The 115343-nt window shown below is 54.4% G+C and carries 90 protein-coding genes (2 of these 90 cut by a window edge); 39 read left to right on the forward strand and 51 right to left on the reverse strand.

The annotated features are described in order from the left end of the window. The 3 genes from K6123_RS12150 to K6123_RS12160 form a co-directional block, all read left to right on the forward strand. Window positions 1-627: the 3' end of a leucyl aminopeptidase gene (locus K6123_RS12150; protein ID WP_221798073.1), read on the forward strand. The gene continues 834 nt to the left of window position 1, outside the view; 627 of the gene's 1461 nt are visible here — the last part of the coding sequence; its start codon lies off the left edge, out of view; its stop codon occupies window positions 625-627. 163 nt (window positions 628-790) lie between these two features. Further along, window positions 791-2632, forward strand: a complete 1842-nt coding sequence (locus K6123_RS12155) for a sensor histidine kinase (RefSeq protein WP_221798075.1) — start codon at window positions 791-793, stop codon at window positions 2630-2632. Further along, window positions 2629-2997, forward strand: a complete 369-nt coding sequence (locus tag K6123_RS12160) for a response regulator (protein WP_221798077.1) — start codon at window positions 2629-2631, stop codon at window positions 2995-2997. Before K6123_RS12155 ends, K6123_RS12160 begins: the two co-directional genes overlap by 4 nt. Before the next feature lie 6 nt (window positions 2998-3003). On the opposite strand, the gene K6123_RS12165 is transcribed toward K6123_RS12160, so the two are convergent. Then, window positions 3004-3879, reverse strand: a complete 876-nt coding sequence (locus tag K6123_RS12165) for a LysR family transcriptional regulator (protein ID WP_221798079.1) — start codon at window positions 3877-3879, stop codon at window positions 3004-3006. A 162-nt stretch (window positions 3880-4041) separates the two neighbouring features. On the opposite strand from K6123_RS12165, the gene K6123_RS12170 reads away from it, so the two are divergent. Further along, window positions 4042-5256: an MFS transporter gene (locus tag K6123_RS12170; RefSeq protein ID WP_221798081.1), complete on the forward strand. Its 1215-nt coding sequence runs from the start codon at window positions 4042-4044 to the stop codon at window positions 5254-5256. Between the two features lie 55 nt (window positions 5257-5311). Then, the gene (locus K6123_RS12175; protein WP_246624765.1) at window positions 5312-7678 is read left to right on the forward strand and encodes a fatty acid cis/trans isomerase; all 2367 of its coding nucleotides are present in this window, start codon (window positions 5312-5314) and stop codon (window positions 7676-7678) included. 93 nt (window positions 7679-7771) lie between these two features. On the opposite strand, the gene K6123_RS12180 is transcribed toward K6123_RS12175, so the two are convergent. The 6 genes from K6123_RS12180 to sbcD form a co-directional block, all read right to left on the reverse strand. Further along, on the reverse strand, window positions 7772-9868 hold the full coding sequence (locus K6123_RS12180) for a capsular polysaccharide biosynthesis protein (protein WP_221798083.1): 2097 nt from the start codon (window positions 9866-9868) through the stop codon (window positions 7772-7774). A 212-nt stretch (window positions 9869-10080) separates the two neighbouring features. Then, entirely contained in the window at window positions 10081-10629 is a 549-nt protein-coding gene (locus tag K6123_RS12185; protein WP_221798085.1) for a hypothetical protein, read from the reverse strand. A 199-nt stretch (window positions 10630-10828) separates the two neighbouring features. Continuing rightward, the gene (locus K6123_RS12190; protein WP_221798087.1) at window positions 10829-11680 is read right to left on the reverse strand and encodes a putative nucleotide-diphospho-sugar transferase; all 852 of its coding nucleotides are present in this window, start codon (window positions 11678-11680) and stop codon (window positions 10829-10831) included. A gap of 169 nt (window positions 11681-11849) precedes the next feature. Then, complete coding sequence (locus tag K6123_RS12195; protein WP_221798089.1) at window positions 11850-13787, reverse strand: acyltransferase family protein; 1938 nt, start codon at window positions 13785-13787, stop codon at window positions 11850-11852. 123 nt (window positions 13788-13910) lie between these two features. Continuing rightward, window positions 13911-17699 carry an AAA family ATPase gene (locus K6123_RS12200; protein WP_221798091.1) on the reverse strand — a complete coding sequence of 1263 codons (3789 nt, stop codon included), beginning with the start codon at window positions 17697-17699 and terminating at the stop codon, window positions 13911-13913. Beyond that, window positions 17696-19000, reverse strand: coding sequence for an exonuclease subunit SbcD (gene sbcD / locus K6123_RS12205; protein WP_221798093.1), 1305 nt, complete (start codon window positions 18998-19000; stop codon window positions 17696-17698). The genes K6123_RS12200 and sbcD overlap by 4 nt, the downstream gene beginning before the upstream one ends. Window positions 19001-19339: 339 nt before the next feature. Between sbcD and K6123_RS12210 the strand changes: the two genes are divergently transcribed. The 3 genes from K6123_RS12210 (at window position 19340) to K6123_RS12220 (ending at window position 21281) form a co-directional block, all read left to right on the forward strand. Further along, window positions 19340-19852: a DUF6795 domain-containing protein gene (locus tag K6123_RS12210; RefSeq protein WP_221798095.1), complete on the forward strand. Its 513-nt coding sequence runs from the start codon at window positions 19340-19342 to the stop codon at window positions 19850-19852. 335 nt (window positions 19853-20187) lie between these two features. Next, window positions 20188-20586 carry a DUF6795 domain-containing protein gene (locus K6123_RS12215; RefSeq protein WP_221798097.1) on the forward strand — a complete coding sequence of 133 codons (399 nt, stop codon included), beginning with the start codon at window positions 20188-20190 and terminating at the stop codon, window positions 20584-20586. Window positions 20587-20597: 11 nt separating this feature from the next. Beyond that, the gene (locus tag K6123_RS12220) at window positions 20598-21281 is read left to right on the forward strand and encodes a DUF6795 domain-containing protein (protein WP_221798099.1); all 684 of its coding nucleotides are present in this window, start codon (window positions 20598-20600) and stop codon (window positions 21279-21281) included. A gap of 203 nt (window positions 21282-21484) precedes the next feature. Here the strand turns inward: K6123_RS12220 and K6123_RS12225 are convergent, their stop codons facing one another. From K6123_RS12225 to K6123_RS12265, 9 genes are all read right to left on the reverse strand, one after another. Then, on the reverse strand, window positions 21485-21871 hold the full coding sequence (locus K6123_RS12225) for a hypothetical protein (protein WP_221798102.1): 387 nt from the start codon (window positions 21869-21871) through the stop codon (window positions 21485-21487). Between the two features lie 246 nt (window positions 21872-22117). Further along, on the reverse strand, window positions 22118-24082 hold the full coding sequence (locus tag K6123_RS12230; protein ID WP_221798103.1) for a transglycosylase SLT domain-containing protein: 1965 nt from the start codon (window positions 24080-24082) through the stop codon (window positions 22118-22120). A gap of 266 nt (window positions 24083-24348) precedes the next feature. Beyond that, entirely contained in the window at window positions 24349-24759 is a 411-nt protein-coding gene (locus K6123_RS12235; RefSeq protein WP_221798105.1) for a bacteriohemerythrin, read from the reverse strand. Between the two features lie 158 nt (window positions 24760-24917). Next, on the reverse strand, window positions 24918-25136 hold the full coding sequence (locus K6123_RS12240; protein ID WP_221798107.1) for a VF530 family protein: 219 nt from the start codon (window positions 25134-25136) through the stop codon (window positions 24918-24920). Window positions 25137-25569: 433 nt separating this feature from the next. Beyond that, window positions 25570-27147, reverse strand: coding sequence for a glutamine-hydrolyzing GMP synthase (gene guaA, locus K6123_RS12245; protein ID WP_221798109.1), 1578 nt, complete (start codon window positions 27145-27147; stop codon window positions 25570-25572). A 95-nt stretch (window positions 27148-27242) separates the two neighbouring features. Further along, on the reverse strand, window positions 27243-28730 hold the full coding sequence (gene guaB, locus K6123_RS12250) for an IMP dehydrogenase (RefSeq protein ID WP_221798111.1): 1488 nt from the start codon (window positions 28728-28730) through the stop codon (window positions 27243-27245). A 166-nt stretch (window positions 28731-28896) separates the two neighbouring features. After that, a complete protein-coding gene (locus tag K6123_RS12255; protein ID WP_221798113.1) occupies window positions 28897-29583 on the reverse strand; it encodes an alpha/beta hydrolase in 687 nt (228 codons plus the stop codon). Window positions 29584-29804: 221 nt separating this feature from the next. After that, window positions 29805-31820 (reverse strand): Lnb N-terminal periplasmic domain-containing protein, encoded by a 2016-nt coding sequence (locus tag K6123_RS12260; protein WP_221798114.1) that lies wholly within the window; start codon window positions 31818-31820, stop codon window positions 29805-29807. 154 nt (window positions 31821-31974) lie between these two features. After that, window positions 31975-32451: a DUF3015 family protein gene (locus tag K6123_RS12265; RefSeq protein WP_221798116.1), complete on the reverse strand. Its 477-nt coding sequence runs from the start codon at window positions 32449-32451 to the stop codon at window positions 31975-31977. A 170-nt stretch (window positions 32452-32621) separates the two neighbouring features. On the opposite strand from K6123_RS12265, the gene xseA reads away from it, so the two are divergent. Together xseA and K6123_RS12275 are read left to right on the forward strand one after the other, a co-directional pair. Then, window positions 32622-33980, forward strand: a complete 1359-nt coding sequence (gene xseA / locus K6123_RS12270) for an exodeoxyribonuclease VII large subunit (RefSeq protein ID WP_221798119.1) — start codon at window positions 32622-32624, stop codon at window positions 33978-33980. Then, window positions 33980-34846, forward strand: a complete 867-nt coding sequence (locus K6123_RS12275) for a M23 family metallopeptidase (protein ID WP_221798121.1) — start codon at window positions 33980-33982, stop codon at window positions 34844-34846. The genes xseA and K6123_RS12275 overlap by 1 nt, the downstream gene beginning before the upstream one ends. 229 nt (window positions 34847-35075) lie before the next feature. On the opposite strand, the gene K6123_RS12280 is transcribed toward K6123_RS12275, so the two are convergent. Beyond that, complete coding sequence (locus K6123_RS12280; RefSeq protein WP_221798123.1) at window positions 35076-35951, reverse strand: acyl-CoA thioesterase; 876 nt, start codon at window positions 35949-35951, stop codon at window positions 35076-35078. A 251-nt stretch (window positions 35952-36202) separates the two neighbouring features. On the opposite strand from K6123_RS12280, the gene trmA reads away from it, so the two are divergent. After that, window positions 36203-37303 (forward strand): tRNA (uridine(54)-C5)-methyltransferase TrmA, encoded by a 1101-nt coding sequence (gene trmA / locus K6123_RS12285; RefSeq protein WP_221798125.1) that lies wholly within the window; start codon window positions 36203-36205, stop codon window positions 37301-37303. A gap of 11 nt (window positions 37304-37314) precedes the next feature. After that, window positions 37315-38964 carry an ATP-dependent RNA helicase DbpA gene (gene dbpA, locus K6123_RS12290; protein WP_221798127.1) on the forward strand — a complete coding sequence of 550 codons (1650 nt, stop codon included), beginning with the start codon at window positions 37315-37317 and terminating at the stop codon, window positions 38962-38964. Between the two features lie 49 nt (window positions 38965-39013). Here dbpA and K6123_RS12295 read toward each other — a convergent pair whose 3' ends face one another. The 4 genes from K6123_RS12295 to K6123_RS12310 all read right to left on the reverse strand — a co-directional run bounded on the left by K6123_RS12295 (window position 39014) and on the right by K6123_RS12310 (window position 43039). Beyond that, a complete protein-coding gene (locus tag K6123_RS12295; protein ID WP_221798129.1) occupies window positions 39014-39586 on the reverse strand; it encodes a tetratricopeptide repeat protein in 573 nt (190 codons plus the stop codon). Window positions 39587-39698: 112 nt separating this feature from the next. Next, window positions 39699-40421 (reverse strand): response regulator transcription factor, encoded by a 723-nt coding sequence (locus tag K6123_RS12300; protein ID WP_221798131.1) that lies wholly within the window; start codon window positions 40419-40421, stop codon window positions 39699-39701. Further along, window positions 40414-41916 (reverse strand): histidine kinase, encoded by a 1503-nt coding sequence (locus K6123_RS12305; RefSeq protein ID WP_221798133.1) that lies wholly within the window; start codon window positions 41914-41916, stop codon window positions 40414-40416. Before K6123_RS12305 ends, K6123_RS12300 begins: the two co-directional genes overlap by 8 nt. Before the next feature lie 187 nt (window positions 41917-42103). Continuing rightward, the gene (locus K6123_RS12310; RefSeq protein WP_221798135.1) at window positions 42104-43039 is read right to left on the reverse strand and encodes a LysR family transcriptional regulator; all 936 of its coding nucleotides are present in this window, start codon (window positions 43037-43039) and stop codon (window positions 42104-42106) included. 127 nt (window positions 43040-43166) lie between these two features. On the opposite strand from K6123_RS12310, the gene K6123_RS12315 reads away from it, so the two are divergent. The 3 genes from K6123_RS12315 (at window position 43167) to K6123_RS12325 (ending at window position 46288) form a co-directional block, all read left to right on the forward strand. Next, complete coding sequence (locus tag K6123_RS12315) at window positions 43167-43931, forward strand: glucose 1-dehydrogenase (protein ID WP_221798138.1); 765 nt, start codon at window positions 43167-43169, stop codon at window positions 43929-43931. 197 nt (window positions 43932-44128) lie between these two features. Next, window positions 44129-45253 (forward strand): MBL fold metallo-hydrolase, encoded by a 1125-nt coding sequence (locus tag K6123_RS12320; RefSeq protein WP_221798140.1) that lies wholly within the window; start codon window positions 44129-44131, stop codon window positions 45251-45253. Window positions 45254-45340: 87 nt separating this feature from the next. Then, a complete protein-coding gene (locus tag K6123_RS12325; protein ID WP_221798141.1) occupies window positions 45341-46288 on the forward strand; it encodes a quinone oxidoreductase family protein in 948 nt (315 codons plus the stop codon). A 77-nt stretch (window positions 46289-46365) separates the two neighbouring features. On the opposite strand, the gene K6123_RS12330 is transcribed toward K6123_RS12325, so the two are convergent. After that, on the reverse strand, window positions 46366-46890 hold the full coding sequence (locus K6123_RS12330) for a DUF2867 domain-containing protein (RefSeq protein WP_221798143.1): 525 nt from the start codon (window positions 46888-46890) through the stop codon (window positions 46366-46368). A gap of 259 nt (window positions 46891-47149) precedes the next feature. On the opposite strand from K6123_RS12330, the gene K6123_RS12335 reads away from it, so the two are divergent. After that, window positions 47150-48781 carry an ABC-F family ATP-binding cassette domain-containing protein gene (locus K6123_RS12335; RefSeq protein WP_221798145.1) on the forward strand — a complete coding sequence of 544 codons (1632 nt, stop codon included), beginning with the start codon at window positions 47150-47152 and terminating at the stop codon, window positions 48779-48781. A 78-nt stretch (window positions 48782-48859) separates the two neighbouring features. Here the strand turns inward: K6123_RS12335 and K6123_RS12340 are convergent, their stop codons facing one another. Continuing rightward, window positions 48860-50158, reverse strand: coding sequence for an amidase (locus K6123_RS12340; RefSeq protein ID WP_221798147.1), 1299 nt, complete (start codon window positions 50156-50158; stop codon window positions 48860-48862). 452 nt (window positions 50159-50610) lie between these two features. Here K6123_RS12340 and K6123_RS12345 point away from each other — a divergent pair, with 452 nt between their 5' ends. The 3 genes from K6123_RS12345 to feaR all read left to right on the forward strand — a co-directional run bounded on the left by K6123_RS12345 (window position 50611) and on the right by feaR (window position 54975). Continuing rightward, complete coding sequence (locus K6123_RS12345; RefSeq protein ID WP_221798149.1) at window positions 50611-52293, forward strand: GMC family oxidoreductase; 1683 nt, start codon at window positions 50611-50613, stop codon at window positions 52291-52293. Then, complete coding sequence (locus tag K6123_RS12350) at window positions 52286-53785, forward strand: aldehyde dehydrogenase family protein (protein ID WP_221798151.1); 1500 nt, start codon at window positions 52286-52288, stop codon at window positions 53783-53785. Before K6123_RS12345 ends, K6123_RS12350 begins: the two co-directional genes overlap by 8 nt. A 275-nt stretch (window positions 53786-54060) precedes the next feature. Continuing rightward, window positions 54061-54975, forward strand: a complete 915-nt coding sequence (feaR, locus tag K6123_RS12355; protein WP_221798153.1) for a transcriptional regulator FeaR — start codon at window positions 54061-54063, stop codon at window positions 54973-54975. Between the two features lie 401 nt (window positions 54976-55376). Here the strand turns inward: feaR and K6123_RS12360 are convergent, their stop codons facing one another. The 11 genes from K6123_RS12360 to K6123_RS12410 all read right to left on the reverse strand — a co-directional run bounded on the left by K6123_RS12360 (window position 55377) and on the right by K6123_RS12410 (window position 65761). Further along, the gene (locus tag K6123_RS12360) at window positions 55377-56516 is read right to left on the reverse strand and encodes an alpha-hydroxy acid oxidase (RefSeq protein WP_246624766.1); all 1140 of its coding nucleotides are present in this window, start codon (window positions 56514-56516) and stop codon (window positions 55377-55379) included. 83 nt (window positions 56517-56599) lie between these two features. Then, complete coding sequence (locus tag K6123_RS12365) at window positions 56600-57544, reverse strand: dienelactone hydrolase family protein (RefSeq protein WP_221798157.1); 945 nt, start codon at window positions 57542-57544, stop codon at window positions 56600-56602. Between the two features lie 229 nt (window positions 57545-57773). Further along, on the reverse strand, window positions 57774-59003 hold the full coding sequence (locus K6123_RS12370; RefSeq protein WP_221798158.1) for an OprD family outer membrane porin: 1230 nt from the start codon (window positions 59001-59003) through the stop codon (window positions 57774-57776). A 254-nt stretch (window positions 59004-59257) separates the two neighbouring features. Then, a complete protein-coding gene (locus K6123_RS12375) occupies window positions 59258-59752 on the reverse strand; it encodes a flavin reductase (protein ID WP_221798160.1) in 495 nt (164 codons plus the stop codon). Between the two features lie 34 nt (window positions 59753-59786). Next, on the reverse strand, window positions 59787-60746 hold the full coding sequence (locus K6123_RS12380) for a PDR/VanB family oxidoreductase (protein WP_221798162.1): 960 nt from the start codon (window positions 60744-60746) through the stop codon (window positions 59787-59789). Between the two features lie 230 nt (window positions 60747-60976). Further along, a complete protein-coding gene (locus K6123_RS12385; RefSeq protein WP_221798164.1) occupies window positions 60977-61732 on the reverse strand; it encodes an SDR family NAD(P)-dependent oxidoreductase in 756 nt (251 codons plus the stop codon). A gap of 48 nt (window positions 61733-61780) precedes the next feature. Further along, the gene (locus K6123_RS12390; RefSeq protein WP_221798166.1) at window positions 61781-62263 is read right to left on the reverse strand and encodes an aromatic-ring-hydroxylating dioxygenase subunit beta; all 483 of its coding nucleotides are present in this window, start codon (window positions 62261-62263) and stop codon (window positions 61781-61783) included. Window positions 62264-62265: 2 nt separating this feature from the next. Continuing rightward, complete coding sequence (locus K6123_RS12395; protein ID WP_221798168.1) at window positions 62266-63561, reverse strand: aromatic ring-hydroxylating oxygenase subunit alpha; 1296 nt, start codon at window positions 63559-63561, stop codon at window positions 62266-62268. A gap of 47 nt (window positions 63562-63608) precedes the next feature. After that, on the reverse strand, window positions 63609-64148 hold the full coding sequence (locus K6123_RS12400) for a nuclear transport factor 2 family protein (RefSeq protein WP_221798170.1): 540 nt from the start codon (window positions 64146-64148) through the stop codon (window positions 63609-63611). Between the two features lie 10 nt (window positions 64149-64158). Beyond that, window positions 64159-64521 carry an IacB protein gene (locus tag K6123_RS12405; protein ID WP_221798171.1) on the reverse strand — a complete coding sequence of 121 codons (363 nt, stop codon included), beginning with the start codon at window positions 64519-64521 and terminating at the stop codon, window positions 64159-64161. A gap of 94 nt (window positions 64522-64615) precedes the next feature. Then, the gene (locus tag K6123_RS12410; protein WP_221798173.1) at window positions 64616-65761 is read right to left on the reverse strand and encodes an acyl-CoA dehydrogenase family protein; all 1146 of its coding nucleotides are present in this window, start codon (window positions 65759-65761) and stop codon (window positions 64616-64618) included. 760 nt (window positions 65762-66521) lie between these two features. On the opposite strand from K6123_RS12410, the gene K6123_RS12415 reads away from it, so the two are divergent. The 7 genes from K6123_RS12415 to K6123_RS12445 all read left to right on the forward strand — a co-directional run bounded on the left by K6123_RS12415 (window position 66522) and on the right by K6123_RS12445 (window position 74224). Then, the gene (locus K6123_RS12415; RefSeq protein WP_221798175.1) at window positions 66522-67667 is read left to right on the forward strand and encodes an ABC transporter substrate-binding protein; all 1146 of its coding nucleotides are present in this window, start codon (window positions 66522-66524) and stop codon (window positions 67665-67667) included. A 149-nt stretch (window positions 67668-67816) separates the two neighbouring features. Then, entirely contained in the window at window positions 67817-68851 is a 1035-nt protein-coding gene (locus K6123_RS12420) for a branched-chain amino acid ABC transporter permease (RefSeq protein WP_221798178.1), read from the forward strand. After that, window positions 68848-70662: a branched-chain amino acid ABC transporter ATP-binding protein/permease gene (locus K6123_RS12425; RefSeq protein WP_246624767.1), complete on the forward strand. Its 1815-nt coding sequence runs from the start codon at window positions 68848-68850 to the stop codon at window positions 70660-70662. The genes K6123_RS12420 and K6123_RS12425 overlap by 4 nt, the downstream gene beginning before the upstream one ends. Beyond that, complete coding sequence (locus K6123_RS12430; RefSeq protein ID WP_221798180.1) at window positions 70659-71447, forward strand: ABC transporter ATP-binding protein; 789 nt, start codon at window positions 70659-70661, stop codon at window positions 71445-71447. The genes K6123_RS12425 and K6123_RS12430 overlap by 4 nt, the downstream gene beginning before the upstream one ends. A gap of 72 nt (window positions 71448-71519) precedes the next feature. Continuing rightward, window positions 71520-72521, forward strand: a complete 1002-nt coding sequence (locus tag K6123_RS12435; RefSeq protein ID WP_221798182.1) for a ketopantoate reductase family protein — start codon at window positions 71520-71522, stop codon at window positions 72519-72521. A 143-nt stretch (window positions 72522-72664) separates the two neighbouring features. Beyond that, window positions 72665-73426, forward strand: coding sequence for a class II aldolase/adducin family protein (locus tag K6123_RS12440; protein ID WP_221798184.1), 762 nt, complete (start codon window positions 72665-72667; stop codon window positions 73424-73426). Window positions 73427-73744: 318 nt separating this feature from the next. After that, complete coding sequence (locus K6123_RS12445; protein ID WP_221798186.1) at window positions 73745-74224, forward strand: MarR family winged helix-turn-helix transcriptional regulator; 480 nt, start codon at window positions 73745-73747, stop codon at window positions 74222-74224. A gap of 46 nt (window positions 74225-74270) precedes the next feature. Here the strand turns inward: K6123_RS12445 and K6123_RS12450 are convergent, their stop codons facing one another. Together K6123_RS12450 and sbcB are read right to left on the reverse strand one after the other, a co-directional pair. After that, window positions 74271-74573, reverse strand: a complete 303-nt coding sequence (locus K6123_RS12450; protein ID WP_221798187.1) for a hypothetical protein — start codon at window positions 74571-74573, stop codon at window positions 74271-74273. 43 nt (window positions 74574-74616) lie between these two features. Further along, a complete protein-coding gene (gene sbcB / locus K6123_RS12455) occupies window positions 74617-76098 on the reverse strand; it encodes an exodeoxyribonuclease I (protein WP_221798189.1) in 1482 nt (493 codons plus the stop codon). Window positions 76099-76277: 179 nt separating this feature from the next. Here sbcB and K6123_RS12460 point away from each other — a divergent pair, with 179 nt between their 5' ends. After that, on the forward strand, window positions 76278-78983 hold the full coding sequence (locus K6123_RS12460) for a DUF349 domain-containing protein (RefSeq protein ID WP_221798191.1): 2706 nt from the start codon (window positions 76278-76280) through the stop codon (window positions 78981-78983). A gap of 185 nt (window positions 78984-79168) precedes the next feature. Next, window positions 79169-80383: a PQQ-dependent sugar dehydrogenase gene (locus K6123_RS12465; protein WP_221798193.1), complete on the forward strand. Its 1215-nt coding sequence runs from the start codon at window positions 79169-79171 to the stop codon at window positions 80381-80383. On the opposite strand, the gene tusA is transcribed toward K6123_RS12465, so the two are convergent. After that, window positions 80384-80641 carry a sulfurtransferase TusA gene (gene tusA, locus K6123_RS12470; protein ID WP_343223990.1) on the reverse strand — a complete coding sequence of 86 codons (258 nt, stop codon included), beginning with the start codon at window positions 80639-80641 and terminating at the stop codon, window positions 80384-80386. Window positions 80642-80798: 157 nt separating this feature from the next. After that, entirely contained in the window at window positions 80799-80981 is a 183-nt protein-coding gene (locus tag K6123_RS12475; RefSeq protein WP_221798197.1) for a tRNA (uracil-5-)-methyltransferase, read from the reverse strand. A gap of 126 nt (window positions 80982-81107) precedes the next feature. Here K6123_RS12475 and hrpB point away from each other — a divergent pair, with 126 nt between their 5' ends. Continuing rightward, window positions 81108-83645: an ATP-dependent helicase HrpB gene (gene hrpB, locus K6123_RS12480; RefSeq protein ID WP_221798199.1), complete on the forward strand. Its 2538-nt coding sequence runs from the start codon at window positions 81108-81110 to the stop codon at window positions 83643-83645. A gap of 9 nt (window positions 83646-83654) precedes the next feature. On the opposite strand, the gene K6123_RS12485 is transcribed toward hrpB, so the two are convergent. From K6123_RS12485 to K6123_RS12515, 7 genes are all read right to left on the reverse strand, one after another. Beyond that, window positions 83655-85244, reverse strand: coding sequence for a tetratricopeptide repeat protein (locus K6123_RS12485; protein ID WP_221798201.1), 1590 nt, complete (start codon window positions 85242-85244; stop codon window positions 83655-83657). A 263-nt stretch (window positions 85245-85507) separates the two neighbouring features. Beyond that, complete coding sequence (locus K6123_RS12490; RefSeq protein WP_221798203.1) at window positions 85508-87898, reverse strand: two-component system response regulator; 2391 nt, start codon at window positions 87896-87898, stop codon at window positions 85508-85510. Further along, a complete protein-coding gene (locus K6123_RS12495; RefSeq protein ID WP_221798205.1) occupies window positions 87898-89730 on the reverse strand; it encodes a sensor histidine kinase in 1833 nt (610 codons plus the stop codon). Before K6123_RS12495 ends, K6123_RS12490 begins: the two co-directional genes overlap by 1 nt. A 484-nt stretch (window positions 89731-90214) precedes the next feature. Further along, the gene (locus tag K6123_RS12500; protein WP_221798207.1) at window positions 90215-93040 is read right to left on the reverse strand and encodes an FAD-binding and (Fe-S)-binding domain-containing protein; all 2826 of its coding nucleotides are present in this window, start codon (window positions 93038-93040) and stop codon (window positions 90215-90217) included. A 10-nt stretch (window positions 93041-93050) separates the two neighbouring features. Continuing rightward, window positions 93051-93755, reverse strand: a complete 705-nt coding sequence (locus tag K6123_RS12505; protein ID WP_221798208.1) for a LutC/YkgG family protein — start codon at window positions 93753-93755, stop codon at window positions 93051-93053. After that, a complete protein-coding gene (locus tag K6123_RS12510) occupies window positions 93752-95344 on the reverse strand; it encodes a LutB/LldF family L-lactate oxidation iron-sulfur protein (protein WP_246624768.1) in 1593 nt (530 codons plus the stop codon). The genes K6123_RS12505 and K6123_RS12510 overlap by 4 nt, the downstream gene beginning before the upstream one ends. After that, a complete protein-coding gene (locus K6123_RS12515; RefSeq protein ID WP_221798210.1) occupies window positions 95341-96186 on the reverse strand; it encodes a (Fe-S)-binding protein in 846 nt (281 codons plus the stop codon). Before K6123_RS12515 ends, K6123_RS12510 begins: the two co-directional genes overlap by 4 nt. A gap of 289 nt (window positions 96187-96475) precedes the next feature. On the opposite strand from K6123_RS12515, the gene K6123_RS12520 reads away from it, so the two are divergent. Further along, window positions 96476-97240, forward strand: coding sequence for a GntR family transcriptional regulator (locus K6123_RS12520; RefSeq protein ID WP_221798213.1), 765 nt, complete (start codon window positions 96476-96478; stop codon window positions 97238-97240). A 9-nt stretch (window positions 97241-97249) separates the two neighbouring features. Here K6123_RS12520 and K6123_RS12525 read toward each other — a convergent pair whose 3' ends face one another. The 5 genes from K6123_RS12525 to K6123_RS12545 all read right to left on the reverse strand — a co-directional run bounded on the left by K6123_RS12525 (window position 97250) and on the right by K6123_RS12545 (window position 106224). Next, complete coding sequence (locus K6123_RS12525) at window positions 97250-99349, reverse strand: response regulator (RefSeq protein WP_221798215.1); 2100 nt, start codon at window positions 99347-99349, stop codon at window positions 97250-97252. A 190-nt stretch (window positions 99350-99539) separates the two neighbouring features. Then, the gene (locus tag K6123_RS12530; protein ID WP_221798217.1) at window positions 99540-99836 is read right to left on the reverse strand and encodes an EF-hand domain-containing protein; all 297 of its coding nucleotides are present in this window, start codon (window positions 99834-99836) and stop codon (window positions 99540-99542) included. 302 nt (window positions 99837-100138) lie between these two features. Beyond that, window positions 100139-102130 carry a pyruvate dehydrogenase complex dihydrolipoyllysine-residue acetyltransferase gene (gene aceF / locus K6123_RS12535; RefSeq protein ID WP_221798219.1) on the reverse strand — a complete coding sequence of 664 codons (1992 nt, stop codon included), beginning with the start codon at window positions 102128-102130 and terminating at the stop codon, window positions 100139-100141. A gap of 14 nt (window positions 102131-102144) precedes the next feature. Continuing rightward, complete coding sequence (aceE, locus tag K6123_RS12540; protein ID WP_221798221.1) at window positions 102145-104796, reverse strand: pyruvate dehydrogenase (acetyl-transferring), homodimeric type; 2652 nt, start codon at window positions 104794-104796, stop codon at window positions 102145-102147. A 432-nt stretch (window positions 104797-105228) separates the two neighbouring features. Next, entirely contained in the window at window positions 105229-106224 is a 996-nt protein-coding gene (locus K6123_RS12545) for a GlxA family transcriptional regulator (RefSeq protein WP_221798222.1), read from the reverse strand. Window positions 106225-106341: 117 nt separating this feature from the next. Between K6123_RS12545 and K6123_RS12550 the strand changes: the two genes are divergently transcribed. Then, entirely contained in the window at window positions 106342-108036 is a 1695-nt protein-coding gene (locus K6123_RS12550) for a beta-ketoacyl synthase (RefSeq protein ID WP_221798224.1), read from the forward strand. A 205-nt stretch (window positions 108037-108241) separates the two neighbouring features. Beyond that, on the forward strand, window positions 108242-108523 hold the full coding sequence (locus tag K6123_RS12555) for an antibiotic biosynthesis monooxygenase family protein (protein WP_221798227.1): 282 nt from the start codon (window positions 108242-108244) through the stop codon (window positions 108521-108523). A gap of 33 nt (window positions 108524-108556) precedes the next feature. Here the strand turns inward: K6123_RS12555 and K6123_RS12560 are convergent, their stop codons facing one another. Next, complete coding sequence (locus K6123_RS12560) at window positions 108557-109183, reverse strand: alpha/beta family hydrolase (protein ID WP_221798228.1); 627 nt, start codon at window positions 109181-109183, stop codon at window positions 108557-108559. Window positions 109184-109543: 360 nt separating this feature from the next. Here K6123_RS12560 and ccoN point away from each other — a divergent pair, with 360 nt between their 5' ends. The 7 genes from ccoN to K6123_RS12595 form a co-directional block, all read left to right on the forward strand. Next, window positions 109544-110977, forward strand: coding sequence for a cytochrome-c oxidase, cbb3-type subunit I (gene ccoN / locus K6123_RS12565; protein WP_221798230.1), 1434 nt, complete (start codon window positions 109544-109546; stop codon window positions 110975-110977). Window positions 110978-110990: 13 nt separating this feature from the next. Next, the gene (gene ccoO / locus K6123_RS12570; protein ID WP_221798232.1) at window positions 110991-111596 is read left to right on the forward strand and encodes a cytochrome-c oxidase, cbb3-type subunit II; all 606 of its coding nucleotides are present in this window, start codon (window positions 110991-110993) and stop codon (window positions 111594-111596) included. Between the two features lie 4 nt (window positions 111597-111600). Further along, window positions 111601-111774, forward strand: a complete 174-nt coding sequence (locus K6123_RS12575) for a cbb3-type cytochrome oxidase subunit 3 (protein ID WP_221798234.1) — start codon at window positions 111601-111603, stop codon at window positions 111772-111774. Between the two features lie 2 nt (window positions 111775-111776). After that, complete coding sequence (gene ccoP, locus K6123_RS12580) at window positions 111777-112697, forward strand: cytochrome-c oxidase, cbb3-type subunit III (RefSeq protein WP_221798236.1); 921 nt, start codon at window positions 111777-111779, stop codon at window positions 112695-112697. 214 nt (window positions 112698-112911) lie between these two features. After that, entirely contained in the window at window positions 112912-114318 is a 1407-nt protein-coding gene (ccoG, locus tag K6123_RS12585; protein WP_221798238.1) for a cytochrome c oxidase accessory protein CcoG, read from the forward strand. Window positions 114319-114517: 199 nt separating this feature from the next. Further along, window positions 114518-115018, forward strand: a complete 501-nt coding sequence (locus K6123_RS12590) for a FixH family protein (RefSeq protein ID WP_221798240.1) — start codon at window positions 114518-114520, stop codon at window positions 115016-115018. Continuing rightward, window positions 115015-115343, forward strand: partial view of a heavy metal translocating P-type ATPase gene (locus tag K6123_RS12595; RefSeq protein ID WP_221798242.1) — the 5' portion only. 2110 nt of this gene lie beyond the right edge of the window; the window shows 329 of its 2439 coding nt (coding positions 1-329); the start codon lies at window positions 115015-115017; the stop codon falls past the right edge of the window. The genes K6123_RS12590 and K6123_RS12595 overlap by 4 nt, the downstream gene beginning before the upstream one ends.

A 115343-nucleotide genomic window follows, 5' to 3' on the forward strand; every position in this document is an offset into this window, starting at 1 on the left:
ATGAAGTACGACATGTGCGGCGCTGCCTCCGTGTTTGGTACCGTCAAGGCGCTGCTGGCGCTGAAACCCAAAATCAACGTGCTGGCGATGGTGACCAGCGCTGAAAACATGCCAGCCGGTCATGCTTCCAAGCCAGGTGACGTGGTCACCAGCCTGTCTGGCAAAACCATCGAAATCCTTAACACCGACGCCGAAGGCCGCCTGGTACTGTGCGATGCCCTGACCTATGGCATCGACAACTACAAGCCAGCCTCCATCGTCGACATCGCCACCCTGACCGGCGCCTGCATGGCCGCTCTGGGCGAAGTCAACTCAGGCCTGTTCACCCAGGACGAAGACATGGCTGAGCAGCTGCAAACGGCCGCCAAATACAGCAACGACAAGGTATGGCGCCTGCCTTTGGAAGACGACTATCAGGAACTGCTGGATTCCAACTTTGCCGACATGGCCAACATTGGTGGCCCACTGGCTGGTGCAACCACTGCAGCCTGTTTCCTGTCCCGCTTTACCGAAGGTACTCCCTGGGCACACCTCGACATCGCCGGTACCGCCTGGAAAGGTGGCGCGGCCAAAGGTGCAACCGGCCGTCCGGTATCGCTGTTGGTGAACTACCTGCTGAACAAATAAGTCCGGCACTTCACTCCGCCAACCCATGCCAGCAGGCATGGGTTGGTTTGACCACTCCCTTTCCCATCCATGCCTCCAAACCGCCAAAAACTGGCAAAAATCTGCGACTGTGCTTGCATTAAGGGAACGTGCCTTTCCATGCTGCAGGAGCCGAAGAGCCACAATGGCATTGTTCCAGAGGGATTTTCATCACAGCATCGGCTTCAAACTGACTGCTGGCTTCGTGCTGGTAGCGCTCCTTTCTGCCGCAGGTTTTCACCTCGTTTCCGACGCTGTTCACGACGACGGCCACAAATTGCTCCTTACCATCATGCTTGGCGTGGGCTCCAACCTGGTGATTGTTGCGGTCGTCATGTACCTGTTTATCTACCCGCAAATAATTCGCCGGCTGAACTCCCTCAACAAATCGATCCGCGCGATTACCGGTGGTAACCTGCGCCGCAGCATCAACGCCCACGGCGATGATGAAATCACCGCCTTTGAGAGGACCCTTGAACTGTTCCGGCAGGAGCTGATCAGTCGCGAGAAAATACGCAAAGACGCACTATTGGGTCAGCAAAAGCTGCAGGTCATTCTGGACGGCGCGGTTGATGGCATTGTCCTGATCGACGAGCGCGGCACCATCAACAGCTTCAACCGCACCTGTGAGCGTCTGTTCCAGTACAGCGCCGAAGAGATGATTGGCAAGAACGTATCAGTGCTGATGCCCAGACACACTGCCAAAGAGCATGACGGTTATCTCAGCAATTACCTGCAAACCGGCCACAAACGCATGATAGGGACCGCTCGGGAAGTCGTTGCCATCCGCAAGGATGGCAAAACCCTGCCAGTACGGCTTTCAGTACGTGAAATTATCATCGACGACAAACGGCTTTACTGCGGCGTTCTGGAGGACATGGAGGAGCGTAACGAGGCCGAGAAGCGATACGCCTATATTCAGAAATTCCAGCAGCTGATCATGTCGAATATTCCGGATCTGTTGTTCGTAAAAGACAGCGAATTCCGCATCGTCAACGCCAACCCGGCGTTTCTGGCCGTTTACCCGGAGTCCATCCGACACACAGTCATTGGCAGCACCACGCTGGAAAGCTATCAGCCGGAAGAACGCGAGGCCTTTCTGGTATTCGATCGCAAGGCGCTGGCAGAAGGCTATTCCGAGAACGAGGAAGTCATCCAGTTTCCAGACGGCAAATCACGCGCCCTGCAAACCAAAAAGGTTCGCTTCTACAACAGCCAGGGAGAAGCCTTTATTCTTGGCTTGTCGCGCGATATTACCGCCATCAAGGAAGCGGAAGACTCTCTGCGCAAGGCCAACAGCGAGCTGGAAGAATTTGCCTACCGCACCTCTCATGACCTGCGCTCGCCACTGGTGTCAGCAATCAGCTTGCTTGGCATGGCTCGAGAATCTATCGAGGATGGCGATACTGAAATCGCTGTGGAAAGTATCAAACATGCCGAAGCATCATTGGGCAACCTTGAGCATCTGGTGAAAAGCATTCTTTCACTCACCGAAACCAAACACGTCAGCGAGGACGCAACAGACATTGACCTTGATCGACTGCTGGGCTCAGCTATCAAGCACCTGAACCATATGGAAGGCTTCCAACGTATCGATATCCGCATCCACAACAACGCCACACACGTGGTGAAAACGCTACGCGGCCGCTTGCTGCTGATTATCGAAAACCTGCTGTCAAACGCCATCAAATATCAGGATCCGCAAGAGTCCAACCCAAGTATTACCATTCAAATCACAACTCCCGGCGACCGTTTGATTATCAGTATTGAAGACAACGGCCTTGGCATTCCAGAGTCACAGCGCAGCCATCTGTTCCAGATGTTCAAACGTTTCCACCGGCGGGTTTCCTTTGGCTCCGGTTTGGGGCTTTATATGGTCAGGAAAAGCGCCGAAATTCTGGGTGGTGAGCTGTCCTTCGAAGCCCCTGAGAAAGGTGCTCGCTTTGTTCTGAACATCCCGTTGAAACCGGAGGAACGTCTGCCATGAGCAGGATTCTGATCATTGATGACGATGATGGCACCCGCTTCTACCTGTCTGTGTTACTGAAAAAAATCGATCCGACCTTGGAGGTGTTGCAAGCCCACGACGGCGAAGAAGCCTGCGAGATTCTCGATACCTCAGAAGAAGCACCGACCCTGATCATCCTCGACATCAACATGCCCATCATGGATGGTTTTGAATTTCTGAAGCGCAATAGCGCCAGAATTGATCTTGATAAAACCCGTATTGTGATTCAAAGCTCATCGGAAGAGCCCGCAGACCGGGATGCCATCAATGCCATCGGACTGGTACATGACTATTGCCTGAAGCCGATCCGCAAAGACGTCATGATCCGTTACCTCAACCGCTAAACCCCCTCACAAACGCACGTTCTCCAGCATAAAGTCGACAAACGCCCGGTTGGCCTTCGACAAGTAGCCGTCCTTGCGCCATGCCAGACACAGGTCGAGAATAATTGGTGGATCAAACGAAATCGTCACCAGCTCAGGATCATCCTCCACCGCCATATTCAGCAGTGTTGAAATCCCGTAGCCATGTTTAACGATCGACCGAATCAGCGGCAGCAGGTTGGTTTCGAAGCTGATTTCCGGCTGAATTCCCGCCTCCTCTGCCATTTGATCCAGCACTCGCCGGTGAAAATAGCCGGGCCGGAAGATCACCAGCTCCTGCTGTAAAAATTCTTCCGGCGACACCGACGTCCGGCTGGCAAATGGATGGTCAACTGGTACCACTACCCGCATTTCTTCGCGCAGAATCGGTCTGGATTCGATGTCTTCGGAAATTTCACCAGATTCAATCACCGCCAGATCCAGCTCGCCGCGCTCCAGCATTTGCTGCAACTGCCAGGCACCACCTTCATAGACTGACAGACTGAGGTTCGGGTACTTGTGTTTGAAGGCCATGATCAGCGGCGGGAAATAATAGGAACCCAGCATACTCGGCGTACCCAGCTGCACCACACCACGCTGCAGACCACGCAACTCTTCCATTTCCAGTTCAGCGTCTGCCATCGCCTGAATGATTTTTTCCGCCTGGGCGAACAGCTTCTGTCCCTCGGTCGTCAGCGCTATCTGGCGATCCCGACGGTGAAACAGCGTCAGCTGTAACTGCTGTTCCAGTCGTTTGATGGCCATGCTCACGGCAGGCTGGGCGACGTCCAGCACTTCTGCCGCTTTGGTGAAACTGTTCTGGCGTGCGACTTCGTAAAAATAACTTAGTGCCTTGTAATCCATGAATGCCCTGCTGGTTTATCAGTCTGCGACGCCAGCCAATATATCAATATTTGTTATCCAATCTATATCAAACATATATTTTAATGATGAAAAAGAAAGGCCTATAGTCGCAGCCATCAGTGCACTGGCACTATTTCAACACGATCACAGCGGTTCTGCGGAATGATTAAAACTGGCTCCCAAGCCTGGTGGCGCATCACCATCGCCCTTTGCCTTGGCTCCTTTATGGTGTTTACCAACCTTTATGTAACCCAGCCTCTGCTGCCAATGCTGGCGCGGGAGTTTGGTGTTTCTCCACTGCAAGCCAGTTATTCATTGACGATTTCAACACTGACGCTGGGAGCCGCGCTGATTTTCTACGGTGCCGCCAGTGATGCCATAGGCCGCCGCTGGCTGATGCTGGGCAGCATGGGTGGCATTGTGATCATGGCCCTGTCATTGTCGCTGGTGACCGACTACCACACCTTGCTGGTGCTGCGAGCAATTCAGGGACTGTTTCTGGCTGGCCTGCCTGCCATTGCCGTTGCCTATATGGCAGATGAGTTTGACGCCGACGCCCTGATGTCAGCGGTTGGTCTCTACATCGCCGCCAATTCTCTGGGCGGCATTTTTGGCCGCGTTATTGGTGGTTTTGCCGGTGAGCATCTGGGCTGGAATCAGGCGTTTCTGGTGATTAGTGGAATGGGTCTGGTGCTTTGGCTTATTGTCATGTTGTTGCTCCCAAAACAGCAGCATTTCAGCCCGAGGCCATTCCATCCGACGTCAATGCTGGCGGATATGAAGCGCCATCTGGGCAATCCAAAACTGTTGCCCGCCTACATACTGGGGGGGCTGAACTTCTTTATCTTTGTAAACCAGTACAGCTTTATTACCTTCGTACTGGAAGACGCGCCCTACTATCTGACACCCCAACTACTTGGGTTAATGTTCCTGACCTATTTGACCGGCACCATGGGTTCAACCCTGTCTGGCAAGCTGGGCAAACAGTTTGGCCAGCCACAATGCATGATGGCGGGCTCGGTAATCATGATGATCGGCACCCTGACCACGCTGACACCCTGGTTGCCCGTGATCATTCTGGGCTTTTTTATCAACAGCTTCGGGTTCTTTTTTGCCCACTCCAGCGCCAGCAGCTGGGTCAGCCGTAACGCTGAAGGTGCCAAGGCCAGTGCCAGCTCACTCTATCTGCTGTTCTATTATGTTGGCGCCAGCAGCGGTGGTCTGTACCTCAACCTGTTCTGGCAATGGCAGCACTGGAATGGTGTGATCATCGGTTCATTGTTGGTACTGATAATCACACTGATGATGGCTGGCCGTTTACGTCAGATCCAGCAACGGGCAGAATCACTGCCTTTACAATCCATACAAAAGGTCTGATCCCTGCGGCTGGCAGCAGAGGGTTAAACCAGAAACCCTCTGACAAGGAAGTTTCATGCATCTGTCCCGCCGCCTCTGGATGATCACCCTGTTCCTCAGCCTGATCAGCGGCTGCGCCGTGCTGGCCGCCCAAAGCTTTGAAGACCGTTTTGGCAGCGCCGAACCGCGCGACCGCACGGTCGCCTGGGACAGTTACGAAGGCCGCAACTATAACCAGCGGGTCAAACCCATTCTGGAGCAACGCTGCGTCAGCTGCCATGCCTGTTACGATGCCCCCTGTCAGCTGAAGCTAACCTCCACTGCCGGGCTCAGTCGTGGTATCAACAAGGAAGTGGTTTACGACGGCACCCGCCTGCTGGCCGTCGAACCCAAGCGTTTATATCTGGACGCCCAGACCACCGAACAATGGCGTCAGCTGGGCTTTGAGCCCGTGCTGAATGAACGCCGTAACACCTCGCAAGCCAATCTGGCCGCCAGCCTGATCTATCAGGCCATTTCCCTGCGCAAACAGCAGGGTGCCTTTGAGCACCCGATTCTGCCCGACAGCTATGACTTTTCCCTTAATCGCGACCAGCAATGCCCAACCGTCGAAGGCTATGCTGAATTCCGCCAGCAAAAGCCCGACTGGGGGATGCCTTATGGCTTGCCAGAGTTGACTGATCGCGAATATGGCGTGCTGACCGACTGGATCAGCCGTGGCGCCTGGTTGCCGTCGAACCAGCCGCTGGACACCGACACCCTGTCGGAAGTGCGTCTGTGGGAACAGCGGTTGAATGGCGACGACCTGAAAACCCGCCTGGCCGCCCGTTATATTTACGAACACATTTATCTCTACAGCCTTTATCTGGGTGATGCCAGCGACCGCAACGCCCCGCATTTCCGGCTGGTGCGCTCCAGTACACCACCGGGTGAAGCCATCAAGATCATCTCAACGCGACGCCCTTATGACGACCCCGGCGTTAAACGGGTCTGGTATCGCCTGCTGGCTGATCGTGAAACAGTGACCGCCAAAAACCACATTCCCTTTGTGCTGGACGACCAGCGCTGGAGCCGCTGGCAGAGCTATCTGATCAGTGCGGATTTTGAGGTCAGCCAACTGCCGTCTTACCTGCCAGAAGTCGCCAGCAACCCATTCAAGGCCTTTGAACAACTGCCCGCTGACGGCCGTTACCGCTTCCTGCTTGAACACGCCCGTGAAACCATCATGGCCTTTATCAAAGGCCCTGTGTGTCGTGGCCAGGTCGCCGTTAACGTGATCAACGAACAGTTCTGGGTCTACTTTGTCAACCCGGACATCAATTATGGTGAAGAAGCGGCGGGCTTCCTCGAATCCCAGGCCCAACAACTCGACATGCCAGCCGAGCAGTCCAGCAACGCCCTGCCGATCAGCTCCTGGCTGAAGTTTTCCGAAAAGCAGAAACAGTACCTGCAAGCCAAAAGCCAGCTGCTGAACACCGAATTGAAAGACAAGATCACCCTCGACCAACAGCTGATCTGGGACGGCGAAGGCCAGAACCCCAATGCTGCCCTGACAGTGATGCGCCACTTCGACAACGCTACCGTCATTCAAGGACTGCTGGGCCAGCCGCCAAAAACCGCCTGGGTGATCGACTATCCACTGTTAGAGCGCATTCACTATCTGCTGGTTGCCGGCTTTGATGTGTACGGCAACATTGGCCACCAGCTGGTCACCCGCCTGTATATGGATTTTCTGCGCATGGAAGGGGAAATGAACTTCCTGATGTTCCTGCCCAAAGAGGAACGCATCAGCACCCGCCGGTTCTGGTATCGCGATGCCGACAGTGCCGTGCGCGACTATATGTTTGGTGACTACACCCAGGTACAGGTGGAATCCGGCATCAACTTCCAGACCAACAACCACCAACAAGAGCTGTACCAGATCTTTGCCAAACGGCTGCAGCCAGTGATCAATCGCCAATACGAACTGAGCCAGGCAAACCTGTCTGCCAGCGCTATTGCGGCGCTACAGCAACTGGAACGCACGCGCGGACGCATGCTGGCAACTCTGCCAGAGGTCGCTAAAGTCCTCATCACCAAAGACGGCAAAGCCACCGAAATCATCAGCCTGGTTCATAACCGCGGCCACGCCAACATCACTTCGCTGCTGGATGAAAAAAGCGCGCTGCTGCCCGATGAAGACAGTCTGACGCTGGCCCGTGGCTCGATTGGCGACTATCCCAATGTGCTGATGCAGGTAGAAGAAAGTGAGCTAGCCAATTGGGCTGCCGCCATTCAGGCGATGAAGAGTGAAGAGGACTACCGTCAATTGCTCGACCGTTTTGGTGTGCGCCGCAGCAGTCCGGATTTCTGGCACACTAGTGACCAGATCGCCCGCCTGTTCCAGCAGCAGGAACCACTGGCCAGTGGCGTGCTGGATTACAACCGGCTGGAGAATCGTTAGACAAGGCCCATGCCTACATGGTTGCCCCAATAGACAGGTGGTAGGTCGGATAAACGAGCGCAGCGAGAGCCATCCGACAACCGCCAGCATTATTCAGGCATTCTTGCGAATGCCTGTCGCCACCCATAAGCGTAACACCACTCGCAAACAACGACGCCAGAATGGCATCACCGAAGGGCCATTACGCTTCCAGGTTTTCAGCTCGGCAACAATCCGCTGGGCCGAGCTGAATCTGTGACTCTGAGCACTGACATAGGTCGGATACACCACCAGAGCCGCCGCCACCAGCTCATCCAGCGAACGCTGACGGCCTCGTCGCTCATTCGCATAGGCGTCCGTCGTCAGACCCCAACCAGCATAAAACGGCATGCCGTGACAGAACACCTGCTTACCTCGCAGCAAGGCCTCAAAGCCCAGCAACGACGTCATAGTATGCACTGCATCGACCTGTTCGAGCATTTGGGACGAATCGCCAGCCAGCACAATCTCATCGCAATACTGACGATACTCATCCAGCGCCACATCCTGACTGCGTAGGCCTGCCACCACATCCGGGTGCGGCTTGAACACCAGCCAGCTGGTCGGTTCCAGCAAGCGTGCCTGCTGCAACAGCACCAGATTGGTTGTAATGGTTGTGGCACCGGTTCTGATTGAAGCGTCGGTCTCAACCTGCCCCGGCACCAGCACCACCCGTTGGGTAGCGGCCGGATCAGCCAGAACACAGCCGGGCCGCCATTCACCACCGATCAGGTTGTACTTGGATATACGCTCGGCGACGATGGTTGTCCGTAGCTCAGCCGCCGCCGCCAGCTGAGTATCCGTAAATTCCTGTTCAGCCAGAATCCGTTCCAGCCGCGAGGGTTTTGATGCGTCGTAATACATACCAACATCGTCCAGCACCCAAGACAGCGGGCGGATCAGGTCGGCCCCCAGCCCGGAGGAACGCAGGAATCCATCTTCAATGCGGATAACCTTTTTGATCTGCCGCTGCAGCGACTGCGGCAGCGGTTTGACGCCCCAGATCAACAGCGTCGCACCTTCCGGCACTTGGCTGGCTTTGTTACAGCAGTGCAGCTTTGCCCCAAACAGAAAGTCTTTCAGAATTGGCCGTTTCCAGGCCGAAAAACCCAAGGCATAAACATCGCCAAGGGCATGATTCCAGAGCCACTGCTGACGCTGTAACGCCAGTAATTGCATCACAGTTTCCAGCTCTGTTGGCTTGTGGGTTTCCGGGTCCATGTAACGGCTGTAAGACACCAGTGCGGCATGAACCAGCTGATCCCGACAGGCTCCGGCGGGCAAATTTCTGACCAGCATCCGACGCCGCTCCGGCGCTGCCAGCTGATCTTCGGTAACCCCCCAGCCAGCATAAAACGGCATACCAAAACAACGCACCGGCTTACCCCAGATCAGGGCTTCGAAGCCCATTTGCGAGGTAACGGTATAAACCCGCTGCGCGCTTTCTAACAGCCGTCCTGGGTGACAGTTTTCCGCAATAATCTGCAAGCGTGGATGCTGCAAGGTCGCAAGGTCGAAATGACCGGCTTTGGCACGGGTAAAAGCATCCGGGTGGACTTTCAGAATCACCGTCGAGTGAGGGTTCTCTGCCAGCGCAGCCTCCAGCATCAACTGAAAGCTGCGGGCATCCGCCTGACCAAAAGCAATCGAAGCGTCACCGGCAACCTGATCCACCACCAGTACATAAGACTCCGGCAGCGGCCTGGAATATTCCGGTGCGGCGTTGTATTTGGACACATTCAGCTGCTGCCACAAGCCAACAATCTGTTGTGCCCGTTGCCGTTCAGCCTCTTTCAGCGGCGTTGCAATCAAACGCTCCAGCCGCGATGGCTGCAAGGCGTCGTAATAGATGCCTTCATCATCCACCACCACAGACAGCGCCGGGTCTTCGCGACCCAGTGAACGCACAAAACCGTCTTCCAACAGCCGATATTCAAGATTCTGTTTCCGGGCAATCACCTGCGCCTGCAAGCCGGAACGCTTGCGGCCCCAGCCCAGCACCTGCACCGGCCCGGACGACTCCGGGCCGGAACTGTCGCATTGCCAGAAAAGCTGCACGATCGGATTGGCCAACAAAGCCCGCGACGGCGAAATAGCCGCCGGGCGCATTGGCCCCTCACCCGGAGCGACAGCAGGTGATTTGAAAGAAGCGTTTGATTTCGGCGTTGCCATGCAGGTCCTTGTACTGGCGCTATCAAGGAAGGAAATTCTGGCCACAGTCTAGTGGCTGAAACGCCGATGGCAAAATAAAGTTGGAGGTTGTGCTGGTCGGCCTGTTTCCACGCCCCATAATTCACCGGCGCGTGCGGCACGGAATGCATGCACGCCAGAATCCAGAGCAGGATGGATCCTGAAGCGAGTTCAGGATGACACATGGATAATAGTTAACCCAAGGCTGCCAGCAAGGCGTCGCGTGCCTGGGTGATTTGGACAAACAACTCCTGACTGCCACCCTGATCCGGGTGCGCTTTCTGTGCCAGGCGCCGGAACGCGGTTTTGATCTGCAGCTTTTCCAGCAGTCCTTCCGTTGGCAAATCCAGCAACTGACGATACTGACGCTCCAGCTGCGGCTGGAAATCTCCGCCATGACCGCCCCAGGCTGAGTTCTGTCGCTGCTGGTAACGGGCGAATTCAGCTTCCATACGTTGCTGATATTCCCGTCGTTGATGTAATGCAGCGCGCCGTAATTCAACCTGATTAGCCTGCCAGAAGACCCGCGACATAATGGTACAGGCTTCAAAACCCAGCTGGCCTGCTGCCAGCAAGCGGTCCAGCTGAAACGGCCCAACCATGTCGTATGGCTCATCCAGCCAGGCCACATGGCCATCATCAGTGAGTTGGAATTCAGCAATAGTGACGGTATCGACAATGCCCAGGGTACCGTTCCAGATGACCCACAGCTCTTCTTCCATAAACCACTGCTGTTCAGACATAAACGACCTCAGTTGCAAAGCAGGCATCACAGCTACTATCAAAGGAGTTATTGCAAAACCCAGACCAGCCAGAACCGGCAGCAAAGCCGCTATTTATCAGGGTTTTAGGGGTATGCCAAAGATGTGATTTGTTGCAGTTACGCCACGGATAAACGACCGTGGCGTATTGGAGGGAAAGAAAACAAAGACAATTGGAACGTTAGATCGGATATTTTGATATCAACCACTTCATTGCCAGTCTCTCTTTTATGCTCAGCTGAGAGACATCACCGAATAAAATTTCCCGGGAAATCGGTTTTGGCCGTAAACAGCCACTGGCACCATGATGGTTTTTCAGCAAGCGAGCCAACTTTCGGGGACCCAACAAACGCATAAGACAGTTAATCGAATCTCGCCCACTATCTCCTTTATGCCGGTGCAATTTCGGGCTATGAATAATCTTCGGAACTCCGTGCTTGTGTGTCATCACTTCGATCTGATTCAAATGCATCAGATTATATTCCGGTGGCAGGATCCCCAGCTTCAAATCACTGTCCCACAGCAACTCCCGGAACGAAGGCTGGTCTTTTTTCTGATTCCGTTCCTTGATGACCGTTTTCCAATCGCGAAGAAAAGCCTGTACCTTGTCACTATTGCGGACACCAACCAGACCACCATTCAGTGTGGGAAAGGACTGAGGAAACTGGCGATCCAGAATAAGACTGCCATGAGCTGAATTTCGGCCCGGGTCATGGCAGGCGATGATGTCGTATTTTTCCAGCAAGAAAAACACATCAGAAGGATCATCAATCACAAACGTATCGGAATCGATATACAGCGTGCAATCAAAACGGGACTGGGCCAGTGCATCAATTTTTGCCCGAAACCAGGAGTCAGGCTCAACATGAACCTGACTGAATACCTGTTCTTCTACCGGTTTGTCGGTAAACAGATCAATCGGGATTTCCGGGCATTGACGACGCAGAGACCTGGCTGAGCGGATTGCCAGATCGGTGTAGGCAAGATCACCGGTCGCAGCATAAACGAAACCGATTGATGGAGAGTCTGACACGAGCTCGTTCCTTGTAAACTTTCAGAAAACTACCTGTTCTCTGTCGCAGAAATGATACGTGAATCGTCCAAATCATCAAGTTTTGTCATTAAAAAGCAACAAACCACAGTCTTTCGCCCAAGCGCCAAATCATAATGCAAATACCCATTTAAGTGCTGGTATCGCCGCTTTATGGCATCGGAGTTTGCTCTGGAGAGTTATCAAATCGTACCAGCACCTTCTCGACTTGCTGAGCAAGATCAGGACATTCTTCGAATAAAGACTCACTGCCATAAACTGAAATATGACTGCCATCAAGCGAATAGGGATATCCCTCTCGCGTCTTGTGTGTGCCATCTTTCTCAAAGCCCAGCTGTTGCTGAGTCACAAAAATCAGGTTCGGAGCTGAAGGCACTGTATGGGTTACTTGTTGCCAAAAGGCCGCTGCAGGTTCCGCTTTAAGAGGATCTTCAATTACCTTCTGATCGGGAAAATACACTGCTCGCTCAACAGAATCCCTGCGCAGTAACACAGGGACATCCAGCACCATGACTGTAATATCTTTATCAGCCGCAACAGTTTCGAGCAGATCAACGAATTCTCCGCTCAATTGGTGCTCATATACCTGATACCAGGCCGCTGCCAATACGATCACATCGTAATCCCGATAGTGCTTCTCAAACCACTGACGGTTCATCAAACACTGACGTCTGGATATGTGCCCAGCTGGTGCGGTACTCCCCTCCCCCAATGATGGAAAACACCAGTTCGTCGTCACACTACTGAGCTGAAAATCGAGAGACTGCGACAGATTTTCAAAATAGGGCTCCCATTGAGCGGCAAACGAGTCACCATACAACAGCAGAGACGGACTTTCCGGGTTATCGGAACCGATTGTGCACTGGGTCCCCTGCACTCCGACTTCTAGCCCCTTGTGAGTATTGAAGTTGTAAAAACAAAAGCCCTGCTCACGTGACGGCAACGTAAACTTCCCTGCTTGCACAAAACCAGGTTTATCAAAACGCTGGGCCAAGCCACCAGTAAATTTCCCTGTTGCTCCCAGGACGACAAACAGCAGGGTTCCAACAATAAAGAAATTAAAGACAAACCGGCGGGAAAAGCGCTGTTTGTCCCGGAAAGGGCGCTCGACAAAGCGGTAGCCCAAGTACCCCAGAATAAATGAGCCCAGTATCAGAACGGCTATTTCTGCAGTGCCTGCATCCTCCGTTGTCCTGAGGCGTGAATACGCCAACAAGGGTTGATGCCAAAGATAAGTGGAATAACTAATCAAGCCAATCCACACCAGTGGTTTCAGACTCAACAAACGCCCAACCAGGGTTCCACTATCAGCAAACAATATAATCCCCAGACTGCCAAGCACTGGAACCAGGGAATACAGACTTGGAAATGGTATCTGTTCGTCGTAGCCAAAGATCGAAAACAGCACCAGCGCCAGTGCCAATATCGACAGCAGGTTGTTTGACTCCAAACCACGTTGGCGAATAAAAAAGGCAGCCAATGCACCCAAAATCAATTCCCATGCCCGAGTAAGTGCAAAGAAGAAATTCGCCGTCGGCTGATGACGCCAGCCCCACTCACTCAGAGCCAGACTACAGATGGCAATGGCCACCAGACACAGGAATAATTTGCGTGAGCCAAATTTCCACAGAAGGCCGAGCAATAAAGGGAATACCAGATAATACTGCTCTTCGACAGCCAGGCTCCAGGTATGCAGCAGAGGTTTTTCTTCAGCAGCAGCAGCGAAATATCCGCTTTCCTTCCAGAAGACCATATTGGATACCGACAACGCCGTACCCATCAGGCTATTTGAAAAGCTGACCATCTGCTTCGGCAACATCCATGCCCATGCAAATGGCAGGCAAACCAGCATGACCAAAAACAGAGCCGGTATTATTCGCCGGATTCGACGTTCATAAAAATTGACCAGACTAAACGTTTGGTTCGCGTGCTCCTCCAGCAAGATCGTGGATATCAGATAACCACTGATCACAAAAAACACATCAACGCCGACAAAGCCCCCAGAGAATAATCCGTAGCCTGCGTGAAACAGCACTACAGGCACGATAGCCAATGCCCTTAGCCCATCAATTTCCGCACGATATTTCAAACCAGATCCTTTTACTACGAACACAGACAAGCCAAACACCAGCCTGAGAGGCATATTTTAAGAAAGCGGCGATGCTATCACACGAGCCATCCGTCGTCAGATGTCGAGCTAGTTGAAGGCGATTCAGGTTCCTTCTATTTCGTCAACCCGATACTGCCGCTCCAGTTCACTGATCCCCAGACCACTTTTCTTGATCGCTTTCAGCTGCACCGGAATTCGTTCTTTCATAGCGTCGATATGACTGATGACACCAATCATCTTGCCGCTGGCATTGAGGTTATCGAGGGCATCCAGGGCAATGTCCAGGGTTTCGCGGTCGAGGGTGCCGAAGCCTTCATCCAGAAACAGTGAATCAATGCTGGTTTTGTGGCTGACCAAATCAGATAACGCCAGCGCCAGTGCGAGACTGACCAGGAAGCTTTCGCCACCGGAGAGGGTTTTGGTATCCCGTTCGATATCGCCCTGCCAGGTGTCCAGTACGCTCAGTTCCAGACCACTGCCATCCTTGCTTTCAGCACTGTCCTTACGGCTCAACAGATAACGGCCGTGCAGTCGTTCGAGCTGGCTATTGGCCAGCTGCACCAAATGATCCAGCGTCAGTCCCTGGGCAAATTTGCGAAATTTGGCACCGTCTTTCTGGCCGATCAGGGAATTCAGATATTGGCTGTCGTCGTAGCTGAGCCGCTGCTGTTCAATTTGCTCGAACAATGTTTGCTGGCTCTGCCGACGCTGCTGGTCAGATACCAGGGTCTGATTCAACTCGCCACGGCGGCTACTGAACGATTCCTGCTGCTCGGCCAGTCGCTGACGCTGCATTTCACTAGCCGCTTGATCAAGCTGCCGGAATTCTTCTGCCTGCGGATGCTGCTGTACCGCCGCCAGGGCGTCGTCAGCATTGTGTAACAACGCCTGAGACTGGCTCAGCTCAGTATCCAGCGTTTGCTTCAATTGCTGTAACTGCTGCTGTTCATCTTCACTCAGCATGGCTGCCAACACCGCTGCTTCCGATTCAAACGGGCTGGTTTGCAATGATGCTTGCCAGGCTTGCTGACGCTCTTCCAGCTGTTGACTCGTCGCCTTGATTGCCTGCCGGGCACTGCCAAGCTCAGCGCTCAGCGCACTGTGCTCGCGGGCCAGTTGCTGGCTGGCGGCTTGCGCCTCGGTAAAGGTCTTTTCAGCCGCTGCCACTGTCTGCTGCATGGCTTCACGAGCGGCGACGACCGTCTGCTCACCAAACAGCTGCTGCCGTTGCTGCTGCAGCTCGATCAGTTTTGCATCCAGTTGCTCCAGCTCAGCCTGTTGGTGCTGCAACTGCCCTGCACACTCGTCCAGTTGCTTTTGTAGAATCGCACGCTGGTTTTCCAGCTCAAACAGGGTACGGCCCAACTCTTCTCGCCGCTGGCTCTGTTGCCGCCATCGCTGACTGTCTTGTTGCTTTTGCTCAAACCAGGTCGCCAACTGATCTGGCTGTGGTGGCTGATAACCCAGCTCCGCCAGCTGATCGGCAAACGACTGCTGCAACAACGCCAATGCCTGTTGATCATTAGTCTGTTGCTGCTGTTTATCGGTCAGTTGTTGCTGCAACGCTTCCAGTTTGCCAGTGGCCACCACAAGCTCGGCTTGCAGGCGGGTTTGCTGCTGTTGCTGGTTGTCGAAGTGCGTTTTCAATTCGTCACGCCGCTTCTGCAATTGCTGCAACTGATTCAGGTCCTGCTGGCATTGCTGTTGCTGCCGGTGGTGTTGCTGCTCGAACGCCTGTAAGCCAGCCTGATCGTGAATCGCCAGCCGCTGAGCTGACGTAAACAAACTCGCTTGCAGTGGCAACCATTGACCATCCAGCTGCTGCTGTTCGCTGGCAATCTGCTGCAGCCGCTGCTGAATTTCCTGCTGCTGACGCTGAATCGACTCCAGCTGCTCCTTAAGTTGTTTACCCTGTTCTTCAACCGCCTGAAACTGCTGTTCGGTGGTGTTCCTTTTGGCAATGTTGTCCGAGCTGTTCTGGCCATTTTGGGATAACGAATGATCCAGCGCCGGGTGGTCATAAGAGCCACACAGCGGGCAAGCTTCGTCGGCTTGCAGCACGGAACGATAATGCGCCAGCTGTTCATCCTGACTGACCAACTGGCGATAGACACCCAGCAGCTCTTGCAGACGTCGATATTCCAGCCGCAGCGTATCGCGCTGCTGAGCCAATTGCTGTTGTTGTTGAGTCAGCTGCTGCACTGAATCCTGCTTTGCGACCGCTTCCTGCTGCAACCGCCACCACTGCTGCTGCAAATGTTGCAGTTGCAGCAGCGAACCTTGCTGATGCTGCAAGTGCTGTTGCTGCTGTTGTAGCTGCTCCAGCGCTGACGGCGAACCTTCCGCTGTCGTAAAGCCCAGTTGTTGCAGGCTCTGGTCCAGCTGTTGGCGGGCCTGCTGCCAGGCCTGATGAGCCTGATCAAGCCCTTGTTGCAATTGCCCCAGCTGCTGTTGCTGATTCGACTGTGCCTGCTGCTGATCAGCCAGTTGTTGCTGCAACTGGCCGGTTTGCTGGTTCAGATCCGTCAGACTCAGGGTCTGTTTGGCCATGCTGTCGGCCATATAACGCCACTGATCCAGGTATTTCTCTAACGACTGATCTGCCTGATGGCTGGCCAGATAGTCGTCAGTGGTTTGCAGCTGTTGTTGACTGGCGCTGAGCTGCTGCTGAACGGCCGCCAACTGCTGTTGCAAGCTGTGCTGCTGTGTTTGATGCAGCTGCCGTTGTTTGCTGATGTCGCCGCGCTTGTCGGTCTGCCGTTGAATCTCATGATCAAGTGGCAACACCTGCTCGTTAATCTGTTGTTCCTGCTGTTGCTGCGCCGCTTTGGCCTGGTTCAACAAGTCAAACTGTTTGGCTTGTTCGGCTTCCGCAGTTTGCAGACGGGTCTGCAGTGCCTGTTCCTGCTGCTGTTTATCGGCCAGTTGTTGCTGAAGTCTGGCCAGCTGTTGGCGGCTATCGACCAGCAAACTGTGCGGCGTCCGCAGTTTTTCCGCCGGCTCACTCTCGGCCAAGCGCTGTAACTGTGGCCGGGCTAGCTCCAGCGCGGCATTGGCCTGCGCCACGCGCGCGGCTGCTGCAGTTTGGTTGGCCTGCGCCTGCTGCCGTTGCTGCCACCAGTTCATACAAGCGTTAGTGGCTTCCAGTTGCTGTTTAACCTCAGCGACTTGTTGCTGCACCTGGGCCAGCTCTTGCTGGTATTCGGCAATTTCGTCAGCCGCTAACAGCTGTACACCGTCAGCACGGGCCTTGAGTTCGTTCAGGCGAGCCTCTTCCTGCTTGAACTTGTCGTACACCCGTTGGGAAATACGGCCATAAATTTCCGTGCCGGTCAGTTCTTCCAGCAATTCAGCACGTTCAGACTCTTTGGCATTCAGAAATGCCGCAAACTGGCCCTGCGAAAGCATCATCGAACGGGTAAAACGGCCAAAATCGAGCCCGGTGATTTGCTCAATCAGCTCGGACTTCTGCTTCACCTGGCTGGCCAGCACCTTGCCTTTGCCAGCGGTTTCATCCATATCGTCATCCACCAGCAGCTCTGCCAGTTCGACCGTCGCCTGCTGCAAATTGCCATCCGGCTTGTTACGGGAACGACGCATGCTCCAGTGAGCGCGATAAGCTTTGCCCTTGACCTCAAAATGTACTTCCGCCGCACACTCGGCGGTTCCACGGGTCATGATTTCGTTGCTGGAAGTCGAGATCAGCCCCAGCCGCGGGGTCTGGTGATACAACGCCAGGCAGATGGCATCCAGCAACGTCGACTTGCCGGCACCAGTCGGGCCGGTAATGGCAAACAGGCCGTTATCAATGAATGGCGAACGGGTAAAGTCGATCTTCCATTCGCCCTTGAGAGAGTTGAGATTCTTGAATTGCAGGCTGAGGATTTTCATGCGCGCCCCTCCTCAGCGGCAGCATCCGAGCCGGATTCATGTTCCAGCTCTTCGACCAGCTGACGGAATTGCAGACGAATACGCTGCAACCGGGCTTGCTCTTGTTCACCTTCAAACGCGACTTGCGCCAGCCGCTGCTCAAATACATCTGCCGGAGTCAGTTCTGCCAGAGTTTCCTGTTGTTGTCGCACCAAAGCTGCCCGACTGCTGTTACGAGCGCGCCTGAGCTGCAACACTTCCACCGGCAGACCGTCGGTCAGGGCCTGCACTCGCTGGGGTAAATCCGCCAGAAATTCCTGGCTCTGCACTTCCACACAGAGCCAGGTGATGTGTTGGTTATCCGCACAAGCCTTGAGCTGGGTTTCTATCGCTTGCAGGTCACCTTTTAGCACCGCCATCGGCTGGAAAACCGGCACCTGAATGGGTGTTATATCCACCCTTACTGTTGGGGTCGGAGTCTGGGTCGCAGCCGCGCTAGCGTCTTCTGCAAAGGCCACCTTCACGACCTGCTTGGGGGATTTCAGCTCATCAAAGCTCAGAGGAATCGGTGAGCCGGAATAACGAATGCATTCGTTTTTGGCGACGATTTGCGGCCGGTGAATATGCCCCAGTGCGATATAGTCCGCTGGTGGGAATCCATGGGCATCAAAACCATCCAGCGTACCGATATAAATATCCCTCACTGACTCCGATTGTTTTACGCCCAGCGCGGTTAAATGGCCGGTAGCGATAATTGGCAACGTCCGGCCTGTGTCGGCCAGCAGCGCATCCCGTTTGGCCTGCGCCAACTGATACAGCTTGTCATAATGTTGCTGAATCGCCTCCCCCAACGCGATCCGCTTTTGATCACCCGACTCCCCCGCTGCGGTATGCAATACATCACGGGGGCGCACAAACGGAATCGCACAGACAATCGCAGCAACCTCTCCCGCAGCATTGCGGATCTCTAACACCTGATCGTCCAGCGACTCGACACCCACACCCGCCACCACATACGTGTTCAGGCACGCCAGCAACTCGCGGGATTCATTCAAGGTCGACACCGAATCGTGATTCCCCCCCAACACCACCAGCGTGCAGTTCAGCTGATTCAGGGCAACAATAAAGCGGTTATACATTTCGCGGGCGTAACTGGGCGGCGTACCGGTATCAAACACATCACCGGCAACAATCACAGCGTCAATCGCATGGGTTTGCACCTGCACCAGCAGCCAGTCGAGAAACTGCTGATGCTCGGCCTTGCGGCTCTGGGTGAAGAAATTCTGGCCAAGATGCCAGTCGGAGGTGTGGAGGAGGTTCATGGTGTATCAAGGCTGCTATCAGTGGCGCGAAAGAGTTCAATGATAACACTGTCGAAACTGGTATTTTTCAACATAGGCCGTGCGCTCAGGTAAATTACACACCCATTTTTTATCAAGCTGGTTTTCCTGTGAAAACCAGCAGATCGAATCTGAAATCCATGTATTCATGTCTATCGGTTTCGCCACTCATTTTGTGCTGAACTTCCAATTATCAGGCTCTCAAATGAATGTTTTCAGACACTCGTCCCAGTTTGCCAAATCCAGACATCGCAGAAGCTGGTCATCCTCATAGGATAGCGTTTAAACGGATAATCACCGAGAAAGCCAAGGACGTGCTTTGTGTTAAAAATAAACCTCAAGAGCGCAGTACTAACATTGCTCGTTATCGCCTCTTCAATTCCAATTGCCAGCTACAGCAAGGATCAAACGATGGGATTTTTCCTCGAGAAAAAATGCCTTTTCTCCGGGTTTTCTGGAGTTCTGGTGGATAAAGGATCACCTCTGGCCAATGTAGAGTTACATCGAAAAGTCGAATATCGAGATAAGTTATACGAAGACAAGGTTATTACAGATAAGGACGGCCGATTTACCTTTGAAAGTCTATGGGTAAGGCCAATTATTGACGACATTGACCAATTTGCTGCTCACCAATATATCAAAACTCACACAATAGACTCTGAAATACTGATTTGGAGAGGGGGGAAGCTAGACCCCAAAGAGCACGCGGAATTTGGATATAAAATAAAAAACTCGATATGTGATATTTCTAACACTCTAAAAACAATGAACAGCAACCCTGCCTCAAATGGAATTGTAATATCAATTTGTGAGATTACTGAAAAAGGAATTTAAAATGCCATCACCAAGATAATTTTCAGACCTGGCCAATATTCCTTTTTAGCAATAGACTCATTCGTTACGAATGCCTTATTTTCTCGACTCAGGCAAAAAACTCACTCGATATTAAGTGTATCGGAGTAATTCAGAGTATAGTCAAGAGTCCACTCCACCTTGCTAAATAAAAATCATAAAGCCATCCATGTTCCATGCACGATAACATTAAAAATACAATCATAAAAACAGGGGACGCTTTTGAAATTTCGAATCAACCTCCCAAGATTTCTGTATTAAAATTGCTTATCGAAGACTGTTCTACGTTACCCAAAAGTAACAGAAAGGATCAAACAATGAGATTTATCTTTAAAAGAAAATGCCTTTTCTCCGGATTTTCTGGAGTTCTGGTGGATAAAGGATCACCTCTGGCCAATGTAGAGTTACATCGAAAATTTGAATATCGAGATAGGTTATACGAAGACAAGGTTGTTACAGATAAGGACGGTCGATTTACCTTTGAGAGTCTATGGGCAAGGCCAATTATTGACGATATTGACCAGTTCATAGTACATCAAAATATAACGTTCAAAGTGGAGACTCGTAATATTGATCTGTGGATAGGAGGAAAACTAAGCAGCGAGGAATTTTCCGAATTTGGAAGAATACCTGAAAAAATAACATTTGACATATCAAAAGAAATAACTCGAAATAAAAAATCAAGTGATGTAATCGGCACAATCTGCACCCTTTAATAAAACTAAACATGGGAAAACAACACCATAAAAATTGCAAAACAGGCCCAGCCCCCTACAATATAAAAATTTATGCTGCTAATTTTCGTGACAACTTGGTTACTGAATCAGGTACTAAAACTATGAATTCACAAGTAAATCAGGTTCTTGCAGAACATAGATGGAAATCTATGCCCGAAATTTCTAGATATCATAGATTATCGCTACAGAAAAATTTCAATATCGCAGAATTAAAACCACCCCCAATTGCGTACTATATCTCAATTTTCAACTACAGCAGGGATCAAACGATGGGATTTTTCCTCGATAAAAAATGTCTCTTCTCCGGCTTTTCTGGAGTACTTTTGGATAAAGGATCACCTCTGGCTCATGTGGAGCTATATCGAAAAGTAGAATATCGAGATAAGTTATACGAAGACAAGGTTATTACAAATAAGGAAGGTCGATTTACTTTTAAAAGCGTTTGGTATCGCCCCCTGATAGACGATATAGATCAATTTTCAGCGCATCAAGACATTTTCATAAACTATAAAAATAGTGAAATATGGATATGGAGCGCGGGAAAGCTAAGCCCTCACGAATTTGCAGAATTTGGCGCAATTCCAATAAATCTGGTCTGTGACATATCAAATGAAATGGACGGCCCTAATTTAACTGGGGCGACAGTTGCAACAATGTGCAAGTGGGAAATATAAAAAGGAAATTTAGAATGCATCCACAAAATCCCAATGTGTTCTTATCCCACTACCCTACGAACGAGAGCTGTTCTTGTATCCATGATTAAAAATAACCTGAAAACACGGCACAGCGCTCATTCTCTGTAAACCGAAATTATTGATACTTATTGCAGTGTAATCAGCGCGTCCTGCAGCAACAAGGCTTGCAGCCGACAAGCAAACTACTCCGCCCTGGCATCCGCCCCATGCTCGGACAACTGCGCCCCAAACCAGCGATGAATCGCCGTGAGCGTGGTCAGGTCTTTGGTTTCAAACCGAATTCCGGCGCCATCTGGCTCCTGAAAATAAACGGCAGTGAACTTGTCTTTATTGGCGTGTAGCTCGGCCAGACCCGGCATGTTTGCACCGTGAAGTTTGGCCGGGTCGCTGAAGTTGCCCTGGGCAAAGGCATCGGCTTCCATCATCAGGTGATGGCGGATATGCATCAGTTGCTGACTGTTCTCTTTGGCTGAATCCCGCAGCAACACCCGTTGAATACCACCAAATTCGGTCATGCGGAACACATGGACGGTGTCGTTCATTTCAAACGGCATCACATGGTGGGACATATCATGGACGTGCTGCTGAACCGTTTGTTCAGCAGCTGCAGCCCCGTATGGAAAGGCCAAACAAAGATAAAACCAAATGCAGAATTGGGGTCGTGTTGACATTTCAGGTCCTTCGTCGCGGGAAAATAGTGACGTAAACCCTGTATAACCAATTCGGACTATTGTCGCTACTCCTGCAAGATAGCCAGGCCGAACGTGTACCTTGCAGGTCAAGAAATTGTCAGGCAGATATTGATGCCGATGCGATTAATTAACCGTATCGGCATCTGTTGTCTCTGCCTGCTGCTGATAGGCCAACAGCAGTCGTTCGCTGGGTGACAACATGGCCACTTCCAGCCCCGCACGCTGGGCATAGATCACCCGGAAGGCCAGTACGTTTTGCACATATTGACGGGTTTCTGCGAACGGGATGGTCTCAATCCAGACATCCAGTGGCGCATTGCCGCGTTCTTTCAGCCAACGTTCGACCCGGTGTGGCCCGGCGTTATAGGCAGCACTGGCATAGGCCCGATTGTGGTCAAAACGCTGGTACATATCGGCCAGGTAGGCTGTCCCCAGCGCAATATTGGTTTCCGGCCTGTAGAGTTGGTCGGTTTTGGCAAAAGCTAGGCTGTGTTTTCTGGCGGTATGACGTGCGGTAGTTGGCATCAGCTGCATCAGGCCACGAGCGCCAACGCCAGAGCGGGCCTGCGGGTTAAACGCGCTTTCCTGACGGGCAATGGCGGTTGCCCAGTTGCTGTCGATCTCATTTTTGCTTGCGGCTGCGTCAAACAGCTCGCCAAACAAGGCTGGGAAGCGGGCGTCGAGGTAATTCCATTGCTGTTGCTGAATTGCATCAATGATGGCCCTGTGGTGCCAGCTCCACTTGCGTGACAAGGCGGCCAGGTGCTGACGCTGAAGGTCATTAAAGGCGGATCTGGCGGAGTTCCATTCCTGGCTGGCTTCGAGCTGTTGATCGAGTTTGAGCCATTCACTGGCTCGAATAACTGCCGGATTATTAGCAATGTCCGTCAGCACGCTGGAATCCAGCACTGGCGGCACATCATTCAGCTGATAAGGCAGGTTCAGGCGAGCGGCGGCGAGGAAACCATAAAACGAGCGGGACTGAGCCAGCTGGTTCCAGAGTTCGTCCTGTTGCCCTACTGCTTCCGACTGATTTTCCAGCCCGTGAATTTTCCAGTACACCCAGCGGTCATCCGATTGTATATCGGCTGGCAATTTACCAATCATCGTCAGCACGGCATTCCAGTCGATGACCTCGGCCGACATCAACTGTCGCAACCGGGCTTCCGTTAATTCTGAATATTGAAATGCCGGGTCGAGATAACCCAGCAATTGATATGCGCTGTCGGTTTGTTCGTAGCTCAGGCGTTTGCCGATGTACATATCGAGGTCGGCCAACATCCCGGAGCCTGCTGGCAGCTGCGGCCGGAACTCCAGCCATTGCTGCGCAGCGACTTCCAGATTCTTGCGCGCCTGCCGCTGGAAATAGAGTTTGACGAGCATATCCCGGGCTTCCTGCGGATAGACAGAAATATCAACGCCGACGATTTTGTCCGGGTGTTTGAGCATGGCTTCGTATTCGAGCGCCCGTGCTTCACTGGTGGTATCCATATAGCGGTGCAGATAACGCGCCAGCCGCATTTCCCTGGCCTGAATTGCACGCCAGTAGCGGATCGTCACCATGCTGGCGGTGGGCTTGCCGGTTTTTTTCCATTGTTCAAACAAGGGATCGCACTCTTTGGGTTGCGGTTCTCCCTCCAGCCACAAGCGGGTTGCCAGCTCCAGACCAGTCTGCTGTTGGCCGGTTGCCATGTAAGCCGACGCCAGGCCACATTGATAAGCTGCACTTTTAATAGGTAAACGCTGATAAGCAACCAGCCAATCTTGCCAGCGCCCCGCTTTGGCGAGGTAATCCAGCCAGTTTCGCTGTAGCTCGTAACGCTTGGGTAGCAAGGGGTACTGGTCGAAGAAATCGTTGATGTCGTTTTGCGAAAGTCGCTCAGGGAAGCGTTGATAGAGCTGATACTGCAGATAGGGATATAGCGGATATAGTTGCAGAGGTTCAATCAGCCCCTTGCCCACGTCATAGGAAACGCTGGCGAGCTGTTTTTCGACTTCAACAAACTGCCCTCGCTGCTCAGACGCAATATCAGAGCTGAGGTTACTGGCGGCGGAGCTCAGGCTGTACAACGTGATCAGCAAGCTCATAACGAGGTGGCATGCTTTCATTGTGCTTACTGACTTAAAACAAATGTTCAGGAATCCTCAACGATCAACCGGTGCGGGTCAAACGCCATATGAGGACAGCGTTGCCATTTCTTCCAAATGGCTCAGGCCAGTATAGACCCGTCAGACTGCAGCCGGGAAAACCTTACACTTGGTTGTTTAAGATTGGCGAATATGGCGAATCTGAAGAGAATCACCGCTGGCCAGACTCTTCTGAGGGCCAGCGGCAGAAACAGGGAAAAGATCAACTAACCGACAGCATGGGCACCAACCCAGTCGGCTGCGGCGCTATCCATGGTACGAGTATGTCGGTCAAACCATTCGGGCAATTGTTCATTCAACCAGGCTTTTGCAGTATCAGTTTCACCCTTGGCAACAGCCTCATTCATTTGTTCCAGCACCTGCAATAACAAGGCATGGTCGGCGCTGTGTTCGGCAAACCCGGCAAACTCAAACGCGGCCATACGGGCTTCTTCTTCAAAAAAATGCAGCTGGGTGTGTTCAAACAAACGCTGAAAATTGCGGATAAAAGCATCAGCACTGCTATTGATCGTTTCCAGTAATAAAGTAACAAATTCTTCGTGAATCTTGTCCAGCTGAGGCAGACCCAGCTGATAATCCTTTTCGAATGCATCCCTGAGTTGTTTTGCATCCAGCATACTGCGCTCTCCAATTCTTCGTGTAGAGCGCCACTTTGCCCGTTTTTTCGTGGGTCAGTATTGACCTGTTGCGATATAAACATTCAGTAATAAGCAGTTTCCAACAGAGAATCGGACCTGGTTCTCATTACCGGCCAATTTAACCACTGGCAAAGTGCTTAACAGAAAGTAGAAACGTACAAGGCTTCAACCTTGTCGCGCGCCCATTGGGTGCGGCGCAGAAACTTCAGCGACGATTTGATTGATGGCTCATTGGCAAAACAATTCACCCGGATCTGATCATGCAGGCTGGCCCAGCCGTAATGCTCCACCAGCCGGGTAAGGATGGCTTCCAGAGTCAATCCGTGCAGCGGGTTATTCGGTTGTTGCTGGCTCATGTGAAATCCCTCGGGGGTAACTGGATACTGTAGCTGAAAAACAAAAGGCCAATTGTAATAACAAGCTGGCCGTTGTGCGCGAGTAATCGCCGCTTTTCAGCGCTTTCCATCCTGTGGGCGCTTGTATTTAAAACCTGAATAGCAGGTGCTGCTCATGGTGTATTACGCCTGCGGCTAATACACCCTACGAGCGCTGGTCACGAGAGGTATTATTACAGAAGGCATTGTCACGACATGTATTGACCCTACGCAGAACTGTGTATTTACGCAGGGGCAAGGCATGCATTGCCAGATTGACAGACGAAACACAAACGGCAGCCGAAGCTGCCGTTTTTATTGATCCGATCAAGCGTCTGAAGCTAACACGCGGAGCGTTAGAACAAGGCTTATTCGGGTCACCGACCCGGTCTCCCGGATCATTCCCTCTCGCTCTTTATTCCCACTCAATAGTGGCCGGTGGCTTGGACGATACGTCGTAGGCTACGCGGGAGATGTGTTCGATCTCGTTGATGATGCGGTTGGATACTTTCTCCAGCAGCTCGTATGGCAGGTGCGCCCAGCGAGCGGTCATGAAGTCGATGGTTTCTACCGCACGCAGGGATACCACCCACTCGTAACGACGCTGGTCGCCTACTACGCCTACAGATTTAACCGGCAGGAACACGACGAACGCCTGAGAGGTTTTGTGGTACCAGTCGAAGTTGTGCAGTTCTTCAATGAAGATGGCGTCGGCTTCACGCAGGACGTCGGCGTATTCCTTCTTCACTTCACCCAGAATACGAACGCCCAGACCCGGGCCCGGGAATGGATGACGGTAAACCATGTCGTAAGGCAGGCCCAGTTCCAGACCGATCTTGCGAACTTCGTCTTTGAACAGTTCACGCAGCGGCTCAACCAGTTCCATCTTCATGTCTTCTGGCAGACCACCCACGTTGTGGTGAGACTTGATCACATGCGCCTTGCCGGTTTTGGCCGCGGCAGATTCGATCACGTCAGGGTAAATAGTGCCCTGAGCCAGGAATGGAACGTCTTTCAGCTTACCGGCTTCTTCGTCGAATACTTCGATGAAGGTGTTACCAATCACCTTACGCTTCTGTTCGGGGTCAGAAATACCCGCCAGCTTGCCCAGGAACAGGTCTTCGGCGTCGGCACGGATGACTTTCACACCCATGTTCTTGGCGAACATTTCCATCACCATGTCGCCTTCGTTCTTGCGCAACAGACCGTTGTCGACGAATACGCAAGTGAGCTGGTCGCCAATGGCCTTGTGCAGCAGCGCGGCTACCACAGAAGAGTCAACACCGCCGGACAGGCCCAGCAGGACTTTCTGGCTGCCAACCTGGGCACGGACTTTTTCGATCTGATCTTCGATGATCTTGGCCGGAGTCCACAGCGCTTCACAGCCACAGATATCCAGTACAAAACGCTCCAGCAGACGCTGGCCTTGCAGCGAGTGAGTCACTTCAGGGTGGAACTGTACACCGAAGAAGTTTTTCTCTTCGCAGCTCATACCGGCAATCGCACAAGACGGCGTGGAAGCCATCAGCTCGAAGCCTTCTGGCATCTGCACAACTTTATCGCCGTGAGACATCCATACGTCCAGCAGCGATTTGCCTTCAGCGGATACGTGGTCCTTGATGTCGCGGACGAACTTGCTGTCGCTCTCAACCTGAATCTGGGCATAGCCGAATTCACGGATGGAGGAACCTTCGACCTTACCGCCCAGCTGCTCGGCCATGGTTTGCATGCCGTAGCAAATACCCAGCACTGGCAAGCCCATGGTGAATACACACTCAGGAGCGCGTGGAGAGCCGGCTTCAGTCACGGATTCCGGGCCACCGGCCAGGATGATACCGGATGGGTTGAATTCGCGGATTTCCGCTTCGTCCATATCGAACGCACGAATTTCAGAGAACACACCGATTTCACGAACGCGACGGGCAATCAGCTGGGTGTACTGGGAGCCAAAATCCAGAATCAGAATTTTGTGAGCGTGGATGTCTTGAGACATATCAGTTCCAAACCTGTAGAAATGAAAACGCCGGGGCTAAACCCCGGCATCTGAAATCAGTTCAGCCCCCACACAGGAGCGCTGAAAAACCGCGATTAATCACCAAGGCGATAGTTAGGCGCTTCTTTGGTGATCTGCACATCGTGCACGTGGGATTCTTTCATGCCCGCGCCAGTGATCTTGACGAACTGCGGCTTGGTGCGCATCTCGTCGATGGTGGCACAGCCAGTGTAGCCCATGGAAGCACGTACGCCGCCCATCAGCTGGTGAACCACATTGCCCAGCGGGCCTTTCACCGCGATACGACCTTCAATACCTTCAGGAACCAGTTTATCAACACCGGCTTTCTTGTCCTGGAAGTAACGGTCAGAAGAACCCTGAGCCTGGCCCATGGCACCCAGTGAACCCATGCCACGGTAAGACTTGTAGGCACGACCCTGGAACAGTTCAACTTCGCCTGGCGCTTCATCAGTACCGGCCAGCATGGAACCAACCATGATCACGGACGCACCGGCAACCAGTGCCTTGGCAATATCGCCCGAGAAACGTACACCGCCGTCAGCAATAACCGGAATACCGTACTTGTTCATGGCTTCGGCAACGTTGGCAACCGCACTGATCTGAGGCACACCAACACCGGCAACGATACGGGTAGTACAGATAGAACCAGGGCCAATACCGACCTTAACACCATCAACACCGGCTTCAGCCAGCGCGATTGCGGCTTCAGCGGTAGCGATGTTGCCACCGATAACCTGCAGCTCAGGGTATTTTTCCTTGATCTGACGAACACGGTCGATCACGCCAGTACCGTTGGCATTGGAAGTGTGGCCGTGAGCCGTATCGACAACGATCACGTCAACACCAGCAGCAACCAGAGCATCAACACGCTCGTCAGTACCCATACCAGTACCAACTGCAGCACCAACGCGCAGACGACCCTGGTCATCCTTGGCAGCGTTTGGAGAAGCCTTGGCCTTGTCGATGTCTTTAACAGTCATCAGGCCAACCAGCTTGCCAGAGTCGTCCAGCACCAGCACTTTTTCGATGCGGTATTTGTGCAGCAGGCTCTGTACTTCGGATGGGCTGGTGCCTTCCAGTACAGTGACCAGTTTTTCTTTTGGTGTCATGACGGAAGCAACGGTGGCGTCGAGGTTTTTCTCGAAACGCACGTCACGGCTGGTGACGATGCCAACCAGTTCGCCATTATCAACCACTGGCATACCGGAAATACTGTACTGGGCAGACAGTGCCAGTACGGCCTTGATGGTAGTGTCACTGGTAACCGTGATTGGATCTTTTACAACACCACTCTCGAATTTTTTAACCTTGCGAACTTCAGCAGCCTGTTCTTCTGCAGTCAGGTTTTTGTGAATGATGCCCAGACCACCTTCCTGAGCGATGGCAATCGCCAGACGCGCTTCAGTCACGGTGTCCATAGCAGCAGAAATCAGTGGAATGTTGAGCTCAATACCACGGGTCAGACGGGTTTTCAGGGATACCTGATTCGGCAGCACTTCAGAATAACCGGGGACCAACAGCACATCATCGAATGTGAGTGCTTCTTGAGCAATTCGCAACATAGAAAGCCTTCCAGAGTGGGGAGTGGAGGGTCACCCGGTTTGAACGTGGGTGGCGGCAGTGCCCAGAAAGCTGGCCTGTTCCGCCGGGGTTTTCACGTCAACTTTGGATGACCCCGGATAGTTTAAGGCGCGACATTGTAGCCAAATCAACAATCGAGGTAAACGTCTAACAGCCGCCAATACGAATAAATTTAAGCACTCGCTGGCGAACCGTACTGGATGCAAAACCGGCGATATGCGGCCCGGCAGTATCCTGCCAGCAAGCAGTTTCACCCAGAGCATCAAATAGTTTGCGACCGTGATCATAGCCAACAACCTGATCATCCCTGCTGTGGAGCAGCAGCACAGGAACAGGATAGTTCGCGGTAAAATTTTCCGGATTCCACTGCTCGGGCAGCAACCAGGTGAATGGCCATACAAACCACCCCAATGGATTGCGGGAAAGTATTTCCCGTGCAGCGCGCGAATAGGATGCCGGAGCCGCCTCAGCAATAACCGCCCTAACGTTGTAGTGAGTCGCAGCCTCATGGCCAAATATCAGCGCCAGCCCTGCCCCCATACTTTGCCCCAACACCACCAATGGGCGCTGCGGATATTGCTGTCTTAACCATCCTGCCGCTGCGTCAATATCCTGCAAAACATCCGGAAGCAAGGCATTGCCTTCAGAGCCGCCGTAGCCACGATAATCCAGTGCGAACACATCGACACCTTCATAGACAAGCCAGGCAACACTGCCAATATGAGTGCTGATATTTTCACCGTTGCCGTGCAGAAACAGCACCATTGGCCTGACAGACTCCACAGTGATGGAATCTCTATTGAGAATGGCTGCTGGCTGCTTGACTCCTGACATCCACCAACCATGAACACGGGTCGAATCGACAGCAGTCAGGTGCACATCCTGATACTCAATGCCCAAATTCTCTGGTGTTCTCTCCCACTCCTGTTGTGGAAAGAAGTACAATCCGGTCAGCGAACTGCAGCCCCCCGCACCGGCACCAATCAATATGATTAACCCACCGACTGCCCACCAGCGCAGCAATCTGGCGCACCAATGCCATCTTCTGCGGAACATCAAAAATACCAGTTCGACGTCATACTGACGGTTGTCAGCGCCTGTTTGTCTTCCAGTTCACGAGCCACCCCAAAGCGCATTTGCCAGCGCACATCCTGGCTCCAGGCCAGCTCGCCTTCCAGCAAGCGTTTATTCACAGAACGTCCCAGCAATTCGGGCTGCCAACGCGCCAAAATCCGGCTTTGTATAACATCGCCCTGAAAATACCAGCCCAACTCCGGCCCTACTGCCATCCCCCAGTTCACGCCATTGAACCCTCCCCAGTCCAGCGAAGCTTTGGCAAGCAGCCATGGATTACCAACGCTGGTTTGCCAGGTTCCGCCAAAACCGATGTCCAGATAGCCGCCCATTTTATGGCTATCGAGACGACGTTCAAAACCGGCATCGACTTCCCACGAGATTGGTCTGAACAATTCATCCCGGGCAGACAATGAACGAACATTGATAGCGGTAAAATGCTGCAGCTGAATTGAACTGGATTGCTGCCAGCGAAAGTCCATTTGCCCCATCACAATCTGCGAGCCGGGAACAAAGCCATATGCCGGGTCAACCAGATCATGATAGGCCGGCCGGAAACTCAAACCAGCATACTGCTGCTGTTTCCCTTGCCCACTGACTGAACCGCCAGCCAAACTGACTCGCCTTGAGCCATGCCCCTGATCATCCCGTGCCGGTATCTTATCCAGCGGCGGATATGGTTCCAGCCCACCCAGCTCACTCCTGGCCCCCAGAATCCCCAGAGTCGCATTCCGAATGGCCGGGCCATTTTGTTTTTTCTTGATCGCGGTATAACGCGCGTACTGATAAGCCAGCTCCAGCATGCGGGCCTGTTCAAGTTTGTCCAGGCCAGACAATTGCTGTTCTAACAACGCAGGGAAGTCCGCCTGCGGATCGAGACTTTCATCAACCAGACTGACCGCCCGGCGAACCACTTCAGGGCCTGCATAGTCGATCATTTGAGTCATCAGGGTCGCCGCTGAAGGACGAAAATCAGCACTTTCAATCAGCCCTTCGGCTTCCAGCTCGCGAATCGTATCAACTGGTATTGCGGTGAAATTAAAATGCCGGGCAGCATCCGAGCGCTCGGAAGCGGCATCAATAAATGCCAATACCCGATAGGAACAATTTTCGTCGAAGAAATAGTAGTCAAACTCGGTTCCCTGCACTTCCCATATATGCCGCACAAACTGCTCAACCTCTGGTTTGTTCAGCAACAATGGAAATTCCCACACATTGCGATATTCCATGTGTTGGTATTCCCGGGTTTTTTCGTGATAACGCATAACCGTGGCCACGCCCGGGTAACCTCCACCCAATCCTTTGGCGCTGAAAACCAGTTCATTGTCATCCGGATCGGCATTGGCTGCGAAATTGACGCTAAAAGCCAACAGCTTGCTGCTTGCTGGATCGGCCCTATCCATGCGAATCAGAGTATGACCATACATCGAGGACGGAGAGTTGATATGGGAAGCCGGAAAAATCAGCGTCAGCGAATCAGCATCTATTTTGCCCGCCCACTCATTAAAGTCAGGACAAGACAGATCCTGCCACGTCAATTCAGGAAACTGCTCTTTTACCCAGTGATAGCGAGCCGGAAATCGGCATTGGGCCGAGTCGTTTGGATTATCCCATTGCAAGTTCTGGAAGGCGGTAACATCCGCTGCCAACTCCGTTAACAGTTGCTGTGGACCTCTCATATCAGGTGCGTCAGGACTGATAAAAAATGCCCGACTGTCATTCTGACTGCGCCAACTCAGCGAATACGGATGATAACGATAATGCAACAGGTGAGCCCATTGCTGCTGGCGGCTGACATCCTGTAGCCGCTGCAATTCGGGCAGCGGCTGATTTGACAACGCCGGCGCATAACCGGCCAAAGCATCACTACCCGACAAATCCCCTGCTGCTACCGCTGCTGCCGAGCACAACAACAGCGCAGTCACTCGCGCTGTAAAATCTCCAATAGCGGCAGCCACAACACGAAAGCCTGCGAATCCTTGCTGGTACATCATCATTCCCTGATACCGGAATCCAATCGCTTCAGATCACCCATCGACAGGCGCCTGAAGATGTTCGTTGCTCATTAGAAACAACCCAGAAACAACAAAGTGCGCCGTAGCGCACTTTGTCTTTAATTGCCCCGGAGGACAATCAGGCCAGCAACAGCAATTATGCTGCGTACTTGTTCAAGCGAACAGATTCCGCCAGCACCGCATTGACCTGGTCCATGGCAGAAGCAGAGGTTGCTTCGGCATTAAATACACGAGCGAAATTTGCTTGCAGGGCTGCAGCAAATTCACCACGGTCGGCAGCATCAATTGCCATCACTTCAGCCAGGGCATCCAGAGTCTCACCCTTGCCTACCGCAACATCAGCCGCCAGCTGGTCCATGTTGTCATCCATGAACTTCTGGGTATTGGTAGCCAATGGACCATTGGCGTCTTTACAGCCCAGAGTGCCTGAAGTCATACCAAAGGACTGGTTGCCAGAGCTACCATTGGTTGTTGCCGCCAATACATGCTCATACCACTCAGTTGCATCCGGAAAAACGTATTCAGTGCCCAGGCCACATCCAGCAGGGCCATGCTCAGCCATAGCAACGGAAGACAAACCAGCAAAAGCGACAACAGCAATCATTTTTTTCATCGTACGAATCCTTTTTTCAATCAACAAATAAACCATTCCAGGTTCAGTTTTCACGAATGCGCGATGTTATCGGGTATGTTTCAATACTGCTGTCGCGTATTTACCGGCTTGCTACGAAAAGCACGAAACTACAATTCAATACGATCAACAATCACTAAAATTCCGGTTATATGAACTACTCCACAACGGAACAGGCTATTTTTACAGTAAGCCAGCTGAACGAACGCGCCAAACAATTACTGGAAATCTCTTTCAGCAACGTTCGCGTCGAAGGCGAAATCTCCAGCTTGTCACGGCCTTCTTCCGGCCACTGGTATTTCAGCCTGAAAGACAACAAGGCCCAGGTTCGCTGCGCCATGTTTCGCTCCAATGTGGCGCGACTGAAATTCCAGCCTCGTGAAGGCGATAAAATTGAAATCCGCGCCCGCGTCAGCCTGTACGAAGCCCGTGGTGATTACCAGCTGATCGTCGAAAGTATGAAGCCCGCCGGTGAAGGTGCCTTGCTGCTGGCGTTCCAGCAACTGAAAGCGCGGCTGACCGCTGAAGGCCTGTTTGACCCGCAATACAAGCAGCCGATTCCCAAAGCCCGTCGGGTCGCCGTCATCACTTCAGCCAGCGGCGCTGCCCTGCACGATATTCTGACGGTGCTGAAACGCCGCAACCCGGCCATTGAAGTTGATATTTATCCGGCCATGGTGCAAGGCCAGGAAGCCCCTGCCCAATTGATATCGGCATTGGCCCGTGCCAACCGCGACAACCAGTGCGATGCCATTATTCTGGGCCGTGGTGGCGGCTCACTGGAAGACCTCTGGTGTTTTAACGACGAACAGCTGGCGCGGGCAATTTTTGAATCGCGCCTGCCAGTCGTTAGTGCCGTTGGCCATGAGGTCGATTTCACCATCGCCGACTTTGTTGCCGACCTGCGCGCGCCAACGCCATCGGCCGCCGCCGAACTGATCAGCGACGACCAGCGCGAAAGCCTGCAGCGGCTAATGCAATTACGCCAACGACTGCTGCGCGCCCAATCAGCCCACACTCACCAACTGCAACAGCGTCTGCTGCATTTGCGTCAGCGCCTGCGTGATCCGGCTCGCCAGCTGGAACAGCAGTCGCAGCAGCTCGACCAGCTCGAACGCCGTCTGGTCAACGCCTGGAAGCAACAGCAGCAACAACGTCAGTGGCAGTTACAAGGTTGGCAACAGCGGCTGCAACATCAACACCCGCAAACCACCCTGTCTGGCCTGAACGATAAAACAGCACGCCTGTCTGAACGCCTGCAACGCGGCATGCAGCGACTGCTGGAGCAACGCAGGCAACAACTCGGTTATCAGGCTGGCATGCTGCAAAACCTCAGCCCGCTGAACGTACTTGGACGTGGCTATGCACTGGTTCAAACCCCGGATGGCAGTGTCGTTCAAAATGCCGAACAGGTGCACAGCGGCGATATGATCAAAACCCGACTGGCCAGCGGCTGGCTCGAAAGCCAGGTCACTTACAGCCACCCGGCCAGCAACGCAAAGGAATCCTGATGAAATATTTACATCTGTCTGCACTGGTCCTGACCGCCGTATTTGCCAGTGGTTGCTCCATCAACGTCAAAGCCCGCGAGCTGCCCCGTCAGGATCTCATTCCCGGCGGGGTTGCCATGTTTGATATCGGCGTCAGCCAACAAGCACCGAAAGTGACGTTTGATAACCAGCCGGTGATGCTGATTCCACAAACCACCAGCGCAGGTACCGACTGGCACGCAGTGGTAGGTATTGAACTCAAATCCGAGCCCGGCCCACGGCAGCTCAGTATCAATGGCAAAACGGTCGATTTTCAGGTCGGCCAGCACCAGTACGCCGAACAACGCCTGACAGTGCAAAACAAGCACGTGAATCCCAGTGAAGAAGCTCTAAAACGCATTCGCTCGGAAAGCCAGCTGATGCGCACAGCGTTCCAGTCGTTCAGCGAGGCTGGCAAAGACACCTGGCAGCCCATGATATGGCCAGCCCAGGGGCCATTATCCAGCCCGTTCGGCTTACAGCGCTTCTTTAACGGCGAACGCCGTAACCCGCATACCGGGCTGGATATTGCTGCGCCACAAGGCGCGGAAATCATTGCTCCGGCCAGCGGCAAGGTAGTGCAAACCGGCGATTATTATTTCAACGGCAACACCGTGATGATTGATCATGGCCAGGGGCTGGTGACCATGTTCTGTCACCTCAGCCGGATCGACGTCAAGGCTGGCGACTTGCTTAAACAAGGGGATCATGTAGGTTTGGTTGGCGCTACCGGACGGGCAACCGGGCCGCATTTGCACTGGACGCTGTCGTTAAACAATGCCCGCGTGAATCCGAAGTTATTTATGCAAGAGAGCCTGCTGCCAAGTCCGGTAGCCACACAGGAATAACCGTTTCGTTCTTACCCTGTAGCCGCTGTCCTTTAGCCGCAGCGCAGCCAATGTCGGATGGCATTCGCTGCGCTCACTGATCCGACCTACGCGCTTATAAAAGTCTGCAGGTCGGATAAGCCTGTGTACCTGGCAGCCCACGTCAGATGGCATTCGCTGCACTCATTGATCCGACCTACACGCGTACAAAAATCTGTAGGTCGAATAAGCTTGCGTCATCCGACCAGCATCACTCCGCGTGCTGTCGAATCAAGCCTTCCTGCGCCACCGAAGCCACCAGCACACCGTGGCGGTTGTAGATCTGGCCCCGGCAGAACCCCCGCCCGCCAGACGCACTGGGGCTGTCGATGGCATAGAGCAACCAGTCATCCATACGGAACGGCCGATGAAACCAGATACTGTGATCAAGGCTGGCGACCTGCATTTCCTTCTGATACACAGACACGCCGTGCGGATGCAGCGCGGTCGTCAACAGGTTGAAGTCCGTGGCATAAGCCAGCAGCGTGGCGTGTAGACGAACACTGTCGCGCAGCGGCGCACTGGTTTTCATCCAGACAAACTTGCGTGGCTCCCGCACATCCGGCTGGAAAATATTGATCGGGTTCACCACCCGCATTTCGATCGGTTTGTCGGCAGTGTAGATTTGCTGCAGCCGTTCCGGAAAACAATCCCGCCACTGGCGTGCCAGCTCCACCTGTGAAGCAATGCCTTCCGGGCCTTCGGCCTGCGGCATACTGTCCTGATGATTAAAGCCGTCCTCATGGCGCTGGAACGAGCACATGAACGACATAACGGTTTTATCTTGCTGATCCACCATCACCTGGCGATTGGCAAAGCTGCGACCATCGCGGGTGCGAGTCACATCAAAAGCCAGTTCATCGGTGGTATTACCCGGACGTAAAAAATAGGCGTGAAGGGAATGCGGCCACCACTCGCGCTGCACATCACCATCCAGTGTCCGCATAGCAGCCGATAGTGCCTGACCCAGCACCTGACCACCAAACAGGTTGCGAAACCCCAGATCACTGCACTGACCCAGAAACAGGTTTGGTGCCTGCTCTTTCAGCTCCAGTAACGAGGTTAGTTCACCCAGCGAATTGCTCATGCCCGGTCTCCTGCGATTGCCATAGGCTAATTGTCTTTGTTGTTTTTATTGTGAAAGCGTTTGTCTTTTTTATGTCGCCACATTTGATTCGCAGATGCAAACCGGATTAACGCCAGCTACCCTTGAGGAACTGAGACAGCTCCGTATAATTCGCCCCCCGTTTTCAATTGCGCCCTGCCCTGGCTTGCTGGCGATTGAATCAATTCGCCCAGCCGCCGACAGGCTGCATCAACGTGAGCTTACCCGCTTTTATGTCAGATCTGTACCAAGCCGGTGTCGAGCCGGATCGCTACCCGGAGCTGCTGGAACAAAAGTGCCAATCTCTGACAGAACTGATGTCTGAGTTTAGCCCACCAGCGCTGGAACGCTTTGCCAGTGCGTCAACGCATTTTCGACTGCGGGCCGAGTTTCGCCTGTGGCACAGTGGCGACCGCTGTTTCTACGCCATGTTTGATCCGGCAGATCGCAAAAAGCCGTTGGAAGTCCTCGACTTCCCAATCGCCTCAACCCTGATCAACGAGTTAATGAAGCGGCTGTTAGCCGAATTGCACGGCAACGAGCTGCTACGTCGCAAGCTGTTCCAGGTCGAATTCCTCACCACCCTCAGCGGCGATGCACTGATTACACTGGTTTATCACAAGCGCCTGGAAGACGACTGGCAGACCGAGGCCCGCGCTCTGATGGCCCGTCTCGGCGTTGCCATTATTGGCCGTTCCCGCAAACAGAAAGTGGTGCTGGAACGCGACTATGTCACCGAAGTGCTGAACGTCGATGGCCAGCAGTATTCCTACCGCCAGATCGAAGGTGGCTTCACCCAGCCCAACGGCGCAATGAACCAGAACATGCTGAGCTGGGCGCGCAGTTGCAGCCAGGGCATCGGCGGCGATCTGCTGGAGCTTTACTGCGGTAACGGCAACTTTTCGGTGGCATTGGCGAACTGCTTTGAACGGGTACTGGCGACTGAAATTTCCAAGACCTCCGTCAACGCAGCCCAGGTTAACATCGCTGACAACCAGCTCGACAACCTCATCATCGCCCGGCTGTCGAGTGAGGAATTCGTCCAGGCGCTGCGCGGCGAAGCGGAATTTTCACGGCTCAAGGACGTCGATCTGAGCAGCTATGATTTCCGCACCGTACTGGTTGATCCGCCACGGGCCGGACTGGATGACGAATCCGTCAAGCAGGTGCAAGGCTACGACAACATTATTTACATCTCCTGCAACCCGGAAACCCTGCACGCCAACCTGCAGGCATTGACCCAGACTCACGAGATTGTACGACTGGCGCTGTTCGACCAGTTCCCTTATACCCACCACATTGAAACTGGCGTATTTCTGCGCCGGAAGGGCTAACAGGCTATTCCATGACCAACCCCTGGGGCTCCGGCAAAAACAACGCGGGCAAAAACAGCGCAAGCAAAGGCAAAAACAGCCATCCGAAACCTGCTGACCGCAGAGGTGGCAGCAACCGCCCGGCCGCCCGCAAACCATCGGACAACAGCCGTTTTGCTGACGAACAACCGGTTCGAGCCAGCCGCCCGAGCGCCAAACCGGCACGCAGGCCTGCCGCCCGACCAGCACCGGACCAGCAGCCAGCGGAATATCCGAAATACAACGCCCAGCCAGTCGTTGACCCCAGCGACAACCAGTTCTCCACACTGGCGCTGCCTGCCGCCCAGATTGATAACCTCAGCCAGCTCGGTTACACCCGTCTGACCCGTATTCAGGAGCTGGCGTTGCCGCTGGCACTGGCTGGCAAGGATCTGCTGGGCCAGGCCAAAACCGGCTCCGGCAAAACCGCCAGCTTTGGTATTCCACTGCTGAACAAACTCAACAACCGCTTTTTTGGCGTCCAGGGGCTGGTACTCTGCCCGACTCGCGAACTGGCCACACAGGTCGCCAACGAGCTGCGCAAACTGGCGAAATACCAGCCCAACATCAAGATGGTGGTGCTCAGTGGCGGCGTCGCCATCGGCCCTCAAATCGGCTCACTGGAACACGGTGCCCACGTGGTGATTGGCACCCCGGGGCGGATTCGTGACCACCTGCGCAAAGGTACACTGGTACTGGATCAGGTTGAAACCCTGGTGCTGGACGAAGCCGACCGCATGCTCGACATGGGGTTTGCCGACGACATCGACTTCATCATTGGCCACACTCCGGAACAGCGTCAGACGCTGTTGTTCTCGGCCACCTACCCGGACAACATCCAGCAGCTCAGCAAACGCTATCAGCAGCAGCCGGAATTTATTCGGGTGGAATCAGTACATACCGGCAACAGCATCGACCAGCGCTTTGTGATGTGCGACAAATCCAACCGTTTGCAGGCCTTGCAACGGATTCTGGCACAGTTCGATTTCCAGCAGGCGGTGCTGTTCTGTAACACCCGTCAGGCAACCGAAGAAGTCGCCGACTACCTGGGTCAGTTCGGTTTTGACGCCCGCGCCCTGCACGGCGACATGGAACAAAAGGAACGTGATCAGGTGTTGAGCGTGTTCAAACAAGGCTCGATTCACTTCCTGGTTGCCACCGACGTTGCTGCCCGGGGTCTCGACGTTGACGACCTGCCGGCGGTCATCAACATTGAGCTGCCGCGCGACAACGAAGTCTACACCCACCGCATCGGCCGTACTGGCCGGGCTGGCAAGGAAGGCATCGCACTGAGCCTGCTGACCGACAAGGAAGACTACAAACGTCTTGCCATCGAAGAACAGCAACAGCGTGAAATCCCGCGCATGGCGCTGGAAGAACTCAGCAGTGCGACACCGGAAGCCGTCGAAACCGACTGGGTGACCATTTGCATCAGTGCGGGCCGCAAACAGAAAATCCGCCCCGGTGACGTCCTTGGCGCACTCACCGGTGAACACGGCATTGCCGGCTCTGAAGTCGGTAAAATCGACGTACTGGATATGGTCAGCTATGTCGCCGTCAAACGCAGTGCCTACCGGGCAGCGATGGCGCATATCAAGGATGGCCGCATTAAAGGCAAACCGATTCGCGCCCGCCGGGCCTGATTCCAGCCTCGAACGAGTGCTTGTCTATCCGGCACAGCAACCTGGCCAGTCACATTGGATGACTGGCCAGATACTCTCGGGCATCTTCCAGCCCTTCGTCCGCGGCCCGTTGTAACCAGTGCCGAGCCTCCGCTTCATTGACTGCAACACCGCGCCCCTCGAATAACGCCACACCATAATGAAAACGAGCCAACGTGGCGTAACTGTCTGGTTCATCAACCATGGCACCACGTTTCATCAACTCAGTCGAACGCTGGAGATCCTGCGGCACACTGACACCCGCTTCATACATTTGTGCCAGCCAGATCATCGAATAGACATCATTCCAGCGCTTGATACAGTCGTTAAAAATCGCCATCGCCGCCTCATGATCGCCAGTCTTTTCGGCCGCATAGCCGTACAGACATTTGAAACGCTTGTCAGACAACACATACGACTCATAACTGAGGTCACTGGTTTGCTGATCTTCATCAGCAGCCTTGTTTGCAGCGGCTGAACCGGATGCAGCAGCGGTACCAGCCCAACTCAGACAGGACAGCAGAATGATCACCACAGAATACTGTCTGAGGCGGCAAGCAGTGGCATAGGAAGGGATAGGCATGGCAAACATAACGGCAAACATAGTCGGCACCTCGTCGGTGAGATCGAAATACCGACTGTATTGCGTTATTCAATGGCAAGTGTCAGATCTGTGTCAGATCGTTTTTGACCAGTCCAGCCAGACGGCAGCCTGTTTACGCATTGGCCGGAACCGCTGGACAATAGCGATAACCGAGTCCTCGTACGCTTTCGATCAGCGATTCAGAATGGTCGCTCTGCAACAAGGCCCGCAGCCCAACCATATACTGGTCCAGCGCCCGTGAATTGGGCAGGTGATCACGGCCCCAGCCATGGTTATACAGCTCATCCCGACTCACTACCTTGCCGCGTCGCTGATACAGCAACTGTAGCAGCCGTAGCTGTCGCAGTTGCAGTTGTGTCTGACAACCGTCCGGCCTGCTTAATATCATGGTTTGTGGATCAACCCTGACCGAACCCATCAGAAAGCCGTCAGTGACTGGATCACCGGCACTCTGTTGCCATGGCAAACGCCGTCGCATGGCAGCCAGCCGGGCCAGCAGTTCGTCGACATCAAAAGGTTTACAGAGATAATCGTCAGCCCCGGCTTTCAGACCGGCAACACGATCACGACTACTGGCGCGGGCCGATAACATCAAAATCGGTAGCAGCGGCTGATAGCGCCGCAAGCGACGGCAGAGATCATCGCCACTGGCTCCCGGCAGGTTGCGGTCCAGTACACACAAATCCGGAACAAACCGTGGATTGTCCCCCTGCAACTCCTGCCCGGCGGCTTCCACTGAAGCAAAGCCACGGCAGTGATAACCTTCGTCACCCAGCAACTGTAACAATCCCTCCCGCAGCCAGGGGTCATCTTCCACCAGCAGCAATTTATACACGCAGGAAGCCTGTTATCGGGGCGTCACAACGCCCATCAAGAGGTAACGTCAGGCTGGCTGAAAACCCGCTTGCGTCCAGCTTGCACGCCCAGCCCCAACCCTGTTGCTGTGCCAGCCTGCGGGCAGAGCGCAATCCGGTGCCGTAATAACTGCCCACACGACAGGCCAGCCAGGACTGCAGCCACGGCGGCAAGTTATTCAGGAATTCCGTTGTCTGATCCGGCCTCTGCCCGGCAAGAGAGCCATCTGCAAAATCACATAGCAGCTGAATTTCCAGCGTTTGATCTTGCAGGGCCTGACAACTCACGGACACACGGCTGCCGGGGGCATGACGAGCACAATTGTCCAGCAGGTTATGAAGGATTCGGTTAAGCGATTCCGGCGGGTAAAACAAGCGGTCATCACCTTGTAAATCGCAATGAACGTCTACGCCAGCCTGCTGCAAACGGGGCCCGCAGCTTACCAGCATGGCTTTGATTTGTTGCTGCGGCGACAGCCATTGCGAGCCGTCAGTATTCGCACCAGTCTCAACACCAATGTCAGCCAACCTGGCATTATCATCCGCCAAACCAGCATCCAGCTCCTCTACCAGTCGTTTCATCCGCTGGCTTTCCTTGTTGACCAGTTGCCAGTCAGATTGAGAGTCCGCCTGACGCCGGCAGGCCAGACTGCTATACAAAAGCAAATTAGCCAGCGATAAGCGCAGATCATGCATCAGCTCGCGCCGCCAACAGGACTTTTGCTCCTGCTCCAGAACGGTTTGAGTCGCACGATCACACCTGCATTTGCACAAGGCAACCGACAGCCAGCTGAAGCAGCCGAACAGCAGCGCAGCCGCTATCCCCCGGGCAAACCAGTGCCAGGACATCGCCTCATCGATGGGCTTCGCAGCCTGATGACCAGCATCGATTGCCACGCAGAGGGTATTACGCACCCCTGCCACACCTTGCTGCCAGCAGGAAATATCAGCCAGTCCGGTACTGAGAAAAATTGGCAGTGACATCACTGGCGACGAACGACCATTCTGTTCTTGTAACTGCCCAACCAACACCTTCATCGCTGGCAAGGCTTCGGTCAGCAAGGTCGACTCGGCGAAGGTCTGCATGGAGGACTGATCGGGAAACACACGCTGGCCATCCTGCCAGCGCGCGATCAGATAGAGATGCGGAGCCTCGTACACCAGTGAACGCATTTCATAGCCTGCAGCGCTGTCACTCAAGTCCAGCCAGCCATTGATCTGGCTCTGCAAATCGGTGAAATAATGTTCAGAGATGGAAGTGTCCGCCGCGACTCTGGATTGCTGCACCAGGCGAAATATATCGGCATCCTGCTGACTGACATTCAGACGGTCGCCCGCCGTTGAGATCCAGTCCTGCTCCGGAAACTTGCTTGCCAACAGCGTCGTCAGCAAACACAGACCAGCCAACAGCAGCCAGGCCGGTTGCAACCGGTTACTGCGCAACAGCGCAATGACGCCGAGATGGTCGTTATTCATGGCCGACGCTCCTGAAAGCAATCAGCCAAGACTAGAAACAACCAGCGCCAGACACCATGCTGCATCAGCACAGAAGCAGGCCTTCCAAAGTAGTAACACCCGGATAAGAGCATCGTTAGCCTATCCGGCGCAGGCTCCTCACAGACTGCGCTTGGCGCCAGTGAGTGCGACAGGCGCGACAATCGCATCACTCCTGCCCTGCAGGACTAATGATGCCCTCATCCCAGAATGGCACCGGATCAAAATAATCGACGATGAAGTCGATAAAGGTCCGTACTTTCGGCAACAGAAACTTGCGATTGGGATAAACGATATAGGCTTTCATTTCATCGGTTTGCCAGTCTGCAAACAGCCGCACCAGGCGTCCACTGCGCAGGTGTTCATGCACCAGAAATGTTGGCTGGTAAATAATTCCCAGACCATCAACTGCGGCATTGCAGAGAATATTGCCGTTGTTGGCAAAAAAATTCCCCTGCAGTTTGATGCCCAGGGATTCGCCGTTACGTTTGAACGTCCATTCCTTGTCGATTTCAGAATCTGCAAAATTGAGACTGTTATGACTCGCCAGTTCGCTCGGATGGGTCGGCGTACCATGACGTTGCAAATATTCCGGTGCCGCACACACCACCATACGAATGGTGGTAAAGGGTCGGGCAATCAACCCGGGCGGCAGCGAGTCGGCAACCCGCAAGGCAAGGTCGTAGCCCTCATCAACCAGATCCACCATGCGCTCACACAGGAAACTACGGATTTTCACCTCCGGATTTTGTTTCAGATAAGCGCTCATCACCTCCCCCAACAGGCTGCCACCAAAGGCCTGGGAACTGGTGATTCGCAACGTGCCACGGGGCGCGGCCACATCACTGGCGGCCATGTTTTCAGTCTCGGAAACCAGCGCCAGTATTTGCACCGCCTTCTCGTAATACGCGATTCCTGCCTCTGTTAACGACAGATGACGGGTGGTCCGGTTGATCAGCCGTACACCCAGATGTTCTTCCACCTGGCCGACGTAACGTGACGCCATACCCCGTGACATATCCAGCTTGTCTGCCGCTTTGGCAAAGCTTTTCAGCTCCACGACTTTGGCGAAGACCTGCATTCCCATCAATACATTAAAGGCCATAACAGTTCGATATTAGTAAACAATTTGTTTACATCCTTGGCGTTTATCTTCTTTTTTGCAATAGATTAAATAGCCCCATGCGTTGCAACAAGGCAGCGCCCTGGAAACCGCACGGAGGTTACACATCATGACAGCACAGCTTCTGGACTATACCGGCAAGGTGGTTCTGGTTACGGGTGGCAGCACCGGCATTGGTCGCGCTACCGCGCTTGCATTCGCCAGACAAGGAGCGAAGGTAGCGATCGGCGACATCAGCGACGCCGCTCTGCAAACCGTTGAAGAAATCCGGGAATTCGGTGGCGAAGCCATTTTTATCAAGACCGATGTATCCAGCGCCGCTTCGGTCGAGGCGATGGTAGAAACCACCGTGGCAACCTTCGGCCGACTGGATTGTGCCTTTAACAACTCCGGCATTTTGCCACCGACGGTTGCACTGGCCGAAATTGAAGAGCACGACTTTGATCGCGTACTGGGAGTGGACCTGAAAGGCGTCTTCCTGTGCATGAAATATGAAATCCAGCAGATGCTGAAAAGCGGTGGCGGAGCCATCGTCAATACCGCTTCTGTGGCTGGTGTAGTAGCCGATCCCGGCATGGCCGCCTACGTCGCCGCCAAACACGGCGTCGTCGGCATTACCCGCGCAGCGGCGCTCGATTACGCCACCCAGGGCATTCGTGTTAATGCTGTGGCACCAGGGATTGTACGCACCCCCATGATTGAACGCTGGCTCGACGATGAAGAATTCCGCGCCAACCTGTTCGCCAACAGCCCGATGCGGCGGGCCTCTGAGCCCGAGGAAATCGCGGGCACTGTACTGTTCCTGTGTTCACCACTGGCCAGTTTTACCACGGGTCAGGTACACATTGCCGATGGTGGCCAGACAGCACACTGATCCGCACTGCTCTCAACGGCCCACGACGACACACTCAATAACGTATTGATCGCCTGAGCAGCGGCTTTGGCGATTCCCCTGAGCGACAGGGCGCTCCCGCTCAGCGCCCACCCGAATATACCTGTAACTGCGTCTGGCTATCGATATCGCCGGACTGGTTCACCGCGGCCAAACGCCGCAAATAAAGAGGAATAATTATGTCTGATTCACATCAACATCAGGGCCACGGCCACCATGCTGGCGAAGGCCACAAGGATGGTATTTGCGACTGTATTCCTTCGTGGTACGTCGACCATCTCGGCCAGGCTGGTATGCCCTATGTCAAAATTGAAGATTATGCGGTACCACCGGAAGAGTCTCATGGCTCATTGTTCCTGCCCGACCGGCTGGCAAAAGGCTACCACGTAGAAGAACTGCGCGGTGGTGTGTACTGGGTATCGGCTGGCTGGTATGACTGTATGTTCGTCAGCACAGGGAACGGCGTGATTGTCGTTGATGCTCCACCATCACTGGGCGAACGTCTGCTCGATGCAATTGCCGAAGTCACTGATGAGCCGGTCACCCACATGATCTACAGCCACTGGCATGCTGACCATATTGGCGCGGCATCCATGTTCGGTCCTGACATCATCCGGGTAGCGCATGAAAAAACCCGTGAATTGTTGCAACGCTTCCCGGACCCGGACCGTCCTGTACCAACGGTAACCTTCTCCAAAGACATGACGCTGGAAGTTAACGGCTTCAAGCTGGAACTGTCCTACAAGGGTCAAAACCACAGTGAAGGCAATATCTTTATCTACGCCCCGGAACAGAAAGTGCTGGTCGCCATCGATATTCTTGCGCCGGGCTGGGTGGCCTTCAAAGACTGCGACTCTTCCGAAAATATCAGCGGCTGGATCGAAGCCCATGACCAGATTCTGGAATATGACTTCGATTTTATTATCTGTGGCCACGTATCCCGTTATGGCACCCGAGAAGACGTACTGACCGCGAAGGAATATACCGACGACATTATCCGCTTCTCCTACGAAGCACTGCACACTGTCGAGCTGGAACACTTCGTCAAGGACATGGGTGAAGGTCCATACCGCGCCGCCTTCCGGGCAGCAGAAGAGAACTTCTTCGCTGCACTGACCAACTACGTCACCCAAAAAATGCTGGAAGTGAAAACCTCCAACGGCCAGCTGTGGCAGGAGCGTCTCAATGGTGCCGACGTTATGACCAAAAATAATGCCTACACCATGCTGCAGAAAATCCGGCTGGAGAAATCCCACAACGGTTATATGAAACGCGACGGCGCACCGGAAGGTTTCTTCCTCTGAGCCAAAGCACTGCCCTAACGCTGCCGGAGGCGCAACCAGGCCGTTCGCTGATTGCCGCTACGGCAGCTCCTGATCAGGAGATTTGCTATGAAAACCCTGCGTTTCAGTGAATACGGCCAGGCCGACGTCCTGCACATCGAAGAGACCGCAAAGCCCGTTCCGGCAACGGGAGAAGTACTGATTAAAATCGCCGCAGCTGCCATCAACCCCAGTGATGTCAAAAACGTCGCCGGACTGTTTTCAGCCAGGCTGCCAATGACACCGGGGCGTGATTTTGCCGGCACGGTAGAATCCGCAGGCCCCTGGTATGGCAAGCAGGTATGGGGCAGCGGAGCCGGTTTTGGCATCAGCAGCGATGGAGCCCAGCGTGAATACATCACCATGCCCGCCAGCTGGCTGTCTGAAAAACCGGCCAAACTGACCATGGCCGAAGCCGCAACGGTTGGCGTTCCCTACGTCACCGCCTGGGCAACCCTGATGCTGGCTGGCCAGTTACAAGCCGATGAGACCCTGCTGGTCAACGGTTGTACTGGCGCGGTTGGCCGCGCGGCAATACAGCTGGCCCACTGGAAAGGCGCCCGGGTGATTGGTATCGGTCGCAGCGACCAGCCCTGTGCGGCAGATGTCTACATCAACGCCCGTGAGCAGGATGTCGTCGCCGGTGTCAAAGCGGCAACCGATGGCCTTGGAGCAGACATCGCACTCGACGCCGTCGGCGGCAACAGCTTTGAAACCGTGCTGAAATGTTTACGTCGCGGTGGTCGCCAGCTTGCCATTACCAGCACCGGCACCGCGCAGGTCAGCTTTAACCTGCTGGATTTCTACCATCAGCAACTGCAGCTGATTGGTGTGGATACCATGAAACTCACGGGGACAGACATCGCCGCCATTCTTGATGAACTGCGCTACGGCTTCGACAGTGGTGCCCTGCAACCACAAAGCCATCACAGCTGGAACCTGGCAAATGCACAGCAAGCCTATGCAACCGTCAGCTCCGGAAAAAACCGTCAGAAGCAGATCCTGCTGTGCCAATAACGGCCTGGCATCACCACCAGCAATCCACAGAACAACAGGCTGGCAAGCCATTGCCAGCCTGACTTTGAATCACGGCGTCAGATACGCCCGGCTTTGGCGGCCGAGCTGATTACCGCCCTCGCAATCAACCAGTGAAACGGTCGAATCAACTCCAGATACAGCCGCCCGAGACGGGTCTTGCTTTGCACACGGGTCGCCACTACAGCCTGTCCCGCCTCCTTGCTGACCGCCAGCCAGAACGACATATGGCGATCCTCTGCGTGACTGATACAGACCTCATCGGTAGACACCAGTACGGTCAGAAACCCAGCTTGTTCACCCGCTTGCAGACATTTTGGGTCATCCCCGCAGTGACGCGCCGGGCGTACATCACCCGACGCAAAACCGAATACGGCAACCAGCCGATTACGCAACCGCATCAGAGCATCGACCCAGCCCGGCATATGGCCAAAAATCTGCCATTGCAGCTGTCCCGGCTTCAAACCATGGCGCGTAACAGGAATGGCCAGACGATCAGCAAGATCAGGAGAACGACAGCTGCTGGCCAGCCAGTCCTGATCAGAAACGGCCAGCGAGCGCACCGCAAAAACAGAGCGAGACATAACGGCCTCCTTGCCACCTGAAAACAAAAAAACTACTCTAACAGCCATGCAGCACTACTGCCGGAAACCAGTCACAATCGGTACTGCACCGGCCTCTTGAGGCTGGGATTGTGGAGCCTTCCGGGCCTGCTATTCAGCCCTCAACCCAATCAATTCAAGGTCAGGTATTCGTCAGATGAATCATTAATGCCGCCGTTATTACAACGGCCTGTCTCCACCAGCCCCAGCGGGGAGTTCATGGCATTAACAGGTATTCTATATGACAAATACTGGCATCACGCTGTACAGCGTTTCTTGTTTGCTGGCCAACGGCCGCGCCGTTTTCAACCACCTTGACCACCACTTCGATCAGCGTAAAACCGGTTTGATCGGCCGTAATGGCTGCGGCAAAAGCACACTCGCCCGCATCATGGCCGGGTTGCAACAACCGACATCTGGTCACTGCAGCAGCGCTGGCTACATCCATTATCTGGCTCAACAAGTCTGCTTTGAGCCCCATGAAACCCTCGCCAGTCTGGCGGGTGTTGAGCAGCAACTGGCAGCACTGCAACGGATTGAAGCAGGCAGCAGCGCCGAACAGGATTTTGAGATCCTCGCCGATCAATGGGATCTACCCACCCGCTTGCAGCAGCAACTGGAACAATACGGGCTCAGCCATTTGCAACCGGCTACGCCTGCCAGAACACTCAGCGGCGGCGAGGCCATGCAGATTGCACTGATTGGAGCCCGCCTGTCCAACCCCGACTGGCTGATTCTGGACGAACCCGGCAACCATCTGGATTACCAGCACCGGCAAGCCTTACTGCAGCAATTAAAGGACTGGCCAGGCGGCCTGATTGTTGTCAGCCATGACCGTCAGCTACTGAACGCCATGGAGTGTATCGTTGAACTTTCACCAACCGGATTAACCCGCTACGGCGGTAACTTCAGCTTCTATCAGCAAGCCAAAGCGGATCAGCAACAGCTGGCCATGGCGCAGTTGCAGCACTGCAAAACCGCTCGCAAGCGCCAACAGGATGCTGCTCATCAGCAACTACAACGCCAGCAAAAACGCGCGTCTCAAGGAGCAAAACAGCACAAGACCAGCAACCAGAGCAAAATTCTGCTCGACCGTCAGCAACAGCGCAGCGAATTATCCAGCGCCGCCCTGCAACAACAACTGCAAGCTCGCCAGCAGCAACTCGACCAGCAAGTGAAACAGGCAGCCGACAAAGTCGCCGCAGAACAGGCGATTCATCTGCACCCACTGCAGCTGGCAACCAACTCCCAGCGCCTGATTGCCGAACTAACGGATGTTGTATTGCCAAACTCGGCAACCAATACGCCACTGAGTCTGCGACTCTATGGCCAGCAACGACTGGCAATCACCGGGCCGAATGGCTGTGGTAAGTCGACGCTGTTGAAGTTGATACATGGCCGCTTGCCTGCCACGGCAGGCCATTGTGACGTGCGGGTGCATTCACAGCTGATTGATCAGCATCTGTCACTGTTGAACCCAAAGCTCGGTACCTTGGAACAGTTGCAAACGGTGAATCGAACCCGGTCAGAGAGTGAATTACGAATGCGTCTGGCACAACTGGGGCTGGATGCCGACCACATCCTGCTGCCAACTGGCCTGTTGAGTGGCGGCGAGCGTTTGAAAGCTGCGCTGGCCTGCGTGCTTTACAGCGATCAACCCGCACCCTTGTTGCTGTTGGATGAGCCGACCAACCATCTGGATCTGCCATCGATTACTGCACTCGAAACCCTGCTGCGGCAGTATCCCGGCTGTTTGATTGTGGTGTCGCACGACGAGGTATTTCTGGGCAATCTGGAATTGCAGCAACGATTGGAATTCAATCCTGAAGGCTGGGTGCGCAAGCCGTTTGACCATATCTGCACCTGGCCATAAATGGATCATTGCGCATCGCAGGATGCGCAATGATCTGATGGGCGAATGAAGAAGGGTCAGCCCACCATCAACCCACCATCAACCCAGAGTGAGCTGATTAACCCAGGCAGCGTTAGCCAGCACCGCATCGTCTTGACGTACCTTGCCAACCAGCTGCAAGCCCAGTGGAACGCCTGTCAGGTCGTTAATGCCAGTCAGGGTAACGGTTGGCAGACCCATTGCCTGCCAGGCGCGACTCATGTGGGGAGAGCCGGTACCGGTTTCTGCCAATGGTGCAATCGCCGGCGCCGCCGGAGTCAGAATCGCATCCACATCCGGGTATTGTGCTGCCAGCTTCTGACCAACCACAGCCACCTGCTGTAATGAGTTCAGATAGCTTGCCCGCGGCATCGCCAGGCCCTTGTCGATCAGATCTTTCATTTGTGGGCTCAGCAGTTCTGGCGAGAAGGATTCCACCGCCAGGTTGCGGCACACTTCCCATGCCATAATCGTCGCGTGATGTTCAACCAGAGTACCGATTTCAGCAGCCAGTTCGGCATCAAGCAGTGCCACAGACACGCCCGCCTGCTGCAGGGCGTCAGCGGTTTTTTCCAACGCCGCCGTCATATCTTCCGATACCTCACCGAGCCAGCTACCCGGGCAAACCAGTACTTTTTCCGGTTTCACCGCAGCGATTGTTTCGGTGTTCTCAGGCAGTCGCAGCAGCACACTGCGCAGCAACAACAGGTCGGCGGCATCACGACTGAACAAACCCAGTGAATCCAGTGACTGTGCCAGTGGCTGGCCACCACGGAGGGAATATTCACCGCGACTGCCAACATAACCCACCGAACCACAATAGGCCGCCGGACGAATCACCGAAGCTGCCGTCTGGGAACCCAGTGCCATTGGCACCATGTTGTCCGCCACAGCGGCCGCAGAACCACTGGAAGAGCCGCCCGGAGTACGAGTCAGATCGGCCGGGTTGCGGGTCGCGCCCGGTTTGAAATAGGCGAATTCGGTGGTCACGGTTTTACCCAGCACAATCGCACCCGCCTGCTTCAGCAGTGCCACGCAGGTCGCATCATCGACTGGCTGGCGACCAATATGAATTGCCGAACCCATTTCGGTTGGCATCTCGGCGGTATCAATAATGTCCTTCACACCCAGCGGCAAACCCTGCAACAGGCTGGCTTCATAGAACGCCTGATTGGCTTCGTATTGCTGCAGGTACTGTTCACGAGTCAGTCGCACCTGCCAGGCCTGAACCTCAGGCTCACGCTGTTCGATCTGGTCAAAACAGGCGTTGATCACGTCCAGTGCCGTAAATTCGGCGGCCTTGATGCCAGCCAGCATGTCGAGCAACGACAGACTGGCCAGGGAAGAAGTGCTTTGCATGGGTATTCCTCGAAAGAGCCTCAGCGGTGTTCTACAGAGCCAATGAGAACAACGGCACGGCGAGTGTTTCAGCAGGGTCTTGATGATTTACAACAGACTCGCCCTGCTTATTTAGTTGAATATTCACGCAATAATTAAAACATTTCAACCAAACAAAAGGACTCTACAAGCCATCAGATCTCGGGTAAAACCGGCAGCAAATACCGCTATATCAACATTCAAGCTCAATATCAGCCCAATAATAGCCAATTGCCAGACAGACTTAATCGAACAGGGAAATACAAACAGAACGGACAATTCCGACATTGTCAGGACAAAACGGGACGTGACACAAATCGTCGAGTCGTCGGCATGGATCGCCAAGAAAGCCAGCCTCGCCTTGTGGCTTGATGAATGTCAGGTAAGCAGACCAAAACCAGAAAAATTCACCCAGACAGACGAGGAATCCATCCATGAGTGACCAATTCGACTACATCATTGCCGGAGCCGGTTCAGCTGGCTGCGCCATTGCCTACCGGCTGGTCAAGGCAGGCAACAGCGTGTTGCTGCTGGAAGCCGGTGAAAAGGATGACAGCCTGTTTCACAAGATTCCCGCCACCGTGGTGAAGGTATTCCAGCAAAAATCCTGGCCTTACATGACGCTGCCACAGGAACACTGCAACAATCGCGAAATGCTGATCGCCCAGGGCAAGGTACTGGGGGGCGGCAGCTCGGTTAACGGCATGATCTACATTCGCGGCCAGCATCAGGACTACGACGACTGGCAGAACAACTGGGGGTGTGATGGTTGGGGTTATCAGGACGTCCTGCCCTACTTCCGTCGCGCCGAAGCCAACGAAAGCCTGGGCGACGAATTCCACGGCGAAACCGGCCCGGTTCATATCGGCGAAAACCGCTACCGTCACCCGCTGACCCAGGCCTGCATCCGTGCCTGTGAACAGATGGGTCTGCCGTACACCAACGACTTTAACGGTGCCACCCAGGAAGGTACCGGCTTCTACCAGACCAACATCAAGAACGGCGAGCGTCAAAGCACGTCCCAGACTTATCTGAAACAGCTGGCCGGTAATCCAAAGCTGACCGTGATGACGCACGCCCTGGTGCACAAGGTCAATCTGGAAGGCAGCGGCAAGCAACAAAAAGCCACCGGCGTAACCTATTCCATCAAGGGCGGCGCAGCAGTGACCGCCAAAGCCAACAAGGAAGTGATCGTCAGCGCCGGTGCTTTTGGTTCACCCAAAATCCTGCTGCTGTCCGGTATTGGTCCGGCCGAACACCTGGCCAAGGTTGGCGTCGAGGCCAAAGTCGAACTGCCAGTGGGCAAGAACTTCCATGACCACCAGCATATGTCGATCAACGCCACCACCAAGGAAAACATTTCCATCTACCAGGAAGATAAAGGGGCCTCGGCGATCAAGCACATGCTGCAATACCTCTGGACCCGTTCTGGCCTGATGACCTCCAACATTCTGGAAGGCGGTGCCTTTATCGATTCCGAAGGCGTTGGCCGTCCGGACGTGCAGTTTCACTTCCTGCCATTGCTGGACAACTTCGACAACACCCCGGGTGAAAAACCGGAAGCCGAAGCTCATGGTGTATCCATCAAGGTCGGCCACCTGCGCTCCAAATCCCGTGGCGAAGTGCGCCTGAAGAGCAACAACCCGGCCGATTTGATGGAAATCGACGCCCGGATCCTGTCCCACCCGGACGATCTGAAAAACCAGGTCCGAGCCGTTCAAACCGCGCTCAAGGCCTTCGAACAGCCAGCCCTGAAACGCATCGTCAAACGGGTGATCGAGCCAGACAACATTGCCATCGACGACATCCCGGCGCTGGAAGCTTTCGTACGCCAGAACATCAAGACCGTCTACCACCCGGGCGGTACCTGCAAGCTGGGCAAAGACAGCAAGGACTCCGTGGTTGACCTCGAACTGCGTGTTCACGGTGTGCCTAACCTGCGTGTGATCGACATGTCGATCTGCCCACAAGTGCCCAGCGGCAACACCAACGCCGTCGCCATCATGATTGGCGAACGCGGTGCCGACCTGATCCTGAATCCTGGCCAAATCACCTCATCCAGCGCCAGCAATGTTACCGCCATCGTTACCGAACAGAAGGAAGCCACTCATGCCTGATATTCAGTTGTTGCCAGAAACCCTGGCCTTCCTGGATCGCCAACACGGTCAGTTTATCGCTGGCGAAGCCGTTGCACCGTCTGGCACCACCACGGCCTTTGGTGTCACCAACCCGGCCACCGAAGACGTCATTGCGCAGATCAGCCCGGCCAGCGATGCTGAAATCGATCAGGCTGTGGCCGCAGCCAAAGCCAGCTTTGAACAGGTTTGGGCCGACTTTAACCCCTATGCTCGTGGCGTCATGCTCAACAAGCTGGCCGATCTGATCGAAGCCAACGGCGAACAGATCGCTCAGCTGGAAACCCTTTCCAGCGGCAAGTCGATCAACCTCTCACGCATGTTCGAAGTGCAGCAAAGTGCAATCTTCCTGCGTTATTTTGCCGGCTGGACCACCAAGATTGCCGGTGAAACCCTGCAACCGTCTTTCCCGTCCATGACCGGTGAGCAGTACAGTGCCTTCACCCGTCGTGAACCAATTGGCGTGGTCGCTGGCATTATTCCGTGGAACTTCCCGCTGATGATTGCCATCTGGAAACTCGGTGCAGCACTGGCATGTGGTTGTACCGTGGTACTGAAACCCAGCGAATTTACGCCGCTGACTATTTTGCGCGTAGCGGAACTGGCCCGCGAAGCCGGTATTCCAGACGGTGTGATCAACATCGTTAACGGCATGGGCGACGTCGGTGCCAAACTGATCCAGCACCCGGACGTTCGCAAGGTCTCCTTCACCGGTTCTGTCGCCACCGGCAAAAAGGTCAACCTGACTGCTGCTGCCGACCTCACCCGCTGTACCCTGGAACTGGGTGGCAAGAACACCGCCGCGCTGCTGAAAGACGCCGATATCGACCGTGCTGTTGGCGGCCTGCTGCAACTGGGCTACATCCACCAGGGTCAGGTGTGTGCCGCCCCTGAACGGGTGTACGTACACGCTTCCCGCCTCGACGAGCTACTGAACAAACTGGGCGGAGCCCTGAGCCAGGCACCAATGGGTTCACCACTGGATGAAAGCGTGCTGTTCGGGCCGATTTCCAACAAGCCGCAATACGAAAAAGTCTGTCATTACCTCAATGTCGCCAATAAGGAAAACCGCGTTGTCGTCGGCGGCCAGGCCGTTGCTGGCCCCGTCAACGGCAAGGGTTATTTCGTCCAGCCAACCATTGTGCAAGCCACCAGCGCCAACGACATTCTGATGCAGGAAGAAACCTTCGGTCCGATTTTGAGCTTTATGGCCTATGAGGAAGAAGACGAACTGCTGTCGCTGATCAACAACACGCCGTACGGCCTTGGCACCAGTCTCTGGACCAACAACCTGTCGGCCACCATGCGGATGATTCCGAAAATCGAATCCGGCACCGTGTGGGTCAACCTGCACACCATGGTTGACCCGGCGGTACCGTTCGGCGGCGTGAAGCATTCCGGTATTGGCCGTGAGTTTGGCAGTGCTTTCATCGACGAATACACCGAAGTGAAGTCCGTCATTATGGCGTACTGATCTGGATACGGCGCTCCTGCCTCTGGGGCGTTAAATGGCTGAGTCCTTTCCCGCCGTGGTTTTACCCGGCGGGCTTTTTGGTTTCAGGGCCTGCCCTGAATCCATACGACAGTCACGACATGTCGTGACCCTGCGACAACCGGTGTTTATGTCGAAAGGCGGTGATCAAAACCCCGCTCCACGTAAGGGCAAGGCATGCCTTGCCAAACCGAACCAAACGGCACATAACTTGCTAATTTAAATTGAATATTCAACTAATTAATCAGGTTACTTCTATGTCTGAACGACAGGATTTGTCTCACTGGGACAGTGCCGTTCACAATATCTGCGGCAGCTTTGCGACCCGGGTACACCGTGATATCCCCTTTGTTGGCGACATTCGCTTGCACAATCACGGTGGGCTTGAAGTGGCTCATATTCAGACCAATGCCGAGCGGGTCATCCGCGACAAACTGGCCTGCCGTGACGACCGCTATTGTTTCCTGATCCTGCAAACCGACGGCACCATGGGCTTTGCTGCTACCAATGGTGACGAAATGGCACTGAAGCCCGGTGACATTGCGCTGATCGACTCCTCATTCGAGTTCAGCATGCTGCCTCAGGGTCTGATTCAGCAGATTTCCGTGCACCTGCCACGCTCCATGGCACAGTCAGTAATTACCGGTCAGCAGCCGTTTCACAAACTGGCTGGCTCCGGTATCAGTGTGCAAACCTTGCGCAGCATATTGCAGCAATTACGCTTTGCCGATTCACAATTTGGTGCAAGTTCACTGGACGCCTGCGCCATCCAGCAAGCCATTGCTGCACTTCTGCCAGCCGCAGTACAAGCCAGCCGCCAGGATGCCGTACCGCTGAAGTTACTGGCCGAACAACATATCCAGCGACTGCTACAGGATCACCGACTGTCACCAGAGTTTCTGGCCACCGAAATGGGCATATCCCGTCGCACGTTATATCGATTGTTTGAGGAAGATGGCGAAAGCATCGCCCAACGCATTCTGCACCTGAGGTTGCAGCAAGCCAGTTCAGAGCTGCAGCAAAATGAGAGCAAGTTATCGATTACCGAGATTGCCTATCGCTGGGGATTTTCGGATGTGTCGCAGTTCTCACGGGCGTTCAAACGCGAAATGGGCATGTCGCCACGGGATTATCGCGGCCAGCAGCAGAACAGCGAACTGTTGATATTGTAGCCGGGGTTTGGGTTTGGGTTTGGGTTTGGGTTTGGGTTTGAGGCCTACTAGAGCCAATTGCTGAACACAAATACACTCGTCTTTCCGGGCTTGCCCCGGAATCCATACGGCAGTCACAACTTCTAATCCAGCCATAAAGTCACGACATGTCGTGACCCTACAACAACGGGTGTTTATACCGAAATACGAGCTCAGGATCACATGATACGGTCGTTCCGACCCCGGACGCCCGTCACGACATGTCGTGACCCTACGATACGGGTATTCAGGTTGATATCCGCAATTGCGTAGGGGCAAGGCATGCCTTGCCAGCCTCTGTTAAACCTTCTCACCAGGTATAAAATCCGATTGGCATCAGACACCTCCAATAACTAGCCAGGCTACTGCCAACCGGGTTGCGGTTACAGTAACCAGTTCGGGCTGAGATCCTTGAGGTTCTGGCAGCCCATTAAATTCAGACAACGTGCGGTTTCTTCCTGCAACAGATCCAGCACCCGGGTTGCCCCGGCCTGGCCACCGGCAGCCACCCCAAACAGGGTTGCCCGCGCCAGTAACACAGCATCGGCTCCCAGCGCCCTGGCCTTGACGATATCCGCACCACGACGAATGCCGCTGTCGAGCAGAATCTGCAAACGACCATCCACCACCGGTGCAATACGCTGCAACGCCTGCAGGCTGGAACTGGCACCATCGAGCTGACGGCCACCATGATTGGTCACCACAATGCCATCCAGCCCCAGGTCCATGGCCTTGAGCGCATCGTCCGGGTGTAATACGCCCTTGAGGATCAGCTTACCCGACCACTGCTGGCGGATTTCTGCCAGCTTTTGCCAATCCAGCAGAGGGTCCAGCTGGCTGGCAATAAACTTCATTGCTCCCAATGCCGAACGTTCATTTTCCGGCACGTATGGGTTCAGGTTGCCCATCGTCGGCAAGCCCGACGGCAACATGATTTTGCGCAGCCAACCCGGATGCATCAGCACATTAAGCTGGTTGCGCAGTGTCAGCTGCCGTGGATTGACAAAGTTACGGCGATCCCATTCACGGTTGCCGACCACCAAAGCGTCGGACGTCACCACCAGAGTATCGACACCGGCGTTACGGGCACGCTGCAGCAGATCCTCCTGGATGTCCTTGTCTTTCAGTGCGTAGAGCTGGAACCAGAAGTTCAACTCCGGCGCCGCAGCCCGTACCTGTTCGATCGAAGCATTGGATACCGTACTGAGAACAAACGGAATCGACTTGCTCGCTGCCGACTTCGCCAGCGCCAAATCCGCCTGCGGCCACAGCATGCCGTTAAAACCACTGGGGCCAATCGCCATTGGCAAGGCAGAGGTCTTGCCAAACAGCTCACACTCAAGTGGCACCGGATGGTTGGCCACCAGGGTATGGGACTGCAGCCCGATTTGCTGAAAGGCTTCACGATTGGCGTTCAGAGTGAGTTCTTCTTCGGCACCACCCCACAGGTACTCCCAGGCGAAATCGGGCAATCGCCGCCTGGCAATATGGGTCATTTCAGCCACTGACTGAACCCGGCTCATATTACGACCTGTGTAAAAACGCCTCATGAACTACTCACTCTTATTTGGGCTGTTTAATTGATAGATAACGCGGCTTGTCAGCGTTATTTACTTGCTGCTGCGGGTCTTTGGGCCGTTTGTACCTGCCCAAAAGCCTGTTCCAGGAATGCTGGCAACTCGACTTTTACAGCGATCGCGGCGTCGGCATTGTAAGCCCAACGACCATCGTGTTTAACGCAATCATTGTCCGGGTGAAACATGCGGCCAGTGGTTTCATTCATCATCACCCCTTTGACGGCCTCACGGATGGTACAGTCGCGAAATGACTCGTCAGAATGATCCTTGACCCGTTCCGGATATTTTAGATCGAACGCATGCTCGGCACCGGGATAGGCACTGAGGCGGATTTTGCCACCCGCCGCACTGGCGCGCTGCACGTAGTTGCGGCAATCGGCAATCGCGTTGACATTGTCCTTTTCACCATGAAACACCCGTACAGGTGCACCTGCCATCTGTTCGTCTTCGCGATACTGGAAGCTGCAGTTGGGGTAAAAACTGGCAATAGCAGCAAAATTGTAACGGGCATCGCCATACAGCTCTTTCATACGTTTCATGCCTGAATAGAGCGCGGCCTGGCCCGCATCAGTAAAACCAATCAGCGCAATGCGATTCTTGTCGATGGCAGGATGCTCCGACAGTACCGCCAGCGCCGCGTAGGCGTCGCGAATCATCGCCAGCTGGCGCAAACCGGTGTAAGACTCCACCCGACCGTTGGTGCTTTCAACCATAAAAGTGGCAATGCCGCGTTTGTTCAGCAGCTCCACCCAGTCCTGCAGTTCATAGGTGTAACCGCCCGGTCCGTACAGCAGAATCACCGCTGGATTATTGCTGGCAGCAGGCAGCTTTAATGCCCCGACAATACCGGCTTCGCTACCGCCCTTGCCGCGTAATAACTGTTGGTCCGACATGGTCACGGTATTAAAAACGTGAACCTCTGAAACCATGGAAGCCTGCACCTGCGCTGCCAATAACAGCAGTGGAGCAAGCATGATGAATATTGTTTTTTTAAATGTTGTAGCGCGCATGAATATCCCCCCGATATATCAAAACCGGCCGGGAGTTGCCTCCGGGCCGGCACATCAATACCTGATCAGGCAGTTGCCAGATCACAGGTGGCCGCCCACCAACAGCCTGACGGAACACCTGTGACCCGGCAGCACCTGCCAGCGTCAGGTTTTTTATATGGCTGCCCCAAATGACCAGCCATGTCACCCGTTATCAGAACTGACGGGTGTAAGTGGTGATGAAGCGGAATTCGCGGAAACCGGAAGTCCAGCTGCGGTCGATCCACATATCACGGGCAGAGAACGACAGACCTTTCAGGGTTTCGTTCTGTACCGCGTAGGTCAGGTAGATATCGCGTTCAGACTGGTGTTCATGTTCGCCACCAGCGACATCGATACCCTTGCCGAAAATGTATTGGGTAAACAGGCTCAGACCTGGAGCTCCCACGTCCTTGAAGTCATAACCGTAACGAATACCGGTTGAACGCTCGTCAGGCATGATGAAGGCTGCAGAAGACCAGTGCAGGGTGTAAGGCTGAGGTACGTAACCGTTCAGAGTTGGTACGGCACGTTCGCCATCAATGCTTTGGTAGCTCAGACGCAATTTGTGGTTGCCATTCGCCAGACTCAGACCCGTGCTCAGCACGTCTACGTCCATGTCATCACCACCGTAAGCCTTGCCGTCGTTCGCGTAGTCCAGATAACGCAGGTCGTAGCTCACGCCAGTGCTGCCAAATTTATCCTTGTACGCCAGTGCATAGGTGTTCTGGGTGTAGAAATCTTTCAGCTGACCGTAGTAGTAGGTACCGCTAAACGCCTTGCTGAAGTTGTAGGAAGCACCAGCAAAATACAAACCGTCAGAGCGATTTTCATCCTGACCCTTGTAAACGTAGAATTTTTCCTTGTCGGAAGAGTTACGGGTAACAGCTTTCCAGAACACACCAGCTTTCAGGTCCAGACCTTCAACTTCTTTGGACTCAATCACCGCACCTTCGTAGATGGTGTCCAGTACGCGGCTGGTATCATCCCAGGCAACTGGCAGGTGTGGACGGTAGTCACCGATGGACAGCAAGGTGTTGGAATACTTCAGCTTCAGGGTTGCGCCCAGACGGCCGTAGTTATCAACCGCTTCGCCATCCTCATCCAGCGGCAACGAGCCATCATTACCTTCGGAATCAAATACAATCGCGTCAGTGGTGTTGATATCCAGTGCAACCTGCACCTTGGTATCGGTGTAGCCAGAGCTGACGGTCAGATCGATCGCCTGCGACCAGTTACCTTCCGTGGTGTCGTTCTTGGTGTAACGACGGTCCAGGTAGTAGTTTTTCAACTCCATTTTAACGGCAGTATCTTCAACAAAAGCCGCTGCTGCGCCATTCGACACAGTCAGGCCTGTCAAAGCAGTCAGCACTGCTCCGGTTGTATACAGGTTACGTCTCTTCATCATGGTTTCCTTCAATCTCTAGCTCGAGTACCCGTGACGCCTGCCGTTGCTCAACAGGAACAAACCGGCGTCACATTCTTTGAAAACCAGTCTTCTGTTCTCAACAAACAGAAGTGGCTGCTCTCGCTGGTAACAAGGCCAGTGCCCTGCCGCCCCCTTTTCCCACCTGGCGAACCTTGCCGGGTGTACTGCAAGCCGGTCCCACAACCGGCTACTGCCCAGAGCTCAAAAAGTGGCTCTAATCAGGCAGATTCTTAAGCCACAGACTGATCACACAGGCGGTGATAGTTGCGGTTGAAATACACCAGGCCAGCGTCGGCAGTGCCGATACGAATGTCCTGGATGCGGCAATAGAACACCGTGTGCGAGCCCATTTCGTGGCTCTCGTGAATCTTGCAATCGAAATTCACCAGCGCTTCATCGAGTGCTGGCGCACCGGTTTTCAGTGCCGTCCAGCTGTGTTTGGCGAATCGCTCTTCGCTGCTCAGCTCACGGTTGGCGAAATCCCACGACACGCCCTGGTGATCGCCGGTCAGAACGTTGACGCACAGCGCACCATTGGTTTTGAAATGGTCATGGGCATAGGAATTACGGTTCATGCACACCAGCAGTGTTGGCGGCTCGTCAGTCACGCTGCACACGGCGGTCGCCGTGAAACCAAAACGACCAGCCTCACCGTCGGTGGTGATCACAGTGACGGCACCGCCCAGCAGCGACATGCCGTTACGAAACAATTGGGTATCAACCATGGGGAAACTCCTCTCTCGATTGGCTCGACCTGAATTACAGGTCGAGTACCAGACGTGGGGTTTTGGAACGGGAACAGCAGATGGTCATCTGGTCGTTGTCTTCCTTTTCCTCATCGGTCAGGAACACATCGCGGTGATCGGGAATACCTTCGATCACGTCGCACAGACAGGTGCCACAGGTGCCCTGCTCACAGGAAACCTTGATCTTCATACCGGCACGGTTAAGTGCCTGGGCAATGCTTTCGTCCGGGCCAACGGTGACGGTAACGTCACTGGCTTCGGCATAAACTTCGAACGCTTCACCACCGGTTTCCACTTCCACCTGGAAGAATTCCTTGTGGATGTTGGCGTCGGCGAAACCCTTGGCGGCGGCCGTGCTCATCACCCATTCCATAAACCCGGCGGGGCCACAGGTGTACATGTGAGCGTCGCTGTCAGAACCAGCAAACACGGCGTCCAGGTCAACACCCTTGCCGTCGTTTTCATCGTCAAAATGGAAGTGCACGTGGTCGGCAAACGGGCTGTTTTGCAGGTCTTCCACAAACGCACAGCTGGCGCGGGAACGACCGCAGTACCAAAGATCAAACGGCTTGCCAGCCGCTTGCAGGGCATAGGCCATGGCGATCATTGGCGTCACACCGATACCACCACCAATCAGCACTGAGCGACCGTTAGTCTGAGCCAGCGGAAACAGGTTACGGGGCGCACTGATTTGCAATTCAACGCCTTCATGCAGCGTGTCGTGCACGGCAATCGAACCACCACGGGAATTCGGATCTTTCAGAACCCCGACGCGATAGCTGCTGCTGTCGGCCGGGTCATTGCAAAGGGAGTACTGGCGAACCAGGTTGTCGCCCAGGTGCAAGTCAATATGGGCACCGGCTTCAAAAACTGGCAGCGGATTACCTTGAGGGTCCACCAGTTCCAGCGCTACGACGCCTTCGGCTTGTTGTTCGCGCTTGCGAACGACGACGGTTAACAGTTCGTCAGTCATGACATTCTCCATCCGGCCAGGCCGGGTTTTTCTGCGCGGTACCTGACGCCGAAGCGCTGGTACCTTGTTGTCTGTTGGGGCAATGGCTGGCAGGGTTATCTGCCAACCGTTTGATGGGCATGGCCCATCCGGTTAATACATTCGCGAATAAATTCGCTGCTACAGCGCCATCCGACCTGCGCGCCTTTGAAAGCGTTGTCCGAGCGGCTAATACAGCCAGCTCCGATCAACTAGCGCATGAACAGGCCGCCATTCACATCCCACGTCGTGCCTGTGGTGAAATACGCTTCCGGCCGTGCCAGCTGCACCACCATGTCGCCAACAAAATCGGCGTCGCCGAGTTTGCCCGCCGGGATGTTGGCCAACAGGCCTGGCAGCCGCTCAGCCGGTACCAGCGCTTTCACCATTGGTGAATCGATCGGGCCCGGAGCGATGGCATTGACTGTCACGCCATTGGCGGCCAGCTCCTTGGCGAATACCTTGGTCACTGTGATGATGCCGCCCTTGGACGCGGCATAGTGGGCACCGGTACTGGTGCCACCGTTCTGCCCTGCCAGTGAGGCCATGTTGATGATGCGGCCATAGCCTTGTTCAGCCATGTAGGCGCCCATCACCTGACAACCGGCAAAGCAGCCACCGAGGTTGATATTGACCACCTCGTTGAATTCTTCGAGGGAGATATCCATCACTGGCGTAGCGCGGGTTACCGCAGCGTTGTTGACCAGTACCTGCAGTCCACCCCACTGGCTGGTGACCTGTTCCAGCGCAGCCTTGAAATCGTCCTTGCTGGCGATATTCAGAGCCACTGCCATGGCAGTTTCACCGCTGGCGTCGAGTGATTTGGCTGCCGCCGTGGCGGCTTCCAGGTTGATGTCACTCACGGCTACCTTGTAACCGGCGGCGTGCAGACGACCGGCAATGTGAAAGCCGAGGCCCTGCGCGGCGCCAGTTACAAGGGCAACCTGGGCATTGGTGTTGTCAGTCATGGCTATCTCCTCTTCGTGCCAAACAGTCGTTAGAAAATAAAACCCGACTTAGAAAATGAAGCTAACGGTGCGCAGGAAACCTTCTGCGTGCAGCAGTTTCACGACCTTCTGATCCAGCTTGAAGCCGTCTGCCGTTGGCTTCAGCGTGTATTCCACGTTGGCCGGGTAAGTCACCAGTTTGCCGTGACGCAGTTCGTTCAGCGTCATGGCGCAACGAGCCACCACCACGTCATCACCCGCTTCCAGAATGCGAATACGGGACATCATGCGTACGGTGTAACCAACGGAGTTGGCGGATACAGATTCACCATTTTCCAGACGGGCGACACGCATACGGCGCATGTCGGCGTCATCCAGGGCCAGGTTCAGGGTTTCGAGATAGTTGGTCTCGTTCAGATCGGTCGGTACGATGTACAGGCCTTTCTCGGTCCACAGTGACAGCCATTCCTGGTAGCCCTTGTGATCCAGCAGGTCAGCTTCGTAACCGATGAATTCGGTTACCTGAGCGAGCAGTTGGGTATTGGATTTCATGCTTACTTCTCCTCGCCTGCGGCCATGACTTTCTTGTACTGGCGATAGGCGCCACGCATACCGGTTTCAGAACACACCGCACCTTGTGGGTTACCGTCCACAGAGGTACGCAGTTTGGTCATGCCACGGTTAACCAGAATCCAGCCATCGGTGCCGGACATGGAACCTTTCTGCACACGTTCCCAGGCTTCACCATCGTCTGGCGTACCGAAGCCCATTGGGCCCTGGAAGTGTTCGTGCAGACGCATACGCTTCTGGTTGAAAGCCGCTGGAGCACCTTCACCACCCAGTGCAACGTGCTGGATTTCGGTCTCGCCAACGGATACCGGACGCAGCACACGGAAGAACGCCATGGAGCAGGACACGTTCGGGAACAGGTTCAGGTTGAAGCCGGTACCGTGCGCAGCCCGGACAAGCTTTTTGACTTCGTCTTCTGACTTGCCTTCGTCACGCAGTGCTTGCGCCAGCTCGTTGAATCGCTCAGGAATTGGCTGATCCAGATCGGCTTCAAGGTCGATCAGTTCAGGAATCATCACCATCACGCTGTGGCCATTGCCGAGGTCTTCAACAAAGCCTTCGCCGTCGAGGAAGTCGAAGATGTCGGCAGTGGCTTCATCCAGTGAGCTCACGAAAGACTTGTGCACAATCGGGAAGTGGTAGGCGTCAGTGGTGTTTTCCAGCTGAATCTTCCAGTTGCCCGGGAAGTTGAAGCGGTGTTCGCCCAGTACTTTTACCGGATAGCCACCACCCTGCTTCATAAACAGGTCGATCCACTTTTTGGCGCCGCCGAGGAAGTCGGCCAGTGGTTCGATATCCTTGTTGAAGGTCGCGAATACCATGCCCTGGTAGGAATCCCACTTGAGGCTTTCCAGCGGCATTTCGTCCTTGTCGAATACACCTTCGTATTCTTCAGGCTTTGGCAGCGCACGCAGGGAACCGTCGAGGCCGTATCCCCAACCGTGGTATGGGCAGGTGAAGGCCTTGGTTTTGCCTTTACGGGCTTCACACACAGTGGCACCGCGGTGACGACAACGGTTCTGCAGCACGTGCAGGTTCATTTTGCGGTCACGGCTCAGAATCACCGGGTGACGACCAATGTAGGAAGTCTTGAAGCTGCCGGCTTCCGGCACTTCACTTTCATGGCCAACGTAGACCCAGGTCTTGTTGAACACCAGATCCAGCTCTTCGGCAAAGATGGCTGGGTCGGAATACAGTTCTTTCTTAACCCGGCCGTTTTCTACATCCACCATGTCGGCGGCTTGCAGGCCGAGGTTTTTCAATTCGATCAATTCACTCATGGTTTTCTCTCACATTGAATTCGGGTTGTTATGCCTGGCGGCTCTTCTCAGGACTGTTTGCCGGTGGGTTGCTCCGGAACCGGCAAATGCGCCTCACTGTTCCAGTGGTCGACCGGACGACTGAACAGGTTCTCAGTCTGGAAATGGGCAATGCGCCAGGCATCCCCGTCATTTCGGAAGGTCACGCTGAGTCGGGCACTGTTGAGATGGGAACCACCGCTGCTGAAAGTCGAAACCTGCAGCATGTTCCAGCTGGCACTGGCGCTGTTCGAATCCGGGCCGTCCACCACGATGACTTCAGAAGTCAGGTAATGAACGTTGACCGAAAAGTGGGCAGGCTCAACACAGTACTTCGCCAGCATCTCCACAATCGCTTCGCGGCCAACGTGGCCACCAAAGCTGTTGGCATAGCGGGCACCCTTGCCTTCCCATACCGCATCGGTCGTGAACAGGTTGCCCAGTTCATCCAGCGGGGTATTGGCGTCGAGGTGATCGCAGAGGTCCATATAGCGGTTGATACAACGACGGATCGCGTTTTCGCTTTCCAGTGCTTCAAGCCGCTGACGCAACAGTTGCAACTCAGTCATGCCGCTGTCCTTACGCCCGTTGCACGATCAGTTCGCGACCAACACGCGCTTCGATCTTGCAGTAGCGCCACAGCTTGTAAGGGGTCTCGCCAACCGCAGTGGTACGGAACAGGTTGCAGCAGGCAACCACGGTGTCGTAATCCACCACGTCAGCCAGCAGGTAGGTCGTCCATGGGTAACCGGTAGATGGGCCAACCATGCTCTGGTCGTCATCCATGTTGCCAATCACGGAAACGCCTTCCATATCGTGAATGGCATTCCACATGCTGCCGAAGGCCGCCCATACATCCAGCTGCTCTTCACGAGGGGCATCCATAAAGTTCTGGTTAATGCCCATGCAAAACAGTACGCGCAAAGGTTTTTTGTCACTCATGGTTAAATCTCCCTGGTTATTACTATTCGATTGCTGGCCCGCTGCAGCAGCGGGCCGGTGATCTCTTGGTCGTCGCTGTTAGTGGTAGCCGGACTTACAAATAGCCAGGCAGCGGGTCATGGCCGAAGAACATGGCACCGGCATTCTTGAGGGTTACCGCACCCATAAAGGCGTGCTGGGTGGCCATCATGGAATCCCGCAAAATGCGCGACAGCGGATGATCGTTATAGGTGCTGGTCATACCTGCCACCTGATAGGCAATACGTACAGCTTCGGCACATTCGTGAGTCAGGTGAGTAGTCGCCAGACGCAGCAGACTGGTCTGCTCACGGCTTGGTAAATCACCGGCCTGAATGGTCGCCCAGGCTTCCTCTGTCACCTGATAGAAGAAGCTGCGGGAAGCACGCAATTTGGCTTCGGCACGGGCAATCTCGATTTGGACATATTCACGCTCACCCAAATTCGGTGCACCGGTTACCGACTTACGTCCGGCAGCCATTGCCTGCACTATGTCCAATGCCTCACGAGCCAGACCAGCTGTGGTCACAGACAGCACCTGGGCGGCAAAAGAAAGGCTTGGATAACGGAAGAACTGGGAGTCAATGGTAGGCTTGCCACCACGCACAAAAGTCCACTCCTCTGGTACAAATACTTCATCAACGACCAGGTCGTGTGAGCCGGTACCAACCATGCCAATGACGTCCCAATTAGGCTCAATCTTGACCTTGTCAGCAGGCATTACCGCCATCCGAGGCAGTGGCTCACCGTTATCAGGCTGAATACCCACACCGATCAGTGAAGCGCCCATGGAACCGCTGCCGAACTTCCAGCGACCGCTAACCATGTAGCCGCCATCAACCCGTTTGGCAGGCTGGGTCGGGAAGATACCGCCAGCAAAAACCACATCCGGGCCTTCCGACCAGACCTTGTCGATGGTCGCAACCGGCAGTGCTGCCAGATAAGCCGGGTTCATACCAAAACTCGCAACCCAACCTGCGGAACCGTCTGCTGCAGCAATGGTTTCTACCATCTGCAGGAATTCAGCCGGGCTGCGTTCATCACCGCCCATCGCAGCAGGCACCATGGCGCGGTAAACGCCAATCTTGCGAAAACGTTCAACAATGTCCTGGGAAATGTACTTCTGATCCTCGAACTCCTGGCGGCGGGCCCGGATGTCAGTCAGCAGACTGTCAAATTCCACCCCGCCCCAAAGGCTCTTGTCGATCTGATAAGCAGGCATATCAATCTGTGCTCCTGTATCTGTGCTTTGGTTACGGGGGCCACCTGTCTGTTCAGGGTTGTCTGATTCAAACAACCGGGATTGCCGGGTGTCAGCAAACTGCCTCTATTGGCTTGGCATAAGAACGTCATGCAGTAAGTCTGACGCCCCCCGATGCGTTTTATAAAATCATAATTTTCACTTTACTTGTCAATTATTTTTTTAAATTTTTTTAAGCACAAAAACCGGGCCTGTTTTTATGAATTGCACTGCAGTGGTGCATATTTGTAACACCTTGATACCCCTGGTAACACCCGCTAAAAACCCATAAAAATAATATTAACTTATTGTTTTTAAAGTATTTTTTATTGATTTTAAATTCACACATGGAAAGCAGGTGTATTTTTACAGGAGATAATCATGAGCAATTTCAGGCCGAGAACAAACATTACAATTCAAGTTTTTAAGCACGCATAAAAATGAATTTTTATCCAGCTTTAAACTCACCAAAACATTCAAATAAAACTCGAAAATTCCAGTATTTATCAGGGCTCTGGCGCAACCGACACTCGCCCTGAGGCAAGCTAAAATTTCTATTCAGGCATGACCTGGATCAGCTCTGAACTGGCCGCACCATTCTGGAATGGCACACTCCGTGCTAACCGTTTCCAGAGAGGCCAACCTTGAGAAGTCGGCCAAACTAACGAGTGTTTGGTAACTGCCGAACCCAAACCTAGAGGTAACCGGTGCCAACACCGGAAACACAATCAGGAGATACTCAATGCCATCCAAGAAACCGCTTTCCGCGCTTATTCTGGCTTCCGCAATGCTCTCGCCGCTGGCGATGGCCGACATCAAGGTAGGTGTCGTCACTTCCAGCACTGGCCCAATCGCACTGGTTGGTATCCCTCAGAAGAACACCGTTGCCCTGCTGCCAGATTCCGCCGGTGGTGAACGGATCAAATACATCCCACTGGACGATGGCAGTGATCCAACCGCTACCGTGAAGGCTTTCAAGAAGCTGATTGATGAAGAACACGTTGATGCCATCATTGGCCCAAGCGGTTCCGGTAACGCCATGGGTGTGATCCAGTTTGCAGCTGAATCCGGCACACCAATGCTGGCGCCTGTTGGTACTGCGGCGGTGGTTCTGCCAATGACCGAGCAGAAGAAGTGGGTCTTCAAGACCACCCAGAACGATGACCTGATTGCTGCTGCACTGGTCGATAACATGAAGGCTCGCGGCGTTAAGACCATCGGTATGATTGGTACCGCTGACCCTTACGGCGAAAACTGGTCAAAGGTTATGAAGGGCCTGACCGAAAAAGCCGGTATCAAGATTGTGGCTGACGAGCACTTCCAGCGTCAGGACACCTCCATTACCGGCCAGAGCCTGAAAGTTCTGATGGCCAACCCGGATGCGGTACTGATTGCTGCCCCAGGTTCCTCTTCTGTAATGCCACAGACCACACTGAAAGATCAGGGCTATGCTGGCCAGATCTACCAGACTCACGGCGCTGCACTGGATCCATTCCTGCGCCTGGGTGGCAAAGCGGTGGAAGGCACTATTCTGGCTGCCAGCCTGATGCTGGTTCTGGATGAAGTTCCAGAAAGCCCGGCCAAAACTATCGCCACTGACTATGTGGATCGTTACACCAAGATCTATGGCACTGCCCCGGCCACCTTCGGCGGTAACGTTTATGACGCTGGCCTGCTGCTGCAGAACGCTATCCCGACTGCACTGAAGAGTGGCAAGCCAGGTACTGCGGAATTCCGTGCCGCCCTGCGTACCGCACTGGAACACACCACTGAAATGCCTGCGACCCAGGGTGTTTACAACATCACGCCAGCTGACCACAGCGGTTTTGATGAACGTGGCCGTGAAATGATCACCGTGAAAAACGGTGGCTGGGCACTGCTGAAGTAATTCAACAGGCCAACCGCGCTGATGTCTGCCACCTTTATATATAGAGCAGACACAGCGCACCGTAACAACCGAAACACTTTACCAGTACCGGAGTTGCAAGCTGACTCGTCAGCAGCAGGAAGTCCCGGTACCTCAAGGACTCAGAACCAATGAATTTTCAGATTGCCCTCTTACTTGGGCAGGATGGCATCACCAACGGGGCTATTTATGCCTTGCTGGCGCTGTCGATTTTGCTGGTGTTTACCGTCACCCGCATCCTGCTGATTCCGCTGGGTGAATTCGTCACCTTCGGCGCTCTCACCATGGCCGCTATCCAGATGGGCAAGGCACCCGCACTAGAATGGCTGTTACTGGCCCTGACCCTGATTGAATGCGGCCTCGACGCCTATCATTTCCGCAGCAATCTGGGCAGCAAACGCATCCAGACCATGGTGCTCAAAGTGGCTTATGCCGTGGTCATGGTGGTATTGATACAGATGCTGCCGCTGGCCGAATTGCCGATGGCATTCCAGGCATTGCTGACACTGGCCTTGATGGTGCCACTGGGCCCACTGATGTACCGACTGTTTTTCCAGCCACTGGCCGATGCACCAGCGCTGGTACTGCTGATCGTTTCGATCGCCGTACACGTCGCCATGGTGGGTGTTGGTCTGCTGCTGTTCGGTCCTGAAGGCGCCCGTACCGAGCCATTCTCAGACACGGCTTTCCGCCTCGGACCGGTAATGATGAAGAGCCAGACCCTGTGGGTGATCCTGGTGTCCATTCTGTTGATCGTAACCCTGTTCCTGACCTTTGAACGGACACTGTATGGCAAGGCCTTGCGCGCCACCGCAGTGAACCGTACCGGTGCACGCCTGCTGGGTATTTCTCCGGTGTTTGCTGGCAAGGCAACCTTTGGTCTGGCGGCATTTATTGGTTCGCTGTCCGGCATTCTGATTGCGCCGATCACCACCCTGTACTTCGACTCCGGCTTCATCATCAGTTTGAAGGGATTCGTTGGCGCCATTATCGGTGGCCTGATCTCCTACCCACTGGCTGCTGTAGGCGCCGTGGCGGTTGGTCTGATCGAAGCCTTCTCGATGTTCTGGGCCAGCACCTATAAAGAAATCATTGTTTTCACTCTGATCATTCCATTCCTGATCTGGCGCTCAATGACCAGCCACCATGTTGAGGATGAAGAATGATGAATGCTGTTATGAAACCAAAAAACCTCATGATCGTGGGACTGCTGGCCATTCTGCTGGCACCTCTGGTACTGCCTGTCTATCAGGTAACCCTGCTGAACTACATCGGCCTCTATGCCCTGGTGGTATTGGGTCTGGTATTGCTGACTGGCGTTGGCGGTATGACCAGCTTTGGCCAGGCTGCTTTCGTCGGCCTGGGCGCTTACTCCACGGCCTATCTGACCACTACCCAGCAATTGCCAGCCTGGCTGGAATGGACCGCAGGTTCACCCTGGGCCGGTCTGCTGGTTGGTCTGATTCTGACCGCTGCCGTGGCTCTGTTCCTCGGTGCAGTAACCCTGAAACTGTCTGGCCACTATCTGCCACTGGGCACCATTGCCTGGGGTATTTCCCTCTATTACCTGTTCGGCACCATGACCTCCATGGGCGGCCACACCGGTGTGAGTGGTTTGCCATCACTGTCGCTGTTCGGCATTGAGCTGGATAAGGGCGAGAAGATTTTCTACCTGATCTGGGCAGTACTGGTGGTTGCCATCATTATCACCCGCAACCTGCTGAACTCCCGTGAAGGCCGTGCGATTCGTGCCCTCAAGGGTGGCCAGCTGATGGCAGAAGCCATGGGAGTGAACACCTTCCGTTCAAAGATGGTGATATTCCTGATCTCTGCCCTGTTCGCAGCACTGTCTGGCTGGCTCTACGCCCATACCCAGCGTTTTGTAAACCCGACCCCGTTCGGCCTCAGCATGGGTATCGACTACCTGTTTATGGCGCTGATTGGTGGTGTGTCTTCTGTTTGGGGCGCGCTGTTGGGTGCTGGCGTACTGACCATGCTGAAGCAATGGCTGCAGGATCTGCTGCCAATGATTCTGGGCAGCGATGGCCAATACGAAACCATCGTGTTTGGTCTGCTGATTGTGGTGATGATGCAACGCTGGCCCGGTGGTCTGATGTCTCTGCTGGTGAAACTGCTGCCCGCCAAATACCGTCAGAGCCACGATATCAAGCTCAACGACCAGGCCGCTGAACTGCCCCGTCGTGAATTGCCGAACAAAGGCGATCTGGTACTTGAAGCCTGCGATGTCACCCGTAAATTCGGTGGTCTGGTCGCCAACAATCAGATGAACCTGCAACTGCATGCCGGTGAAATCCTCGCGCTGATCGGCCCTAACGGTGCTGGCAAGTCCACCATGTTTAACCAGCTGTCTTCCGTTGACACCCCAACCGAAGGTGAAGTGAAGTTCCTTGGTCAGAGCCTGAAAGGCAAAAGCTCTCGCGAAGTCGCCCAGATGGGTATGAGCCGGACCTTCCAGCACGTCAAACTGCTGGGCACCATGACCGTACTGGAAAACGTTGCCCTCGGCGCTCACATGCGCGGTAGCAAAGGCGTGATTCCAGCGGCTCTGCATCTGGAGCGCGAAGAAGAACAACGTCTCCTGAAAGAAGCCAAATACCAGCTCGAACGGGTTGGCCTGGGTGACTACCTCTATGAAGAAGCAGGCAGCCTGGCACTGGGCCAACAGCGGATTCTGGAAATCGCCCGTGCACTCTGTGCTGACCCATGCGTACTGCTGCTCGACGAACCGGCCGCTGGCCTGCGCTTCAAAGAGAAACAGGCGCTGGCTGAACTGCTGACCAAACTGCGTTCCGAAGGCATGGCGATTCTACTGGTTGAACACGACATGGACTTTGTTATGGGCCTGGTTGACCGCATCGTGGTGATGGAATTCGGTGAAAAGATTGCCGAAGGTCTGCCGGAAGAAATCCAGACCAACCCTGCTGTACTGGAAGCCTATCTGGGAGGTGCAGAATGAGCACAGCCAATACCTCAACCGTGACCAACACCGGCCCGGGCAAACCACTGCTGGAAGTGAAAGACCTGCGGGTTGCCTATGGCAAGGTGGAAGCCGTTACCGGCATCGACCTGACCCTGCGCGAAGGCCAGCTGGTGACCGTGATCGGCCCTAACGGTGCGGGCAAGACCACACTGCTGTCTGCCATCATGGGGTTGCTGCCTTCCAAAGGTGAGATCCACTTTGATGGTGAAGACTACGTCAGCCCGGAAATCGAAACCCTGGTCGGTCGCGGCCTTGGTCTGGTCCCGGAAAAGCGTGAGCTGTTCAACACCATGACGGTGGCAGACAACCTGCTACTGGGTGCTTTCCAGCGCTATCGTCGCGGCGATGACAGCTATGAGCAAACCCTCTCCGAGGTTTACAGCCTATTCCCACGGCTGTGGGAACGTCGTCAACAACAGGCCGGTACGCTGTCCGGTGGCGAACGCCAGATGCTTGCCATTGGTCGCGCCATGATGGGCAAACCACGACTGCTGATGCTGGATGAACCCAGCCTCGGCCTGGCCCCACTGATCACCCGTGAGATTTTCCGCATCTTTGCCGACCTGCGTCGTCAGGGTGTGTCTATTTTGCTGGTTGAGCAGAACGCCCGTGCGGCCCTGAAAGTGGCCGACTACGCCTACGTCCTGGAAGGTGGCCAGATTGCCATGCAAGGCCCGGCGGCCGAACTGGCCAACGACTCACGGGTGATCGAAGCCTATCTGGGTCTGGCCAGCAAACACCAGGAACTGCTGTCGAGCTGACGCCAGCCCGCTGCTGCGGGAGCCGCCAGGCTCCCGACTGAACCAACAACGCAATAAATCTGGAAGCTGAATATGAAAATCTGTATTGCCGGTGCCGGGGCGATAGGGTGCACCCTTGCCGCTCGTCTGGCCGAAACAGGTACCACCGTCAACGTGCTGGCCCGTGGCCGCACCCTCGAACAGCTGCGTGCCAACGGCATTCAGCTGAGCGACCTCGACGGTGAACACCATGTACAGGTTAACGCCAGCGATGATGCCGCTGAACTCGGCCCCCAGGATCTGATTCTGGTGTGTACCAAGGCCCCTGCTCTGGCTGACGTACTGCAACAGATTCAACCCATGCTGCAGCCAGAGACCATGGTGATTCCGGTAGTCAACGGCGTGCCCTGGTGGTACTTCCGAGGCATTGAAAGCCGTTTTGCCAACGAAAACATTCGCGCCATTGACCCGGATGGCCTGCTGGACCAGCTGGTACCGGCGCAACACCTGATTGGCGCGGTGGTATTTATTACCGCCACCCGCACAGCTCCAGGCCAGGTCAGGTCTGGCAATCCGCATCTGATGATCATGGGTGAGATCAACCACCAGCTGACTGAGCGCCTCGAACAGGTGCGCCAGCTGATTGAAAGCGCCGGTATTGAAGCCCGCGCCACGGACAATATTCGCGATCAGATCTGGACCAAGATCATCGCCAATCTGACTTCCAACCCCCTTTCCGTAGTGACCGGTGCAACTCTGGAACAGCTTTACAGCGATCCGCATTTGCAGCCACTGGTACGGCGGATGCTGGATGAAACCCTGCTGACGGCCGCCTCTCATGGTGCCCGGGTAAGGTTTGATCCACAGACCATTATGGAAATGGGTACCGGTATGGGCGCGGTGAAAACGTCCATGCTGCAGGATTACGAAGCCGGTGCACCACTCGAACTGGCCAATATTGGCCATGCTGTTGTTGAAATGGCCGAGCGCACCGGCATCGACATGCCAACCACCCGCCAGGTGCTGGCATTAACCGGGTTTCTGACCGAACGCCAACAGGCCGCAGCCAGAGCACAACGAAGCGCAGAACTATAAGGCAGTCTCTCTTTAACCGGTTTCAGTTCTGACCAGCGAAGCCCGGCCAGAACGACTCCGATTAACCAGCTGACTCCAAAACATCGACTGTTAATGAAACAACCTCAACTCAGTAAAGAGATACAGGACTTCAGGAGAAATTTATGAGCGATACCATGACTCGTCCAGAACACATTAGCGAAGCTGAATGGGAACTGCGCATCAAGCTGGCCCATTGTTATCACCTGGTTGATTTTTTCGGCTGGACCGAGACCATCTTCAACCATATTTCAGCCCGTTTGCTGGACCAGGACGATTGCTATCTGGTCAACCCGTTCGGCCTGAACTACACCGAAATCACCCCGGCCAACCTGATCAAGGTAGACGTTGACGGCAACAAGCTGGACGACTCCCCATACGATGGCAACCCTGCCGGTTTCGCCCTGCACGGTGCCATTCACGCGGCTCGTGAAGACATTCACTGTGTGATCCACACACACACTGACGCAGTCTCTGCCGTTGCCGCCAAGCCGAATGGTTTCTCACTGAACAACTTCTACGGCGCCCAGCTGTTCGGCCGCGTGGGCTTCCACAAGTTCGAAGGCATCACCCTGTTCCAGGACGAAAAAGACCGCATGCTGGCCAGCCTTGGCAGCAAGCACATCCTGATCCTGCGTAACCACGGCATCGCGGTTGGCGAAATGGACATCGAACGCACCTTCTTCCTGCTCTGGACTGCCCAGCGCGCCGCTGAAATCCAGCTGGCTGCCGGTGCAATGGGTGGTGAAGACGTGATTATGGAAGATGCCATTGGCCAGCGTTGTGCTGACCTGACCCAGATGCTGATCAAGGAAAGCGGTTTTGCTGACAAGTTCTTCAAAGCGATGGTCCGCAAGATGGAAGCTGAGCGTGGTGCTTGCTGGTAAGCGGCAGGTTTCGACGCAATGAATCAAGCGTTCTCCGTTAACCGGTAGATAATACCGGTAATGTTTGGAAGCAGCTCACGCATGCCCTACCTTCCTCCCTCCTTCATCGGTTTTGGGTGTGAGTTGCTTCCCTTTTTATTTTTACTGCTGAATCAGACGATTCTGAACAATCAACGATCAATGCACTGAACGCCACCTCGTCCATCCCCTTGCCAAGCCACCGCCTTCACATCAGTCAAGCGATTCCCGACTGTATTAATTGACGGCTTGTATAAGGGTTTTGTAGAGTTTTCGGGCGAACAGAAATAGAGAATTTCAATGGCTACAACACGCCCCCCACGCAGTCAGCGCTATAACCCGGCCAGTGACGATTTCCATAAGGAAGATTTCCCGTTTTACTGGCTGGCACGTGTTCATGGCCGTTACGCCCTGGCAATGGAAAAAGCCCTTAAAAAGGTAGGTCTGGATATCCCCCGTTGGCGGATTCTGTTTATTCTGAAAGAGGAAGGTATTTCCAGTATTTCGGAAATTGCCATTCACGCAATTGCCAAGCTGCCGACCGTAACCAAAACTGTCTATCGCATGAAAGATGACGGGCTGGTAGAAACCCGTCAGAAAAGTGATGACGGCCGGGTAACAGAAGTAATCATTACCGAAAAAGGCCAACGGGCAATCGAAGTCATTCAGGAAGCCACCCGTGATATTTTCCGCCACAGCTTCAAGGGCATGACTGAGGCACAAATCAAACGCCTTAACAAGTTACTCGAACAGCTGTTTCATAACCTGCCGGAACATTGATTCCGATTTGCCAGCAGTGCAGGCGGGCCGCCTGCGCTCCCGCTGGTTACGGCTTGATCACCAGCTCACCGCTGGCGATCAGGTCAACCATGGTGAAATACATGCTGATGCCCGCCAGCAAAAACAGCAGCGGAAACAGAATTCCGAATGGCACGCCAATGTTTTTCACCAGCTTGCGAGCCTTGTCATAACCCTGCTGTTCTACCAGATTCTGGCCCTTCTTGTGATTTTTCAGAAAGCCGTCGATGTCCTGCGAAATACGAATGCCACGTTTCAGCATCAGCACACAGGCCAGCGTCCAGATCATAAAAAACAGCGTAATTGGCCAGGGCATGGCGTCCAGATTCATTCAGTTTTCTCTTGTCAGATTCGTTCAGTAATGGGGATTCAATTCAATCGTCGTAGGGATACAAGGACTCGGCGTAGAGCTGTAAATCCTGGATCCACTGCAGTTTTTTCGGGTCATCCATCACCTGTTGGGCAGCCAGCTGCAATTCACGGGCAAACTGTTCGAAGTTCAGTGCCGGACAATCCGGGCTGGTATGAAACAACCGCTGACGGCGGAAGTTTTCCCAACGACTGCGTTCCTCGCCTTCAAGGGTTTCCGGGTAATTCCGGGCACGGAAGCGAAACAGCATTTCCTCGCCACGAGGATCCTTGAACTGAGCATTCCAGCCCACAAGATCCCAGCCCGAACGCTGATGCAGTTCGTTCATGGTGTTTTTATCGGCAGGCGAGAAAAAGCCATCGTACAACTGGGCATCCACATCGCTGGCCGGAGCAAAGTCACGCGCCTTGAACAGCTGGTGCAGTTTTGGCCCCAGATCCGGGCCGTTCTTGATCAGGCCAAGGTGCTTGCGCAGGGTTTCGCCACTGAGATTCCAGCGCTCGGCCTGATCCGGTGTGAGGGTTTTCGCCGGTGCAACAACCGGCGACTTGTTGATATGCAACTCTTTTAATGGCAAGCGCGTGACACCTTCCGGCAAGTCAGCGGCTTTGCTGAATACCCGCTGCTGAATTTCTTCCACCGACAGATCAAACAGCGGCGTCGGGTCCTGATGCAGGTCGTAAACAATCACACTGTTTTTGTTGGTCGGATGCCAGCACAGTGGCACCACAATCGCCATACAACCCTGCTCAACCGGGAACATGCCAGAGATATGCACCAGCGGCTTGTGGTTCTCGACGTCAATCAAATCCGCCACCGCCTGCTTGCGGCGCAGGTCAAAAAGATAACGGTATAGCTTGGGCTGTTTGTCACGCACCAGCCGCGCCAGCGCGATGGTGGCCCGTACGTCCGACACCGCATCGTGGGCCTTGCCATGATCAAGACCATTGGCAGCGGTCAGGTGTTCCAGACGGAAACTGATGCGGCCTTCGTCGTTGCGCGGCCATTCGATCCCCTCCGGGCGCAGGGCATAGGCGCAACGCACCACATCGAGCAGGTCCCAACGCGAATTACCGCCCTGCCATTCACGGGCATAAGGGTCAAAAAAGTTGCGATACAGGGTGTTGCGGGTGAACTCATCATCAAAACGAATGCTGTTGTAGCCCGCTGCACAGGTGCCCGGCACTGAAAACACTTCGTTGATCTGACGGATGAAATCGACTTCGGCGATGCCTTTTTGCTGACATTCCTGCGGAGTGATGCCCGTCGTCAGAATTGCCTGCGGATGCGGCAGATAGTCATCGCTCTGGCGGCAGAAAATCTCCACCGGAGCCTCGATTTCATTGAGGTCTTCGTCGGTACGAATACCGGCAAACTGGGCCGGACGGTCCCATGCCGGACTGGTTCCAAAAGTTTCATAGTCATACCAGACGATACTGCTCACGCACGGCTCCTGCGAGTCTACAATCAGTTGCGGGGTCGCCATGTTACCAGTTTCTGAGGCCCAAATCGGCCCTCTTCCGGTAGCATCGGTTTATCCTGCAACAACGACCATGACAGACAGCCAATACTTTTACACACTTCCCTAAATGTTCGCGGCCTGTACAATGGCCACGCTTTTTAATTTGTAACGATTTATTGCGACAAGTTGGATGGATCAGCTCGATGTCTTTACTCAAGAAGTTTCTGAAGCCAGGTAAACCCAAGTGGCAACACGATGACCCGGCCGTCCGCAAGCAAGCGCTGGCGGACCTTCCCCACGAGCAAATCCTCCAGTTTATCGACATCGAACCGTCGGCAGAATTGCGTCTGCAAGCGGTACAACGACTGTCTGATGAAGCCGTGCTGGAAAAACTGCTGGCCCACAACCACGACGACGTGCGCGAAGCCGCCCGTAATCACTGGCTCGGCATGTTGATGCCTGCGGGCAAGGATCTGGCCAGCATCTCGGTCAGTGCCACACTGGTGCGTATTGCCGGTCTGACCCGTGACGATGAACTGCGGTTGCAGGCTATCGCCCGTATCACCGACCAGCAGGAACGCCTCGCCATTGCCCGTCAGCATCCGGTCGCCCGGGTGCGCCTGACCGCAGCGGAAGGCATTGATGACTATCAGCTGTTACAGCAGCTGCTGGATCATGCCCAGGGCAAGGACAAAGCCGTTTACCGTCTCTGCAAGGACCGTCTGGCAGCGGCCAAAGCAGCTGCCGATGCCAAGGCTGAACAGCAACAAAAAATCCAGAATGTGCTGGAACAGGCGGCCTATCTGAACCGTATTGGTTATGGCCCTGAATTCAACGGCCGCCTGCAGGTTTTGACGCGCCAGCGCGAAGAATTTGCCAGCGCCATGGATGCCGACCAGCAAGCCCGTCTCGACAGCGAGCTGCAACAGGCCCGCGCGGTACTGCAACAGCACGAGCAAGAAGAACAACGTCGTGCCGATGCCGAACGGCTGGCTGCGGCTGCCCAACAGCGCCAGCTGGAATTGCTGGAGCAATTGCAGCAAGTAGTGAAACCAGCAGCCGCTGCGGATCAGCTGCAGCAAAGTCTGCACGAGATCGACAGCGCCTGGCACAGCAGCCTGGTCGACCACAAACCAGAGCAACAGCAGCTGCGTCTGTTTGAAAACACCCTGCAGCAAGGCATGGCGCTGCACAGCGCGCTGGCCAGCTACAACGACAATGACAGTCAGCTGGAACAATGGCTGCAACAGGATCTGCCTGCCGATATGAAAGGCTTGCAGCAGGTTATCCGCAGCGGCAAGGACTGGCTGGGCCTGTTCAAGTGGCCTGCCGATCTGCCACAGCCGGAATGGCTGGCCGCCCTGCGTGGCAAATGTCAGCTGGCCGAAGCCCAGCTGGCCAACCTGCAAGACCAGCAGACTGCCCGTATTGACCAGATTGACCAGCAACTCAGCAAGCTCGAAAAGTTGCTCGACGAAGGTCACCTGAAAGATGCCAGCAAATTCTATGGTCAGGTCAATCACGCCCTGCGTCAGATCGACCATAAATCGGCCCAGCGCTTCCAGCACCGCATCAAGGCGGTTGGTGCCCGGCTGAGTGAAATGCGTGACTGGCAGGGTTATGTCACCACGCCGAAAAAAGAAGCCCTGTGCGAAGAGATGGAAGCCCTGATCGGCGTTGAAATCGCCCCCGAATCACTGGCCAACAAGATCCAGGCACTGCAGGAAGAATGGAAAACCCTCAACACCAGTCAACCTGATAAGGAGTTGTGGGAACGCTTCCAGATCGCTGGCGACAAGGCATTTGAACCTTGCCGAGCCTGGTACGCCGAGGCGGCCCAGCAGCGTGAGCTGAACATCACCTTGCGTAACCAGCTGATTGATGAACTGAGCCAGTACGAAGCCAATCTCGACTGGAGCAGCGCCGACTGGAAAGTGGTCCAGAAAACCCTCGAAGCAGCCCGTGAAACCTTCCGCGGCTACTCGCCGGTTGAACGTGGTGCCCATCGTGACACCCAGAGCCGCTTCCATTCCATCTGCGACAAGATCTACGCCCACCTGAAGGCAGAATACGATCGTAACCTGGCGACCAAGTCCAGCCTGGCGGACACCGCTGCCCAGTTGCTGCAGCAGGAAGATCTGACCGGCGTCGTCGATCAGATCAAACAGCTGCAGCAGCAATGGAAACAGGTCGGTGTAACCCCACGGGCGGCCGACCAGAAACTGTGGCGCCAATTCCGCAGTAATTGCGATGCGATTTTTGCCCGTCTGGATGAACAGCGTGCGGAACGTAAATCGGCTATTGATCATCAGGTCAGTGCCGCTGAAGCTCTGGTTCAACAGGCCCAGGCATTGCTCGACAGCGATATCGCGGACGATGAACTGCAACAACAGCTGCAGCAGATCGAACAGGAATTTGCCGCCGTGGAACTGCCACGTGGTGCCCATCAGCGTCTGCGCAAAGCCCTGAGCGACGTTGCCAACACCCTTCACGAGCGCGAAGAAGCCCTGCTGGCTGAAGAAGATCGTCAACGCTGGCAAGGCCTGCTCGATAACCTTGTGGCCATCGCCAATGCTGACGAAACCCAGTGGCAACAGGCCGAGGCGCTGCCAGAAGGATATTCGCAGAAAGAGTTTGAACAACGCTGGCAACAAGCCGGGCAGTTTACCAATGCGTCTGCTGAAGCTCGCGACCTGTGCATCCGGATGGAAATCCTCGCCGAGCAGGAATCCCCTGCCAGCGACCAGAACCGCCGCATGGAACTGCAGGTGCAGCGCCTGGCAGAAGCCATGGGTCAGGCGGTCAGCCGCGATGCTGAACGCGCCAGCCTGGTAAGCCAATGGTTGCTGACCAGTTCGGATACTGACCAGCAGCAGCGTTTCCTGAACGCCCTGCAAGCCAGTCTGTAAGCCATCCGGCTAACGGCCTGTTAATGGTGATTTAAGAAGCCCGGTTTAACCTGTGTTAAACCGGGCTTTTTATTGGCTGTCCCATCGTCACCACCATAGTCGCCACGAACACTGAACTTCCGCTGCTGCGACTATTCGAACCCTATCCAGCCCCGTAAGCCAAGCAATATTCACGGAGTGAAACCATGATTGCCACTGCACGTTATTCAACTGCCATCAGCCAATGGCTGGGCTCTGCCACCCTCTGGCTGCTGAGCCTGACGGCTAGCGCCGAAGCCGAATTGCAAAGTCAGCGCCTGCCTGACAGCAGTACTGAACAGCAGGCAATCGTTACCGAAGTACTGATTCGAGGGCTGGATCATCCCTGGTCTGTTGAATTTATTCCCGATAATCGAATGGTGATCAGCGAACGCTCCGGCCAGTTGCGCGTGATTGAATACCAGCTGATCAATGGCACTCTGATTCCGACGCGGATCAGCCCACCGGTAAGTGGTTTGCCAGAGATCTGGACGGGTGGTCAGGGTGGCTTGCTGGACCTCGCCTGGCATGACGACCTGTTGTATTTCAGCTATTCCGAGCCAGGCGAACTGCTGACGAACTCCACAGCGGTGATGCGAGCCAGACTGGTTGCTGACGGCAAGGGCCAATATCAGCTGCAACAGCAACAGAAAGTCTTTACCCAGCAACCCAAATACCTGTCACGGGCGCACTTCGGTTCACGACTGGTATTTGATGATGACGGCTATTTGTTTATCACCCTGGGCGAACGTTATTTCGCCCGTGACGATGCCCAGGTACTGGACAATCATCTCGGCAAAATCGTCCGAATCCATCCCGACGGCCGTATACCAGCGGATAATCCCTTTACCGACATCAAGGGCGCTGAGCAGGCCATCTGGACCCTCGGCCATCGTAATCCGCAGGGCGCGGTGCTACATCCACAAAGTCGCGAACTCTGGAGTCATGAACACGGCCCGCGCGGTGGCGACGAGCTGAATCGTATCCAGCGTGGCCACAACTATGGCTGGCCGGTGATAACCTACGGCAAGGAATACGTGGGCGGAAATATCGGTGAAGGCTTCGCCAAGGCTGGCATGGAGCAGCCCAATCATTATTGGGTGCCTTCGATTGCACCATCCGGCATGGAATTTTTGACCAGCGACCGTTACCCCGGCTGGCAAAACAACCTTTTTATTGGCTCGCTGAAATTTCGTCAGCTGGTGCGGCTGCAACTGCAAGATGACCGCGTCAGCCACGAAGAACGCATCAATCTGCAAGGTTTGAGTGAGCGCATCCGGGACGTCAAACAGGGCCCGGATGGCTTGTTGTATCTGCTCACCGACGAGGATGACGGCAAGCTGGTGCGCTTGTTACCTGGACAGGCAACAAGCTTGCAGTGATTATTCTTCTGCCGCCTTGTGAATAACAAAGCGGTATACGCCATCGACTTCTTCAGAGACCAGTAGTTGCTGACCCAGAAAGCTGCAGAAGCGCAGGAAATCACGCTGGGTTGAAGGGTCGGTGGCCAGCACTTCAACATTGTCGCCAAGCGGCATGTCATTGATGGTGTTGTGCAACATCATCACCGGCTCCGGGCAAAACAGCCCACGGGCATCCAGATGATGTTGTACGGCGATGTCGCCTTGTTGCTGACTCACGATAAATTCCTCAACCATAATTCTGTGCCGTCACGGTCACGGGCGGGCGACCTTAACAAAGCGGCAGTCTTTTTCCCACCGGCATTTCCCTCTGCCCGGCAGCGTTCACGCTGCGGCAGTTTTCTTGACCCGGAATCAGGGAATGTCCAGGGAAGGGTCAGCGCTTTTTCTTCGCCCGCTTCTTCTTCAGATAGTCCTTCACTGGCGTTTTGCGGTCTGGCAGTGCCAGGGCAAAGCGCTGGCGAATATCTTCTACTTTGGCTTCCTTTTCCCGATGCATACGTTCGTGACGATGCTTCTCACCGGCTGCGGCAAAATCCACTACATTATCATCAGCCATTGGTGTACCTCGTTAGTGTGACGGAGGGTTATACATCGCAGTCGATACCGTTCCAACACCAACAAGCAATCAGTTGCTGTTTCAGGTATCGTCCTCGACAGGATTATAGACACATCACGACGCCGAATGACTCCCGCTGAACTCACTTTTCCGGTAGATCCACTGCTGGACGACATTGCCAGCCAACTCGCACAACACCCTGCGCTGCTGCTGACGGCCGAACCCGGTGCCGGTAAAACCACCCGGGTGCCGCTGCATTTACTCAAACAAGCCTGGCTGGCTGACCAGACCATTGTGATGCTGGAGCCGCGCCGACTGGCGGCCCGTAATGCCGCCCGCTATATGGCCCAACAACTGGGTGAGCAGGTTGGAGAGACCGTTGGCTATCGGATTCGACTGGAACAGCGGGAATCTGCCAACACCCGCCTGCTGGTCGTCACCGAAGGCATTCTGACCCGCATGTTGCAGCAAGACCCGGAGCTGAGTGGTGTCGGGCTGATTATTTTTGACGAATTCCATGAACGCCATTTGTCCAGTGATCTGGCGCTGGCACTGAGCCAGCAATGCCAGCAGGTCTGGCGTGAAGACCTCAAGTTGCTGGTGATGTCGGCAACGCTCGACACCGACAGCCTGACCGCCAAACTGGCAGCACCCGTGATTCACTGCCCCGGTCGGGGCTTCCCGGTCGAGCTATTTTACCGCCCCAAACAACAGTCCGATGAGCCACTGGCACGGCAGGTCTGCCGCACGGTCGCGGAAGTACTGGGCTCGGGTCGAAGCGGCCACATACTGGTATTTCTGCCCGGCACCGCGGACATCCGGCGGCTGCAGGAACAGTTGCAGCAACAGTATGAAAATAATGAGCAGTTACTGATTCTGCCGCTGCACGGCCAGCTGGACGACCAGCAGCAAAAGCGGGCGTTACAGGACCCACCAGCTGGCCAGCGCAAGATTCTGCTGGCCACCAATATCGCCGAAAGCTCACTGACACTGAATGGCGTCGATTGCGTGATTGATAGCGGGCTGGAGCGCCGTATGGAGTTCAGCCCCGCCAGTGGACTTGGCCAACTGCGCACACGTGATATTTCCCAGGCTTCAGCGACCCAACGAATGGGCCGGGCGGGACGCCAGCGAGCCGGGGTCTGTTATCGCTTGTGGCCAGAGAGCACCCATCACACTCGCCCGGCGCATATCGAAGCGGAAATTCGCCACAGTGATCTGACGCCGCTGTTGCTGGAGTTATTGCTTTGGGGTGCCCAACCGGACGAACTGGTGTGGCTGGATTTTCCACCGGCGGCAGCACTGGCCCAGGCTCGCCAGCTGTTGTACCGACTCGGTTATCTGGAGCAGCCGGACAGCACCCAGCTGAGCGGTGATGGTGCAGCTGCTGCGCGGCTGGGTATGGAACCACGCTGGGCCAGTGCGCTGTTACAAGCGCAAGCTCACGGCAGTCACCAGCGCTGTGCAGAACTGGCTGCCATACTGCAGGAATGGCCCCACCAGCAGCGTCGTTCAGATGATATCGAACGGCTGTTTCAGTATGCCAGCCAACAAAAACTTTGGCAGCAACGCGTCAAACCATTGGCCAACCGCTGGCTGCAACAACTCCCTACTCGCCAGCCTGCATTCGATACCCCTTACTCGCTGGCTGACTGCTGCCTGTTGGCATTTCCTGAACGACTGGCCCAGCGTCGTTCCAACTCGACAAACGGCAGTAGTTACCGAATGGCCAATGGTGTTGGGGTCGAGCTGCAGCCAGACTCCGACCTGCACGGCCACGAGTGGCTGGTGATTCTTGATCTGACTGGAGGCACCCCCAACCGGGTTCGGGCAGCGCTAAGCATCAGCCAGCAGGAACTCGCCGCTCTGCTGCAACAGCACCCGCACTGGCTCAGCAGCAATACCGTCGTCGATTGGCAGCAGCAAGGCACCTTGCTGGCCGAACGCCAGCAGAAAATTGGTCAGCTGGTATGGCAAAAACAAACGATCAGGGACCTCAGTGCTGCCGACTGGCGCGCTGCCTGGCTGGATTATTTTGCTCACCCCAGCCAGGGGCTGCAGCGACTGGGCAAACTCGACTGGTCAGATGACTGTCACAATCTCCGCCAACGGGTTGCCCTGCTGCGGCAATATCAGGTCAGCCAAACGGAAACTGAAGAAAACTGGCCAGACTGGAGTGACGCCGGTCTGCTGACAACCGTCGCCGACTGGCTGTTGCCCTGGCTCGACAACTGCCGCAATGAGCGTCAGCTCAAGGCGCTGGATATGCTCAATATTCTGAAAAGCAGCCTCAGCTGGCAGCAGCAACAGCAGCTGGATGACTGGTTACCGACGCACTGGCAGGTGCCGAGTGGTTCACGCATCACGATTGATTATTCGCAGACCCCACCACGGTTGTCGGTAAAATTGCAGGAAATGTTTGGTGAACCGACCCAACCAGCGGTTTTGAAAGGCAATCTGAAACTGACGCTGCAATTGCTGTCACCGGGGCGCAAGCCATTACAACTGACGCAGGACTTACCCAACTTCTGGCAAAACGCCTACAAGGAAGTCCGCAAGGAAATGCGTGGTCGTTATCCGAAACATCCCTGGCCGGAAGACCCTCTCAGTGCAGAAGCCACAGCACTCACCAAGCGAGCGCTGCAGCGACGGGATAATAACTGAGCCGAAACGTTAATCAGACCGTGATTTCATTTGTAGCTCAGCCTTGCTGATCAGCTGACGGGCGACACCACTGCTGTCCAGTGCCACCGCCTTGTTGGCATCGTCAAGGGCACCATTAAAATCGTCGTTCTGGTAACGGGCATCTGCACGCCCCAGCAAAGCCTCCGGCTGATCCCCAAAACGCTGCAGATAATCCGACCAGAGCGCATCAACCCGATCCCAGCGCTGTCGGCGGCTATAAAGTGTATCCAGCTGCTGAAACCAGGTCAGCTGAGCCTCTGGTCGCTGCACGGCTTTTTGCAAATCCTGCTCCGCCTCTGCCTGCTTACCCAGCTGCAACCAGCTGAGACTGCGCTGATATAGCATGACTCCGGATTTTTCATCCATCATCAATGCCTTGTCGAGATAGTCGATGGATTCATCCAGCTTGCCTGCATCCCGTGCCCGTTGTGCCAACCCACCAAGGGTTTGCAGTAGCTGTTCCCGATACTTCAACAAGGCTGGTGAATCCGGTGTCAAGCGCGCCGCCTGCGCCAGCTCGGCAGCAGCATTACGGTACTGATGAGATTCCGCAAAGATCTGTGCCCGCCCGAGATAACTGGCACTGTCGGCACTGCGCAATTGTACTGCCGCAGAGAAGTCTGCCATCGCCAGCGTGTAGTCGTTCTGCTGTAAACACAGCTGACCACGCAACGCGTAGTAGTCGGCGGTTTGCTGATATTTCAGGGCCTGATCAAGGCTACGAATCGCTGCGCCCTTTTGTCCTGCATGCTGCTGGCTACGAGCCATCAGATAATACCGGGCTGCCTGAATAACTGACCCCATATTGGCGTTCCCCGGCGTTGCCAATATGGATCTCCCCAGCGCTTGCATACGGGCATCTGAACCACCCCACAGCGGCGACTCATACTCCAGTGCCGTCCGCATCACCAGTAGTGATCCGGGCGTGCGCCTGAGCGCCTCGGTAAGGTATTGCTGGTATTGTTGCTGATCTGAAATGGTGTGGCTGGCCGTTAATAACAACGCATTAGCCATACCAGAAGCGGGGTTAATTCGTATGGCAGCGTCGATATCGGTAAAGGATGCCAGATAATATTCCCGTGCCCTGGCGATTGATGTTGATGAGGCTGTGGCCAGTGAAATCTGATAAACCGCCCGAGCCAGATAAGGGTATTCCTGATTGGGATAATTCCTCACCCAGTCATTAAAATAATGTTCATGGCCGGTGCTGCCGAGGGCAAATACCTGATAGGCGTCCCATAGTTGCTGTTGCATCGCTGGCAGTTCAAATGCCTGCTGCGAGGTTTTTTCCAGATACTCGTTAAGAGCGTCAAATTGGCGAGCCCTTAGCAGTTTTCCAAGACGAATATAATCCTTGTCAGAAATACCCGGCAATACGTCCTGGCTGCTACGCAACGACTGGTTTATCTCTGGCTGGCTCGACAACAACTGCTCATGGCGTACCTGACCACTGACTTCCTGGGCACGGTCAGAATAGTGAGTACGTCCCTGTTCATCTTTCCATGCATAGATATCTGCCTGGGCAATACTACTCAACAAAGCCAGCAGAATTACCTGATTTAGCCTTCCACCCATCATGGTCGCCTCATGTAATTCCGTCAAAACTCACAAACTACGGCGTCAATATATGTCAGCCTGACTGGAGGTTTGGAAGAAAGAAGCGGATTCTAGCGCTATTATTCAGGCCAAATTGAGAACACCAGCCCGATTTTCTGGTTTGGCTGGCGGATTATTTATTTGCAAGCCAATAAATAATCCGATTGTCCAACAATATTACAGCGCATATCCACCGGTTATACGCTATATAAACCGCATAAGCATGATGGATGAAATTACTTTTATTAATTAAACCTCCGGGATTTACATTCAGTAAATTTATCAGACGAGATATCAGCGCTATACAAAAAGCCCTGTAAACAGTCACAGCCCATTTCGCGTAGCATCTTTTCCTGCTGGGGCGTTTCGACGCCTTCTGCTGTGACAGACAGGTCCAGCACCCGACAGAGCGCAATAATGGCCCGGCAGATCTCGATATCGTCAGCATCATCGGGCAAGTCACGAACAAAACTGCGATCAATCTTGACCCGATCGAACGGCAGTTCCTTGAGGCGTCCAAGTGACGAATAACCGGTGCCAAAATCATCAATCGCCAAATGGACACCCATCTGCCGGATGCGATTGAGCTGCGGCAACAAGGGCCCGCTGGCCTGCAAGGCGGTTTCCGTCAACTCCAGTTCAAGACAATCGGCATCGAGCTGATAACGCTGCAACAGCTCGGCAACATGGTCCGGGAAATCGTCATCGGCCATTTGCCGTGGCGATATATTCACCGCCATGCGAACGTCACTCAGACCAATTTGCAACCACTCAGATATAGTCCGACAGGCTTCTTCGAGCACCCAGTTACCGATCGAAATAATGGCGTCCGACTGCTCGGCAATCGATATAAAACTTGCTGGTGCCAATAACCCCAGATCTGGATGCTGCCAGCGAATCAACGCCTCGGCACCACACAAACGGCCACTTCCCGCTTCGAACAATGGCTGATAACCAAGCACAAATTCGTTTTGAACAATGGCATCACGCAAATCGGCCTCGATCCGAACCCGCTGACGATATTCCTGGTCAAGGGCAAAATCGTAGACGCAATAGCGGTTCTTGCCCTGCTTTTTGGCTTCAAACATGGCGGTATCGGCGGCGCGTAACAACTCGTCCAGCTCCCGGGTAGCATCATCGGAAATCACCACTCCAATACTGGCACTGACCTGGACTTTTTCTCGGCTCAACTTGACCGACTCACTGGCTACCTGAAGAATTTTCCGCGCCACCACATCCATGCCATCGGCATCGCGAATCCGCGGAACCACCACCACAAATTCATCGCCACCCAGGCGGGCAATGGTATCTTCGTCCCGCAACGCCGCCACCAGCCGCTGGGCCAGCACCTTTAAGAGCGTGTCGCCTTCAGCATGGCCAAGTGTGTCGTTAACCAGCTTGAAGCCGTCAAGATCGAGATAAGCGATGCCTATTGATTCACCTTCGCGCTGTTCTTCAATGGCTTGCTGCAGGTTTTTTTCAAACCGTAAACGATTGCCAAGCCCCGTCAACGGATCGACATAGGCCATTTGAGTGAGGTTCTGCTCGGCCCGCCGCAAACGGGAAATATCCGACAGATTAAAGATATAGCCTGACAGGCTGCCGTCGGCATCACGGGTTTTGCTGATGTGTTCCCAAGCCGGAAAAATTTCACCATTCTTGCGGCGACAGACGACCTCACCACTCCAGCTATCCAGCGCCGTGGCCATCTGGATCGGGTTGTCATCACTGCGGCGGGCATACAGCAAAGACACCGGATTCTTACCCAGCAGCTCTTGTTCGGAATAGCCGGAGATTTGCACAAACGCCGGATTAACCCGCTTGATACGCTGGTCACGATCGGTAATCACCAGTCCTTCAGCAGTGCTGCGGAACAACAGATCGGCCTGTTTGAGATCGCTCTGCAAACGCTGTTCATCGTCCACGTCCTGCAACAAGCCAGTCACCTGACGCCGCTGATTGGCTGCAAGGGAGACGGTCGCAAACAGCCGGAACCAGCGAAACTGACCATCGTTCTTGAGCCGTAACAATCGTACAACCCGATGCTTACTGGCGAGCTCTGCCAGCAGCGCATCACGATCGTCCTGATGCAGTTGTTGCAACAAATCATCCAGCGAGGTGTCGAGCGGTTGCAATGCCCCATCTGGCTGCGGCTCAGCCAGCTGATCATCTTCTTCCGGATGCCATTCCCACAGTTTCATCTGGGCCGATTTCAACGCCATTTGCAGTCGTTCGGTGACAACCCGCAGCTGCTGATCAGCATCATGGCGATTCATTGCCACCTTGATTGCGGCCCCGATTTCACGCCGCTCGTAGGGTTTTACCAGGTATCCGTACGGAAATGACTCCAGCGCATCGGCCATGGTTTCATCGTCCGTATAGGCTGTGAGGAAGATTACCGGAATACGCAACTGTGAGTGGATAACGCTGGCCGCTTCCGTACCCAGCATGTCGTCGGCCAGGTGAATGTCCATCAACACCAGATCCGGCCGCTTGGCCAATGCCAGCTCAATCGACTTTTCCGCTCTGGCGGTACTCGCCACCACGCGGTGACCAAGCTCTTCCAGCGTTGCCTTGAGATCCAGCGCAGTGATCTGCTCGTCTTCAACGATGAGAATGCTGTAGCTGCCGTTCATTATTCAGTTGCTCCTTCAACAGATTGGGGCGTTTGCAGGTGAAGGACAAAGCAGGTTCCGCTGTCAGACTGCAGTTCTATTTGGGCATTCATTTGTTCGACCAGTCCCTGAATCAGCTGGAATCCCAGCGTAGGTGACGATTGGGGCTCAAATCCCGCTGGCAAACCGTTGCCATCATCGGCCACCACCACCGCCAGCCCCTCGTTCTCCAGCATAATCTGAATATCGATACAGCCCCGATCACGGCCAACAAAGGCGTGTTTAACCGCGTTGGTAATTACTTCATTCATAAACAGACCAAATGGCTGGGCGATATCCAGCGGGATAAAGGTTCCCGCCGACGGGCCATTCAGCCGCACATCAATACCGCGCAGGCTTGATAAATAACTGCGGCGCACCAGTTCAAGCAGACGTTCGGTATAAACCATCACATCAATACGATCGTAGTGCTTTTGTTCGTATAGCAGCTGGTGAATCAGCGCCATGGCACGGATACGATCCTGGCTGTCGATAAAATAGCTGCGCACTTCTTCTGGCACCTGCCGGGTTTGCAGGCTCAACAGGCTGGAGACCACCTGCAAATTGTTTTTGACCCTGTGGTGTACTTCGTTCAGCAAGGAGGTTTTCTCGTCCAGCGCCTGCTCGAGCTTTTGCTGGATCGACTTCTGGATCGAAACGTCCATAACCGTTGCCAGAATCCGTGTACCGGCACTGAAAGTCAGCGGTGTCAGACCAATTTCGACGGGGACCTTGGTGCCATCCTTGCGCTGGGCTTCCAGCTCTCTCAAGGCGGCCATGGTACGGGGTTTGGGATCAGCCATATAACCAGCCCGCAAGTCGGCATGATTGGGAGCCAAGCCGGTCGGGATCAAATCCTCGACCCGAATCTTGAGAATTTCCTCACGCGAGTAACCAAACATATCGCCGGCGCGCTGGTTGGCCAGCAGAATCGACCCATCCTCACCGACCAGCAGCAGGCCATCAGCGGTACTGTCAAATACACGCCGAAAACGTTCCTCGCTGTATTTCAGTTTTCGTTCACTAATCACCCGATCAGAAATATCAATCGCCGATGGCAAGACATGGGTAACATTGCCATGACTGTCCCGTAATGGTGCCATCATAAAATCGACGATCATCATTTCATCGTCATTGGCCCGGGACTCGATTTCATAGCGACTGGACTTACCATCAACGGCCAGTTCAAAGCTTTGCCTGACCAGCTGCTGGGCAGCAGGATCATGATTCCACCACCAGGTGTCCCAGAATTTTTTGCCGATCACTTCTCCAGCGTCGATACCCGCTGACGCCAGCGGTGCCTTGTTGACGTCCAGCAGTACGCCATCGAGATCGAGTACGCCAACAAACGCAAACAAGCCATCAATCACCCGCCGCACCAGATCGCTGGCTTCGGCTTTGGCGCGCTCCAGCTGGCGCTTGAGCGTAAGATTTTCGGCCACCACCAACACACCCTCGGCAGGCTGGCTGGCATCGTTGTCCGGAAATACCGGGATATAAGAGCCCAGCCACTCAGCCTCTTCGCCATCAATACCCGGGGTTTGGCCAGTGACCTTGAAATTGAGATTGGCGACCCCGGTTTGTATAACCTGATGCAGCATGGGAATAATGATTGGCGCCAGGTCCGGTAACAGGTCCGTAACCGTTGCTCCGATATGGCGTTCAGCCGAGATACCGTTAAAACACGCCAGTGTTTCATTGATGGATACATAACGAAGATCCCGATCAAGGATTGCCAAGCCAAGATCAGAGGTCTGCAGCAAGGCATCGAAAGATGCCGCTTTCAACGCCTGTACGTTATTTTGCCCTGCCATTTTTACGTCCCTGAATCGGTATGATTGTTATTGATTCGATGTAAAACTGCGTATCGGAGCCGTCAGCTTCGTTGCATTAACGAGCCGTTGAATTTCAGTACAGCAGCAGCCGGGGAGCTTTGCCAGTCAATCTGACAATTCTACGAGGGGAGCAGGGAGTGGCCGGAATGCATCCTTGCAAACCGGCACAGGCCGGGGGCGTTCTCAATGAATTAACGGGTCCTGTTATGGAAGAAAAATTCATCAGGCAAGGCGTTGAACGAAGGGAATGGCGAGCCCTTTACAAGTTCAACAACACAGCATGGTGGATTTTTAACCATAACCCTTCGGGCTGAGTCCCGTTGGCTCCAGGCACTGCGTTATTCGTCACTTATTTAGCTGGCCCTGTTTATTGAACGACAAAGGGCACGCTCCTCATGCCTTGTTCTGAAGCCAACTGGCTCTCAGCAGGGCCGCTTTACTAATTGAAAACGCCCCAGGACGATCAGACTAGCGGCTGGCTGACCCGGTCGAGCAGATAAAACAAAGAGTGGTAAGCGATACCACTGTTTTTGGTGAGGCCAATTTCGCAGGTGCGACTGGTCGAAATACCTTCCTTGCAATGACTGACCTGGGCTTTTAATGGTGCCAGTGCCGAGTCATTCAATTCTGGCAGTACAAAGCCGCGATCTCCGGCAAAACCACAACAGCTGATGTCTTCTGGCACCACTACCTTGCTGGAGCAATGTTTGGCCAGTTTAACCAGTTCGTTGCCCAGTCCCTGTTTCACCGTCGAGCAGGTCACGTGGACGGCGACTTCATCGTCAACCGGATTCACCTTCAGCCGCGGCACCAGATAGTCGTTGGCAAAACGTACCGGATCGAGCAACTGAATGCGGGAATCCAGCCGACCTTGCATGCGGAAGGTACAAGGGCTGGTATCGATCAATACCGGAATACGGCCATTGTCAGTCGCCAGCAATAACGCCTGATTGAGCTGTTCGCTCATGGCGTCAGCCTGTTCAAACATACCTTTGCTTTCCAGCGGCATGCCACAGCAGAAGGCCTGCTGATCTTCCAGCTGGCTCAGTTGCAAACCGGCTTTTTGAGCCAGCTCCAGCGTCACCTGCTGCAGGCTGCGTTGTTCGGCATCCTGTTTGGCTGGCCCCATATTGCGACTGGCACAGCTGGGGAAATACAGCACGTCGGCATCAGCCCGACAACCCACCAGCGGCCTGGCAGTGTCGCTGGCTTGCGGCATAGCATCGTGCCATAGCGGCAGCTTGTCGAAACTGAGTCTGGAAGCCAGTTTACTGGCCCCGGCCAACACCGAATCGCCCACAATCGAGCGGGTAATATCGACCATTTTCAGCGCCCCATGAGTGGCGTTGGCAAGGGTTTCAAAGTGACCCGCAACCCACTCCGCGCGGCCTTCATAACGGGCGTTACGTTCGTGACGCAAATAGCGACTGAGGTCACCGGTATTAATTCCCACCGGACAAGCCGTGCTGCACAAGCCATCGGCGGCGCAGGTATCCACCCCCATGTACTGATAGTCTTTCAGCATTTGCTGATAGTCCGCCGACTGCGGCTCACCATTCACCGCTCGCTGCTGACGGCTCAGTTCACGCATCACCACAATCCGCTGACGCGGTGTCAGGGTAAGGTTTTTCGACGGGCAAACCGGCTCACAGAAACCACATTCAATGCACTTGTCGATCAGCTCATGAGCTTCCGGAATCGGCTTGAGATTGTCGATGTGGGTGCGCAGATTGCGGGTCAGAATCACGTCCGGGTTGAGAATGCCGTTGGGATCAAAGGCCTCCTTGATGCGCCACATCAGCTGATAGGCCTGGGCGCCCCACTCCAGTTCAACAAACGGTGCCATATTCCGACCGGTGCCGTGTTCGGCTTTCAGTGAACCGTCATAACGCCCCACTACCAGCACACAGACTTCGTCCATAAAATCCGCATAGCGCTGGATTTCGGCTGGGTCGGTGAAATTCTGGGTGAACACAAAGTGCAGGTTACCGGCCAGCGCATGGCCGAAGATAATGGCTTCGTCGTAGCGATATTTTTTGAACAGCGCCTGCAGTTCCAGCACTGCTGGCGCCAGCGACTCGACCGGAAAAGCCACGTCTTCAATAATCACCGTGGTGCCTTTTTCGCGCATCGCACCGACTGCCGGGAACATGCCTTTGCGGATATTCCAGTACAGCGCACAGGTCGCCGGGTCCGTCGTGAATTCCTTGCCGTGCAGACACTCGAACGGCTGCAAGGCAACCAGAACTTCAGTCAGCTTGCTGTCCAGCTCAGCGGTTGAACAACCACGCACTTCCACCAGCAAGGCTGCCGCATCATCACTCAGGGTTGGCAAATAGCCAGGCATGCCAGGCTTGTCCTGCACCGAGCGCAGACCCGGCCGGTCGATCAGCTCAACCGCTGCCACCGGAGTCACTGACAGTGCCGTAACAGCTTTGCTGGTCTGTTCGATGTCGGCAAAAATCAGCATCGCCGACGCCTTGTGGGCATGCTCTTCTACCGTGCGATAGACGACTTCGGAGACGAATCCCAGCGTGCCTTCCGATCCCACCATCAGGTGCATCAGAATGTCGATCGGATCGTCAAAATCGACCAGCGCGTTGAGGCTGTAACCCGTGGTGTTCTTGATCGAGAACTTCTTGATAATGCGCTGACGCAGCTCGTTGTTACTGGCTACTTCGGCATGCAGTGACGCCAGTGCAGCGATCAGGCCGGGTTGCTGCTGCATAAAAGCCGCCCGCGAGGCAGCGTCGGCGGTGTCCAGCCGGGTACCATCAGCCAGCACCAGCTTCATCGACTCAATGGTTTGGTAGGTATTCTGGGCCGTACCGCAACACATCCCGGAAGCGTTGTTGGCAACAATACCACCGATTTTACAGGCATTGATGGAGGCTGGATCCGGGCCAATCTTACGCGCGAACGGTGCCAGCTTACGGTTGGCATGAGCACCAATCACCCCCGGCTGCACCCGCAGGCGATCACCGTTGGCGAGCACTTCCATGCCATTCCACTGGCTCGACAAACGCACCAGAATACCGTCACTGACCGCTTGACCAGACAAGCTGGTACCCGCCGCCCGGAAAGTCACATGAACCTGATGCTGCTGTGCCAGTAACAGCAACTGAACCACTTCCTGTTCGTTATCAACCATCACCACAGCTTGTGGAATCAGCCGATAAAAACTGCCGTCTGTACCAAATGCCAGTTTGCGCAGAGGATCGGTAATGATCCGCTCAGCATCCACCAACCCGGCCAGATCTTTTAACAATGCGGTGTAATTTGCTTTCATGAAAACTCACTCACCCGACGGATTCAGCATGCAGATCGTTAACCCAGAGGATCAACAAGGACTTGGGACCATGAGCACCATAAGCCAGGGTTTGCTGGATATCGGCGGTCTTGCTGGGGCCGGAAACCAGCACCAGATTGGTCGGCAAAAGCTGCCCCTGCTGTTTGTCGAACGAGTGCTCGAACAGCTCGGCAACACCCGATAACAAAGTGCTTTCACGCACCACCACAATGCTCAACGGTGGTACCAGTGACAGCGTACGAGGCTCCTGTGGGCCAGTGACCAAGGCCAGCGAACCGGTTTCCGCCAACGCCGCCGAGGCATAACTGAGACCCGCCTCCGCTTGCTGAAACAGTGTCGACCGCATGGCGGTGTCGGCACCGGCTTCCACCGCCTGATCGAACACTGTTACCGTCAATCCACTCAGCTGCCGGGGCAACTGTTCTATTAAGGGCAAATTTTCCGCCCGGCTGGCCACCACCAGATTACCAATCTGACGACTGCCCAGTTCACTGACCAGTGCCTGCTGCCAGCCGGCTTCAGTGGTTTCAACGATGTCAGCATGATTGGCGCTCATCAGCTCCATAAAGCTGGCCTTCCACTGATCTTTCGGCAAGCGCGGTAACGTTGGCAGTTCATGACGACTGGCAGCGGTTGCCTGCACGGACTGACCTTTACGCAAGCGTCCGAGAATATTGCTTTTGGCGCTGATCATGATTTGCCCTCGCGGTTATCGGTTGCATCCGGGGTTTGGGCGGTTTTGATATCCGCGGCGGAAGACGGCACACCGGCTTTTTTAGCCAACTGGTGCAAGCTGCTGGCAGCAGGTTTTGGCATCACCCGGGTATTCGTCCAGGGCGACAGTTTGGATGGCATCAACACCCGGCCTTTGGTTATTGCCGTGGTGGTCAGGCGATACAACGCCGAGTGGCGGTGCAGCTGACTCCAGCCCTGCCAGATCAGACTTTCCGCCAGCGAGCGATGACTGCCGCTGCCATTCACATGGGGTTTACCGTCGTGTTGTACGGTCACCGGAGCATTCGCTTCAGCACGCAATTTACGAATCAGATCCGGCAGCGGAATTCGTACCGGACAGGCTTCGCCACAAGCGCCGTTAAGCGAACAGGCATTGACCATGTCGGCATGAACGCCCAGACCACCGGACGAATCCAGTTGCGGCGTCACCACCTGACCAATCGGACCCGGATAGGTTGACCCGTAGGCATGCCCACCAATCCGGGCGTAGACCGGACAGTGGTTCATACAGGCACCACAGCGAATACATTGCAGGGTCGGTTTCAGATCCGGATGGTTGAACATTTTCGAACGGCCGTTATCCAGCAACACCAGATGCACTTGCTCTGGGCCATCCGGTTCTTCAGCCTTGCGCGGGCCGGAAATCATGTTGACGTAGGTGGTTATGATCTGGCCGGTGGCCGAGCGTGGCAGCAGCGTCAGCAGTTCCGGCACATCGCTCAGCGAGCGCACTACTTTTTCAATGCCGGTAATGGCGATGTGCACCGGCGGCACCGTAGTGCTCATGCGACCATTGCCCTCGTTTTCGACCAGCAATAAGGTACCGGTTTCGGCAATCGCCATGTTAACGCCGGAAATACCGACGTCAGCCTGGCGGAATTTCTGCCGCAAAATCGCCCGGGCGTTGCCAATCAGATCATCAACATCTTCGCTGTACGGCACCGCTTCGCCATCCGGCGTGGTCGCCCGGGTGTGCATCAAGCGGGCGATCTGCTGCTTGTTCTTGTGAATCACCGGCATCACGATGTGAGACGGTGCTTCCTTGGCCAGCTGCACCAGATATTCGCCCATGTCACTTTCCAGGCATTCAATACCACGTGCCTCAAGGTAATGATTAAGCTCGATCTCCTCACTCACCATCGACTTGCCCTTCACCACCGAACGGGCGTTATTGGCGACCATGATGTCGTGAATGATCTGGTTGGCCTGCTGGGCAGTTTCAGCCCAGTGCACCTGAATGCCGTTGGCGATGAGGTTCTGTTCGAGCAGTTCCAGCAAATCCGGTAGATCCTGCAAACTGCGCTGGCGAGCGGCTTCACCGCGATCACGCAGGGCTTGCAGCATCTCCTCATCCGGGAATACCGAACGGCGTTTGGCCATCAGGAAATCACTGGCACCACGAAAGCTGGCACGCAAGGTATCGTTTTCCAGTGCCATTTTGGCGCGCGCCTTGAAGTGCCGCGCGGCCATATCGGCAAACTCATGTTCTTCCCGATCAACCACTTCGGTCAGTTCGATAAACTCCGGCTGGTTACGCAATTCGCTCATGCTTCGCCCTCCTGCACAACGACCCGGCTGGACTGGGCCGCTTCCCACACCAGCGTGGCCAGATGTTTGACTGGCATTGCCTGACATTGGCCTTGCTGCTCAAGTAGCTGCATGGTGCCACTGATGTTCATCAAACAGCCGCAATCGGCGCTGGTCATTAGGTCCGCACCGGTAGCCGCCATCGCCATCGCCTTGTCATGGGCCATGGCAGCGGAAATATCCGCTTGCTTGACCGCAAAGGTACCGCCGAAACCACAACACTCGGTCACTCGTTCCGGTTCAACCCGTTGAACGCCCGGCAAACGATCCACCAGCGCTTGGTGTTCGGCCGCCAGCCCCATGCCGCGACGGGTAGAACACGACGTGTGCAGCGCGACTTTTATTACGGGTGAATCCACCCCTGATAAATTGGTCTTACCAATATCATGAAAGCCGACATTCAGTATCCGGATCAGAAACTCACTGAATTCATAGGTGCGCTTTGCCAGTCCGCAGGCAGCCTGCTCTTCCGGCTCACCGGCAAACAGCCTGGGATACTCGTGATGCATCATGCCAGTACAGGATCCCATCATGACCACCACCGGAATATCCTCGGCAAAAGCCCGTAATTGCTGGCGTGCCACCGCTCTGGCTTCCGCCTCATAGCCACTATTCCAGGCCGGTTGACCACAACAGGTTTGTGCCTGTGGAAAGATCACTTCGATACCAAGCTGCTGAAAAAACTGAATCGCATCCATCCCGGCCTGAGGATAGAAGCTATCGACCAGACAGGTACCCATCAGATAGATACGCTGTGGCGCTGGAGGGTACGGGCGGCGTGGCGCGCCAGCTAATTGGGACATGAAAAGCTCCACGGTTGCGGTGACCGACAAGGCAGCTGAGCTGCGTCAGCCGACTCAACCGGACAGCAACTCAATAAAATACTTGCGGTTTTTATTTTAATTATCTAAATTGGTAATACCAATTTACCAAATTATTCTGAACAACTTACCTCTGATTAACGTTCTGGTCAATCTGCAGACAGCCATTTGGCAGATTTACCAACCAGACCTGACTCAAATCAGGATAGTCATAATCCTGCCGGGTAGCATTGTTCTCCCTTTCAACGACCCAACCTCTTCGGACACCCCCATGCCTAACCAGAAAATCCGCAGCCAGAAAATTTCCGACATTGTTGCGGAACAGCTGGAAAGCATGCTGATTGAAGGCAGCCTGGAACCTGGCCAGAAAATCCCTACAGAACGGGCGCTGGCGGAGCGTTTTGAGGTGTCACGGCCATCGGTACGCGAGGCCTTGAACAAGCTGGAAGCAAAAGGGCTGGTTATTCGTCGCCAGGGTGGCGGAACCTATGTGGCCGATAACATTGGCATGTCGATGACAGATCCGCTGTTCGACTTGCTCGGCAGCCATCCGGAATTCAATTACGATCTGCTCGAATATCGTCACGCACTGGAAGAAATTGCGGCCCATTATGCGGCAGTACGGGCAACGGAGTCTGACCACCAAATTATTCGTCAGCGCTATCAGGAATGGCTCGATGGCCATAACGCTCGTCTCGGTGCCGAAAAAGAGGCTGAGCTAGACTGGCGTTTTCACCTGTCGATTGCCGAAGCCTCCCACAATGCCGTTTTATTGCATTCGATGCGGGCGTTGCTGAGTCTGTTCAAGCAGACCATCGCCACCAACCTCACCTATCTCTACACCGAAGAAAGCCGTCGCGAGGAAATTCGCCAGCAACATGAAGCCATGCGCGATGCCGTGCTGGAACGTAATGGCGAAGCAGCACGTAAAGCGGTTAACAATCACCTGGCCTTTGTCGAAGAAACCCTGCAGCACAGCAGCCGCTTTGAAAGTAATGCCCAGCGCTCACTGCGGCGTATGTCGATGATTCGCTGACAGCCAGCGTTATGCAGGACCGCCTGTTCGCTGGCGGGCCAATTGCCGTGTAATCACTTCAATCAGCTCATTTTTCTTGAACGGTTTACAGATATGGTCGTTCATACCAGCTTCCAGACTGGCACGCACATCAGCCTCCGATGCATTGGCGGACAGGCCGATGATCACCCCCGGATAATGATGCCGCTGGCGCAGAATACGGGTTGCTTCCAGACCACCAATAACAGGCATCTGAACATCCATCAGCACCACGTCCGGGCGGTTTTTGGCAGCCAATAGATATTTAATCGCCTGATCGCCATTATCCGCACTGTCAACCGTGATACCTTCGCGCCGCAGTACTTCAGCAGCAACCTTGCGGTTTACCGCATTATCATCCACCACCAGCACCCGAATCACTGCCAGCGGTCGTTCATCAGCTGACTCAGCGGCATGGGCCGGCTGGCGTATGATGCACTCCTGCGGGCCATTAACCAACAAACTGCTGCCCGGGCAACGAAAGCCCACACCAGCTTCCTGACAGTCTGCAATCGGCAGTCGCACGTCAAATCCAAAACAACTGCCCCGACCGGCATCACTGCTTACCAGCAACTTGCCATCCATGGCTGCAACCAGCGAGCGCGAAATACTCAAACCCAATCCGGTGCCGCCGTAATCGCGTGTATCGGAACTGTCAACCTGCTGGAATTTTTCAAAAATAGCGTCCAGCTTGTCTGCCGGAATGCCGCGGCCGGTATCAGTTACCCGAAAGCGAAGCAACACGCCAGCAGCATCACGTTCGATACAATCAACCCGTAATTCCACCCGCCCTCGCTCCGTAAATTTGGCAGCGTTACTGGCAAAGTTCATCAACACCTGGGTTAGCCGTAACGGATCACCCACAAGGCAAGGCGGAATAGCCGGGTCAAGCTGAACATCAACGTCAACCGGCTTGCCTTTCAGCAAAGATCTCAGGTTCGACTCGATCACTGAAGTTAGCTGTGCCAGATGGAAAGCTTCCGGCTTGATTTCCGGCCCCACGGCTTCAATTCGGGCGATATCCAAGAGGTCATTGACCAGCGCCAGCAAGTGCTGGGAAGACACCAGAGCTTCCTCAGCATATTCACGGGCTTCAGGGTCCAGCGAGTTATCCTGAATCAGGCCGTTAAAACCCATAATCGCATTCAACGGTGTCCGTAATTCATGACTCATATTGGCGAGAAACTCCGACTTCGCCTTGTTGGCTGCTTCCGCCTTGCGATAGGCTTCCTGCAACTCCAGCGTGGCCTCGTCAATTCTCGCCTTGAGCATTTCCGGCTCACGTTGCATGCGAAACAACAGCCAGAACAGCACCGGCGCGATCACCCCGAAAACACACCAGAGTAACACTCGCTGCAGGTTCCAGTTGACGTGGTCTACCGGAATAGCGGCCACTTGCCAGCTGCCATTTGGCAGCAGCACGGATGCCACCACCGGATCACGACGAAACAGATCGGGATCGCCGAAAAATACTTCGCCGTCTGCCCCCTTGCCATCACGGCCTCGCACCGCCAGCTCAATCTGATCATCGCTGCGAGTCAGCCCAGCATCGAGAAACAACTGGCCTACATCAACCAGCACAATGGCCATACCCCAGTACTCTTCACGCACACTGTTGTCGGTATAAATGGGATTACGGGCAATGATCGCCCGACCGCCCTGATACAGCTCCTGCGGCCCCGCAACCAGCAAAGAATGATTGGCAATAGCGCGCTCAATCTGGGCTTTTTGCCAGGCAATATTCATCAGGTTATAGCCGAGCACACGGCCATTACGGGGGATATCGGTGGTGTAACGGATGACGTTATCGGGGGCTAGCTGCAGCCCCATTATGCCGTTGCTGTTGTTAGCGGCAGAGGTGGCAAAGGCATCAAATTCCTCGACCGAGAATTCCGAGCGGGACTTTACGAAAGCCGATAAGGCATCCGTTAGCTGTAAACGCTGGTTGACCACCGCCGACAACCGGTTGGTGAGTTCATTCAGACGGGTTTTGGTGGTGTCCATGTGCGCCAGGTAACCTTGATGTACCAACAGCTTGTCGATAAACAATACTGCCGCCAGTAAACAAACCAGCGCCGCGACCGGGAGCATCAATGTCCGCATAGGTGGGTATGCCGTCTCATGCCAACCATTCCTTTAGTCAGAGTAGACGAGATACGCCAGCGGCACCAGCAATTGACGGGTTGCTTTTCGACTTGCTCCACAAGCGCACAAATGGCGTGTGCAATATCGCCAGAGTCTGGCAAGGAGAGGCATTGGAGGCCTCTCCGGCAAGAGCAACTTATTGTGGCGGCTGACCGCCAGATGGTGGCTGAGGTTTGTGGCTTTCCAGCTCCTGTTCAGACAACTTGCCATCGCCATCACTGTCAATTTCGCTGAAATGTTCACTCAATGGAGGAATTACCGACGCTTCAGACTTGCTGACATAGCCGTCGCCATCCTGATCCAGTTCTGAAAATGACGGCGGCTTGGGTGGACGCCCGCCTTGCCCACCACTTTGGGAATCATCAAATCCGGCGGCCATTACAGCGCCCGAGCCCAACAGCAAAACAGTCAGAGACAATGCCGGAATACGCATTCTTACCTCATAGATTCTCGTTTGAAGAGGCTGAATTGTGTCGGAAAAGAGGGTCAACAGGTGTCAGTGAGCGCCGGGAGTCGTCAGAATCCGGTGAGGAATTGCCACGCTCAAATCAGGCAATGACAAGCAATAAATACTGGCAGTATAAAAACAAAAAACCGGCCCCAAAGGCCGGAAAAAGCAGTTACCAACGGTGTTTTCACACCTGGAACAGGATAAGAGCCAACCCCCAAATTGTTGGCTCTTGCCTGATGGCCGACAACTGCCGGCCATCAGAGTTTGCCCCACGGGGCAAACTGTTACAGCACCAGACGGCGGATATCGGCAATCATGTTCACCATGGTGGTGAAGAAGCGACCGCAGTCGGCACCATTGATCGCACGGTGGTCGTAAGACACCGCCAATGGCAGCATGTTGCGAGGAACGAATTCCTTGCCATTCCACTTCGGCTTCATCTCGGCTTTGGAAACACCCAGAATCGCCACTTCTGGCGCATTCACGATTGGCGTGAATCCGGTACCACCGATGGCACCCAGACTGGAAATGGTGAAGCAGCCGCCTTGCATGTCGCGAGGCTTCAGCTTGCCATCACGGGCAGCCTTGATCAGATCATTGGTTTCCTGGGCAATCTGGTAGATGCCTTTCTTGTCGGCATCACGCAGCACAGGCACCATCAGACCATTTGGTGTATCGCAAGCGATACCGATGTGCACGTAGTTCTTCTGAACAATGTGCTCGCCATCGTGATGCAGTGATACGTTGAAGCTTGGTTCTGCACGCAGAGCCATGGCCGCTGCCTTGATCAGGAATGGCAGTGGTGTCAGTTTCACACCCGCCTTTTCTGATTCGGCTTTCATATCCTTGCGGAAGGCTTCCAGATCCGTGATGTCGGCTTCGTCGAACTGGGTCACGTGTGGCACATTCAGCCAGGCACGGGACATGTTCGCCGCAGTCACCTTCTTGATCTTGGACATCTTGACCATTTCGATTTCACCGAACTGGGCAAAATCAACCGCAGGAATTGGCGGAATACCAGAGCCACCAGTGACGGCAGCCGCTGCAGGGGCCTGTTCGGCACGCTTCAGCGCTTCCTTCACGTACAGACGAATATCGTCCTTGGTGATACGACCGCGAACACCAGTGCCCTTGACCTTACCCAGATCCACACCCAGCTGGCGCGCCAGACGACGGGAAGATGGACCAGCATAGAAGTCACCAGGCTTGCCTTCTTTCTCAGCCAGACCCGCACTGGCAGCAACCGGAACTGGCGCTGCAGCAGCAGGTGCCGGAGCAGCAGCAACGGGGGCCGCAGGTGCAGGCGCAGCAACCGGCGCAGGTGCGGCAGCCGCAGCACTGGCAGGTTTGAATACGGCGTAGATATCACCTTCGGAAACCTTGTCGCCTTCAACAACCTTGAAGCCAACCAGAATACCGTCTTCCGGAGCCGGAACGTCCATAGACGCCTTGTCGCTTTCCAGTACGATCAGCGACTCTTCAGCCTTGACCGCAGTACCCGGAGCCACACACAGCTCAATCACGGTAACGCCATCGGCACCACCCAGATCAGGCAAAGGCAGTTCAATTTCAGCAGCAGGTGCTGCTGCAACCGGAGCGGCTGCCGGAACAGGCGCAGCGGCGGCAGGTGCAGCCGCCGCAGCAACAGGTGCAGGCGCGGCTTCTGCAGCACCGGCAACTTCCATCACTGCGTATACGTCGCCTTCCTTAACCTTGCCATCAACAGCCACCTTGAACTCAACAATCTTGCCCGCTTGCGGCGCAGGAACATCCATCGATGCCTTGTCGCTTTCCAGCACGATCAGGGATTCTTCAGCGCCGACTTCCGTACCCGCAGCGACACACAGTTCGATCACGGTTACTTCGTCAGCACCACCCAGATCCGGGATAGTCAGTTCAACAGTCTTGCTGCCACCAGCAGCTGGCGCAGGCGCCGCTGCCGGAGCTGGTGCAGCTTCAACAACCGGTGCCGGAGCAGCTTCAACAACCGGTGCCGGAGCAGCTTCAGCCGGAGCTGCAGCCACTACGGTTTCACCAGCGGCAGTTTCCAGTACCAGAATCGGGGTACCTTCTTTTACCTTGTCGCCAACACTGATCAGCAGTTCAACTACCTTGCCCGCTTCCGGGCAAGGTACTTCCATTGAGGCCTTGTCAGTTTCCAGAACAATCAGGTCCTGTTCTGCCTCAACGCTGTCGCCAACGGCAACAGAGATTTCGATCACATCTACGTCTTCAGCACCACCGATATCAGGTACTGCTACAGTTACTTTGCTCATCTGTCAGCCTCCCCTTAAACCGTGGTTGGATCTGCTTTATCAGCGTCGATGCCCATCTTGGCACGTACCTTTGGCAGTTCCGCTGCATCGAACTTGCCTTGTTTGGCCAGTTCAGTCAGGGCAGCCAGTACCACAAAGCCACGATCCACTTCGAAGAAGTGACGCAGTTTCTTACGGGTATCGGAACGACCGAAGCCATCAGTACCCAGTACCTTGAACGCACCTGGTACGAATGCACGCAGTTGCTCGCCGTAGGACTTGATGTAGTCAGTAGCCAGAACAACCGGGCCTTCTTTAGCAGCCAGCTGGGCAGTGATGTATGGAACTTTCGCTTCCTTGTCGGAGTTGATCAGGTTCCAGCGTTCGGTCTTCTGACCGTCACGAGCCAGTTCGTTAACCGAAGTCACGCTCCAGATGTCAGATTCAACACCGTAGTCTTCGCGCAGGATAACCGCTGCCGCTTCCACTTCACGCAGAATGGTACCGGAGCCCATCAGCTGTACACGTGGACCGTTGGAAGGCTTGCCTTCTTTCAGTACGTACATACCCTTGATGATGCCTTCCTCTGCACCAACCGGCATTTCCGGATGAACGTAGTTTTCGTTCATGGCGGTGATGTAGTAGAAGCAGTTTTCCTTGTCTTCGTACATGCGCTTCAGACCATCCTGGATGATCACAGCCATTTCGAAGCTATAGGTTGGGTCGTAAGACTTACAGTTCGGGATGGTGTGCGCCATCAGATGGCTGTGACCATCCTGGTGCTGCAGACCTTCACCGTTCAGCGTGGTACGACCAGCCGTAGCACCAATCAGGAAGCCACGTGCCTGGATGTCACCCGCCAGCCATGCCAGGTCACCAATACGCTGGAAGCCGAACATGGAGTAGAACACGTAGAACGGTACCATTGGGCAAGCGCTGTTGCTGTAGGCAGTGGCCAAAGCCAGCCATGCAGACATTGCACCCGCTTCGTTAATACCTTCTTCAAGGATCTGACCTTTCTTGTCTTCCTTGTAGTACATGATCTGGTTGGAGTCGTGCGGGGTGTATTTCTGACCCTGGGAAGAGTAGATACCCAACTGACGGAACATACCTTCCATACCGAAAGTACGGGCTTCGTCAGGCACGATTGGCACGATGCGCTTGCCAATTTCCTTGTCTTTCACCAGTTGTGACAGTACCCGTACAAACGCCATGGTAGAGGACTGTTCACGCTCGCCGGAACCACCCAGCTGGCCTTTGAAAGATTCCAGAGTCGGAGTTTTCAGCGCTTCGAAGTCGGCACGACGGGAAGGAACCACGCCGTTCAGCTTCTTGCGGGTTTCCATCATGTACTTCATTTCCGGGCTGTCTGGAGCCGGACGGTAATAAGGTACGTCTTTCAGTTGCTCGTCAGTCAGCGGAATACCGAAGCGATCACGGAATTGCTTCAGTGAGTCTTTATCCAGCTTCTTCACGGAGTGAGTCGGGTTAGCCGCTTCACCTGCATCACCCAGACCATAACCTTTAACAGTCTGAGCCAGAATAACGGTAGGAGAACCCTTGTTCGCCATGGCTTCTGCGTAAGCTGCGTATACCTTGAATGGGTCGTGACCACCGCGGTTGAGGTTGAAGATGTCTTCATCAGACATGTCCTTAACCAGTTCCGCCAGCTCAGGGTATTTACCAAAGAAGTGCTCACGAGTGTAAGCGCCACCGTTGGCCTTGTAGTTCTGCAGTTCACCGTCGCAGACTTCGTCCATACGCTTCTGCAGCATACCGGACTTGTCTTTTTCGAACAGCACATCCCAGTGACGACCCCAGACCACCTTGATCACGTTCCAGCCAGCGCCGCGGAATACGCCTTCCAGTTCCTGCATGATCTTGCCGTTACCACGGACCGGACCATCCAAACGCTGCAGGTTACAGTTAACCACGAACACCAGGTTTTCCAGCTGCTCACGACCAGCCAGAGAGATAGCACCCAGAGTTTCCGGCTCATCACACTCGCCGTCACCCAGGAATGCCCACACCTTACGGTCACCACGGGCAACCAGGTCACGAGCAGACAGGTAACGCATGACGTGCGCCTGATAAATAGCGCCGATTGGGCCCAGACCCATGGATACAGTCGGGAACTGCCAGTAGTCCGGCATCAACCATGGGTGCGGGTAAGAAGACAGACCCTTGCCATCGACTTCGCGACGGAAGTTGTCCAGTTGTTCTTCGTCGAAACGACCTTCCAGGTAGGAACGGGCGTAGATACCAGGAGCAGAGTGACCCTGGAAGTAGATCAGGTCACCCAGGTGGCCATCGTCATTGCCGCGGAAGAAATAGTTGAAACCCACATCGTACAGAGTGGCGGCAGACGAGAAAGAGGCGATGTGACCACCGAGACCTTCGTCGTTATCGTTGGCACGCATAACCATTGCCAGCGCATTCCAGCGGACCAGAGAGCGAATACGGCGCTCCATGAACAGGTCGCCCGGCATCCGCTTTTCTTTTTCCAGAGGAATGGTATTGCGGTAAGGAGTAGTGATTGCGGCAGGCAATTCAACGCCTTTCGCCATCGCATGGTCAAACAATGCTTTCAACAAGAAGGCTGCACGCTCAGGGCCTGCATGGCGGATGGTCGCGTGGAGTGAATCCAGCCATTCTTGTGTTTCGTAGATATCGACATCTTGTGTCATACGGAACTCCCAGTCTTCTTTTTTATATGCGCCCGGATAAGGCACGGGTTCGGGCCTTGTGAGCCTGTTACCCTTTGAATTCTGAACTTACCTGTCGTCCTTCTCCGGCAAGCGACAATGTTCTGCTCCGGCTCAACTGCCCGGAAATGTCCGCCATTCGTCATAACCATACTGGTAACTACGCTGGTATGGATTAACGAAAGCGGAGCCAGTCTGACGTGTACAGAAGCAGAACTCAACGGTCTTGTAGTTTTTTTACAGGATCCCTGAGTTGCATATTTTCCGACAAATCTGCCAGAAAACTCCCCCTTCCACCTCGTCAGATTCGATGGCGGCAGCAGTATAACCAAAAAAAATAGACAGAATCACTACAATGTATGGAGAATTTTTGCGCACAAGCCATTCATTTTCGTTCACTGCGGCCCGATTGGTTCATGTATCGGTAAATAATTTACCACGAACCTTGTCCCGGTATTCCCCTGGCGACTGTCCAGCCAGACGCCGAAAGATGCGAATAAAATAGCTGCTGTCACCAAATCCGACCGCCAGAGCAATGTCTGCTACTGTGAGATTGCTTTGCTGCAAAAGTTCGCGCGCTGCCTGACAGCGAATGGTCTGAAAATATTCCAAAGGCGTCACACCGGTCGCCTGTTTGAAGCGACGACTGAACTGACGCTCACTGAGGCCAGCCCGTTGCGCCAGCAACGCCAACGAAAACGGCTCACGCAAATAGCGCCGCATCCAGGCTTGCGCCATCACAATTTCTTCGTCGGCATGAGCCAGCGTGTCTTCCGGGCTGTACACCCGGTTTTCGAACGGATTACGAATCTCCGGAGAAAACTGCTGTTCTACTTGCAAGGCCATCTCTCGCCCCCAGGTTTTGCCGATAAAGTGAATCACTGAATCCGCCCCGGAGTTCACACTGGCAGCACAATAAATACGTTGCGACTGGGTCAACAAATGCTGACGCTGTAATAGCACCGCCGGGTAATGACTGGCAAAACGATCCTGATAATGCCAATGAGTAGTGGCTGGCTTGCCATCCAGAATGCCGCTTTCCGCCACCAGGCACACGCCAGTACCGACTGAAATAATCGCCGCCCCCTGCTGATAACGGGCTGCAATCCAGTCGATCAGCGGCCGGTTATGACGAATGATTCGCTGCGGATCCCGCCACAAGGCAGGCACCACAATCAGATCCGTTTGCTCAACCTCATCAATAGTGACATCCGGCTGCAGCCGCAAACCTCCCACACAAACCCTGGCCAGATCAGTAGCGGGCTGACAAGCGACCTGGATATGAAAATCCGCTGCTTGCTGACGCTGCAAACGCAGCCGCGCCCGCGTCGCTTCAAGCATCTCCACCGCAATCGTGATGCTCGACAACATCATTTGCTCCACCAACAGCAGTGTCACGCTGCGCAACATAGAGTTAATCTCTCCAAACAATAAATGTCTTTATCGTATTATTTTTTGTCCATATTAATCTACTCAAAGAGAAACCCTTGCCTCTAAGATAATAAAAACGCTCTTGGAAACTGGATAATGAAAAATCTGGCAGTAATTACAGGTTTTGGTGGAATCAATGCCGCAGGTCGCAGCGCCGGTCACCATGCATTTCGTCGCATGGTGCTGGAATCGCTGTCACCTGCCGATCGTGAACGTACGCTGACCGCACTCGCCGCCCTGATGGGCACAACCGACGAACAAGCCATTCTTGACGGCACCCTGGTGCGTGAATGGGACAACGTTGACTGGGATGCCAAGGCCGTTCCGTTCCATGAGCCGTTCAAGGATGCCGATGGCAATCAGTGTTGGCGTTTGACCCATCGTCGCCTGCCCGTACAAAGCGCGGGCCAGATGCCAAAAGGCTTCGATCCCGCCAAACTGTATCGCTCTCACCACCACCCACGTGGCCTGCAAATGGCCGTTTTTGCCGCCAGCGATGCGCTGGGTTCGCTGGGCGTTGAATGGGAAACCCTCTGCCAACACGTTGGCCCTGATGAAATTGCCGTTTATGCCGGTTCGTCCATGGGCCAGAACGACGGTTATGGCAACGGCGGCATGCTGCAATCCGCTCTGCTCGGCAAGCGCACCTCATCCAAGCAATGCGCCATGGGCATGAGCCAGATGCCAGCCGACTTTATCAATGCCTATGTACTGGGCAACGTTGGTAAAACCGGCAGTATCACAGCGGCCTGTGCAACCTTCCTTTATAATTTGCAGATGGCCAAGAACGACATTGAGTCCGGCCGTCGCCGTATCGTTATTGTCGGCAACGCTGAGTCACCACTGGTGCCAGAAATTGTCGAAGGCTACAACGCCATGACAGCACTGGCGTCAGAGGCCAACCTGAAGAAACTGGATGGAAAAAATGCCGAAGAAGCCGCGGACCTGCGTCGCGCATGTCGTCCGTTTGGTGAAAACTGTGGTTTCACCATTGCCGAATCAGCCCAGTTCTTTATTTTGACTGATGACAAACTGGCGCTGGAGCTGGGCCTGTCCATTCATGGCAGCATTGGTGATGTGCAGGTCAACGCCGATGGTTACAAGAAATCCATTTCCAACCCGGGCGTAGGCAACTACCTGACCATGGCCAAGGTCATGGCCAGCACCCGTCGGGAACTGGGCGATGAGGCACTGAAAAACAGTTTCGTGCACGCCCACGGCAGCAGCACACCGCAGAACCGCGTTACCGAATCTCATATATATGAAGAACTGGCGCGCGCGTTTGGCATCAGCGACTGGCCCATTACCGCAGTGAAGACCTTTGTGGGCCATTCATTGGCAGCTGCTTCCGCTGACCAGCTGATGGCAACGCTGGGCACCTGGGCTACCGGCCTGATTCCTGGCATCAAGACCACCGACAAGATTGCCGATGACGTCCATCAGCAAGGTCTGGAATTTGTGCTGCAAGACAAGTCTGTCGACAGCGACAAAATGGTGGTGGGTTTTGTCAACGCCAAGGGCTTTGGCGGCAACAACGCCTCAGCGGCCATTATTTCCCCAACCAAAACCCGCGAGCTACTGCAGGCCCGTCATGGAGACAGTGCACTGCAAAACTGGATGAACAACAACCAGGCGGTTGCTGCTGCCAGCCAGGCCTATGATGACGCTATGCTGCGCGGTGAAATGGAGCCACGTTATCGCTTCGGCGAAAACGTACTGGAACCAGCCGATCTGGAAATCACCGACACGGAAATCCGCATTCGTGGCTGGGACAAGCCGGTTATTCTGTAACCCGCTGTCTAACCACACAAAGGCCAGCACACAGCTGGCCTTTTGATTTCTACTGCACCCTATCTACTACTGCCATCACCGGCAGCTACTGACTACAGCCACAGAATTAACAGCAGCAGAGCTATACTAAAGCACAGCCGCCAATGGTTGATTTGCGCTCCCTGCGCCTCTATGTTCTCTTCATAACGACCAAGAGAACAATAAGATGATCAAAGTAATAATCGACCGCCGCATCGCCGATGACATGGAGTCCACCTACGAAGAAGCCATGAAACGCACCCTGCATGCCATTCTGGAAGCCCCGGGCTATGTTTCCGGTGCTTCCTATAAAGATGCCAGAGACACGCACCACCGAGTTATCATCACCAACTGGCAAAGCCAGCAGGACTGGGAGCGCTGGTCTGTATCGGATGAACGCAAGGAAGTCATTGCGGCGTTTCAGCCAATCCTGATGCGGGAAGAGCGAATTACGATCCTGACCGCCTGATACTCGGCAGCATTGCAGTCAGTACCAGTAGCATCAGAAGCCTGCGGTAATCCACTGGTGCAGTCGATCCACCGCTTCGGCAATCAGATCCTGCTGGCTACGACCACTGTTTTTGGCAATATCAAAGTCGTGATTTCCACCTTCAAGCCAATGCAGCGCCAGCTTGTCTCCCACCGGATAAGCTGGCACCTCCTCACGATGACCAAAAGGATCCCGACTACCCTGCACAATCAGCAGCGGAACTCTCACATCTGGTAAATGCGCCACGCGCAATTTTTCCGGTTTGCCGGTTGGATGAAAGGGATAACCTAACGCAACCACACCGCTCAAACACGGCTGGCAGAGTCTATCCGCCGCCAGCATGGTGGCAATCCGGCCGCCCATTGACTTGCCAATTACGACCACTGGGGCCGTTTCTGCTGCCAGATACTCCTTCAATTCCTGCAATAATTTTTCAACTTTTGGTGGCGGCCTGCGTTTGCCAGTGCGTCGCATTTCTTGCATATAACTGAATTCGAATCCCTCTATCGAATAGCCAAGCGCCGTACACTGCTGCATCACAGCTTGCAAAAAAGGTGAATCCAGCCCGGCACCCGCACCATGTAATAACAGCAATTTGGGTACTGTCGTCACATCTGACGGGCAGATTGTTTTTGTCATTTGGTCTTACCACTTTGGTCGAATAAACTGGCAAATTAGTTGTGAAACCTTATTAGCCAATAGCTTTTTGTCTCAGGTCAATAACAATAGACGAACCCTGCTTATTATGGCTGGTGCTGCCTAAAGCCACAGAATCCGGTGGTTCCGGGCATTTGATACTGATTGTGATGGCTGCTTTATATCTGATAGTAAATGATATTTATTCTCACATTCAGAAGATCAGGAGATAACCAGCATGCTGTATATCCCTGAAAAATCAGGCAGTTGCCGGACGTTTATTTGCAAAGCGCCAATAACCGCCCGATAATGTGTCGCCCAAAATTAGAACCCTCAATCCCACGCTGTTATTGGAATCCAATCATGAGCACAGCAATCGACCATCCTGAATACAACTACAAGGTGGTAAGACAATTTGCCATCATGACTGTTGTCTGGGGCATTGTTGGCATGGCAGTCGGTGTACTGATCGCTGCCCAGCTGGCCTGGCCTCAACTGAACTTTGATACCCCATGGTTGTCGTTTGGACGTTTGCGTCCGCTGCACACCAACGGGGTTATTTTTGCTTTCGGCGGCAGCGCCCTGTTTGCAACTTCTTACTACATTGTTCAGCGCACGACCCGTACCCGTCTGTTCTCTGACACTCTGGCATCGTTTACGTTCTGGGGCTGGAACACAGTCATCGTACTGGCCGTTATCACCCTGCCTATGGGTCTGACCTCTACCAAGGAATACGCCGAGTTGGAATGGCCAATCGACATTCTGGTTGCACTGGTGTGGGTTTCCTATGTAGTGAACTTCTTGGGTACCCTGGCGGTTCGTAAAGAGAAGCACATTTACGTTGCAAACTGGTTCTTTGCTGCGTTCATGATCATGATTGCGATTCTGTACATCGGTAACAACCTGGCGATTCCAGTTTCCCTGACCAAGTCATACTCCATCTGGCCTGGCACTATTGATGCCATGATCCAGTGGTGGTGGGGCCACAATGCGGTAGGTTTCTTCCTGACTGCAGGCTTCCTGGGCATCATGTACTACTTCGTTCCAAAACAGGCTGGTCGTCCTGTTTACTCTTACCGTCTGTCCATCGTTCACTTCTGGGCTCTGATCTCCATCTACGTATGGGCCGGTGCTCACCACCTGCACTACTCTGCGCTGCCTGACTGGGCCCAGACTGCGGGTATGGCCATGTCCCTGATCCTGTTGGCACCATCCTGGGGTGGTATGATCAACGGCATGATGACCCTGTCCGGTGCATGGCACAAACTGCGTAATGACCCGATCCTGCGCTTCCTGGTGGTATCCCTGTCTTTCTACGGTATGTCTACCTTCGAAGGCCCAATGATGTCCATCAAGACCGTTAACGCCCTGTCTCACGACACTGACTGGACCATTGGTCACGTTCACTCTGGTGCATTGGGTTGGGTTGCGATGGTTTCCATTGGTGCCCTGTATCACCTGATTCCGATCATGTTCAACCGCAAGGCTGGTGAAATGCACTCCATCGGTCTGATCAACGTTCACTTCTGGCTGGCTACCATTGGTACCGTGCTTTACATCGCTGCGATGTGGGTAAACGGCATCATGCAAGGTCTGATGTGGCGCGCGGTTAACGACGACGGCACCCTGACCTACAGCTTCGTTGAATCTGTAGAAGCCTCTCACCCTGGCTACGTAGTACGTGTACTGGGTGGTGCTGTATTCCTGACTGGCATGCTGATCATGGCGTACAACGTGTACATGACAGTACGTGCAGCCAAGAAAGAAAACGCTGCGGCAGTTCCTGCGCAGGCTTAAGGGGTAAGGGACGATGAAACACGAAACTATTGAAAAAAGCTTGCCACTGATGGTGGTAATGATCGTGATCGCTCTGAGCTGGGGCGGCATGGTTGAGATTGTTCCACTGTTCTGGCACGCCGACACCAACAAGCCGGTTGAAGGCCTGAAGCCTTACACTGCCCTGCAGCTGGAAGGCCGTGACATCTACATCCGTGAAGGCTGTCACGTATGTCACACCCAGATGGTTCGTCCGTTCCGTGCTGAAACCGAGCGTTACGGACCTTACTCCGTTGCCGGTGAATCCGTTTACGAACACCCATTCCTGTGGGGTTCCAAGCGTACTGGTCCGGATCTGGCCCGTGTTGGTGGCCGCTACTCCGACGAATGGCACCGTGCTCACCTGTACAACCCACGTGACGTAGTACCTGAGTCCATCATGCCATCCTACCCATGGTTGTTCGAAAACAAGGTAGATGGACGTGACACTCCGAAGAAAATGGAAGCTCTGCGCATGGTTGGTGTTCCTTACACCGATCAGGACATTGAGGGTGCCAAGGCTGCAGTCGATGGCAAACCTGAAATTGAAGCGCTGGTTGCTTACCTGCAGCACCTGGGCACAGTGATCACTAAACGGTAATCCCATGGATATTAACGATTTGCGCGGTTTGGGTTCGGTTTTCGCCCTCATCGCTATGCTGGCAATCTTCTGGTGGGCCTACGGGTCCAGCCGCAAGAAACGCTTTGATGAGGACGCCAGAATTCCGTTTCTGGACGATGACGATGACCAGCAAATCGATAAAGATCGGAGTAAATAGATATGTTAGGTACATTCTGGCAAGTGTGGATCACCCTGATTACAGTGGGATCCATCGTTGGCTGCGGCATACTGATCGTATACACCAGCCGCGGTATGAGAAAGGAAGAAACAACTGAAACCACCGGTCACGACTACGACGGTATTCAGGAAATCGACAACCCGCTGCCACGCTGGTGGGTATTCATGTTCTGGGCGACGATCCTGTTTGGTCTGGCTTACCTGGGCATGTACGGTTTTGGTAACTACAAGGGCGTGATCACTGTGACCGTTGACGGTCAGGAAGTTAACTGGACTGCCCACAACCAGTGGAAAGCAGAAGTACAGGCATTCGATGCAGAAATTGCACCTCTGTATGCCAAGTACTCCTCCACTCCAGTTGCCGAGCTGATTCACAACGATGAAGCCCTGCAAACCGGTCAGCGTCTGTTCAAGAGCAACTGCTCCGTCTGTCACGGCAGCACTGCCAAGGGTGCCCTCGGCTTCCCTAACTTGACTGACAAGGACTGGCTGTATGGCGGCCAACCAGCACAAATCGTCCAGACCATCACCAATGGTCGCCAGGGCGCAATGCCAGCCTGGGAAGCCGTACTGGGTGATGAAGGCGTAAACCAGATGGTAAACTACGTTCGCAGCCTGTCTGGCCTGAAGCATGAAGCCGCATTGGCTGAAGCTGCAGCGCCCAAGTTCCTGCAGAACTGTGCCATCTGTCACGGTGCAGACGGTAAGGGCAACATCCTGATGGGTGCACCAAACCTGACTGACGAAATCTGGTTGTATGGTGGTTCTTCCAAGCAGATCGAAATGACACTGCGTCACGGTCGTGCTGGCAAGATGCCGGCTCACAAGGAGATTCTTGGCGCCAACGCAGACGCCAAGATTCACCTGCTGGCAACCTATGTCTACTCATTGTCCAACAAGTAAGTTGCAGTGATTGCTGATGTCCCGGCCCAGCCTCACAACAACGTTGAGCTGGGGCAATGAAGCAAGAAAAAGCGGCCACCGGCCGCTTTTTTTATCCATATAAACAGCACACAACCTATATAATCACATCGTTATATAGAAACGCTGACGGCTTTACCGAACACCCGTTCCCTGCGACGCCAGCAACCTCAAGAACACAAGGTGATGAGCTGCCATGAGTAATATCCCTGTCAAAGACGTCACACCCAAAGAGCAATCGCTGTACGCTAAACGCGAAAAAATTTACGTGCGGGAAATCCTCGGTTTCTTCCAGAAGCTGCGCACCTGGACTTTATGGGCGCTGATGGCGTCCTACTACGGCGCAGTCTGGCTTAACTGGGATGGCCGCCAGGCCATTTATTTCAACCTGCCTGCCCGCCAGTTCCACATTTTTGGAATCACCTTCTGGCCACAGGACTTCATGCTGCTGTCCTGGGCACTGATCATCTCCGCCTTTGCCCTGTTTACCGTCACCAACATGGCTGGCCGACTTTGGTGTGGCTACACCTGCCCACAATCAGCCTGGTCATTCCTGTTTATGTGGGTCGAAGAACGTACCGAAGGAACCCGTAACCAGCGCATCAAGATGGACAAGGATGACATGAGTGTCACCAAGCTGCGCAAGAAAGCACTCAAACACACCATCTGGCTGTTTATTGCTCTGATGACCGGCGTTACCTTTGTGGGTTACTTCTCTCCTATTCGTCAGCTGGTACCGGATATTATGGTATTCAACCTCAATGGCTGGGAGCTGTTCTGGATTGGTTTCTTCACCGCCGCCACCTACATCAACGCGGGTTGGATGCGTGAACAGGTCTGTATCTATATGTGTCCGTATGCCCGCTTCCAGTCGGTGATGTACGACCAGGACACACTGGCAGTTTCCTACGACTTCAATCGCGGTGAGCCACGCGGCAAACGCAGCAAGAAAGCCAAGGAAGAAACCGACACCGACAAGCTCGGCGACTGCGTTGACTGTTCGCTGTGCGTCCAAGTTTGTCCGACCGGTATCGACATCCGTGACGGCCTGCAATACCAGTGCATTGGTTGCGCCCTCTGTGTCGACGCCTGCGACTCCATCATGGAAAAACTCAACAAGCCCAAAGGCCTGGTGCGTTACACCACTGAAAACGAACTGGAAGGCAAGAAGACCCACTTTGTACGACCACGCCTGATTGGCTACGGCATTATGCTGGGTGGCATGATCATCGCCTTTATCTACGCACTTTCAACCCGCACACCGTTCGAGCTGGATATTGAGCGTGATCGTGGCAGCCTCTATCAGGTAACCCCTAACGACACCGTCATTAACAGCTACACGCTGAAGATGATGAACATGTCGCAGCAGGAAACATCCTACCGCCTGACCATTGAAGGCCTGCCAGATGTGGCGACCGACGCATCCGGTTTCTATACCCTCAAGGTGAACGAGCTGCGGGAAATTTCCATCGACCTTGAAGTCGACCCAGCCGAAGCGAAGCTGCCAACCAGCAAAACTGAAATCGAGTTTGTGGTGGTCGATGAAACCAATGGCAAGGAAGTTGCGCGTGAAGAAAGTACCTTTATTGCGCCTCGCCTGTGACATAAGGTCGCAGCTATAGCACGAAGGTTGCTGCGCCAGCTCAATTTCCAACCGATATTGGTCTGGCCAGTTCCAAAGTATCTGGAGACAAGACGCCCAAGCCGCTAAACTTGGGCGTCTTTTTTTGGTCGTAACGAACCAATAATAATACGCCCTGTTACAGACAAACGCGTCTCCGGGTCAGTTCATCGAGAAGGTTATGAAGTCAGAAACCGCTAACAATCGTCCCTGGTACAAAGAACCCATGGTATGGCTGATCATTGCCATCCCTTCGATCACTGTTTGCTGGGGAGGCGTGATGCTGTCGCTGGCACTCAACACCAACGATTCGCTGGTGAGCGACAGCTATTACAAGGATGGCGTGAGCTACACTGAAAACGTCAAGATGGACGACTACGCTTCCCGCCTGCAGCTGCACAGCACACTGGTGCTGACCAATCAGGAAGCCCGTCTGACACTCGACGGCTATCTCGACGAACAGCCATCCATCCTGACCCTCAAGCTGATTCACCCAACGCTGGAAGATCGCGATGTTGATATCGTGCTGCAGCGTGTTGATGACGGACTCTATACCGGTGCCGCTGAACTGGAACTGCCAAGCCGCCGTTATATCTGGCTGCAAAGCCCGGATCAGGGCTGGCGTATTCGCGCCACCGAAGTACTGGAAGAAAACCGGGTAGTTCAGCTTAACGCCAAATGAGTAACCCCTGTCACTGTTTCCACTGCGGTGAAGAAACAACCGAAACCGAGGGTAAGCGCTGGGCCACCCAGGTCGACGGCGAACTGCGTCTGATGTGCTGCCCCGGCTGCAAGGCCGTGGCCGAAACCATTGTTGCCAGTGGCCTGAAGGACTACTACCGCCACCGTACCGAACTGCCGGAGCTGTCACCGGCAGAACTGGATGACAGTGAACTCTCCGCCCGTGAATCCCTCACCCTTTATGACAGCGAAGCCATGCAGCGCCGGTTTGTTGCCATTGCTGCCGATGGCCTTGCTGAAGCGACTCTGGTTATTGATGGCATCAG

Origin of the sequence: Oceanobacter mangrovi (genome assembly GCF_019740315.1) — a bacterium.
Lineage (GTDB): Bacteria > Pseudomonadota > Gammaproteobacteria > Pseudomonadales > Oceanobacteraceae > Oceanobacter > Oceanobacter mangrovi.

Bases quoted from the DNA above. Each gene is read 5' to 3' on its own strand.
- K6123_RS12420 (WP_221798178.1), top strand. From the start codon at position 67,817: ATGAATTTTCAGATTGCCCTCTTACTTGGGCAGGATGGCATCACCAAC.
- K6123_RS12165 (WP_221798079.1), bottom strand. From the start codon at position 3,879: ATGGATTACAAGGCACTAAGTTATTTTTACGAAGTCGCACGCCAGAAC.
- K6123_RS12440 (WP_221798184.1), top strand. From the start codon at position 72,665: ATGAGCGATACCATGACTCGTCCAGAACACATTAGCGAAGCTGAATGG.
- K6123_RS12500 (WP_221798207.1), bottom strand. From the start codon at position 93,040: ATGAAAGCAAATTACACCGCATTGTTAAAAGATCTGGCCGGGTTGGTG.
- K6123_RS12505 (WP_221798208.1), bottom strand. From the start codon at position 93,755: ATGATCAGCGCCAAAAGCAATATTCTCGGACGCTTGCGTAAAGGTCAG.
- K6123_RS12180 (WP_221798083.1), bottom strand. From the start codon at position 9,868: ATGGCAACGCCGAAATCAAACGCTTCTTTCAAATCACCTGCTGTCGCT.
- K6123_RS12350 (WP_221798151.1), top strand. From the start codon at position 52,286: ATGCCTGATATTCAGTTGTTGCCAGAAACCCTGGCCTTCCTGGATCGC.
- K6123_RS12465 (WP_221798193.1), top strand. From the start codon at position 79,169: ATGATTGCCACTGCACGTTATTCAACTGCCATCAGCCAATGGCTGGGC.
- K6123_RS12330 (WP_221798143.1), bottom strand. From the start codon at position 46,890: ATGTCTCGCTCTGTTTTTGCGGTGCGCTCGCTGGCCGTTTCTGATCAG.
- K6123_RS12490 (WP_221798203.1), bottom strand. From the start codon at position 87,898: ATGAACGGCAGCTACAGCATTCTCATCGTTGAAGACGAGCAGATCACT.
- K6123_RS12315 (WP_221798138.1), top strand. From the start codon at position 43,167: ATGACAGCACAGCTTCTGGACTATACCGGCAAGGTGGTTCTGGTTACG.
- K6123_RS12575 (WP_221798234.1), top strand. From the start codon at position 111,601: ATGGATATTAACGATTTGCGCGGTTTGGGTTCGGTTTTCGCCCTCATC.
- aceE (WP_221798221.1), bottom strand. From the start codon at position 104,796: ATGACACAAGATGTCGATATCTACGAAACACAAGAATGGCTGGATTCA.
- K6123_RS12495 (WP_221798205.1), bottom strand. From the start codon at position 89,730: ATGGCAGGGCAAAATAACGTACAGGCGTTGAAAGCGGCATCTTTCGAT.
- hrpB (WP_221798199.1), top strand. From the start codon at position 81,108: ATGACTCCCGCTGAACTCACTTTTCCGGTAGATCCACTGCTGGACGAC.
- K6123_RS12545 (WP_221798222.1), bottom strand. From the start codon at position 106,224: ATGTTGCGCAGCGTGACACTGCTGTTGGTGGAGCAAATGATGTTGTCG.
- K6123_RS12305 (WP_221798133.1), bottom strand. From the start codon at position 41,916: ATGAATAACGACCATCTCGGCGTCATTGCGCTGTTGCGCAGTAACCGG.
- K6123_RS12530 (WP_221798217.1), bottom strand. From the start codon at position 99,836: ATGCGTATTCCGGCATTGTCTCTGACTGTTTTGCTGTTGGGCTCGGGC.
- K6123_RS12260 (WP_221798114.1), bottom strand. From the start codon at position 31,820: ATGATGATGTACCAGCAAGGATTCGCAGGCTTTCGTGTTGTGGCTGCC.
- K6123_RS12375 (WP_221798160.1), bottom strand. From the start codon at position 59,752: ATGGTTGATACCCAATTGTTTCGTAACGGCATGTCGCTGCTGGGCGGT.
- K6123_RS12320 (WP_221798140.1), top strand. From the start codon at position 44,129: ATGTCTGATTCACATCAACATCAGGGCCACGGCCACCATGCTGGCGAA.
- K6123_RS12185 (WP_221798085.1), bottom strand. From the start codon at position 10,629: ATGTCTGAACAGCAGTGGTTTATGGAAGAAGAGCTGTGGGTCATCTGG.
- K6123_RS12520 (WP_221798213.1), top strand. From the start codon at position 96,476: ATGCCTAACCAGAAAATCCGCAGCCAGAAAATTTCCGACATTGTTGCG.
- K6123_RS12485 (WP_221798201.1), bottom strand. From the start codon at position 85,244: ATGATGGGTGGAAGGCTAAATCAGGTAATTCTGCTGGCTTTGTTGAGT.
- K6123_RS12365 (WP_221798157.1), bottom strand. From the start codon at position 57,544: ATGCTTGCTCCACTGCTGTTATTGGCAGCGCAGGTGCAGGCTTCCATG.
- K6123_RS12475 (WP_221798197.1), bottom strand. From the start codon at position 80,981: ATGGCTGATGATAATGTAGTGGATTTTGCCGCAGCCGGTGAGAAGCAT.
- guaB (WP_221798111.1), bottom strand. From the start codon at position 28,730: ATGTTGCGAATTGCTCAAGAAGCACTCACATTCGATGATGTGCTGTTG.
- K6123_RS12335 (WP_221798145.1), top strand. From the start codon at position 47,150: ATGACAAATACTGGCATCACGCTGTACAGCGTTTCTTGTTTGCTGGCC.
- K6123_RS12525 (WP_221798215.1), bottom strand. From the start codon at position 99,349: ATGCTCCCGGTCGCGGCGCTGGTTTGTTTACTGGCGGCAGTATTGTTT.
- K6123_RS12410 (WP_221798173.1), bottom strand. From the start codon at position 65,761: ATGCCTGCTTATCAGATCGACAAGAGCCTTTGGGGCGGGGTGGAATTT.
- sbcB (WP_221798189.1), bottom strand. From the start codon at position 76,098: ATGGCGACCCCGCAACTGATTGTAGACTCGCAGGAGCCGTGCGTGAGC.
- K6123_RS12430 (WP_221798180.1), top strand. From the start codon at position 70,659: ATGAGCACAGCCAATACCTCAACCGTGACCAACACCGGCCCGGGCAAA.
- ccoN (WP_221798230.1), top strand. From the start codon at position 109,544: ATGAGCACAGCAATCGACCATCCTGAATACAACTACAAGGTGGTAAGA.
- K6123_RS12550 (WP_221798224.1), top strand. From the start codon at position 106,342: ATGAAAAATCTGGCAGTAATTACAGGTTTTGGTGGAATCAATGCCGCA.
- guaA (WP_221798109.1), bottom strand. From the start codon at position 27,147: ATGTCTCAAGACATCCACGCTCACAAAATTCTGATTCTGGATTTTGGC.
- K6123_RS12425 (WP_246624767.1), top strand. From the start codon at position 68,848: ATGATGAATGCTGTTATGAAACCAAAAAACCTCATGATCGTGGGACTG.
- K6123_RS12310 (WP_221798135.1), bottom strand. From the start codon at position 43,039: ATGGCCTTTAATGTATTGATGGGAATGCAGGTCTTCGCCAAAGTCGTG.
- K6123_RS12460 (WP_221798191.1), top strand. From the start codon at position 76,278: ATGTCTTTACTCAAGAAGTTTCTGAAGCCAGGTAAACCCAAGTGGCAA.
- K6123_RS12370 (WP_221798158.1), bottom strand. From the start codon at position 59,003: ATGAAGAGACGTAACCTGTATACAACCGGAGCAGTGCTGACTGCTTTG.
- K6123_RS12395 (WP_221798168.1), bottom strand. From the start codon at position 63,561: ATGAGTGAATTGATCGAATTGAAAAACCTCGGCCTGCAAGCCGCCGAC.
- K6123_RS12170 (WP_221798081.1), top strand. From the start codon at position 4,042: ATGATTAAAACTGGCTCCCAAGCCTGGTGGCGCATCACCATCGCCCTT.
- K6123_RS12390 (WP_221798166.1), bottom strand. From the start codon at position 62,263: ATGAAATCCAATACCCAACTGCTCGCTCAGGTAACCGAATTCATCGGT.
- K6123_RS12345 (WP_221798149.1), top strand. From the start codon at position 50,611: ATGAGTGACCAATTCGACTACATCATTGCCGGAGCCGGTTCAGCTGGC.
- K6123_RS12360 (WP_246624766.1), bottom strand. From the start codon at position 56,516: ATGAGCCGGGTTCAGTCAGTGGCTGAAATGACCCATATTGCCAGGCGG.
- K6123_RS12255 (WP_221798113.1), bottom strand. From the start codon at position 29,583: ATGTCAGGAGTCAAGCAGCCAGCAGCCATTCTCAATAGAGATTCCATC.
- K6123_RS12555 (WP_221798227.1), top strand. From the start codon at position 108,242: ATGATCAAAGTAATAATCGACCGCCGCATCGCCGATGACATGGAGTCC.
- K6123_RS12325 (WP_221798141.1), top strand. From the start codon at position 45,341: ATGAAAACCCTGCGTTTCAGTGAATACGGCCAGGCCGACGTCCTGCAC.
- K6123_RS12175 (WP_246624765.1), top strand. From the start codon at position 5,312: ATGCATCTGTCCCGCCGCCTCTGGATGATCACCCTGTTCCTCAGCCTG.
- K6123_RS12295 (WP_221798129.1), bottom strand. From the start codon at position 39,586: ATGTTTGCCGTTATGTTTGCCATGCCTATCCCTTCCTATGCCACTGCT.
- K6123_RS12215 (WP_221798097.1), top strand. From the start codon at position 20,188: ATGAGATTTATCTTTAAAAGAAAATGCCTTTTCTCCGGATTTTCTGGA.
- K6123_RS12280 (WP_221798123.1), bottom strand. From the start codon at position 35,951: ATGAGCAATTCGCTGGGTGAACTAACCTCGTTACTGGAGCTGAAAGAG.
- K6123_RS12380 (WP_221798162.1), bottom strand. From the start codon at position 60,746: ATGACTGACGAACTGTTAACCGTCGTCGTTCGCAAGCGCGAACAACAA.
- K6123_RS12445 (WP_221798186.1), top strand. From the start codon at position 73,745: ATGGCTACAACACGCCCCCCACGCAGTCAGCGCTATAACCCGGCCAGT.
- K6123_RS12225 (WP_221798102.1), bottom strand. From the start codon at position 21,871: ATGTCCCACCATGTGATGCCGTTTGAAATGAACGACACCGTCCATGTG.
- trmA (WP_221798125.1), top strand. From the start codon at position 36,203: ATGTCAGATCTGTACCAAGCCGGTGTCGAGCCGGATCGCTACCCGGAG.
- K6123_RS12240 (WP_221798107.1), bottom strand. From the start codon at position 25,136: ATGAGCCAGCAACAACCGAATAACCCGCTGCACGGATTGACTCTGGAA.
- sbcD (WP_221798093.1), bottom strand. From the start codon at position 19,000: ATGAACCTCCTCCACACCTCCGACTGGCATCTTGGCCAGAATTTCTTC.
- K6123_RS12560 (WP_221798228.1), bottom strand. From the start codon at position 109,183: ATGACAAAAACAATCTGCCCGTCAGATGTGACGACAGTACCCAAATTG.
- K6123_RS12230 (WP_221798103.1), bottom strand. From the start codon at position 24,082: ATGAGCTTGCTGATCACGTTGTACAGCCTGAGCTCCGCCGCCAGTAAC.
- K6123_RS12340 (WP_221798147.1), bottom strand. From the start codon at position 50,158: ATGCAAAGCACTTCTTCCCTGGCCAGTCTGTCGTTGCTCGACATGCTG.
- K6123_RS12385 (WP_221798164.1), bottom strand. From the start codon at position 61,732: ATGACTGACAACACCAATGCCCAGGTTGCCCTTGTAACTGGCGCCGCG.
- K6123_RS12400 (WP_221798170.1), bottom strand. From the start codon at position 64,148: ATGACTGAGTTGCAACTGTTGCGTCAGCGGCTTGAAGCACTGGAAAGC.
- K6123_RS12415 (WP_221798175.1), top strand. From the start codon at position 66,522: ATGCCATCCAAGAAACCGCTTTCCGCGCTTATTCTGGCTTCCGCAATG.
- K6123_RS12220 (WP_221798099.1), top strand. From the start codon at position 20,598: ATGGGAAAACAACACCATAAAAATTGCAAAACAGGCCCAGCCCCCTAC.
- dbpA (WP_221798127.1), top strand. From the start codon at position 37,315: ATGACCAACCCCTGGGGCTCCGGCAAAAACAACGCGGGCAAAAACAGC.
- K6123_RS12590 (WP_221798240.1), top strand. From the start codon at position 114,518: ATGAAGTCAGAAACCGCTAACAATCGTCCCTGGTACAAAGAACCCATG.
- K6123_RS12405 (WP_221798171.1), bottom strand. From the start codon at position 64,521: ATGAGTGACAAAAAACCTTTGCGCGTACTGTTTTGCATGGGCATTAAC.
- ccoG (WP_221798238.1), top strand. From the start codon at position 112,912: ATGAGTAATATCCCTGTCAAAGACGTCACACCCAAAGAGCAATCGCTG.
- K6123_RS12235 (WP_221798105.1), bottom strand. From the start codon at position 24,759: ATGCTGGATGCAAAACAACTCAGGGATGCATTCGAAAAGGATTATCAG.
- K6123_RS12515 (WP_221798210.1), bottom strand. From the start codon at position 96,186: ATGTCCCAATTAGCTGGCGCGCCACGCCGCCCGTACCCTCCAGCGCCA.
- K6123_RS12265 (WP_221798116.1), bottom strand. From the start codon at position 32,451: ATGAAAAAAATGATTGCTGTTGTCGCTTTTGCTGGTTTGTCTTCCGTT.
- ccoO (WP_221798232.1), top strand. From the start codon at position 110,991: ATGAAACACGAAACTATTGAAAAAAGCTTGCCACTGATGGTGGTAATG.
- K6123_RS12450 (WP_221798187.1), bottom strand. From the start codon at position 74,573: ATGAATCTGGACGCCATGCCCTGGCCAATTACGCTGTTTTTTATGATC.
- xseA (WP_221798119.1), top strand. From the start codon at position 32,622: ATGAACTACTCCACAACGGAACAGGCTATTTTTACAGTAAGCCAGCTG.
- K6123_RS12435 (WP_221798182.1), top strand. From the start codon at position 71,520: ATGAAAATCTGTATTGCCGGTGCCGGGGCGATAGGGTGCACCCTTGCC.
- K6123_RS12160 (WP_221798077.1), top strand. From the start codon at position 2,629: ATGAGCAGGATTCTGATCATTGATGACGATGATGGCACCCGCTTCTAC.
- ccoP (WP_221798236.1), top strand. From the start codon at position 111,777: ATGTTAGGTACATTCTGGCAAGTGTGGATCACCCTGATTACAGTGGGA.
- K6123_RS12510 (WP_246624768.1), bottom strand. From the start codon at position 95,344: ATGAGCGAATTGCGTAACCAGCCGGAGTTTATCGAACTGACCGAAGTG.
- K6123_RS12155 (WP_221798075.1), top strand. From the start codon at position 791: ATGGCATTGTTCCAGAGGGATTTTCATCACAGCATCGGCTTCAAACTG.
- aceF (WP_221798219.1), bottom strand. From the start codon at position 102,130: ATGAGCAAAGTAACTGTAGCAGTACCTGATATCGGTGGTGCTGAAGAC.
- feaR (WP_221798153.1), top strand. From the start codon at position 54,061: ATGTCTGAACGACAGGATTTGTCTCACTGGGACAGTGCCGTTCACAAT.
- K6123_RS12200 (WP_221798091.1), bottom strand. From the start codon at position 17,699: ATGAAAATCCTCAGCCTGCAATTCAAGAATCTCAACTCTCTCAAGGGC.
- K6123_RS12275 (WP_221798121.1), top strand. From the start codon at position 33,980: ATGAAATATTTACATCTGTCTGCACTGGTCCTGACCGCCGTATTTGCC.